We start from the raw sequence: 109388 nt of genomic DNA, 5'->3' as shown, positions 1-109388 counted from the left end.
ATGCTGATAATCTTGTTGACTATCAGTCTGACTCCACAAGCACCCACACGAATTGCTTGATTCAGTTGTTAAAGAGCGGTTGGTTAAGATCTTTCGTCTCAACCGAGGCGCGCATTCTACAGCAGCCTCATTTGCTGTCAAGTGATTATTTTCAGAAGTTTTCGAAGAATTCTTCAACAACTTCAACCACTTGCGCTTCCGATCTCTCGTTAGCGGGAGGCGAATTCTACAGCGTTACTCGCTGTTGTCAACACCTCTTTTTCTCCGCTTTCGACCGAGAAGATCGAACCGTTAAAAGAGTCAAACATCACGACGCTTTCAACTCCTTCCAGGCTTCGATGAACTGAAGCAACCCGCTATCGAAAACCGTATAACTCATTGAATCTCAAGGAGTTTTCCGTTTCGACTGCGCCGGAAGTGGGGCGAATTATAGACCTCCAGAATCTGCCGTCAACCGTTAATTCCGCTTTTTATCAAAACGCCGGAAAAGCCTGCTTATATATAGACGCGCCAGCCCTGAATGCGCAGTATATTGCCCAACACCTAAAACAACACTCAGCTCTTATTTAGGACGATGCCCTGTAATGAATGACCAACCCCGCTCCCTTGCCTCAATGTTGTTTCCGGTTGGCCTGCTATTAATAGCCATGGCATCGATCCAGTCCGGCGCATCGCTGGCCAAAAGCATGTTCCCGGTAGTTGGCGCTCAGGGAACAACCACCCTGCGCCTGATCTTCGCCAGTGTGATCATGTTGTTATTGCTGCGCCCTTGGCGAGCAAAGCTGACAGCCAAGTCATTGCGTACGGTGATCGTCTACGGCATGGCGCTAGGTGGAATGAACTTTCTCTTCTATATGTCATTGCGCACAGTGCCTTTGGGGATCGCCGTTGCCCTCGAATTCACCGGACCACTGGCCGTAGCCATCTATGCATCTCGTCGTGCAATCGACTTTCTATGGATCGGACTGGCTGCAACCGGACTGCTGCTATTGATACCGACGGGGGCAACAACCGCCGGAATCGATTTGGTCGGTGCCGGCTACGCTTTGGGGGCCGGTGCCTGCTGGGCGCTGTACATTCTGTTCGGGCAGAAGGCCGGTGCAGATAACGGAGTCACCACCGCAGCACTGGGCGTGATGATCGCGGCGTTGTTTGTCGCCCCCATAGGCATCGTCCATGCGGGTGCCGCGCTACTGACACCATCACTGATCCCGGTGGCAATTGGCGTCGCCATCCTCTCTACCGCCCTTCCCTATACCTTGGAAATGGTCGCGCTCACGCGTATTCCCGCGCGCACCTTCGGAACATTAATGAGCATTGAGCCCGCGTTCGGTGCGCTGTCAGGTCTGCTGTTTCTGCAGGAATACCTCACGCTGTCACAATGGATGGCGATCCTGTGCATCATTCTGGCTTCCGTCGGCGCCACCATGACCATGGGCAGTGCCGCCAAGCCCGCCATTGCGGCAGATTGAAACAGGATTTGACGAAGGTCTGGCAATTGGCGCTCATATAGGCCATGTTTAGGCCCGTAACCCAATGCCAGACATGGATTTTTTTCGGACAGGGATTTCACAACGCTTACAGCGCAGGCGAATACAGGCAGACCCGAGCGTCAGACTCGCGGCCGCTATAAGGACGGTAATGAAACGAATTTTGATACTGATCGCCGTACTCGCAATCGCGGGCTGTGCGGCGACCTCGAAAACCCAGGTAAAGCACGGCAAGAAAGGGCTGCACATCAACTGTTCGGGGCTCTCGTCCTCTTGGGACAAGTGCTATACCAGCGCAGCCAACTCCTGCGCTCCGAAAGGTTATAAGGTCATCGCCAAGTCGGGGGACTCCGTGGAGGAGCCTGGCGATTATCCATTCGGTCTCAATCCCGCCGGTTACACCAGCCGCAGCATGATCGTCATCTGTAAATAGATCACGGCAGACTGGCGATCTGGCGACCAATCTCGTCATGACTGGACTTCAGCACCGCTCGCTGAATGTCCGGCGTGGCCAGCATCCGCGCCACCACCAGAGCTCCAACGCACTGCGACAGAACCGACCACGCCAGGCTGTCGCTCTCCAGTATCCGCGCCCAACTCTCTTGAAGCCGACAGATCCACAGCTCGGCCTGCTCACGAACCTGAATTTCCGAACGGGCGATTTCCGCACCCAGCGCCGGCAGAGCACAGCCGGATTCAGGCTGTTCAACGTGAGCCATGCTCAAATAGTGTTTGAGACAGCGTTCCAGCCGTTCACGATCCTGTTCGCCCTGCCCGCCCAATCGCGCCAGGCTTTGCCCCAACTCTCGCTCGACGATAGCCGTAAACAGCGCATCTTTCGAGGAAAAGTGACTGTAAAACGCCGCTCCGCTCAGACCAATGGCTTTCATCAAACCATCGACGCCGACCGTGGAAAACCCGTTTTGTTTGGCCGACAACGCGCTGCTCTGCAATAGTTTTTCACGGGTTTCCAGTTTGTGACTGGCGGAATAACGCATGTGTTGATCCTCGAATTGGCCGCCTTGACGTTACTCGGATCCTAGCATAACGTTCGTTCACTTAACGATCGTTTACTAAAGGGGTACACCCATGAATAACAAGAAGGTCGTATTGGTAGTTGGCGCAGGCGATGCGACGGGAGGAGCGATTGCCAAGCGTTTTGCCAAAGAAGGATTCGTCGCCTGCGTCACCCGGCGCAGCGTCGATAAATTGCAGCCACTGGTGGAGGCGATTCAGGCCGAGGGCGGCGAAGCCCACGGTTTTGCCTGCGATGCGCGTAAGGAAGAAGACGTCATTGCCTTGATCGAAGACATTGAAACCCGCCTCGGCCCGATTGAAGCGTTTGTCTTCAACATCGGCGCCAACGTGCCCTGCAGCATCCTAGAAGAAACCGCTCGCAAGTATTTCAAGATCTGGGAAATGGCTTGTTTCTCCGGCTTTCTCAACGCCCGTGAGGTGGCCAAACGCATGGTCACCCGCAAACGCGGCACGATACTTTTCACCGGGGCCACTGCCGGATTGCGTGGTGCGTCGGGTTTCGCTGCATTCGCCGGAGCCAAACACGGCATCCGCGCCTTGGCGCAAAGCATGGCGCGCGAGTTGGGACCAATGAACATTCATGTCGCCCATGTCGTGGTCGATGGTGCTATTGATACCGACTTCATCCGCACCAGTTTCCCTGAGAAGTACGCCACCAAGGATCAGGACGGCATCCTCAATCCCGAACACATCGCCGAAAACTATTGGTATCTGCACAGTCAGCCACGGGACGCATGGACATTCGAACTGGATCTGCGCCCCTGGAACGAACGCTGGTAAATCCACCGCCCATAACAATAAGTAGAGAGCAGCGATAATGACGAAAACCGTGGAGTTCTATTTCGACCTTGGCAGCCCTGCCACGTACCTGGCCTACACCCAGCTGCCGAAAATCTGCGCCGATACCGGCAGCGAGCTGATCTATATCCCGATGTTGCTCGGCGGCGTATTCAAGGCAACCGGCAATGCTTCTCCGGCAATGATTCCGGCCAAGGGTCGGTACATGTTTCAAGACCTGGATCGCTACGCAAAACGCTATGGCGTGCCCCTCAGGTTCAATCCGCACTTCCCGATCAATACGCTGATACTGATGCGTGCCGTCACCGGCATACAACTGCGCCAGCCGGAACGCTTTCAAGCGTTTATCGACTGCTTGTTCAGCGCATTGTGGGTAGAAAGCCGAAGCCTGGACGAACCGGCTACAGTCGCCGCTGTGTTGAGCGAACACGGCTTTGATCCCGGTGAAGTCCTGGCGTTGACCAACGACGAAACCGTCAAGGCTGCATTGAAAGACAATACCGAGACGGCCGTTAAACGTGGTGTTTTCGGTGCCCCAACCATGTTTATCGGCAATCAGATGTTCTTCGGCCAGGATCGTCTCGACTTCGTCGAGGAAGCGTTACGCCAATCCTGAATCGACAAAAAACTCAGGCGCTGATTTCAGCGCCTGAGTTGTACACGATCAGATTGCAGCAGTACGCGTATTCAGCCATTCCAACGCTGCACCTTCGAGCAACGGGCTCAAGCGCTCTCGCACTTCAGCGTGGTATGCGTTGAACCACTGTTTCTCTTCCTGAGTCAGCAACGATGGCAGCAGGCAGCGTGTATCGATCGGACACAGGGTCAAGGTTTCGAATTTGAGGAACTCACCGAATTCGCTACTCCCCGCCACCTGATTCATCGCCAGGTTCTCGATGCGCACGCCCCAACGGCCCGGACGATAAGTGCCCGGCTCAATGGAGGTGATCATCCCCGGTTGCATCGCGGTTTGCGGTGCCGCCACTGCCTGGTAGGCAATCACCTGCGGGCCCTCGTGCACGTTGAGGAAATACCCCACGCCGTGACCGGTGCCGTGACCGTAATCGACGCTTTCGGCCCAGATCGGCGCGCGTGCGATAGCGTCGAGCAGCGGCGACAGAATGCCTTTGGGGAACTGTGCCCGTGACAGCGCAATCACCCCTTTCAACACGCGCGTGCAATCGCGCTTCTGCTCTTCGGTCGGTGTGCCGACTGGCACCATACGTGTGATATCAGTGGTGCCGCCCAGGTATTGACCACCGGAGTCGATCAGCAGCAGACCATCACCCTCGATCACCGCGTGCTCTTCTTCGGTGGCGTGATAGTGCGGCATCGCGCCATTGGCGTTGAATGCAGCGATGGTGTTGAAACTCAGCGAAACATAATCCGGGCGACGCTCACGGGCAGCGGTGAGTTTTTCGTCGATGGTCAGTTCGGTAATGCGTTCGCGGCCCCAGGCCGACTCCAGCCAGGCGAAAAACTCGCAGAGTGCCGCGCCGTCCTGTTCCATGGCTTTACGGATGTGCTGGGCGTCAGCTTCACTTTTTTGCGATTTGGCCAGCGTGGTCGGGTTCAAGCCTTCGACCAGTTTCACGCCGCTATCGAGGTTATCCAGCAGACCACTGGTTACGCGCGCGGGGTCCACCAGCAGGCTCGCGCCACTCGGTACGGCACGCAGAGCGTCGGACACTTCGGTGTAATCACGCAGCGTTACGCCGTCTTCCTCCAGCACTGCCCGCAAATCAGCATCAACCTTGCTCAACGCCACGAACAGCGTGGCTTGCTGTTGATTGATCAACACGAACGAAACAAACACCGGGTTGAACGACACGTCACCGCCACGCAAATTGAACAACCACGCGATGTCGTCGAGGGTGGCGATGAAGTGCCAATCGGCGCCGCGCTCCTGCAACGTCTCGCGCAGTTTGGCGAGCTTCTCGCCGCGACTGACAGTCGCTTGCGGCGGCAAATGCTGATAGATCGGCGCATTCGGCAGGCTTGGGCGATCGCTCCAGACTTCCTTGAGCAGATCGATATCGGTGCGCAGACGTGCGCCGCGTGCTTCGAGCTTGCTGCCCAACGTGCGGGCGGAAGCCACCGCCATCACCGCGCCATCGACCGCAACCACACCACCTTCCGGTGTTTGCTCAGCCAGCCAATCCAGCGGGCTCGGTTGACCCGGTTGCAGCTTGACCAGTTCGATACCGCTGCCTTTGAGCTCATTGGTCGCCTGTTCCCAATAACGACTGTCAGCCCAGACACCGGCGAAATCGTCAGTAACAATCAAAGTCCCGACCGAACCATGGAAACCCGAGAGCCACTGCCGACCTTGCCAGTAACCCGGCAGGTATTCCGACAGATGCGGGTCGGCGGACGGCACCAACAGCGCATGAATGCCTTCGCGGCGCATCAGTTCACGGGTGTGCGCCAGGCGCTGGGGAACCGATCCTTCGGTCAAAGTCTGGGTACTCATCATGTCTCCTGCCAATCACTTCATCGTTATTGTTCGTCACCGGAACAACCGGCGCGTTAAAGCCCTGTCGCCCAGAATGCCGGAGCACTGGCGCAGGCGGTCTTGATCAGTTGCGCGGCCTTGTCGATGTCTTCGGCAGTGGTGAAACGGCCGAGGCTCAAGCGGATGGTACGCCCGGCCAGATGCGCATCATGCCCCAGGGCCAACAGCACATGCGACGGCGTGTTGCTCGCGGAATTGCACGCCGAAGTCGCGGAAAACGCCATCGAATGGCTCAAAGCCGCGCTGTTGAATTCGCCCTCGCTGAAGGTCAGGCTCAAGGTATGCGGAATGCGCTGGGTGGCACTGCCATTGAGGCGCATGCCCGGCAGGCTCAGCAGTTGTTCAAGCAAGCGTTCGCGCAACGCGGCAATGGTTTTTTTCTCTTCATCGAATGCAGCGGCGGCCAAGGCAAATGCGGCGCCCATTGCGGCGATCTGGTGGGTCGCCAAGGTGCCCGAGCGCAAACCGCTCTCGTGTCCGCCGCCGTGAATCTGCGCTTGCACGCGCTGCTGCGCCCGGGGACCGACGTACAGCGCGCCGATCCCTTTGGGACCGTAAAGCTTGTGTGCTGAAAACGACATCAGGTCGACCGGCCACTGCGCCAGATCAATCGCCACCTTACCTGCACCTTGCGCCGCGTCAACATGGAACAACGCCGCGCGACCACGGACGATTTCACCGATGGCCGGGATGTCGTTGACAGTGCCAAGTTCGTTGTTGACCAGCATCAGCGACACCAGAAAAGTGTCGTCACGCATGGCTTCGCTGACCGCTTGCGGGGTAATCAAGCCATCGGCGTCCGGCACAAGGTAGGTCACGGCAATGCCGGCGTCCTGCAACTGGCGGGCGGTATCGAGGATGGCTTTGTGTTCGATCTGGCTGGTAATGATGTGGCCGCCGGGCACACCGCGCGCCTGGGCGACGCCTTTGAGGGCGAGGTTGTTGGACTCGGTGGCACCGGAGGTCCAGACGATCTGTTCGGCTTGCGCGCCGACCAGTTCGGCGACTTGCCGGCGGGCCTGCTCGACCGTTTGCCGGGCTTGCTGGCCGAACGCGTGGGAGCTGGAGGCCGGGTTGCCGAAATTACCGTGGAACCCCAGACATTCGATCATCACCTGGATGACCCGCTCGTCCACCGGGGTGGTGGCGGCGTAATCGAAATACAACGGACGTATGTTCATAAAAGACTCGCAGAGCGTGTTCCGGGATCAGGAGGCTCGTATCTGCAAACGGCACTGCGCAGCCTTGTGAGCTGCGCGTCGGTTCGAGAGCGTCATCAATACCTGATCGGATGCCGTTAAAGAAGAACAACTTCATTTAAAAGTGCGTAGGAACGCTCCTGAAGCCGAGCTTAACAGGCATCGGGCCGGCGGTTGAAGCAATGCGTCAGCTAAAGCTTTCGAGAAGTAACGGGTACAACGAAATCACCAGTAACGCCGCCATGCCCCAGTTGAACACGCGCAGCCAGCGCGGATCTTTCAACACATTGCGCAACAGCGTGCCGCATGCGGCCCAGACGCCGACGCTCGGCAAGTTGATGATGGCGAACACCGCGGCGATCACGACCACATTGGTGAAGTAGCCCTGCATCGGCGTATAGGTGCTGATAGCACCGATGGCCATTATCCACGCCTTGGGATTGACCCACTGGAACGCCGCAGCGCCAAGGTAACTGATCGGTTTGGCGTCGCCTTCGACGTTGTCACCGACAGGCCCCGAGTGCGCGATTTTCCACGCCAGATACAACAGGTACGCCGCGCCGACATAGCGCAGAACTGTGTAGAGAAGCGGGTAAGTCTGAAATACCGCACCCAGGCCAAAGCCTACGGCGACAACCAACACGAAGAAACCGCAGGTTATGCCGAGCATGTGCGGGATGGTTCGGTTGAAACCGAAATTAACCCCCGATGCGAGCAACATCGTGTTGTTCGGTCCCGGTGTAATCGAGGTGACAAGGGCAAACAGGGCAAAGCCCAGCAAAAGATCAAGCGAGAGCGTCATGGGTTCAATCCGTCAGGGTCATTCAGATGTTGACCCTATCCCACGCGGCCCGGCAAACCCACGGACAGTTGGGAAAAACTTCGAGCAGTACAGTTTTCTTCTAGCTTGGACGACCGTGCAGCTGTACCGCACGTTCTGCGCTCATTTCGGCTTGCTTGTCGAATTGCGACTGACCCAGCAATCGGGCTTTCTTCGCGTGGTATTCGTCGAAGGACAAACCGCTGCGGTTCAGCGCTTCCATCGCCAGTTCGCGGGATTCTTCTGCGGTGTAGGGGCGCAATTCCGGGGAAACATGGCTGGCGCAACCAGAGAGAACGGAGACAGCGAGCAATAGGGAGACAGTCAATAAACGATTCATGGGAGCGTCCTGGCGAGCAATGTGGGGGTCGATGGACAAAGGCTACGCCCGGGCACACTCGCGCAAAAATCATCGCTCTCAATAGTGGCTATCAGAAAATCAGCATCACCGGTCTATATCTCCTAATGATCTATAAATATCAATTAACGTTCTTTTACGGAATATCAATCAACCTTTATAAATCCCTGCATGCATTTGCCACTGTTGCTCCAGCAACTGTTGCCCAGGCAACAGTGGATCAACAATCCGGCCGCTAATTCACATAGCCGACCCCGACCGGAACGCTCAATGCCCCGCAAACCGGGCCCTCCAGGAATTGGTACAGCACTTGCTCAAGCCCAGTGACTTACTCACTGCTCGCTGAGCAACTGTTGAAAAAGGAACTGATCATGTCGCGTCCTCTGAAAGTCGTCGCCCTGTCCGGCGGCACCTGGCGTCCATCGCGCACGTTGGTGCTGACCCAAGCCCTACTGAGCGAATTGGCCGGGCACTTGCCGATCGAGAGCCATCTGATCGAACTCGGTGACATCGCCCGTCCGCTGGGTGGCGCCCTTTCGCGCCAAGAGTTGAGTGCGGAAGTCGAAGCCGAGCTGCAAGCCATCGAACAGGCCGACCTGCTGATCGTGGCCGCACCGGTTTATCGCGGTTCCTATCCGGGTCTGCTCAAGCATTTGTTCGACCTGATAGACCTCAATGCGCTGATCGATACACCGGTGTTGCTGGCGGCTACTGGCGGCAGTGAACGCCATGCGCTGGTACTCGATCACCAGCTTCGCCCGCTGTTCAGTTTCTTCCAGGCCGTGACGCTGCCGATCGGCGTGTACGCCACCGAGGCCGATTTCGCCGATTACCAGATCACCAGCGAGCCATTGAAAGCGCGGATCCGCTTGGCCGCCGAGCGTGCCGCGCCGTTGTTCGCGACGCAAATCAAACCGTTGCTGAAGATCGCCTAAGGAGCTGTTCATGGATGTTTTCTGGTTCCTGCCGACCCACGGCGACGGCCACTACCTGGGTACCACTCAAGGTGCGCGCCCGGTCACGCTCAATTATTTGAAACAAGTCGCGCAAGCCGCGGACAGTCTCGGTTATCACGGTGTGCTGATTCCCACCGGACGCTCCTGCGAGGACTCGTGGGTGATCGCCTCGGCGCTGGTGCCGTTGACAGAACGCCTGCGTTATCTGGTGGCGATTCGCCCGGGGATCATTTCGCCGACGGTGTCGGCGCGCATGGCGGCGACGCTGGATCGACTGTCCAACGGCCGCTTGTTGATCAACGTGGTGACCGGCGGCGATCCGGACGAGAACCGAGGCGATGGCAGTTTCCTCAGCCACAGCGAACGCTACGAAGTCACCGACGAATTCCTCAGGATCTGGCGCCGGGTGTTGCAAGGCGAATCAGTGGATTTTGAAGGCAAGCATCTCAAAGTGCAGAACGCCAAGGCGTTGTACCCGCCGGTGCAGAAGCCTTATCCGCCGCTGTACTTCGGTGGCTCGTCCGACGCAGCACATGATCTCGCCGCTGAACAAGTCGACGTCTATCTGACATGGGGTGAACCGCCGGCTGCCGTCGCCGAGAAACTTGCCGATGTGCGCGAGCGTGCGGCGCGTCATGGTCGCAAGGTCAAATTCGGCATTCGCTTGCATGTGATCGTCCGCGAGACCGCCGAGGAAGCGTGGAAGGCGGCGGACAAACTGATCGAACACATCAGTGATGAAACCATTGCGGCGGCGCAGAAATCCTTCTCCCGTTTCGACTCCGAAGGCCAGCGGCGCATGGCGGCATTGCACGATGGCCGTCGCGACAACCTGGAAATCGCACCCAACCTGTGGGCTGGCGTCGGCCTGGTGCGTGGCGGCGCCGGCACTGCACTGGTCGGCGATCCGCAGCAAGTCGCGGCGCGGATCAAGGAGTACGCGGACCTGGGCATCGAGAGCTTCATTTTCTCCGGCTATCCGCATCTGGAAGAGGCTTACCGGTTTGCCGAACTGGTGTTTCCGCTGTTGCCGGAGCCATACGCGCGCTTGGCCGGACGCGGCGTGACCAACCTCACCGGGCCGTTTGGCGAAATGATTGCCAACGATGTGTTGCCCGCCCAAGCCAAGGCCTGAAAACGCCCACTGTAGGAGTGAGCCTGCTCGCGAAAGCGGTGTGTCTGCGCCGGTGATGTCGACTGTGCTGACCTCATCGCGAGCAGGCTCACTCCTACAGATAATCGCGTCGATTTGATGAGGAACACCGCGTGACCGCCAAACCGCAAAGTACCTTGCTGTCCCCCTTGCAGACTGCCCGTCAACTGGCCGCTGAATTTGCCCTGACCGCCGTCGAACGCGACGAGCGCGGTGGCACCCCGAAAGCCCAGCGCGATGCCCTGCGTGACAGCGGCCTGCTGGCCCTGAGCATTCCGACCCGCTACGGCGGTCTCGGCGCGAGCTGGAGTGAAACCCTGCAGATCGTCCGCGAGTTCGCCAAAGTCGACAGTTCCATCGCCCACGTCTTCGGTTTTCATCACCTGATGCTCGCCACCGTGCGCCTGTTTTCTCGCACCGAGCAATGGCAGCCATGGTTCGAACAGACCGCCCGCCAGAACTGGTTTTGGGGTAACGCCTTGAATCCGCTCGACACCCGCACGGTGGTCAAGGACTTCGGTGGCTGGCGTGAGTTTTCCGGCAAGAAAAGCTTCTGCTCCGGCGCCACCGACTCGCAGATGCTCATCGCCTCGGCAGTGGATGAAAGTGCTGGCGGCAAATTGCTCATCGCCGCGATCCCTACGGGCCGCAGTGGCATCACCTTACATGATGACTGGAACAACATCGGCCAGCGCCAGACCGACAGCGGCAGCGCCACCTTCGAACGGGTGCGGGTCGAGGAATCGGAACTGCTGCTCGACCCCGGCCCGCTGAGCACACCTTTCGCCTGCCTGCGCCCACTGATTGCGCAACTGACCTTCACGCATATGTTTCTCGGGATTGCCGAAGGGGCTTTCGAAGAAGCGCGAAATTACACCCTGAGCGAAACCCGCCTCTGGCACAAATCCGCCGCGCGCGATGTGCGTGAAGATCCTTACGTGCTCGCGCATTACGGCGAGTTCTGGGTTGCACTGGAAGGCATTCGCCTGCTGGTCGAGCGCGCAGCAGCGCTGCTTGATCAGGCGTGGGCCAAAGGTCCGAACCTCAGCGCCGAAGAACGCGGACATCTGGCCACGGCGATTGCCACCGCCAAAGTCGCCGCCAGCCGTCAGGGCCTCGACATTTGCAGCCGCTTGTTTGAAGTCACCGGCGCACGGGCGACTCACGCCTCGCTGCGCCTGGATCGACACTGGCGCAACCTGCGCACGCAAACCCTGCACGACCCGCTGGATTACAAACTCCATGAGCTGGGCGACTGGGCGCTGAATCAGGCGCTGCCGGTACCGACCTTCTATTCCTGACCTGCCTGCATTTGAACTAAAAAGAAGGACGAGCCCATGCAACTGCTGACTCTACCGCCCTCACCCGCCCTGGCCACGTCGATCCGCGCCACCGCGCAGGTGTTCGAAGACCCGAAGTCCCAGGCCCTGCTCGCGCATTTGCAACAGGTCGCGCCGAGCGAAGCCAGCGTGCTGATCATCGGTGAGACCGGCACCGGCAAAGAGCTGGTAGCGCGGCACATTCATAACCTGAGCAACCGCCGTCATCGGCCATTCATCGCGGTCAATTGCGGCGCGTTTTCCGAGTCACTGGTGGAGGCTGAACTGTTCGGCCACGAAAAAGGCGCCTTCACCGGCGCGCTGAGTGCCAAGGCCGGGTGGTTCGAGGAAGCGGATGGCGGCACGCTGTTCCTCGATGAAATCGGCGATTTGCCGATGGCGATTCAGGTGAAGTTGTTGCGGGTACTGCAGGAGCGCGAAGTGGTGCGGCTAGGGTCGCGCAAAAGCATCCCCATTGATGTGCGAGTGCTGGCGGCGACCAACGTGCAGCTGGAGAAAGCGATCAACGCCGGGAATTTTCGCGAGGATCTCTATTACCGACTCAACGTGGTCAATCTGGAATTGAACCCATTGCGCGATCGGCCCGGCGATATCCTGCCGCTGACCCGGCATTTCATCGAGGCCTACAGTCAGCGTCTGGGTTACGGCCGGGTCAGCATCAGCCCCGGCGCGGAAAACAAGCTGCGCAGCTACAGTTGGCCGGGCAACATCCGCGAACTGGAAAACGTCATCCATCACACGCTGCTGATCTGCCGCAACGGTGTGATCGAACGCGATGACTTGCGTCTGTCGAACCTGCGTATCGAACGCCCGGACGATCACCACGCCAGCCCCGACGATTCACCGGAAGCGTTGCTGGAGCAAGCCTTCCAGAAACTCTTCGCCCAACAGGCCGGGGCGTTGCACGAAAAAGTCGAAGACGCTTTGCTACGCGCCGCCTATCGCTTCTGCCATTACAACCAAGTGCACACCGCAGCGTTGCTCGGTCTGAGCCGCAATGTCACCCGCACGCGGTTGATCAGGATCGGCGAACTGGCGGTGAACAAGCGGCGTATGACGGAAAACCTGCAAGGTGAGCGGCTGATCCAGTTGTCGATCTAACCGACCAGGGTGCAGTGCAATGCATCGTCGTGACTACGGGCGATGCTGCTCAGCACCTGGAACGAATTGAAGGTGACGGTTTTCGCCTGATGGGCGCGGATCAACTGCCAGAAATCCTGCTCGCCGCTTTCGAAACTGCGAAACGCGGCCTCCCCGGCCTCGCGCGTCTGCCACTGCAAAAAACTCAAGACCCGCCGGCCATCGTCGCTGGCTTGCACGCTTGCACTGACAAAACCGTCGTAGCGCTGGGCCAGGCGTTCAGTCTGCAACGACAGTGCCGAGACCAACGACGATTGTTGCCGAGGCTCGATCTCGAATTCGATCAATTGGGTAAAGCTGCGGTTTTGCGCTGATGCTTGCATGAAAAGTCCCCACTCATCGTAAAACGAGTCTTGCGACTCGAAGAACCGCAGGGTAAAACCTCTAGTTAAGTCAAGGTCAAGAGCTTTTTCAGCATGATCAGCAAGGAAAACGTGCACAAGCCACTCACTGTTGGCGAGGTCGCGGCGCGCAGCGGTGTCGCGGTCACGGCCCTGCACTTTTATGAGTCCAAGGGTTTGATCAAGAGCCAGCGCAATGCCGGCAATCAGCGCCGTTATGCGCGAGCCGTGCTGCGCCGGGTGGCGCTGATCAAGGTCGCACAACGTTTAGGGATTCCGCTGGCGGAGATTGGCGAGGCACTGAAAATCCTCCCGGACGATCGCGCACCGACGGCGGCGGACTGGAAGATGCTCTCGGAGCGATGGCGGCGAGAACTGGATGAACGGATCAATCAACTGACGTTGCTGCGTGACCGGCTCACCGGCTGCATCGGTTGTGGTTGTCTGTCGATGGAGGCGTGCCCGTTGCGCAATCAGGGCGATGTGCTGGGCGAACAAGGGCCGGGAGCGCACTTTCCAACCTGAGTGAAATCTTCTGGGTAAATGTAAAACTTGTGGTGAGGGGATTTATCCCCGATGGGTTGCGAAGCAGCCCCTAAGCCTCCCAGCGCGGTAATCCTGAAAGAATGAATCGGCAGGTTTTAGGGCTGCTTCGCAACCCATCGGGGATAAATCCCCTCGCCACAGTTATATAACTGTTCAAAGTGAAGTGACTGCTCGTCGGGCGAAATTCCTAGCCGTGAAGACAGTTCTATAGTGATTCTTCCGCCGATGCGGTGAAGCCGCATTTCGTAAAACAAAAATCAGGGAGAACGTCATGAGCGTAAAACCCATCCCCGAGGGGTATCACAGCATTACCCCGTATCTCGGCATCGAAAAAGCCGCCGAGGCCATCGACTTTTATAAGAAAGCCTTTGGCGCTAACGAAGTCATGCGCCTGGACATGCCTGATGGCCGCGTCGGCCACGCGGAACTGCGCATCGGTGACAGCGCGATCATGCTCGGTACGCCGTGCGATCAAGGCCCCTTGAGCGGGCCGGACACAGCGATTTCGGTCGGTTTGCATCTGTATGTGACGGATGTCGACAAATCATTTCAACGGGCCCTGGATGCCGGGGCGACGACGGTGTCCGAGGTCAAGGATCAGTTTTATGGTGATCGCAGCGGGACATTGAAAGATCCGTACGGGCATCTGTGGTTTCTCGCCTCGCGCAAGGAAGATTTGACCGAGGAGCAAATCAAGCAGCGGGCGATGGAGATGTTCCAGCAGAGTTGAGATTTGCTGTGTGATCAATGGCCTCTTCGCGGGCAAGCCCGCTCCCACAGGATTTTGCGGGGTGACATAGATAGTGGTCACACTAAAGCTCCCTGTGGGAGCGGGCTTGCCCGCGAATGGGCCATCACTGACAACACACTTCATGAACCGCCACACCACATTTAGCCCCTTGCCCCGAACCCCGGACAATTTCAGGATGCATCCCACAAGCACCCTGAAAAAGGATCAGCCCGATGTTTGCCGGATTTCTCAAAGACCAGCGCCACGTCAACGGCGTCGACATTGCCTACCGACTCGGCGGCAGCGGGCCGGGGCTGTTGCTGCTGCACGGCCATCCGCAGACCCATGTGATCTGGCACAAAATCGCCGAACAACTGGCCGAGCACTTCACCGTGGTCGCCGCCGACCTGCGCGGTTACGGCGACAGCAGTCGGCCCGCCGCCGATGCGCTGCACCGCAATTATTCAAAACGCGAAATGGCCCGGGACAACGTCGAACTGATGAAGGCGCTGGGTTTCGAGCAGTTTGCGATCCTCGCCCACGACCGTGGCGCTCGGGTCGCCCATCGCCTGGCCCTCGACCACCCCGCCGCTGTGCAACGCATGATGCTGCTGGACATCGCCCCGACCCTGGCGATGTACGCACAAACCAACGAAGCCTTCGCCCGGGCCTACTGGCACTGGTTTTTCCTGATCCGCCCGGCGCCGCTGCCGGAAACCTTGATCGAGGCCGATCCCGAATCGTACCTACGCAGCGTGATGGGCAGTCGCAGCGCCGGGCTCAAGCCGTTCACTGAACAGGCGTTCGGTGAATACCTGCGTTGCTTGCAGCTACCCGGCAGCGCTCGGGGGATCTGCGAAGATTACCGCGCCAGCGCCGGCATCGATCTGGAGCATGATCGCGCCAACATTGCCGCAAGCCAGCATTTGAATCTGCCGCTGCGGGTGCTGTGGGGCGCTGACGGTGTCGTCGGACGCTGCTTCGATCCGCTCGGGGAATGGCAGCAAGTGGCGACGCACGTGACAGGCCAGCCGCTGCCCGCCGGCCACTATCTCGCCGAAGAAGTCCCGCAACTACTGCTCGCGCAAGCGCTGGATTTTCTGCGCTGAACGGAGCCTGCCAATGTCGATGCTATGCTGGCGGCTTCTGCCGACAGCGCCCGTGTGGGCGACGATATTCCTGGCCAGCACATCGGCCGGCGTCTGGTCAGCAACCGGCGAGTGCTGTGTGCGGCACCGAGCTATCTGCAGCGACGCGGCACACCGCAGACGCTCGATGAGTTGCAGCAACACGATTGCCTGGTGATCAAGGAACGCGACAACGCGTTCGGCATCTGGAATCTGGATCGCGACGGCACGCAGGAAAGCGTGCGGGTCAGCGGGCCTTTATCGTCGAACAACGGCGAGATTGTCATGCAATGGGCGCTCGATGGGCGTGGGATATTGCTGCGCTCGTTGTGGGATGTGAAGCCGCTGCTGGATGACGGACGTCTGGTTCAAGTGCTCGAGGATTACAGTCAAAGTGCCAACGTCTGGGCGGTGTACCCGACGCGACTGGCGCATTCGGGGAAATTGCGTGCGTGTGTGGAGTTTTTGCAGGCGCATTTCCGGGATCTGTCCCTGTAGCCCAACCACCATAAAACCCTGTGGGAGCTGGCTTGCCAGCGATGGCGTCGGTTCAGCCAATACAAATGCAAGATGTGCCGGCCTCATCGCTGGCAAGCCGGCTCCCACAAGTTACGCTTTCAATTCAGCCAGGGATTGGCGGCCAGATGCTCGCGTTCAAAAGCCTTGATTTGCTCGCGGCGCTGCAAGGTGCTGCCGATGGCATCCAGCCCCAGCAACAACGCCGTCTTGCGCAGCGTATCAATCTGAAAGTCGATCACCGAGCCACCGGCCAGACCGATCTGCTGTGCCTCCAGGTCGATACTGATCCGCGCACTGTCGGGCTGACTGACCAGTTGTGCGATCTGCTGGACCTGCGCCTCTTCCAGGGTAATCAACAACACCCCGTTACGTTGGCAGTTGTCATAAAAAATCCCGGCAAAACTGCTGCCGATCAACGCGCGAATGCCCATCTGCTGCAAGCCCCACACCGCATGTTCACGACTGGAGCCGCAGCCGAAATTCGGCCCGACCAGCAGAAAACTCGCGCCCTGCCACGCCGGCTGGTTCAACACGAACGCAGGATTGGGCGTGCCATCGGCGAGAAAACGCAAATCGAAAAACACGCCACGATCCAGCCCCTGACGATCGATGCCCTTGAGAAACTGCTTGGGCATGATCACGTCAGTGTCGACGTTGGCCGCGAGCAGCGCTGCGGCCTGGCCGCTGACCTGAGTGAAGGGTTGCAGGCTCATGGGCGTTCTCCAAAGTGGCGGATGTCGGTGAGTCGACCGCTGATCGCAGCGGCGGCGACCATCGCCGGGCTCATCAGATGGGTGCGCGCGCCGGCGCCCTGACGGCCCTCGAAATTGCGATTGGTGCTTGAAGCACAGCGGTCGCCGGGGGCCAGGACGTCGTCGTTCATCGCCAGGCACATCGAGCAACCGGACTGACGCCATTCGAAACCGGCGTCGATAAAGATCTGCGCCAACCCTTCAGCCTCAGCCTGAGCGCGAACTTCGCTGGAGCCCGGCACGATCATCGCCCGCACATGCGCGGCCACCTGTTGCCCGCGCACGACGCTGGCGGCGTCACGCAAATCTTCGATCCGGGCATTGGTGCATGAGCCGATAAAGGCATGGCTGATGACGATATCGCCTAGCGCCATACCCGCTTCAAGACCCATGTAATTGAGCGCGCGACGCATGTCCTGGCGCAGGATCGGGTCGTCGATGTCTTGTGGGTCCGGTACTCGCGCACCGATGGCGGCGGCCTGATCCGGGCTGGTGCCCCAGGTGACCATCGGTTCCAGCAGACCCGCATCAAGATGAATTTCCCGGTCAAACCGCGCACCCGGATCACTGCGCAATTCACGCCACGTTGCCACTCCGCGTTCCCACAGTTCACCTTCAGGCGCACGCGGTTTGCCTTTGAGATAGGCGAATACTTTGTCGTCCGGCGCCATGAACGCACCGCGTGCACCGGCCTCGACCGCCATGTTGCAGATGGTCATGCGCGCTTCGACACTCAGGGCAGCAATGGTCGAACCGCAGAACTCGATGGCGTAGCCGGTAGCCCCGGACGCGCCGATCCGGGCGATCAGCGCCATGATCACATCCTTGGAGGTCAGACCCGGCGCCAGTTGGCCATCGACTGTCACGCGCAGGCTTTTCAGGCGTTTGTAAACCAGCGTCTGCGAGGCCAGCAGATGCTGGATTTCCGAGGTACCAATGCCGAAACCGAAAGCGCCGAGGGCGCCATAGGTGGTGGTGTGGCTGTCGCCGGCGGCGATCACCATGCCCGGCAGAATAAAACCCTGCTCGGGGGCGATCACATGTTCGATGCCCTGGCGCTTGTCGAGAATGTCGAGCAATTCGATACCGAAGTCCCGACAGTTTTCCGCCAGATATGACACTTGCCGGGCGCCACCCGCGTCGGGCATCGCCGCGACCCGCTGCGGTGCGGTCGGGTTGACGTGGTCGACCACCGCCAGCGCCGTCCCCGGGCGCCATACCTCGCGCCCGGCATCACGCAAACCGCTGAAGGCCTGTGGACTGGTGTATTCGTTGATCACCTGACGATCTATGTACAACAGGACGTGGCCCTGATCGTCGAGGCGACACACCGTGTGCGAATCGATGTGTTTGTCGTAAAGGGTTCTGGGGGTCATGAACAGCACTCACGCAGGGAATCCGGGTGAGCTCCATCATAGGCAGCGGCGAGTTGCCATCAATCGGCAGACAGTGATCGCGTCGTCCATGAATCGTGTTTGATCTGCCGGGCCCCGAGGTCCCGTCCCCTGCGGTAATTGTGCTGACCAAGCGAATTGCGAAACATTTGCTTTCATATCGCTTTTCGGGATTTGCCACGCTCATTCGTCCTATAGAGATGCAGGCCGTTCGCGTAGGCAAAAGCCACGAGCGCCTTTCGGGGATTCCCGTGCTGCGAAGCCCGTAGCCCGCTCCCTTCCACCGAAAACAAGACGCGCAATCATGTCGAAGAAATCCCGTTCAAAACTATGGTTCCTGGTGCATAGCTGGCTGGCGTTGCCGATCTGGTTTTTTGTCCTGATCGTCTGCGTGACCGGGACACTGGCGGTGGTCAGCCAGGAAATCGTCTGGCTGGCCAACCCGCAAATGCGCGCCAGCCAGCCGTCGGATGACGCCCCGCTGCTCAGTTACGATCAGGTGCTGGCGGCGATCAAAAAAGCCGAGCCACAGACAATCGTCGAAAGCATCAGTCGTCCGGACGAGTCGCACTTTGCCCTCGATGTCGAAGTCAGCTACCCCGACGGGCGCTCGCTGACGGTCTACGTCAACCCGTACACCGGCGTCATCCAGGGCACCGCGCCCACCTTCGACTTCAAGGCTTTCACCCGCGCCCTGCACGGCTGGTGGCTGGTGCCGTTCACCAACGGCTACAGCTGGGGCTGGTACCTGGTGTCGTTTCTCGGCGTGCCGATGCTGGTGTCATTGATTACCGGCCTGGTGGTCTACAAACGCTTCTGGAAAGGCTTTCTGCGCCCGACCCTGCGAGTGCGCCACGGCGCACGGATTTTCTGGGGCGACTTCCATCGACTGTCCGGTATCTGGTCAATCTGGTTCATTGCGGTGATCTCCATCACCGGCATCTGGTTCCTGATTCGGGCGTTCCTGTTCGACAACCAGATTTCAATCTCGAGTGAACCGATCATTCCGGCCATGTCCCGTGAAAGCGTGCCGATTTCCACAGCCGGCACGCCGCCCCCGCGCATCAGCCTGGATCGCGCCGTCGAAATCGCTCAGCAGGAGATTCCGGGACTGGAAGCCAGTTTCGTCAGCCTGCCGGGTAACGCTTACAGCCACATGAGTGTCGGTGGTCGCGGCTGGTATCCGTTGATGTTCCAGACCGCGACACTCAATCCGTACAACGGTGATATGGCCGCTTCACGTTTGCTCTCCGATCGCTCCTCGCTGGAGTTCGTCACGGAATCCATGCGCCCGCTGCACACCGGTGACTTCGGCGGTATCTGGATCAAGCTGATCTGGTTTTTCTTCGGCCTGCTGCTGAGCATGATGGTGCTCAGCGGCTTGCTGATCTGGACCAAACGCACTGCCCTCGCTACCGCGAACGCGCTCAAACGCGAAGACAAGAAAAACCGCACCAAGGCACAAGCGGTCATGAGCCGTGAACCTTCGGAGGCCACCCAATGAGCAAATCCAAAACGACTGCGGCGCCCTCGCCACTGGCGCGTTTCTGGCGCAAATGGCGGTTTCATATCAACATCCTGTTGCTGTTGATCCCGCTGGGCTTCATGCCCAAGTACTTCGCCGACGCTTCGTTGTTCCGCGGCGACAGCGGCCTGGGACAACATGAAATCGGCAATATCCAGGTCGGGCCATGGAGTCTGCGCCTGGCCGAACTGCGTGACCAGGCCCCCATCCTCACGGGCCCGGCCGGCTACATGAAAGACTTCAGCGCAGCCCTGTGCGATACCTGTGTCGAACAGGTCAAAGCCACCTACCTGCGCATCGGCAAGCCGCGCAGCCTGCGCGCAGCCGGAACCATCTTCTTTGGCACGCCCTACCGCATGGGCACACAAATGCCGATCCCGGAAAAGACCAAAACCGACGCAGAACTGTGGATCACCATGGAAGGCTGGGACGGCAGCATGCATCAGGCCTCGATTCCCCTGAGCCAGGCCTCCCCCGCCACTGTCGCCTGGCTGAATAAACAAGGAGCCAAACCATGAGCCCTGCCAAACATCCTTCCCGCCTGCGGCTGGGCGCCGCGCTGCTGGTGCTGTGCGCCGGTTTCAGTGCCAGCGCCCTGGCGCACAACCCGATGTGCGAATGCAAAGCCATCGACGCCGAGCAGATCAAATGCACCGGTGGTTTTTCCGACGGCAGTGGCGCACCGGGGGTGACCCTGGACGTGATCGGCTACGACGAAACCATTCTGGTGCCGGGCAAGCTCGGTAGTGATTCGACGCTGACCTTCAAGAAACCCGGCGCCGAGTTCTACGTGCTGTTCGACGCCGGCCCCGGCCACGTCGTCGAAATCGACCAAGCGGATATCGAAGCCCCATGACCACGCCCACCACACAAATCGTGCGCCCGGCCGGTGCCGGTCATGAAACCCTCAACGTTCTGCTGCTGTGCCTGCTGATCCTCGCGCTGGCCGGTTCCGTGGTGGCGTGGCGCGGGGTGTCCCATGACCCGGAACCGGTCGCGAGCGATCAACTCGATGCTCGCCGCGACCTGAGTGCCGCCGAGCAAGGCATTTATGCCGACCTGCGCGTGACCCTGGACGAAATCCGCTTGCTGCGTGAAGAGCAGAAAACCCTGCCGACGCCACAAAACCTCGCGGATGAAGGTTTTGCGCCGTTTGCGCAGGACGCGAGTTCCGTCAGCCGTGGCGGTCATGCCTGGCAAATGCAGGCAGACACCGCCTACTTCGGCCACAGCCAGACGCCTGCCGTTGCCGGTTCGTTTCTGATGCGCATCGACAGCGACGACAAGGCTGCGCCGGATATCTGGCTCAACCGTGACGCCGCTCTCACGGCGCCGCAGGATCTGACCGACGCTGCGCTGTCTGCCGCTGGCTGGAAACAGATCGTCACGCAATACGATGCCGGGGTTACCCGCGAACATCGCCATTGATTCCTCGCCCTCAACCGAGAGAAGACCGTTTGCCCATGTCCATTTCATTGCCTCGTCGTCCTTTATTACGTCTGTTTCTGCTTGGCCTTTGCGCCTGTCTGCTGAGCCCGTTGGCCAGCGCCGATGAGGCCAAGCGCCTGCGCATCGGCATTACCCTGCATCCTTATTACAGCTATGTGGCGAACATCGTCGGCGACAAGGCCGAAGTCGTCCCGTTGATCCCGGCCGGTTTCAACCCGCACGCCTACGAGCCGCGCGCCGAAGACATCAAGCGCATCAGCGGCCTCGATGTGATCGTGCTTAATGGCGTGGGCCATGATGACTTCGCCGACCGCATGATCGCCGCCAGCGAAACACCGAAGATCAAAACCATCGAGGCCAACGAAAACGTGCCGCTGCTGGCCGCCACAGGAGTCGCCGCACGGGGTGCCGGCAAAGTGGTCAACCCGCACACCTTCCTGTCGATCAGCGCCTCCATCGCGCAGGTCAACAACATCGCCCGGGAGTTGGGCAAAATTGATCCGGACAATGCCAAGACCTACACCCAGAACGCTCGCGCCTACGGCAAACGCCTGCGGCAGATGCGTGCCGATGCGTTGGCCAAACTGACCCAGGCGCCGAACGCCGAACTGCGTGTCGCCACCGTCCACGCGGCTTACGACTATCTGCTGCGCGAATTCGGCCTGGAAGTGACGGCCGTGGTCGAACCTGCACACGGGATCGAACCGAGCCCCAGCCAGTTGAAGAAAACCATCGACCAACTGCGCGAACTGGACGTGAAGGTGATTTTCTCGGAAATGGATTTCCCGTCCACGTACGTCGAAACCATTCAGCGTGAGTCGGGTGTGAAGCTGTACCCGCTGTCGCACATTTCCTACGGCGAATACACCGCCGACAAGTACGAAAAGGAAATGACCGGCAACCTCAACACCGTGGTTCGGGCGATTCAGGAGTCGGGGGCATGACTGTAAAAGAAACCCTTTCTGACACCTCCAAATCCCCTGTGGGAGCGAGCCTGCTCGCGAAGGCGCCCGATAAACCAACATCTTTATCGAATGACGCACCGCTATCGCGAGCAGGCTCACTCCTACAGGGTTTCGGGCCGACGCTGGATTTTGCGGGGGTTTGCCTGACGCTGGGCCACACCACGATTCTCGACAACGTCACCTTTCAGGTTCAGCCCGGCAGCGTCCATGCACTGGTCGGCCCCAACGGTGGCGGCAAGAGTTCGCTGATCAAGACCCTGCTCGGGCAGATGCCGCACCAAGGCCAGCTCAGCCTGCAATGGCCCCGCGAGCCCGGCACCATCGGCTACGTGCCGCAGGCGCTGGAGTTTGATCGCGGCTTGCCGATGACCGTCGACGATTTCATGGCTGCGATGTGCCAGCGCCGCCCGGCGTTTCTCGGCTTGAGCAAGCACTACGCCGGCGCCATCGGCGAGGCACTGGAACGGGTCGGCATGCAGGACAAACGCAAACGGCGCATGGGCGCGTTGTCCGGTGGTGAACGTCAGCGGGTATTGCTCGCGCAAGGCCTGATCCCTGCCCCGCAACTGCTGGTGCTGGATGAGCCGATGTCGGCCCTCGATGAGGCCGGGATCCAGGTGTTCGAGCGCCTGCTCGGCGACTGGCGCGCGGCGGGCATTACCGTGCTGTGGATCGAGCATGATCTGGAAGCAGTCGGGCGTCTGGCCAATCGCGTCACCGGCCTCAACCGTCGCGTGCTGTTCGATGCCACGCCACAACAGGCGCTGACCCCGGAACGTCTGCTGAGCCTGTTTTCAACCCATCCACGGAGCGCTGTCTGATGAGTTATGAAGCCTTTCGCTTGATGGTTCAGGGCTGGGCGTCCTCCGGTTACCTGCCGGAAGCGCTGGCCTATGGTTTTGTGGTCAACGCGCTGCTCGCCGGCCTGTTGATCGGCCCGGTACTGGGCGGGCTCGGCACGCTGGTGGTGGTGAAACGCTTTGCGTTTTTCTCCGAAGCGGTCGGCCACGCCGCCTTGACCGGGGTGGCCATCGGCATTCTGCTCGGCGAACCTTACACCGGACCGTATGGCAGCCTGTTCGGCTACTGCCTGCTGTTCGGCATTCTGCTCAATTACCTGCGCAACCGCACCGGCCTGGCGCCGGACACTCTGATCGGCGTGTTCCTGTCGGTATCGCTGGCGCTGGGCGCGAGTCTGCTACTGATTCTGGCGGGCAAGATCAACGTGCACATTCTGGAAAACGTGCTGTTCGGTTCAGTCCTGACCGTCAATGGCAATGATCTGGCAGTACTGGCCATCGTCGGTTCACTGGTCATGGCTTTGGCGCTGCCGCTGTACAACCGCATCATGCTGGCCAGTTTCAACCCTCAGTTGGCCGCCGTGCGCGGCGTGGCGGTGAAGACCCTGGATTACCTGTTCGTGATTCTGGTCACGCTGATCACTGTGGCGGCGGTAAAAGTCATCGGCGCGATTCTGGTCGGCGCGTTGCTGGTGATTCCGGCAGCGGCGGCGCGCTTGCTCAGTCAGTCGCTCAAGGGCTTTTTCTGGTGTTCGGTGCTGATCGCCACCGTCAGCACGCTGTGCGGAATTCTCGCCCCCATCGTATTCGATCTGCCGATCCCGTCCGGCGCCGCGATCATTCTGGTCGCCGGCATTGCTTTCGCCCTCGCCGCCATCGCGCGCGGGGTTGTCCCGAGTCTGAAAGGGAATCTTGGATAAATGACGTTTTCATTGCGCAACCTGACCCTGGCCATGGCCCTGTGCGGCGTGGTCTGCACTCCGCTGATGGCCGCTGAAAGCAGCAAGCCCTTGCGGGTGCTGGCCTCGCTACCGATCACCTACGGCTTGGGCGAAGTGCTGCTCAAGGGTACTGACATCAGCCTCGAACGCGCCGCACCGGCAAATTTGCCGGGCAGCCGTCAGACCGCCTATTTCACCGGTCGCGGCGCCCCGGCGCTGAGCAAACTGGCGACCGGGGCTGACGCGGTGATCGGCGTGCGTTCGCTGTGGGTCGATGATCCGCTGTATCCGATCGCCCGACGCAGCAATATCCGTATCGTCGAGGTCGATGCCGCACGCCCGGTTGATGGCGCCCTGCCCGGCATCGCCGTGCAACCGGGCTCGAAGGTCGATGGCTTGAACAGTCAGCCGTGGCTGGCGAGCAACAATATGGGACGCATGGCCGACGTGATGGCGGCGGATCTGGTGCGTCTGGCACCGGCTGCCAAACCGAAGATCGAAGCGAATCTGGCGGCGTTGAAACAGCGCCTGCTCAAACTCAGTGCCGACAGTGAGGCGCGTCTGGCCAGTGCCGATAACCTGAGTGTGATGAGTCTGAGCGATCACTTCGGTTATCTGATCGGCAGCCTGAACCTGGAGCTGATCGGACAGGATCCACGTCCTGATAGCGAGTGGACGCCGCAGGATCTGAAGCAATTGACGGCGACGCTCAAGGACAATGATGTGGCGGTGGTGTTGCATCACCGGCAGCCTTCGGACGCGGTGAAAGCGGCGATTGCCGAGTCGGGTAGTCGTCTGCTGGTGCTGAGTACCGATGCGGCGGATCCGGTGGCTGAGCTTGAGGGGAATGTGGATCTGCTGCTCAAGGGATTGAGCGGCGCGTAATCGCACTGGAGACCGAGTCATCGTTCATCGCTGGCAAGCCAGCTCCCACAAGGGTTTGTTGTGTTCCACAAATGGTGTACACACCGCAAATCACAGTGGGAGCAGGCTTGCCAGCGATGGGGGGCTAAAAGGCACCACAAGTTCCAGCCATGAAAAAACCCGCTGACTGTCACCAGTCCAGCGGGTTTCTTTTTGGCCGGCAGCTTATTGAGCGGCAGCCTGTGCTTCCATTTTCTGGCGCAGGCTCAGTGGGCGCATGTCGGTCCAGACTTCTTCGATATAGGCCAGGCACTCCTTCTTCAGGCCGCTTTTGCCCACGGTGCGCCAACCTTCAGGCACGGCTTTGTAGTCCGGCCAGATCGAGTACTGCTCTTCGTGGTTGACCACGACCTGAAAGAGGATGTCCTCGCGGTCGAAAACTGACGTCATGCTGGTTCTCCATCGTTGTAAGGGTGGGCTGCACATCGGATGCAGCCGGGTATGTAGAAAGAACGTTCGGCGCGGCGAAAAATTTACACAGCGGCGGTGGCGGCAGCCAACGCACGACCGAAAATCTCGGCGACGCGGTCGATTTCCGCTGCGGTGATCACCAGCGGTGGCAGGAATCGCACCACAGCACCATGACGACCGCCCAGCTCCAGAATCAGACCGCGCTTGAGACATTCGCGCTGCACCAGTGGCGCCAGACGCGCAAACGCGGGGGGATGGCCGAGCGCATCCGGCGTGCCCGTTGGATCGACCAGCTCAACGCCGAGCATCAAACCACGGCCTCGAATATCACCGAGTTGCGGAAAATCGCGCTGCAGGATGTGCAGGTGTTCGCTCAGGCGCTCGCCCATGGCAGCGGCGTGCTCGCAAACCTTGTGCTCCACCAGATAACGCATCACGGCGGAACCGGCGGCCATCGCCATCTGGTTGCCACGGAACGTGCCGGCGTGGGCACCCGGTTGCCAGGTGTCGAGCCAGTCGCGATAAACCACCACCGCCAGCGGCAGACTGCCGCCAATGGCTTTGGACAGCACCACCACGTCCGGCGTAATACCGGCGTGCTCAAAGGCGAACATTTTGCCGGTGCGGGCAAACCCACTCTGGATCTCATCGACGATCAAGGCTACGCCAGCTTTCTCGGTGATGCGGCGCAAGCCGCGCAGCCATTCGATGTCGGCTGGAATCACACCGCCCTCGCCCTGCACCGCCTCGACGATCACCGCCGCCGGCAATTGCACGCCGGCTTCGGGATCGTTGAGCAGGTTGTCCAGATAGCTCAGGTTAGCTTTCACACCCGCATCGCCACCGAGCCCGAACGGGCAACGGTAGTCATACGGGAACGGCATGAATTGCACGCCGCTGCTGAGCAAGGCGCCCAGCGGTTTTTTCGGTCCCAGGCTGCCCATCAGGCTCAACGCCCCCTGGCTCATGCCGTGATAACCGCCGGAGAACGACAGCACGGTACTGCGCCCGGTAGCGGTACGCACCAGTTTCAGCGCGGCTTCGACGGCATCGGTGCCGGTCGGACCACAGAACTGGATTTTCGCCTGCGCCGCCAGTGCCGGCGGCAGCAGGCCGAACAGATCCTGGACAAACTGATCCTTGACCGGCGTGGTCAGGTCCAGCGTGTGCAGCGGCAGTTCATCGGCCAGCACCTGCTGGATCGCCTCGATCACCACCGGGTGGTTATGCCCCAGTGCCAGCGTGCCAGCCCCGGCCAGGCAATCGATGAAGGTCCGGCCCTCAACGTCCTCGACGTACAGACCCTTGGCGCGTTTGAGTGCCAGCGGGATGCGGCGCGGATAGCTGCGGGCATTGGATTCCTGCCGGGCCTGACGGGCCAGCAGTGGCGATTCGTTGAACTGGTACAACGTTTCTGCTGGCGCCGAGCTGACCCGGGCCGATGACTCTTCGATAAGGCTGGTGGCGACTGACATCTCTCGACCCCTCAATTCGCTATGGATTGTGACCAAAACAGCACACCGGACAGGTGCGCATTCCGGTTGCGGGGCGCACTTGCAGGTTTTCCTGTTCTGGAAACGCTTAAGCGAGGCGAGGATTTAGCCCCTTGAGCGACTGATCATCCGGACATTGCCAGTGGCGTGGACATGGGCAGGATCTGCAAGCCTTTATGGACGAGGCGTGGGGCAGATTCGCGGTAGCCGAGATGGCGATAAAACGCTTCCCCGGTGCGCGTGCTGTTCAGGTGCGCATGGAACACACCACGCCCTCGCAGCCAGCCTTGCAGATCGCTCATCAGCGCTCGCCCTGCGCCCCGGCGAAAGAATTCCGGTTGAACGTGGCAGAGCACAATGTCACCACTGGCCTGAGCCATGCCGACACCGACCGGTTTGTCCGCCAGCAAGGCGATACTCAGGTAGAAGCGCGGATCGGCCAGCCGGGCACTGATGTAATCGGCGGACTGCTGACCGATCCAGTCGCTGACAAGTTGGGGGTCATTGCGATGATCGAGCGCGCAACCGAAGCGGATCGAGCGTTCGATGATACGGCTGATGATTCCGACGTCGGCCAGAACGGCCGGACGAATACAGATGGGTGCTTCCATGGCGCTGTCCCCTCAATCCATTGAGTCAAAGCTGCGCTGACCTTAGCGTCACCGCCAGCGAATAACCAATGGAGAGAAGTTACATTTGATGTGCGCCCCCCTGTAGGAGTGAGCCTGCTCGCGATAGCGTCCGTTCATTCCCCACTCATGGGACTGAACGATTGCTATCGCGAGCAGGCTCACTCCTACAAGGGATAGTGGCGAATTCAGACGGCTTGCAACGGCATGGTCAGCTCGACGCGCAAGCCATCCGGGCGGCTGTCGAAATGCAGGGCACAGTCGCAACGCTGGACGATCGCCTGGACAATCGCTAGGCCGAGGCCACAGCCGGTGCTCTGGCCGTTGCGCCAGAAGCGCTGAGTCAGATGCTGCAGATCATCCTGCGCAATGCCCGGGCCATGGTCACGCACGACGAAACGTACGCGGTTGCCAATGGTTTCCAGACGTAACTCCACCGCACAGTCCTCAGGGGTATGGCGCAAAGCGTTATCAAGCAGATTGCGCAACGCAGCAATCGACAGCACCGCAGGCATGTGCAACGGCGCTGTGGAAAGCTCGGGCGGCAGGTGCAACTTGATCCGCAGACGCTCACCGCCCGTGGCATCGGCAATCGCCAGCCTGGCCACTTGCTCGGCGCTGCATTGCGAGCCATCGTCGAACGACAGGCTGCCCTCCACCCGCGCCAGCAACAGCAATTGTTCAAGCGTGCGATGCAGCCGGTCGGCGCCTTCCTCGGCCCGCGCCAGCGACTGATCGCGGGCACTGCCGTCGGTCATCCGCGCCACTTGCAGGTGCGTCTTGATCGCTGTCAGCGGGCTGCGCAATTCGTGGGCGGCATCACCGGTCAATCGACGTTCACGTTCAAGGGTCTTGCCGATGCGCTGGAACAGTTGATTCTGGGTGTCGAGCAACGGCTTCAATTCGCTGGGAAACGACTGCAATTGCAACGGCTCAAGCGAGTCGGCATTGCGCCGCATCAAGGCTTCGCGCAGGCGGTTGAGCGGTGCCAGCCCCTGGCCGATGCCCAGCCACAGCAGGCACAGACAGCCGAGCAGCGCCACACCGACAGGCACCGAAGCCGCCAGCAGGATCGACATGTTCAGGGCTTCGCGCTCGATTTGCCGATCCGCCGTGGTGATCCGCACATCGCCGCGAGCCAGGGTGAAGCTGCGCCATGGCGCACCATCGATCATCTGGTCGTGAAAGCCCATTTTTTCGGCCTCCAGCGCTTGTTCGGGATGGTTGTGACTGCGAGCAAGAATTTCCCCGCGCAGCGAACTGACCTGACACGCCATGCCACCGGGAATGTTCAGTTGCTCGGCACTGAAATGGGTGCCCTCGCCCTTGCTCGGCAGCGCCGGCAGTTGCTCCAGCAGCCCGGCGACCATGCGCGCCGACGCCACCAGACGCTGGTCGAGGGAGAACATCATCTGGTTGCGCAGATCGCTGAGCATCCAGGCTGCCGCCAGAGCCCAGATCAGCGCGAACGCAGCGCCGAGGGTCAGGCTCAGGCGCAGTCGCAGGCTCATCACTTGCCTTGATCTCCACCATCGGCCGGGCCCAAGCGATAGCCCAGACCGCGTACGGTTTCGACGATGCCTTTGCCGAGTTTGCTGCGCAGGTGATGGATATGCACATTCAACGCGTTGCTTTCCAGCTCATCGTTGAAACCGTAGACGCTGTCCTTCAACTGCTCGGTCGACAGCACCCGGCCGCGATTGTGCAACAAGGCCTGCAACAGTGATTGCTCACGTCGCGACAAATCCACCGGTTGTCCGGCCAAGGTGGTTTCGCGGCTGCTCGGATCGTAGGTCAGCGCGCCGTGTTCGATCAGGTTGACACTGCGCCCGGCCACTCGCCGCAATAAGGTTTGCAGACGCGCGAACAGCTCGCGCAGATCGAACGGTTTAAGCAGGTAATCATCCGCGCCGGCCTGCAAGCCATCGACCCGGTCGGTGACCGAATCGCGCGCGGTCAGAATCAGCACCGGAATTTCCAGACCGTGCTGGCGCAGCTGCTGCAACAGTTTGAGACCATCTTCGTCGGGCAGGCCGAGATCAAGCACCATGACATCAAACTCGGCAACCTTGAGCATCGCCCGCGCCTTGGACGCGGTGTTGACGTGTTCGACGGTCAGCCCCTGAGCCGTGAGACCGGCAACGATGCCGCTGGCGATCAGCTCGTCGTCTTCGCAAACCAGTACGTGCATGGGTGCTCCGTGAATAAAAAGGCGAGTGAAGCAGGCGAGGATTAAGCGGCAATTATGGCCGTCACCGAGGTTCCCGGGAAGGCGGGATAAAAACCGCTGCATAAAACCTGGCGCGAAAAGCCACAGTCACCGGGCGTTCAATCCTCTCTCACTAATAAAGAAACACTTTTCGCCTATATATAAACAGCCCAATCAATTAATTTAAAACAGACAACTTAAACAGCCACAAAATTTATTTGTATAACATATCCAAACTATAACGAATCATCTCTATTGACTGGCTCCCCGGCACGCAAATAAATCGATAACAACCATTGACTCGAAATTATGCGCAACTTAATCACTTCATGAAAGAGCTAGCGCAGAGCAACTCAAAGCAACACATTCACCCTATTTAAATTAAAGGATCAAGATATGCCCGCATTAAAAAATTTTGTCGCCGTGGATTGGCGTTCCGGAAAAGACCGGATCTATTTTTTTTTCAGAGACACCAACACTTACTCTCGATTCAATATCGGCGACAATGAAGTTCCCTCAGGTTATCCGAGACCGGTCGCCGGAGGCTGGGATACCCTCACTGATATGACGACCTTGCGTTTCGGCTTTACTACGACCGGAATCCCCAGGCAAGACCTGTTCTTCGACGATCGTGACATCCTCTGGTTGTTTTCTTATCAGGATGGAATTCCGACAGTGAACTGGTACAACCAGGACACCGACAAGAACATGGGTTTCCAACGCGTTGAAGAATCAATGTGGTATCGCCTGCTACCTTATTTCGATCGCATCATCGGAGGTTTCTGGTGGGGGTCCAACCCTAAAAGCGAACTTTTCCGATTCATCCTGAATGATGGCCATTGTCTCGTACTGAACGTGACGAACGGCAGAGTCAGACGCGACACTATCAACCACCGTAACTGGCCCGGATTATCGCGCTATAAAGATCGAATTATCGCAGTGGTACAAAATGATGTGCCAGACCCCACAAGGATCTATTTCTTCCTTACCAACAATGAGTACGTGACCTATTCAGGTACAAGTGTACATGGCCCCTACGAGGTTGATGAAAGGCGCTGGCCAGGCTTGTTGCGCGACTGATTGGCCAATCATGGAGGGGCTTGTAGGATAGGGTTAATTATCGGTTAATCGCCGCCACCCATTCTGCATCTCACTTGCACAGGGACAAGGCTCCTCCATGCGTCATTTTTTTCTTTTGTTTGCTCTGCTGATCTCGGGCCTGGCCCAGGCGGGAAGTAATCCTTTCGAAACGAAACCGGAATTCTTGCCGGTCGATAAGGCGTTCGTCCTCACCTCTGAACGTCTGGAGTCCGGTGAGAATCAGCTGTTCTGGCAGATTGCCGACGGCTATTACCTGTATCAGAAACGCCTGAAATTCGATGGACTGGCCGCTGAGCAGCAGCCAGCCTTGCCCGAAGGCGAATCCCACAGCGACGAGTTTTTCGGCGAACAACCGGTTTATCGCCAAGGCCTGGAAGTGAAAATCCCGGCGGCGGCCACCGGTCAGATCAAAGTCAGTTATCAAGGCTGCGCCGATGCTGGCCTGTGTTATCCGCCGCAAACCCGGGTGATTGACCTGGGCGGTAAAGCGACCCCGGCTGCCGGCGCCGAAGCACCGGATCAAGCGCTGGCCAGCAGCCTGCAGCAACGGGCGCTGGGCTGGAGCCTGCTGGTGTTTTTCGGCCTCGGCCTGCTGTTGGCCTTCACCCCCTGCACGTTGCCGATGCTGCCGATTCTGGCCGGAATGATTGTGGGGAGTGGCGCGACGCCTCGTCGAGGTTTCGCCTTGGCTGGCAGTTATGTGATCTGTATGGCGCTGGTCTATGCGGCGATGGGCGTGATTGCCGCGCTGCTTGGAGCCAATCTTCAGGCGTGGTTGCAAAATCCGTGGCTGCTGGGTGCCTTCGCGGCCGTGTTCGTGGTGCTGGCGTTGCCGATGTTCGGCTTCTTTGAATTGCAATTGCCGGTGGCGCTGCGAGATCGGCTGGAACATGCCTCGCGCAGTCGCAGCGGCGGCAGCCTGATTGGCGCCGGCGTACTCGGCGCGCTGTCGGGCCTGTTGGTCGGCCCGTGCATGACCGCGCCACTGGCCGGCGCGTTGCTGTACATCGCACAGAGTGGCAACGCCCTGCACGGCGGGTTGATTCTGTTCTCGCTGGGGATCGGCATCGGTGTGCCGTTGTTGTTGCTGGTGACCGTCGGTAATCGCTTCCTGCCAAAACCCGGCGAGTGGATGAACCTGCTCAAAGGCGTGTTCGGTTTCCTCTTCCTCGCCACGGCCTTGCTGATGCTGCGCCCGGTGCTCGATCCATCGTTGTGGCTCGGTCTGTGCGGCGCCCTGCTGTTGATCGCGGCTTATTGCGCCTGGAAACAGTCGGAAGGCTTTGGCCGTGTCGCACAGTTGTTCGGTGCTACGGGATTGCTGCTCGGGTTATGGGGCAGTTTGTTGGTGATCGGTGCGGCGGGCGGCAGCGACGATCCGTATCAGCCGTTGCAGGTTTACAGCGGCGGCCGTGTTGCCAGCGCTGCACCCAGTGGTCATGACGCGTTCATCACGATCAACGACCCCGCAGCGCTGCAACGCGAACTCGATACCGCCAAGGCACAGGGCCAATGGGTCCTGCTCGATTACTACGCCGACTGGTGCGTGTCGTGCAAAGTCATGGAGAAGCAGGTGTTCGGCAAGGACCAGGTGATGCAGGCGTTGAGCGACGTACGCCTGCTACGCCTGGATGTCACCGCCGACAATGCCGCCAGCCGTGAACTGCTCGGCCGTTACAAAGTGCCGGGGCCGCCGAGCTTTGTCTGGATCGGCGCCAACGGCGAGGAACGACGCAGCCAGCGCATTACCGGTGAAGTCGATGCCGAGACGTTTCTGCAACGCTGGACCACCACCCGAGACGCCAACTGATGCTGACATTCACCCTCGGCACCTTTGCCATCGCGCTTAACCACCTGCTGCTGATCAGTGCATTGGCACTGGCGACCTTCGTCGGCTGGCGGGTGGCCAAACGCGGTGGCGATAATCCCGAGTCGGCGCTGTTCAGCCTGTTTCTGCTGGGCATGCTCGCCGCCCGCGTTGCGTTTGTCGCTCTGTACTGGAGCCACTATCGCAATGATCCATGGCAAATCGTTGACCTGCGCGATGGCGGTTTTCTCGCCTGGCCGGGGGTGATTGTCTTGCTGCTCGCCGCCCTGTATCGCGGCTGGCGTCGTCCGGGTTTGCGTCGGCCGTTGGGGTTTGGCGTGGCCAGTGGTGTGGTGTTCTGGTTGCTGGCGACGCTGTCGCTGAACATCTACGAACAAGGCACTCGGCTGCCGAACATCGACCTGCGCAACGCTGCCGGGGAGACGATCAAGCTCAGCGACTATCAGGGCGGCCCGCTGGTGATCAACCTTTGGGCGACCTGGTGCCCACCGTGCCGGCGTGAAATGCCGGTACTGGAAAATGCCCAGCAGCAACGCCCGGACCTGACCTTCCTGTTCGTCAACCAGGCCGAAAGCATGCAGAGCGTGGCGACTTTTCTCGAAACCCAAGGCCTGAGCCTGAACAACGTGTTGTTTGATCGCGGCGGTCGACTGGGCCAGGCCGTGGGTTCCATGGCATTGCCGACTACCCTGTTCTATAACCCTGATGGTCGCCTGTTGGCCAGCCACCTGGGCGAGTTGTCCAACGCGAGCCTGGCCCGCGCCCTGGAAAACTTCGACGTCCCGAATCCTGATTCGACTGCCGTACCGGCCACCTCTGCAAGGAAACTGCCATGCCCCGCCTCCGCCACCTGCTGACGCTGACCCTGGGCACTGCCCTGCTGCAACTGCCGTCGGTTCAGGCCGCCGAAGAACTGCCCGCTGCGATCAAGCAGATCGAAGCCAAGGGCGCAAAAATTGTCGGCCAGTTCGACGCACCGGATGGTTTGCGCGGTTATGCCGCGCAATACCAGAACCGTGGCATGGCGCTGTACCTGACCCCGGACGGTAAACACGTGCTGCTGGGCAATTTGTACGACGCCGACGGCAAAGACTTGAGCAGCGAGCCGTTGCAGAAACTGGTCTACGCACCGCTGGCCAAGGAAGTCTGGGCCAAGTTCGAGGCGAGCAACTGGATTCAGGACGGCAATAAGGATGCGCCACGCACCGTGTATCTGTTCAGCGATCCGAACTGTCCGTACTGCAACATGTTCTGGGAACAGGCCCGACCTTGGGTCAAGGCCGGCAAGGTACAGTTGCGGCACATCATGGTTGGCATCATCCGCGAGGACAGCCCGGGCAAATCCGCCGCACTGCTGGCGGCCAAGGATCCGAGCAAAGCCCTGGAAGATCACGAAAAGGCCGGCAAGGGCAGTTCGCTCAAAGCCTTGAAGGACATTCCAGCAGCGGTGCAGAGCAAACTGGCGGTAAACATGCAGTTGATGGAAGACCTGGAATTGCAGGCGACGCCGGCGATTTTCTACATGGATGACAAGGGTGAACTGCAACAACAGCAAGGCGCGCCTTCGCCGGACAAGTTGGTGAAGATTCTCGGGCCTAAGTAAAGATCACGGGCTCCTGCATCGGGTGCGGGAGCCATTACCACTCGCATCGGCCGACGATGTCATCCAGATTGTCTGCCGTCCCCTGTTCCTTCAAGAATGACGTGACCTCGGCGACCCACTGCTGATCTGACGCAATACCAGCCCAAGCGTGGGTGCCCGCGCGATGGTAGGGGCGATCGTCAAACGTGTTGATCAGTGCCTGATTCAATGTTCGTACATCAAAGTCCGGATTTTTCGCGTTCTGCATCATCAGTGAGCTGAACACCCGCTGTTGCGTCTCTTCGCACAATTTGACCTGCCGAGCGTCAGTGGAGCTCACGACAATAAAAGTGGGTTGGACACCCTCATCGAGCGCTGCCTGCAACCGATAGTGCCCATCGATAATCACGTATGAGCACAACCCTCCCACGTACCACAGCAATACCGGCGGCAAACTGCCCTCTCTGGCTTTCTTACGCCACCACTTGAGACGACCTGCCAGCGGGTCCACCGCATGCACGCCGATAATATGGCCCAGATCCCAATCGAGCCAATGCACGGTTTGCGCTTGCACGTTATCGAGAATGCCCTCACCACGTGCGTACCAGTTCGGCAAATGACTGGATGCATCAGGTAGTGTGGAGAAATACCAGCCACTTGAGCCATCGCCGGATTTACTGCGCCCGGCATGGGGCAACATTGGTCGCGCCACCCAATGGCCGGGGTAGAGAAAATCGGCCTGATTCTCCATCAGCTCGTTAATGAAGTAGCGACACCAGCCGCGTATGCGCTGGTCGGGAGGTAACTCAAAGTGTTCCTGAACGTCAGCCGAGCCAATAGCGGGGACGGATGGCGAATCCGCTTGAATGGGCTGAGGGTTGCGCACCAACCACGCGCCGTAATACGAAGTGGCGATAGTGCCCCAGAACAACGGGACGTCATTGAGCATCAACTTCATTCGAGCATTGTTGCCACTGAGCAAATGCAGTGGCGGTTTGCTCGACTTCGAGCGTTTGACCTCAACGCTCAGCCCGACCCAGTTTTCCTCAAGATCCTTGAGATCCCGCCAGTAAAATTGCTTCACAGCAGATCCTTTACGAACATCATTGCGGGCAAAGCCCCACAAGTTTTCATCGTCGTTCACAAGTCCGCTGTAGGAGCTGTCGAGTGAAACGAGGCTGCGATTTTTTGATTTTTAATCGTAAAAAGCAAGATCAAGAGATCGCAGCGTGCCGCAGTGCCTGAAGAGTTTATTGATTGCGGTCCGCCAAAAACTTCAGCAATACCTCATTCACAAACTGCGGATTCTCCAGATTGGAGATATGCCCCGCCTCCGGCACCAATGCCCACGGACAGCCAATCAACTCCGCCATTTCCTGTGTCTCCGACGGTGGTCGTGGTTTGTCCTGATCCCCGCACAGCACCAGCGTGGTGGCCGCATTCAGCTCGCCCAGACGCGACAACAGATCATCACGGCCAAACGTGATGCGCCCCATCGGCACGATGCTTTGACGCAGTCGATCGGCGGAATAACCCGCCAGTTTTGCGCGGAAGTCCTGATACAGCGCCGACTGTGGATCAATGCCCGGGCGGAAGAAAATCGGCACAACAATGTCGAGCAACTGCTCGCTGATCTCACCGCTTTCTTCGATTTGCTTGAACAGCGAGAAGTAATACTGACGCGTGGGTTCGGGCTCTACGCCGACATAGGTGTCCATCAACACCAGACCGTTGACCCGCTGTGGAGCCGAGAGTGCCAGACGCACGCCCCACATGCCGCCGACCGACAGGCCGACCAGAGTGACCTGGTCGATCTCCAGATGATCGAGCAACGCCTCGGCCTGCCGGGCGATGTCATTCAGCGATGTCGTGCCATCCGGCAAGCGTGCGGACTCGCCATGACCCCAGAGATCCAGCGCAATCACCCGGTAGTGCGGTGACAACGCGGCGATTTGCGGCGCCCACATGGCCTGATCCCACAGATAACTACCGGCCAGCAGCACGGCCGGGCCGGTGCCTTGATCAATGTAATGAAGCGCTTGTCCGTCCACCGTGAAGAAAGGCATCGACCACCCCCGCGACAAAAAAGAGAACCGGCAGACTGAGCTGCCGGTTCTGGATCGTCAACCTTGGAAATGTACGTGAATGTACCGGTTGAATTGTGTTGAGCGCACTGACGCCATCGCTGGCAAGCCAGCTCCCACAGGTTCAGCGGTAAACAAAAAATTTGTGCACACACTCAATCCCTGTGAGAGCTGGCTTGCCAGCGATGAGGCCGGAAAAGACGCTAGAGATTACAAGCCCTCCAGCTCCGCCATCAGGTCATTCAAGCGATCCACCTCCCACAGGTTCAGCGGTAAACAAAAAATTTGTGCACACACTCAATCCCTGTGGGAGCTGGCTTGCCAGCGATGCGGCCGGAAAAGACCCTGGAGATTACAAGCCCTCCAGCTCCGCCATCAGGTCATTCAAGCGATCTACCTTCTCCTCGGTGATATCACTGGCCGCCAGTCCATTGATGTACTCGGCCAGTTCTTCCACCGTGCTGCACTCGAACATCGCTCGCAGCGGCACGTCGCGTTGCAGGGTTTTCTGCACCCGCGAGGCAATCTGCGTGGCCAGCAGCGAATGCCCGCCCAGTTCGAAGAAGTTGTCGCGCACACCGACTTTCTCGACCTTCAGCACCTCGGCCCAGATACCTGCCAGGGTCTGCTCCAGATCGTTGCGCGGAGCCAGGTAATCCTGGCTCTGCAACTGACCGATCTCCAGCACCGGCAAGGCCTTGCGGTCCAGTTTGCCGTTGGCGTTATGCGGCAACTGATCCAGCCACAGCCAGTGCAGCGGCACCATGTATTCCGGCAATTCGCTGCGCAGGCGCTGCTTGATCCGTTCCAGCCGTTCACCTGGATTCAATGCCGAATCAGCGGCGACCAGATACCCCACCAGGTGCTTGCCGTTGGCGCCCTCCTGAACACCGACCGCGGCATCACGGACTTCCGCTTGCTCGTGCAGGCGCGCCTCGATTTCACCCAGTTCAATCCGGTAACCGCGAATCTTCACCTGATGGTCGACCCGACCGACGTATTCCAGCACGCCATCGCTACGGCGACGTGCGAGGTCACCGGTGCGATAGAGACGCTCGCCCGGCGCACCGAACGGGTTCGGCACAAACACCGGCGCCGTGCGCAACGGATCGCTGACATAACCGCGACCGACACCGGTACCGGCCACACACAACTCACCCACCGATCCCAACGGCACCAGTTCCAGCGCGCCATCGAGCAAGTACAACAAGTTATTGTCGGTCGGCGTACCAATCGGCAGATAGCTGCCGCGCGTCGAGGCCATGTCGACGCGGTAAAACGCTACGTCATCCGAACATTCCGCCGGGCCGTAAGCGTTGACCAGACCGATGTCCGGGTAACGCAGCAACCATTGGTGCGCCAGTTCCGGCGGCATCGCTTCACCGGTTGGCAACATCCAGCGCAGACCGTCGAGGCTCAGGCGATCCGAGGCCAGCATGCCTTGAATCAGCGACGGCACGCTTTCCAGCACGGTGATGCCCTGGGCCTGCACATGCACCAGCAGACCTTGCGGATCGTGGGCGATGGCGTTCGGCACGATGTCGACCCGCGCACCAAACAGCGGCGCGGCGAGGAACTGCCAGACCGAAATGTCGAAGCTTTGCGACGCGGTCTGCGCGATCACATCGGCGTCCGTCAGATTCAGGTACGGCACTTTGCTCAACTGGTTATTGAGCATGCCGCGCTGCTCGACCATCACGCCTTTCGGCAGGCCGGTCGAGCCCGAGGTGTAGATCACATACGCCAGGTTGTCCGGGCCGCTGTGAATACCCGGATTTTCCATCGAGATGGCCTGCGCTTGAACCTCTTCCCACACCAGCAAGCGTGGCCGATTGGCACAGCTGAACTCATCGAGCAACGCCTGCGCCTGGTCACGGCACGCCTCGCTGCACACCAGCACCGGCGTGCGACTCAGCTCGATGATGCGTTGCAGACGCTGACTCGGCAGCCCCGGATCCAGCGGCAAGTAACCGGCACCGGCCTTGAAGCTGCCGATGATCATGCCCAGCAGATCGAGGTTACGCTCGGCCAGCAACGCCACCGGTTGATCCATCTGCACCCCGGCCGCGACCAGTGCATGGCCGAGACGGTTGGCGTTGTGGTTAAGCTCGGCGTAGCTCAAACGCTGATCGAGGCAACTGGCCGCGATGCGTTGCGGATGCGCTGCAACCTGTGCTTCGAACAGCGCAACGTAGCTCTGCTCCAGCGGATAATCATGGGCGCTCTGGTTGCAACCGTGCAGCAGGAAGTCCTGTTCCTCGCTGCCCAGCAACGGCAGGTCAGCCATGTCGCCATGGAAACCATCGACCAGCGCCAGCAGCAGGCGCTTGAACTCGCCGAGCATGCGCTCGATGGTCGATTCGTCGAAATAACGCTGGTCATACGACAGATGCAGACCGAGGTCATCGCCGGGGTAGCACACCGCCGTCAGTGGGAAGTTGGTATGCGTACGGCCCGAATCCGAGGTGGCGTTAAGGCTTTGCGCACGGTCCAGTACCGAGACTTCCACCGGGGCGTTTTCGAACACGAACAGGCTGTCGAACAGCGGCTGGCCCTTGGGCAATTCGCTTTGTTCCTGGATGTTCACCAGCGGCAGGTATTCGTACTCGCGCAGTTGCATGTTGCTGTCGAGCAATCCACTGAGCCACTGCCGCACACTGGCGCGCTGATCGTCTGCCGGGATCTGCACCCGCAGCGCAATGCTGTTGATGAACAGGCCGACGGTGCGTTGCATCTCCGGCATTTCCACCGGACGCCCGGCCACGGTCACGCCGAAGAGCACGTCGCGATCACCGCTCAGGCGTCGCAGCACCAAGGCCCACGCCGCTTGGGCGAAGGTGTTGATGGTCAGTTGATGAGCCTGGGCCAGTTCGCGCAGACGGGCGCCGTCCTCGACATTGAGTCGGGTGTAACGGTCGCCGACGACCATGCCGCCGCTTTCACCGGCGTGTTCACGCAGGAACGGTCGATCACTCGGAATCGGCGTGGTGCGCTCAAAGCCTTGCAGGTTCTGCTGCCACCACTGACGCGCCTCGGCCAGGCTCTGGCGTTGCAGCCAGCCGATGTAATCGCGGTAACGCGGCGGTACGGCCAATTGAGCTTCGCGATCTTCGCCGAGCGCGGTGTAGATCTCGAAGAAATCGTTCATCAGCAGCGAACGGCACCAGGCATCGATAAGGATGTGGTGGTTGCTCATCATGAACCAGTAGCGCGCCGCGCCGACCTTGATCAGACGCAGGTGGAACGGTGCCTGATTAAGCAGATCGAAACCGGCCTCACGTTCGCTTTTCAGCAATGCTTGCAGTTTCGGTTCCTGCTCGGCTTCGCTGACGTTGCTCCAGTCGAGATACTCGATCGGCGTGCGACCCGGCGTGTGAATCACTTGCAGCATATCTTCGCCAACGTTCCAGCAGAACGAGGCACGCAGTGCTTCATGACGAGCAACCACCGCCTGCCACGCCTGAGCGAAACGCTCGGGGTCGAGTTCGCTGTTGATGCGGTAGCGATCCTGCATGTAGTACAAGCCTGTGCCCGGTTCGAGCAAGGTGTGCAGCAACATGCCTTCCTGCATCGGCGTCAGCGGATAGACGTCCTCGATGTGCGCGGCGGGCACCGGCAAGGCATCGAGTTGCGCCTGAGTCAGTTTCGCCAGCGGGAAGTCCGACGGCGTCAGTCCGCCGGCTGTGTCTTGCAGGCAATGTTCGATCAGGCTCTGCAATTCGCCAAGGTAGGCGTCGGCCAGATCATTGATGGTCTGCGCGTCATAACGCTCGGCGCTGAAGGTCCAGCGCAGCAGCAGCTCACCGCCGTAAACCTGACTGTCGACACTCAATTCGTTTGGCAGTGGCGCTTGCGGATCGTGTGCCGCGCCGACCGGTTCGTCGAGCGGACGGAACAGCGCATCACTGCCGAAGCTCTGGTCGAACTGGCCGAGGTAGTTGAAGGTGATCGGCGCATGCGGCAGCGCAGCCATGCTGTGTCGGCTGAGGTCATCAGCCAGATAACGCAGCACGCCGTAGCCCAGACCTTTGTGCGGCACCGCGCGCAGTTGCTCCTTGATCGCCTTGATCGAAGCGCCCTGCCCGGCGGCTTCTTCGATGTTGTGCGGGGTCAGGCGCAGTGGATAAGCGCTGGTGAACCAGCCGACAGTGCGAGTCAGGTCGATCTCGTCGAACAGGGTTTCGCGGCCGTGACCTTCCAGTTGAATCAGCGCCGACGGCTGGCCGCTCCAGCGGCACAACACGCGGGCCAGCGCCGTCAGCAACAGATCGTTGACCTGGGTGCGATAAGCGCTCGGCGCCTGTTGCAGCAGTTGTCGGGTGCGCTCGGCATCGAGGCGCACGCTGACGGTTTGCGCATGACGATTCTGCTTGCCGCCCTGTGGGTTTTCGCAAGGCAGATCAGCGTTCGGACCGGCCAGTTGCGTCTGCCACCAGCTCAGCTCTTCACGCAGGGATTCGCTGCCGGCGTAAGCCTGCAAACGCGCCGCCCAGTCCTTGAAGGCACTGGTTTTCGCCGGCAGTTTCACCGATTGTTCGGCGTCGAGCTGGCGATACACCGTTTGCAAATCATCGAGCAAGACCCGCCACGACACACCGTCGACCACCAAGTGGTGGATGGCGATGAACAGACGTTGTTGAGCTTCAGGACCATCGACCAGCAAGGCACGCAGCAGCGGGCCGTTTTCCAGATCGAGACTGCGTTGGGCATCGGCAAACAGCGCCTCGCACTTGTCCAACGAGGTCACGCGCACTTGCCACAACACGGGCGCATCGGACAGCGGTTGATGCGTCGCTTGCCATGCTCCGCCGACCTCGCTGAAGCGCAGGCGCAAGGCGTCGTGCTGTTCAATCACGGCCAGCAGCGCTTGCTCCAGACGATGCGGCTCCAGCGCCACGGTCGGCTCCAGCAACAACGCCTGATTCCAGTGCTGGCGCTCAGGGATTTCAGTGTCGAAGAACCAGTGCTGGATCGGCGTCAGACGCGACTCACCCGCAACCAGTCCTTGCTCGGCCGTTACTTGTTCGCTGCGGCTCGCCACTGCGGCCAGAGTCTGCACCGTCTGATGCTGGAACAGATCGCGCGGGCTGAAATGAATGCCCTGCTGCCGCGCCCGGCTGACCACTTGAATCGACAGAATCGAATCGCCACCGAGTTCGAAGAAATTGTCGTTGAGGCCGACCTGCTCGACGTTGAGCACTTCGCACCAGATCTGTGCCAGGGTCTGCTCCAGCTCGTTGCTCGGTGCCACGTAATCCTGACGATTGAGCTCCGGATCCGGCGCCGGCAAGGCGCGGCGGTCGAGTTTGCCGTTGGCGGTCAGCGGCATGCTCGCCAGCAGGATCAGGTGCGTCGGCACCATGTAGTCCGGCAGTTGGCTCTTGAGATGTGACTTCAGCGCTTCGCGCAGTTCGGCTTGTCTGGTTTCGTCTTGTTCGGCGATCTCGGTGACGAGGTAGCCAACCAATTGCTTGCCGCTCGGCGCATCCAGCGCCAACACCACGGCTTCGCGAATTGAATCGTGATCGAGCAGGCGGGTTTCGATTTCGCCCAACTCGATACGGAAACCCCGGATTTTCACCTGATGGTCGATCCGCCCCAGGTATTCCACCAAACCATCGGCACGCTGGCGCACCAGGTCGCCGGTGCGGTACATGCGCCCGCCATCGGTGGCGAACGGGTCAGCGACAAAACGCTCGGCCGTGATGCCCGGACGGTCGTGGTAGGCCTGCGCCAGACCGGCGCCGCCAACGAACAATTCACCGGTCGCACCTTGCGGGACCAGCGCCAGGTCGGCGTCGAGAATGTACGCCACGCGGTCGCCGATCACGCTGCCGATCGGCACGCTGCCGACGCCCTCCTCCAGCACGTCCGGGGCCAGACTGGCCAGCGGCATGACCACGGTTTCGGTCGGGCCGTAGGCGTTGAAGAACAGGCTTGGCTTGAAGGCTGCACGAATCCGATGCAGATGTTCGCCGGTCAGCGCTTCGCCGCCGGTGATGATCATCCGCACTGGCAGGATTTCGTTTTGCGTCGCGAGGAACTGCGCCAACTGGCTGCCGTAGCTCGGGGTGAAGCCGAGCACATTGATTCGATGGTTGCGGATCAAGCCGCAGATTTCTTCCGCGTCCCACTGCCCTTGCGCACGCAGCACAACCTGCGCACCGCTGAGCAAAGGCACCAACAGACGTTCTGTCGCGGCATCGAAGTTGATCGAATAGAAGTGCAGTTCGCAGTCGTCCGGGCGCATGCCGAAACGCTCGATCACGGCTTGGCAGTGCATGGCAATTTCGCCGTGGGAGACCACCACGCCTTTCGGTTTGCCGGTCGAACCCGAGGTGTAAATCAGGTAGGCCTGATGCTGCGGCAGGCTGATAAACGGCAGCTCAGTGGCTGGGTGATCGGCCAGTGTCGCGCTGTCATCCTCCAGGCACCAGCGCGCCACGCTTGCCGGCAAGTCTCCAAGCGCTTTGAACATTGCGCGATCACTGAGCAGCAGACCGATGCGGCTGTCTTCGATCATGTAATGCAGACGGTCGAGCGGGTATTCCGGGTCCAGCGGCACATAGGCGCCACCGGCCTTGAGAATCGCCAACAGGCCGATAACCATTTCCAGCGAACGCTCCAGCGCCAGTCCGACCCGCACTTGCGGGCCGACGCCACGCTGACGCAGAGCCCAGGCCAGACGATTGGCGCGGGCGTCGAGTTCGGCGTAGCTCAGGGTCTGGCCGGAGAACGTCAGGGCTGGCGCATCTTTGCGCATCAGCGCCTGCTCGGCGAACAGGTGATGAATACACTGATCGAGACGATGCTCGCCCGGCTCAACGCCGAGGCTGTCGAGCAGTTGTTGTTGCTCTGGCGCATCGAGCAGCGGCAGTTCGCTGAGGCGCTGCTGCGGATTGACGAGCAGCGCTTCCAGCAGATTGCGCCAATGTCTGGCCATGCGGGCGATGGTCGGTTCGTCGAACAGATCAGTGCTGTACGTCAGGCAGCAGCCGAGGCGATGGTCGAGGTCGGTGACTTCCAGGTTGAGGTCGAACTTGGTCGCCCGCGCATCGTTGGCCAAGTACTCGACAGTCATGCCGGCGAGCATGCGGCTCTGCTGGAACTCCCAGCGCTGCACGTTGCACATAACCTGGAACAACGGGTTGTACGCGGCACTGCGCGGTGGCTGCAAGGCTTCAACCAGATGATCGAACGGCAGATCCTGGTGAGACTGGCCTTCGATAACCGTGTGACGTACCTGCTCGAACAATTCACCAACCGACATCATCCCGTCGAGTTGGCAACGCAACACCTGGGTGTTGAGGAACGCACCGATCAGCCCTTCACTTTCCGGACGAATGCGGTTGGCTACTGGCGCGCCGATGCGCAGATCGGTCTGGCCACTGTAGCGGTAAAGCAAGGTCGCGAGCGCGGCGGTCATGGTCATGAACAGGGTCAGACCGTTTTGCGCGTTGAACGCACGAACGCGGGCGGCGAGATCGTCGCTGAGGTCGAAACGGAACAGTTCGCCCTGATGGCTTTGCACCGGCGGACGCGGACGGTCGCCCGGCAATTCCAGCAGCGGATGTTCGCGACCGAGTTGCGCGGTCCAGTAGTCGAGTTGACGTTGACGCTCGCCGGATTCCAGCCAGTTGCGCTGCCAGACGCTGTAGTCGAGGTACTGCACCGGCAACGGTTCCAGCGGCGAATCGCGGTCGTCGACAAAGGCTTCATAGAGCGCGCTGAGTTCACGGGCGAAGATGTCCATCGCCCAGCCTTCGGTGACGATGTGATGCAGGGTCAGGACAAAGTAATGCTCATGCTCGGCAGTCTTGACCAGACAGGCGCGCAGCAGCGAACCGGTTTCCAGATCGAATGGCAGGTGCGCTTCTGCATCGGCCAGTTGCTGGACGTTTTGCTCACGCTGATCGGCCGGCAGTTTCGAGAAATCCTTCCAGTCCATGCGCACGCCGGTCTCGGCATGCACCTGCTGACGGGCAACGCCGTCGACGCTCGGGAACGTGGTGCGCAGGGTTTCGTGACGCAGGATCAGCGCTTGCAGCGCCGCCTCGAAACGCTCGACATGCAACACGCCACGCAAGCGCGCCATGCCGCCGACGTTGTACGCCGGGCTGTCCGGTTCCATCTGCCAGAGGAACCACATGCGTTGTTGCGAATAAGACAGCGGCACCGGTTTGCTGCGGTCGACTTTTTCAATCGGTGGCTGCTTGTTGGTTTTTCCGCTGGCCTGAATCAGACGGATCTGTTCAGCGAAATCACCGAGTTCGCTGTGCTCGAACAGGGCGCGCAACGGCAGCTCAACGTCGCAAGCCTGGCGGGTGCGCGAGATGATTTGCGTGGCCAGCAGTGAGTGGCCGCCAAGGGCGAAGAAGTCGTCGCGCAGGCCGACTTGCGCCAGGCCCAGCACTTCGCGCCAGATCGCGGCGATCTGCTGCTCAAGTTCGCTAACCGGTTCGACGTGCTCACGTACTTGCCATTGCGGCTCGGGCAAAGCGCGACGGTCGAGTTTGCCGCTGGGGCTGAGCGGCATTTCGTCGAGGCGCATCAGCTGCGCCGGGACCATGTATTCCGGCAGCTCGGCGGCCAGTGCGGTTTTCAGTCGGGCGATTTGCGCGTCATGATCTTCGCTGACATCGGTCGCGGTGAAGTAACCGATCAGTTGTGCGCCAGCGGCGGTTTCGCGCACCAGCACCACGGCTTGGGCAACGCCGTCCTGAGCCAGCAGGCGCGCTTCGATTTCTTCCGGTTCTACGCGAAAGCCACGCAGTTTGACCTGCTGATCGAGACGGCCGAGGTATTCGATCACGCCGTCGGCTGTCCAGCGCGCACGGTCACCGGTGCGGTACAGACGCGCGCCCTGCTCGCCCAGTGGATCGACGACGAAACGTTCGGCGGTCAGCGCAGGGCGACCTAGGTAGCCACGAGCGAGGCCGATACCGCTGATGCACAGTTCCCCCGGCACACCGGCCGGGACAGGATTGAGATCGGCGTCGAGCACCCGGCAGATCACGTTGCCCAGCGGCCGGCCAATTGGCGAGCGTTCGCCATCGGCGTTGGTGCATTGCCAGTGGGTGACGTTGATCGCCGTTTCGGTCGGGCCGTAGCGGTTGTGCAGTTGCGCTGCTGGCAGTTGCGCCAACACGCGGTTGCGCAGTTCGGCAGGCAACGCTTCGCCGCCGGAGAAAACCCGGCGCAGGCTGGTGCATTCGGCACTCAGTGGCTCGTCGATGAACAGCGAGAGCAACGGCGGAACAAAGTGCAGCGTGGTCACGCCATATTCCTCAACCAGTTGAGCAATGCGATGCGGATCACGGTGTTCACCGGGACCGGCAATCAACAGACGCGCGCCAGTGATCAGCGGCCAGAAGCATTCCCATACCGACACGTCGAAACTGATCGGCGCCTTTTGCATGAGCACATCGGTTTCATCGAGGCGGTAAGCGTTCTGCATCCATTGCAAACGCTCGGCCAGTGCCGCGTGGGTGTTGCCGACGCCTTTCGGCTGGCCGGTGGAGCCGGAGGTGTAAATCACGTAGGCGAGGTTGTCGCCGTGCAGGTGCAACCCCGGCGCCTGGCTTGGCCAGTTTTCCAGGTGCAGCGCGTCCATGGCGATAACGCTGACGCCTTCACTGGCCGGCAAGCGCTCGAGCAATTCGGTCTGGGTCAGCAGCAGTTCGACGCCGCTGTCGCTGAGCATGTAGGCCAGGCGATCGGCCGGGTAATCCGGATCGAGCGGCACGTAAGCGCCGCCAGCCTTGATGATCGCCAGCAAACCGATCAACAGTTGCGGCGAACGCTCGGCGGCGATGGCCACACAGACATCCGGGCCGACGCCTTTGTCGCGCAGGTAATGCGCCAGACGGTTGGCTTGAGCATGCAATTCGGCGAAATCGAGACTGCCGCCCGCCCACACCAGCGCGGTGCGCTCCGGGGTCTGGCGGACTTGTTCGTTGAGCAGCTCCGGCAGCCATTGCTCAGCTTTCGCGCACGGGGCGACGCTCCAGTCTTTCTGCTGATCGTGCTCGATGGCGGTGAGTATTTGCAGATCGCCGATGGCACGTTGCGGTTGCTCGCAAATATCGCGCAGCAGGTTGCTGAAATGTTCGGCCAGACGCTCGATGGTCGCTCCATCAAAAAGCTCATCGGCGTAGTCAAAGGACAGCGTCAGGCGACCGTTGCGATCTTCCTCGCTGTGCAATTGCAAGTCGAACTTGGCCTCGCGGCTGTGCCACGGCAGTTCTTCGGCGAGCAGACCCGGCAGGCGCTTGAGCGCACTCAGGTCCCGTTGCTGGTGGTTGAACATGACCTGGAACAGACCCTGTTCGCGGGCCTGCGGGAACGCTTCGAGCAACTGTTCGAACGGCAGGTCCTGATTGGCCTGGGCGCCGAGTGCGGCTTGACGCGTCTGGGCAAGCAGCTCGACAAAGGGCAGGCGAGCATCGACGTCGGCACGCAGCACCTGGGTGTTGATGAAGAAGCCGATCAGGCCCTGGGTTTCCAGGCGCGGACGGTTGGCATTCGGCACGCCGATGCGGATATCGCGCTGACCGCTATAGCGGTGCAACAGGCTCTGCAACGCCGAGAGCAACAGCATGAACGGCGTGGCTTGATGCGCCTGCGCGGTGTTGCGGATCGCTTCGCTGAGGCTGACGCTCAGACGCACGCTGTGGCGTGCGGCGCTGTGATTATGTTGAGCTGAACGTGGATGATCGGTGGCCAGTTCCAGCGTCGGATGCTCCTCGCCCAACTGCGCTTTCCAGTACGCCAGTTGTCGCTCGCCCTCGCCTTGCGCCAGCCATTGGCGCTGCCAACTGCCGTAGTCGGCGTACTGGGTGGGCAACGCTGCGAGTTCGGCGCGCTGCCCCTGGGAGGCTGCGGCGTACAGACGCGAGAACTCGTCGATCAATACGTTCAGCGACCAGCCGTCAGCGATGATGTGGTGCATCGTCACCAACAGTTGATGATCTTCGTCGTCGAGGCGAATCAGCGTCACCCACAGCAACGGGCCTTTTTCCAGGTCGAACTGGGTGCGCGCTTCGTCCTCGCGAATCTGCTGGGCGCGGGCTTCACGTTCATGGGCCGGCAGGTCGCTGATGTCGATCAGTTGCAGGTTGAATTCAGCCGCCGCGTCGATCTGTTGCAGGGCCACGCCGTCGCGTTCGACGAAGCGCGTACGCAGGGACTCGTGGCGCTCGATCAGTTGCTGGAAGCTGGCGCGCACGGCGTCTTCGTCCAGTTCGCCACGCAGACGCAGGCCACCGGGGATGTTGTAGGCGCTGCTCTGCGGATCTAGCTGCCAGGTGATCCACAAGCGGTTTTGCGCCAGCGATTGCGGCAGCGCTTGCGTGCGCGACAACGCGTTGATCTCGCCTTGGGCAGTGCCGCCATCCTGTTGCTGTTGCGCCACCGCAGCGGCGAATGCGGACAGGGTCGGAGCCTCGAACAGCAGACGCAGGCTCAACTCCAGACCGAGTTCTTCACGCACCCGAGCGATCACTTGCGTGGCGGCGATCGAGTTGCCGCCGAGCAGGAAGAAGTGATCGTCGGCGTTGATTTGTTTGACGTTGAGTTGCTCGGCCCAGATCCTCGCGATCAGTGCTTCGAGCTCGGAGGCTTCAAGGGTCGAATCGGTGCTTGTGGCTTCTGCGCTCGGGAACACCGCGTAGCTGTCGAGGCTGCCGTCGGCCAGGCGATTGCGGCAGGCCGAACGCTGCAGTTTGCCGCTGGACGTCTTCGGCAACGCGCCCGGGTTGAGCAGCACCACGACGCTCGGTGCTTCCTGATATGCCTCGGCGACTGCCTGACGGATGGCTTTGATCAACGCTTCGGGCGCAAGGATTTTCTGCACGCTGCGGCTGATTTCCGCCGCGATGCCGATGCCCTCTTCGCCGTTTTGAGTGACGGCGAACGCGGCGACGCGACCCTTGCGCACCACTTCCACTTCGCTCTCGACTGTCTTCTCGATGTCCTGCGGATACAGGTTGTGGCCGCGCACGATGAGCATGTCTTTCAGGCGGCCAGTGATGAACAGTTCACCCTCGCGCATGAACCCCAGGTCGCCAGTGCGCAGCCAGGTACGGCCGGCGTGCTGGACGAAGGTCTTGGCGCTGGCTGCGGGATTGCGCCAGTAACCTAGGGCGATGCTCGGCCCGCTGGCCCAGACTTCACCGACGGCATTGTCGGCGAGTTCGGCAAGACTGCCGGGCTCGACGATCAGCACCGCGTGATCTGGCTGGCTGATGCCGCAACTCATGATCGGGCTGCCGTCGCCGGGTTCGGCGCGGTTCTGCGCCAGCGCCTGATCGTCCACGCGCAGGGCTGGAATGCCCTTGCCGCGTGGCGTGCCGGCGACGAACAACGTGGCCTCGGCCAAACCGTAGGACGCCATGAAACTGTCTGCGCTGAAGCCACACGCGGCGAATTTTTCGGCGAAACGCTCATTGGTATCGAGACGAATCGGCTCCGAGCCGGAATACGCCACGCGCCAGCGGCTCAGGTCGAGACGCTCCATGGCCGACTCGCTGACCCGTTCGCTGCACAAGCGATAAGCGAAATCCGGCCCGCCGCTGATGGTGCCGCCGTATTGGCTGATTGCTTCGAGCCAGCGCAACGGCCGGCCAAGGAAGTACGCCGGCGACATGAGAATGCACGGCACGCCGCTGAAAATCGGTTGCAGCAGGCCGCCGATCAAACCCATGTCGTGGTACAGCGGCAGCCAGCTGACGATCACGTCATCCGGGTTTACGTCGATGCCGAAGCCGTGGCGGATCAGCAGTTCGTTGGCGACCAGATTGCCGTGGCTGACCTGCACGCCTTTGGGCAACGCGGTGGAGCCGGAGGTGTATTGCAGGAAGGCAATGTGCTCTGCCGGCAGGCTCGGTTCAATCCAACGCTCGGCCAGTGCGTTGTCGAGGGTGTCGACGCACAACAGCGGCGGCGCGCCTTCGATCTGCTGCAACGCATCGCGCAGGTCGGCACTGGTCAGCAGCAGGCGCGGTTCGGCGTCGGCGATGATCGACAGCAGACGCTCCTGGTGATGACGGCGCGCCGATTCCGGCGGATAAGCCGGCACCGCAATCACGCCCGCATACAGGCAACCGAAGAATGCCGCGACGTAGTCAGGACCGCTGGGGAACAGTAAAACCGCGCGATCTCCGAATTCGGCTTCGGCCTGCAACGCGGCGGCGATAGTGCGCGCTCGCTGATCCAGTTCGCGATAGCTGAGTACCACAGCCTGCTCTGCGTTCTCGGCAAGAAAACGCAAGGCCAGCCGGTCCGGGGTCAGGGCCGCGCGGCGCTGGAGGGCTTGGACCAGGGTGCTGGGGAGTTCGAACGCGTCGGTCATTTGGTTTCCTGCCTGAATTCGGCTTGCTAGTGGAATCGGGGTGCTGCGTCACGCCCATCCAGGGGCGTGGAGCGCATGCAGGACGCGGTCTACGCCGACCGCGCAAGGCATGGGAATGCTGTCTGGCCGGGGCTCTGCAGCCGGAACCATTCACCAATGAGAACGGATGACGTCTTGAAATAATTAGTCCGCAGGCTGGATCGCCAATGGGGCCGGGGTGCGGCGGCGTGTCGCAGTTCTCACATCGCACCGATTTGAAGCATTAGTTCTCTTTCTCAATTGACAATCATTATCATTCAACATAATTTGTCGCTCGATGTGTAGGACGGCCCCGTCCCCCAGGCGTCCCACTAACCTATTGGCAGCAAGGTGATTTCCATGACGGAACAAGTATCCACAAGCAGGTGCGATTCACCGCTACTTCAGGCATTCGTCGACAATCGACTGATTCTGGTCAAGATTGCAGCCCGCATTACCGGCTGCCGGTCACGCGCCGAAGATGTGGTGCAGGATGCGTTTTTCCGACTGCAATCGGCGCCACCGATCACGTCGTCGATCAAGGCTCAATTGAGTTATCTGTTCCAGATCGTGCGCAACCTCGCCATCGATCACTACCGCAAACAGGCGCTGGAGCAGAAGTATTCCGGCCCTGAAGAGGAAGGGCTGAACGTGGTCATTCAAGGCGCGTCACCAGAAACCTCGCACATCAACTTCTCGACCCTCGAAAACATCGCTGACGCCCTGACCGAGCTGCCCAGCCGCACTCGCTATGCGTTCGAGATGTACCGCCTGCATGGCGTGCCGCAAAAGGACATCGCCAAGGAACTGGGGGTTTCGCCGACGCTGGTCAACTTCATGATTCGCGATGCACTGGTGCACTGCCGCAAGGTGTCGGGCAGTCGTCGGGATGCAGTGGCGGTGGGTCGTCGTTAATCAGAGAAGTTCTGGCGCCCTCATTCGCGAGCAGGCTCGCTCCCACATATGACTGCATTTCTCCTGAAAGAACGCGGTTAAATGTGGGAGCGAGCCTGCTCGCGAAGGCGGCCTCAGGATCACAGAGATCCTGAGGCCTGGTCATCAAGCCAGTTTGCAGCGATCAAAAAACCGCTCGCGCCCCAGAATCATCAGCGCCGCACGCTTGTGCGGGAAATCGAACTCTTTCTCGCAATGGAAGCACTGGTTGTGCATGTGGCCGATCATCTTCGCGTTGTCGGCACGCGGTTCGGCGACCACCCGCTGAGTACGCGGATCATCCAGAAACAGGTAATGCACCAGCGCCGACAGCCAGCTCGCCACTTTGTGTGGGCCGCGGTGATCCTCTTCCCCCACCAGCATGTGAATGCCGCGGTCGTAATTGTCCGCGTCGTAAAACGGCGCGATGCGATCTTCCTTGGCCCAATAGGCTTCGAAATAGGCAAATGGCTGATCATCGAAACAGCCGATCAAGGTCAGCGTGTGCGGATCGGCGTCGAGTTTGCTCAGGTATTCGCGATGCTTTTCGAGGCTGCCCTCTTCTTGCCAGAAGCTGGCCACTCGCGGGCTGTTCTGCCAGCGATTGAAGCGCGGCAGGTCTGCTTCGATTTCGACCGTGCGCAGGGAAATCCACGCCCCCAGCCGCGCATCAAAACGCCGATAGACTTCACCGCGCGGTTTGACCGGGCGCAGCGGATGGCGTTTGCCACTGCTGATGACCATTTGCTGCGGATAGCTGCCGGTCAGCGACGTGCCGAGCCACGGTTGTGGCAATTGCCAGAACAAGCCGCGCTCACAGCGGTATTCACCGGCCACTTCAGTGCTCACCAACAAACCGCTGAGCAAGGCTTCGCTCGGCGGCTCGTCGAGTTGCCAGGTCAATTGCCGGCACTCGGGATCGCGCGCAAACAGCCAATAACAGGCCGCCCACAGCGCCTGGACAGGCGGCAGGGCAAACCGCTCATCGATCTGGATCGGCCCTTGGGCCTCGCGATCAAGACGCAGGCGAATCAGCGGTTGCCCGTCCAGGCTCAGGCTCAGACGGCTTTCGGTTGCATCGGCTACCAAGTGGCTGCCCGAAGGCAAGGCCAGGGCAGTCAGGTCATTCAGATTGGACATGGGTCGGGCTCACGATAATCGTCGACAGTTCAACGATGGGACGTGAGCCGAGCGGGGAAATTTAGCCTCAGCGGCAAATCAGTGCCTCAATGGTGAGGCACCGGCACCACGGCAATCCGGTACGGCTCGAAAATCTTCAGCATCTCGCCGTTGTCGCGCAGACCTTGCAGCAATTTGCCGAATGCGTCACCGCTGATCGGCGCGGTCGGACGCAAGATAGCGTAGTGGTGATAGATCTGATCAATGCGCTGCGATACCAGCAACTCATCGCGCACTTTTTCGTTTCGCAGCAGGTAATCACTCAGATATGAGCGGGTCACCAGCGCAATGTCCGCGCGCCCGCGCAGCACCATCAACAGGTTGCTGTCATGGGAATAGGTCAGCGTGGCATTGAAGTTCTGCGCGAGAAATTTTGGATCGGCATTGAAGCTGGCGAATTCGTAGTGATAACCGCTGAACAGCGCCAGACGCTTGCCGGTGAGGTCGGCAAAGTAACTCTGCTGGCGGCCGTCCTCGCGTTGCGCGACGAATATTTCAGCGTCCTCCAGACCCATATCGACATCGCTGTGGGGAATTTCCTTCCAGCCCCACTCAGGGTTCTCGAAGATCGCCATGTCGATCCGGCCCTGCTTGAAATCACCGAACCGGCGAGGAATCGAGGTCGGAACCAAGACAAATTGATAGTCGCTTTGCAGGCGGTTCAACGCCTCGACCAACTGCGGCAACAGACCCGTGTCGGCACCGTTTTCCGGGCGAACGGTGTAAGGCGGAAAATGCGCCGCACCGACCCGAACCAGTTGCGCTGCCTGAGCGGGCAATACCCATATTGCAGCCAGCGCTGCGAGCAATAACCCCGCGGCCGTCCGAATTGGCGAAGACTTCAAAACACCCCACTCCCCGAAAAAATACCGATCAATGCATTCAAGCTAGGCGGTTTCGCCCAGTTAGCCAGTTTCCCGACTCGATAGAAAGCGCTTCAACGCTCTTCCAGGACCAGAATCAACGCCTCGTCAGCCAACTGATCAAGGCTCAAACTGCCGCCCGCACGGAACCAGGTGGTGGTCCAGGACAATGCGCCAGTGAGGAAACGTCGGGTAATAAATACATCTCCGCGGATAAATCCGGCGCCCTTGGCCTCACCGAGCACCTGTAGCCAGATGTCTTCATAGACATCGCGCAGGGCGAGAACCCTGGCCTGGCCCTCTTCGGACAACGAGCGCCATTCGTAGACCAGCACCGCCATCGCCTCGCCGCTGCCGCCCATGATCGACTGCAATTCGCAGCGAATCAGCGCCAGCACCCGCTCACGCACATTGCCGGCATCGGCCAGCGCTGCGCGCATCAATGCGGTGTTGTAACGGATGGTTTCTTCCATCACGGCCCGGAGGATTTCATCCTTGCTCTTGAAGTGATGAAAAATGCTCCCCGACTGAATGCCCACCGCACCGGCCAGATCACGCACCGTGGTGCGCTCATAGCCTTTGTTGCGAAACAGGTGAGCCGCCACTTGCAGCAGTTTGCCGCGGGCGCTGTCCGGGTCGGTCAACTGGCCGTCGTCGACCAATTCGCGCATGACCCTCAGGGCTTTTTGCTCGTCCACCCGTTCTCTCCTACAGTCGATCAGTCTGTTGCCCCCTGAAACCGCAGGGTTGCGCGCAATTTAAGCCGCCAATGGCGACCAAGCAAGCGCTTGGGCAGAAGATATTTCAGCTGTTTACAAACCAAGCGCTTGCTTGGTAGCCTCCAGACACTTCTGTCGCAGGTTTCTGAGTCGGAGATAAAAATGCCAACCACCGTCCGCATCGGATGCGCCAGTGCTTTCTGGGGTGACACGTCGACCGCCGCCGCGCAACTGGTGGACGGCGGACGCCTGGATTATCTGGTGTTCGATTACCTCGCCGAGATCACGATGTCGATCATGGCCGGCGCACGCATGAAGGACCCGCAGGCCGGATTCGCCAGTGACTTCATCGAAGTGCTCACGCCGCTGCTGCCGCAACTGGCCGAGCAGAATATCCGCGTCATCAGCAACGCCGGCGGGGTCAATCCACAGGCCTGTGCCGCCGCGCTGGCAGCGGCGTGCGACAAGGCTGGCGTCGCGCTGAAAATCGCCGTCTTGCTGGGTGATGATCTGCAACCGCAAGTCAAACAACTCAGCGGCATCCGCGAGATGTTCAGCGGCGCCCCATTGCCACCAGTGTGCGTTTCGACCAATGCCTACCTCGGCGCGCCGGGTATTGTCGAAGCGCTGCGCCTGGGCGCCGATATCGTTATCACCGGTCGCGTGGTCGACAGTGCGGTGGTCAGCGCGGCACTGGTGCACGAATTCGGCTGGTCGTGGCACGACTACGACAAACTCGCTCAGGCCGCGCTGGCCGGGCACATCATCGAGTGCGGCGCGCAATGCACCGGCGGTAACTTCACCGACTGGCGCGACGTGCCGGATTACGAGCACATCGGCTTTCCGATCGTTGAAGTCAGCGCCGACAGCCACTTCATCGTCAGCAAGCCCGAAGGCTCCGGCGGACTGGTCACGCCGCTGACCGTCGGCGAACAGTTGCTCTATGAAATCGGCGATCCGCAGGCGTATCTGCTGCCCGATGTGATCTGCGATTTCAGCCAGGTCACACTCCGCCAACAAGGCAAGAACGCTGTGCAGGTGCACGGCGCCAAAGGCCTGCCGCCCAGCGACAAATACAAGGTCAGCGCCACCTGCCCGGACGGCTTTCGCTGCACCGCCAGTTGCCTCATCGCCGGCATCGATGCAGTAGAAAAGGCCCAGCGCGTCAGCCAGGCGATCCTCGACAAGACCTCGGAGATGTTCAGCCAGCGCGGCTGGGCGCCCTACAGCGAAACCCACATCGAGCTGCTCGGCAGCGAAGCCACTTACGGCCCCCACGGCCAGCGTCGCGACAGCCGCGAAGTGGTGATCAAAATTGCCGTGCGCCATCCGCAGAAACAGGCACTGGTGTTGTTCTCCCGGGAAATCGCCCAGGCCGCGACTGGCATGGCTCCGGGGCTGACCGGCATCGTTGGCGGGCGGCCGACGGTGTACCCGCTGATCCGTCTGTTTTCATTCCTGATCGATAAAAGCGCCTGCACCTTGCAGATTGATCTGGCCGGCGTTCGCCATCCCTGTGCCCTGCCCTCATTGGCAGCGCTCGACAGCGAAGATTTGCCGATTGCCCAGCAACCGCCGAAACCCCAGGGCCGTGCCGATGCCAGCGTGGCGTTGGTAAAACTGGCCGTGGCGCGCTCCGGCGACAAGGGCAATCACAGCAACATCGGTGTGCTGGCGCGCAAGCCCGAATACCTGCCGTGGATCGCCGAAGCGCTGACCCCGGCGGTGATCGTCGACTGGATGAGCCACGTCCTCGACCCGATTCACGGCCGGGTCGAACGCTGGTATCTGCCCGGCACCCACAGCTTGAATTTCCTTTTGGAAAACGCCCTCGGCGGCGGTGGCGTGGCCAGTCTGCGCATTGATCCGCAAGGCAAGGCCTTCGCCCAGCAATTGTTGGAAATCCAGATCCCGGTGCCGCAGAGCATCGCCGAGCAGCTCGATTAGAGGATGGTGTGCATGGCTTACGCGTCGATATTCAAAGCCGATCTGTTCAACGGCCAGACCATCATTGTCACCGGCGGCGGCAGCGGCATCGGCCGCTGCACCGCGCATGAACTCGCCGCGCTCGGCGCCAATGTGCTGCTGGTCGGGCGCAAGCCGGAAAAGTTGCAAAAGGTCGCGGCAGAAATTGCCGAAGACGGTGGTCGTGCGCACTGGAAGGCGTGCGATATCCGCGATGAAGACGCGGTGAAACAACTGGTCAGCGAATTGATCGACGAACACGGGCCGATCCACGGGCTGGTCAACAATGCTGGGGGTCAGTACCCGTCGCCACTGGCCTCGATCAATCAGAAAGGTTTCGAAACCGTGCTGCGCACCAATCTGGTCGGCGGTTTCCTGATGGCCCGGGAAGTGTTCAACCAGTCGATGAGCAAGCACGGCGGCAATATCGTCAACATGCTCGCCGACATGTGGGGCGGCATGCCCGGCATGGGCCACTCCGGCGCGGCACGCTCGGGCATGGACAACTTCACTAAAACGGCGGCGTTCGAGTGGGGTTATGCCGGAGTGCGGGTCAACGCCGTGGCGCCTGGCTGGATCGCTTCCAGCGGCATGGACACCTACGAAGGCGCGTTCAAAGCGGTGATCCCGACCCTGCGTGAACACGTGCCGCTAAAGCGCATTGGCACCGAATCGGAAGTCAGTGCCGCGATCGTGTTTCTGCTCAGTCCGGCGGCGGCATTTATCAGCGGCAGCACGCTGAAAATCGATGGCGCGGCCAGCCTCGGCAGTCGTGCGTGGCCGTTGCACAAGGCGACGCACAGCGAGTCGTTCAATGGTTTTCATCGGGCCTACTTGCCAGATGTCCTCAAGGACAAGGAGTAAGTCATGGCGCAGATCCAGTCCCAACTCGATCCGCACAGCGAAGCCTTCGCCCGAAATCGTGCGGCGATGCTCGCAGCCATCGAGCATGTGCAGCAACTGGAACAAAACCTGCTGAACAAGGCTGCCGAGGCCAAGGCGAAATTCGACCAGCGCGGGCAGTTGCTGCCCCGCGAACGTCTGAATCTGTTGCTTGATCCGGGCGCGCCCTTTCTCGAACTGGCCAGCCTCGCTGGCTACAAGTTGCATGACGACAAGGACGGCAGCGCGGCCGGTGGCGGGCTGATCGCGGGTATTGGCTACGTCTCGGGCATTCGCGCGATGGTGGTGGCGAACAACAGTGCGATCAAGGGCGGCACGATTTCGCCCAGCGGTCTGAAAAAATCCCTGCGCCTGCAACAGATCGCCCAAGAGAACAAATTGCCGGTGATCACCCTCGCCGAAAGCGGCGGCGCCAACCTCAACTATGCCGCAGAGATTTTCGTCGAAGGTGCGCGCAGCTTTGCCAATCAGGCGCGGATGTCGGCGATGGGCTTGCCGCAGATCACCGTGGTGCATGGCTCGGCCACCGCGGGCGGCGCCTATCAACCGGGACTTTCCGATTACGTGGTGGTGGTGCGCGGCAAGGCCAAGCTGTTTCTCGCCGGTCCGCCGCTGCTCAAAGCCGCGACGGGCGAAGTGGCCACCGATGAAGAACTGGGCGGCGCCGAGATGCACGCACAGGTTGCCGGGACCGCCGAATACCTCGCCGAGAATGATGCCGACGGTGTGCGCACGGTGCGCGAGATCCTGCGCATGTTGCCGTGGAATGAACAACTGCCGTGGCTGCCGGAACCGCAGTACAAAGAGCCGCTCTACCCCATCGACGAACTGCTGGGGCTGATCCCGGACGATCCGAAAAAGCCCTACGACGTGCGCGAAATCATTGCGCGGATTGCCGATGAATCGGAGTTTCTCGAATTCAAGGGCGAGTTCGATCAGCAGACCATTTGTGGCCAAATGAAGATCCAGGGCCGCGCCTGCGGCTTCATCGGCAACAACGGCCCGATCACGCCCAACGGCGCGAGCAAGGCTGCGCAGTTCATTCAACTGTGTGACCAGAGCCAGACGCCGCTGCTGTTCTTCCACAACACCACGGGCTTCATGGTCGGCACCGAATCGGAGCAGCAGGGGGTGATCAAACACGGCTCGAAACTGATTCAAGCGGTGGCCAATGCGCGGGTGCCGAAGCTGACCATTGTTGTCGGCGGCTCCTACGGTGCCGGCAACTACGCCATGTGCGGGCGCGGTCTCGACCCACGCTTCATCTTCGCCTGGCCCAACAGCCGCACCGCGGTGATGGGCGGGGCGCAGGCCGGCAAAGTGCTGCGCATCGTTACCGAAGCCAAGCAACTCAAGGACGGCCTCGTACCAGACCCGAAAATGCTCGACATGCTCGAACAGGTCACCGCGCAGAAACTCGACAGCCAGTCCACCGCGCTCTACGGCAGCGCCAATCTTTGGGACGACGGGCTGATCGATCCGCGTGACACCCGCACCCTGCTCGGCTATCTGCTGGATATCTGCCACGAAGCCGACATTCGCGCATTGCAACCCAACAGCTTCGGCGTCAGCCGGTTCTGACTGCCACGGATTGAAAGGAGAACAATAAAAATGATCTTCACCCCCGAACACGAAGCACTGCGTCGCACCGTCCGCCAATTCGTCGAACACGAGATCAACCCGCACGTCGAGGCATGGGAAAAGGCCGGCCGCTTTCCGATCCACGAGATTTTCCGCAAGGCCGGCGACCTTGGTCTGCTGGGGATTTCCAAACCGGAAAAATTCGGTGGCATGGGCCTCGACTACAGCTACTCGATCGTCGCCGCCGAAGAATTCGGCACCATCCACTGCGGCGGGATTCCGATGTCGATTGGCGTGCAAACCGACATGTGCACCCCGGCGCTGGCCCGTTTCGGCTCCGATGAGCTGCGCGAAGAATTCCTCCGTCCGGCGATTACCGGCGAGCAGGTCGGCTGTATCGGCGTCTCCGAAGTCGGCGCCGGCTCGGACGTCGCCGGGCTGAAAACCACCGCACGCAAGGACGGCGACGACTACGTGATCAACGGCAGCAAGATGTGGATCACCAACTCGCCGAGCGCCGACTTCATCTGCCTGCTGGCCAACACCTCCGACGACAAGCCACACATCAACAAGTCGCTGATCATGGTGCCGATGAACACACCCGGCATCAGCCTCAGCTCGAATCTGGACAAGCTCGGCATGCGCAGTTCGGAAACCGCCCAGGTGTTTTTCGACAACGTGCGCGTGCCACAACGCAATCGCATCGGCCACGAAGGCGCGGGTTTCATGATGCAGATGCTGCAGTTTCAGGAGGAACGCCTGTTCGGTGCGGCGAACATGATCAAGGGCCTGGAATACTGCATCGACAGCACCATCGAGTACTGCAAGGAGCGCAAGACCTTCGGCAATGCGCTGATCGACAATCAGGTGATCCACTTCCGCCTCGCCGAATTACAGACCGAAATCGAATGCCTGCGGGCGCTGGTCTATCAGGCCACCGAGCAGTACGTGAAAGGTCAGGACGTCACACGTTTGGCGTCGATGGCCAAACTCAAGGCCGGGCGCCTTGGCCGTGAGGTCAGCGACAGTTGCCTGCAATATTGGGGCGGCATGGGCTTCATGTGGGACAACCCGGTGGCCCGCGCCTATCGCGATGTGCGGCTGGTGTCGATTGGCGGCGGCGCCGACGAAATCATGCTGGGGATCATCTGCAAACTGATGGGCATCCTGCCGGGGAAACGGAAATGAGCAGCCTGCCCGATTGCCAGACGCTGTTGCTGGAACTGCATGGCGGCGTGCTGCACATCACCCTCAATCGCCCCGAAAGCCGCAATGCGATGAGTCTGCAGATGGTCGCAGAATTGCGCGCCGTGCTCGCCGCCGTTCGCGATGAGCGCGCCGTGCGAGCCTTGGTGCTCAGCGGCAGTGGCGGCCATTTCTGCGCCGGTGGAGACATCAAGGACATGGCCAACGCCCGCGCCCAAGGGGCCGAGGCTTACCGTGATTTGAACCGGACGTTCGGCGCGCTTCTGCAAGAAGCCCAGCACGCGCCGCAAGTGCTGATTTGCCTGTTGCAAGGTGCGGTGATGGGCGGCGGGTTTGGTTTGGCCTGCGTCAGCGACATTGCGATTGCCGATCACCAGGCGCAATTCGGTCTGCCGGAAACCAGTCTCGGCCTGTTGCCGGCGCAGATCGCGCCATTTGTCGTGCAGCGTATCGGCCTCACCGAAACCCGCCGACTGGCCCTGACCGCCGCACGTTTCGACGGCCATCAGGCGCGGCGTCTAGGCCTGGTGCATTTTGTCGAGCAGGACGCGCAGGCGCTGGCCGAGCGGCTGGATGAAGTGCTGCAACATGTCCTGTGTTGCGCGCCACAGGCGAATGCGCTGACCAAGCAGTTGCTGCTGGCGAGTGCCGGACAGCCGTCGAGTGAGTTGCTCGATGAGGCGGCGCAATGGTTCAGCGAAGCGGTGACCGGTGCGGAGGGCATCGAGGGGACCCTGGCGTTCATGCAAAAACGCAAACCCGGGTGGGCCACCTGACCCTGTGGGAGCGGGCTTGCCCGCGATGAGGCCAGCACATTCACCGTTAAAACTTCAGGAAGATCACCATGCCCGCCATCCACAAAATCCTGATCGCCAACCGCGGTGAAATCGCCTGCCGCATCCAGCGCACCGCCCAGGCTTTGGGCTACCGCACCGTCGCCGTTTTCAGCGACGCCGATGCCGATGCGCTGCACGTACAAATGGCCGATCAAGCCGTGCACATCGGCGCCGCGCCGGTGCAGCAGTCCTACCTGAGTATCCCGAATATCCTCGACGCCGCCCGCCGCAGCGGCGCCGATGCAATCCATCCCGGCTACGGCTTTCTTTCGGAAAACGCCGAGTTTGCCCGCGCCTGCGAACAGGCCGGCCTGACCTTCATTGGCCCGAGCCCCGACGCGATCGAACTGATGGGCAGCAAACGCCTGTCGAAAATCGCCATGCTCGACGCCGGCGTGCCCTGCATCGCCGGCTATCAAGGTGCAGCGCAGGACGACGCGACATTGCTGCGCGAGGCCGAACGCATCGGTTATCCGTTGATGATCAAGGCCAGCGCCGGGGGCGGCGGTCGCGGCATGCGTCTGGTGCACAACGCGGCTGAATTGCCAGCGCAGTTGCGCACCGCACGTTCTGAAGCACTGAACGGCTTTGGCAGTGACGAATTGATCCTCGAACAGGCACTGGTCGAGCCGCGCCATGTCGAAGTGCAGCTGTTTGGCGACCACCACGGCCACCTGATCTACCTCGGCGAACGCGACTGCTCGATCCAGCGCCGCCATCAGAAAGTCATCGAAGAGGCGCCCTGCCCGGTGATGACGGCCGAGTTGCGCCAAGCCATGGGTGAAGCCGCGCTCAAGGCCGGGCGCGCGGTGAATTACGTCGGCGCCGGCACCGTGGAGTTTCTGCTCGATGCGCGTGGGCAGTTCTACTTTCTGGAGATGAATACCCGCCTGCAAGTGGAGCATCCGGTGACCGAGCTGATTACCGGGCTCGATCTGGTCGCGTGGCAAATATCGGTTGCCGAGGGCTTGCCTCTGCCGCTGACCCAGGAGCAAGTCCAGCTCACCGGTCATGCCATGGAGGTGCGGCTGTATGCCGAAGATCCGGCGCAGGATTTTCTGCCGCAGACCGGCCGCATCGAGGCCTGGGAACCGGCGTTCGCGCATAATGCGCGTATCGATCATGGCCTGTGCGAAGGTCAATCGGTCAGCCCGTTTTACGACCCGATGCTCGGCAAACTGATCGCCCACGGTGCCACCCGTGAAGAGGCGCGGCGCAAACTGCTGCGCGCGGTGCAAGACACCGTGTTGCTTGGTGTGCAAAGCAATCAGCGACTACTCGAAAGCCTGCTGCAACATCCGCAATTCATCAGCGGCGAGTTCAGCACCGGGTTCATCGCGCAGCACTTCAGCGATCACCCGTGCCTGCACAGCTACACGCCGAGCGCCGAAGAGCTGGCCATCGCCGCGGCGCTGTTTTATCTGGCCTCCGCGCAACAGCATCGCGCGCCGTTGAGCCATTGGCGCAACAACACCAGCGTGCCGCTGCACTATCGGCTCGGTTTAGATGAACAAAACTGGAGTGTGCGACTGCTCAAGTGCCCGGGCGATCTGATTCAGGTGCAAATCGCTGACCGCAGCTTCGAATTGAAGCTCATCGATCACAGCGCCACCTCGGTAACGCTGGAAATTGACAGCCTGCGCCAACGTCATGCCTATCGCCACGATGGCGGGCACCTGTGGCTGTTTACCCATCCGGGCAGCCTGCGCCTGGAGGATCGAACTCATGCCGTGATCGGCAGTCAGACCAGCGTCAGCTCAGGCACCTTGAAGGCGCCGATGGACGGTGCCATCGTCGACGTACTGGTCAGCGAAGGCAGTCCGGTCAGCAAAGGTCAGTTGCTGGTGGTGCTGGAGGCAATGAAAATGGAGCACCCGCTCAAGGCCGGCATCGACGGCGTACTCAAGCGGGTGCAGGTCAAGGTCGGCGATCAGGTAAAAAATCGTCAGGTTCTGTTGCAGGTCGAGTAGTCATCCAGGCGCAAACGCAGGGTTTGACTACGCTCTGAATAATCAGAACGCGGAAATCAGGAACCCTGCGATGCCCCACTGGCTGGTCATTGATCTGGAAGCCACCACCGACGAGGGTGGCTGGCCGGTCACGGAAATGGAAATTATCGAGATCGGTGCCACGCTGGTCGATCGCGCCGGACGCGAGCAGGACCACTTTCAACGTTTCGTCAAACCGACACGACGGCCGTTGCTGACGCCCTTCTGTCGCGAGCTGACGCACATTACCCAGGCCAATATCGATACGGCGCAGCCCTTGAGCGAAGTCTGGCCGGCATTCGAGCGCTGGCTCGCTCAGCATCAGACGCGCCTTGAGGGCTGGGCCAGTTGGGGCGATTACGACCGCAGGCAGTTACTTCAGGAATGGCAGCGGCTGCAACTCGACAGCGCACTGAGTCGAGTGCCCCACATGAACCTCAAGCAACGTTTCGCCAAGGCCCGGCGCCTGGAGCGGCCGTTGGGGCTCAACGGCGCACTGCAACTGGCGGGGATGCAGTTCAGCGGTCAGCAACATCGAGCGCTGGAGGATGCCCGCAATACCGCGCGGTTGCTGCCGCTGGTTCTGCCGCTATAGGGGCGTGACGGCGCCAAAAGCCTTGTGCATACTGGCCGCCCCACTTTTTAGCCCTTTTCGAGGAATCGCCCATGTTTAAAGTCAACGAGTACTTCGACGGCACCGTCAAGTCGATCGCCTTTGGCACGCCTGACGGTCCGGCGACCATCGGCGTCATGGCCCCGGGCGAATACGAATTCGGCACCAGCCAGCGTGAAATCATGCATGTGGTGTCCGGCGCCCTGACCGTCAAACTGCCGGACAGCAGCGACTGGGAAACCTTCGCCGCCGGCAGCCAGTTCAACGTCCCGGCCAACAGCAAGTTTCAGCTGAAAGTCGCCGTCGACACCGCTTACCTGTGCGAGTACCGCGGCTAAACCCACGGCTTTCATCGCACCAAAAAAAATGCCCGTGTCCAACGACACGGGCATTTTTTGTTTAAGAGACGCCTTACTCGAGAATTTCCACCGGCATCCCGACCTCAAGACGACCGTTGCGGTCGTTCACCAGGTTCTGCCCGAACATCGCCCCGTCCGCTTGGGCGCGCGTCTTCTGCAACGTCGCCAGCGGTTCACGATCCGCACTGCGCTCACCGGTTTGCGGGTCGATGGTGGTGAGAATGCACCGTGAGCATGACTTGACCACGCGGAACTCGACATCGCCAATGCGAATACGCTTCCAGCCATCCTCGGCGTAGGCCTCGCTGCCCTCGATGACCAGATTCGGACGGAAACGCAGCATTTCCAAAGGACGTCCGACCGCTTGCGACAGGTGCTGCAGCGACGCCTCACCAATCAACAGCAATGGGAAACCATCGGCGAACGCGACCTGATCGTCATCGTTTCCGTAACCCGCTTGAGTCATACGCGCACGATCCAGCGGCACTTGCACCAGGCGGGTCGGTTTACCGATGAAGTCGCTGACCCAACGGGCCGCTTCATCGCCAGCGTCAGGGACACGCAAGGTGTCACGCCAAATGGTCACGCCACGCAGTTCGGCATCGTCGCCGGGCAAGGCGATTTCGATTGAAGCCTGTTCCGGCGCGCTCATAGTCAAACCGCCATGAGCATTCCACAGCGCCGATAACCGACTCATTTTCGCTTCGGCGCGCTGGGTCAGAAAACGGCCACTGGCTTCATCCACCAGCATCCAGCGTCGATCGCCCTCAAGCCCCAGCTTGTCTAGGCCGATTCTTTGCAGAACCTCGCCTTTGCCGGATTTCAACGGGTAACGATAAAGCGCGCTCAGACGCAGCATGGCCAGCTCCCTGACGGACAAAAACGCCACCCTATACGAGCTTTATCGGCGAATCAAAGGCTGAGTGAATCCACTAGAAGATGAACACCCGTGGCGAGGGGATTTATCCCCGATGGGTTGCGGAGCAGCCCCTCTTTCGATTTCAAGAAAGGGACCACTCCGTAGCGCATCGGGAATAAATTCCCTCACCACAAAGTAATCGCAGCAGCTATCAGGCCGGCACTTCGTCGAGCATCAGACGCTGACGCACCACGTCGACCAGTTTGTCCGGCTGGAATTTGGAGAGGAAGTTGTCACAACCGACCTTCTTCACCATCGAGTCGTTGAAGCTGCCGGACAACGACGTGTGCAATACCACGTACAGGCCACGCAGGCGTGGGTCATTACGGATTTCGGTGGTCAGGCGGTAGCCATCCATTTCCGGCATTTCCGCGTCGGTGAACACCATCAGCAGTTTGTCGGTCATGTTCACGCCGGTGTCGGCCCAGGCCTTGAGCATGTTCAGCGCCTTCAGACCATCGCTGGCAATGTGCATTTTCACGCCGAGCTGGCCGAGGGTGTCGCGCAATTGCGACAGTGCCACATTGGAGTCATCCACCAGCAACACCTCGCGACCACGGGCGCGCTCCAGCACCGGATCATCCAGCTTGTCGCGCGAGACCTTTGCGTTGTACGGGACGATTTCGGCGAGGACTTTCTCGACGTCGATGATTTCAACCAATTGATCGTCGACTTTGCTGATGGCCGTCAGGTAGTGCTGGCGGCCAGCGCTGGTCGGCGGCGGCAGGATGGCTTCCCAGTTCATGTTGACGATGCGGTCTACGCCGCCGACGAGGAATGCCTGCACCGAACGGTTGTATTCAGTAACGATGATGGTGCTGTTCGGGCCCGGCACCAGCGGACGCATGCCGATTGCCTGGGACAGATCGATCACCGGCAAGGTCTGCCCGCGCAAATTGACCACACCGCAGACAAACGGGTGACGCTGAGGCATCAGGGTCAACTTCGGCAGTTGCAGCACTTCCTGAACCTTGAACACGTTGATCGCGAACAATTGGCGCCCGGCCAGTCGGAACATGAGAATTTCCAGGCGATTCTCACCCACCAGTTGCGTGCGTTGGTCTACCGTGTCGAGAATGCCGGCCATCAATGACTCCTGGGCTTGTTCTGATGAATTCACTAGAAAGGGTTATCGGCTGCGCGTAGCGAATCTTGATCCCCGCAAAGTTCGCGATCAAAATGCCATATGCGGGCATTGATGTCACATTAACATCATGCTTTACTGGACCCGTGATTTTCATCTGCTACATTCTTTGCGGCGCGACCTCGGTTTGCACGGTAGGTTCCCGCGTCTAAGGGATTCCCCTAGTAACAATCAGGCCCAACCTGATATTCGCAATATCCAATAGCCATTAATGTGACGCCATTCTCATTGCATGAACGGAGTCAGGCTATTGTGTGCGATCGCAGTTCAGCGGAACCAAACCCTCTGCAACCCCTCAGCCTGTGCACCTGCACGCCTGGGCGCGATCTCCCGTCGATCCATGATCGTCGCCACACACGGCATTCCCTCATCAGACATGACGGTGTGGAGATAAGCATGCCAATCGACCGTAAAGAGTGGGCGCAACGCTTCCCCGAATTTCTTGTCGAGGCTGAAACGCTCCTGGCGAAGTCCGAAGAATGCCTCAGCCATCTGCAGTTGATCAGCAACGACAAGGACGCCATCGACTGCATGCTCAGCACCCTCCTCAAGCTTGCAAGCCGGGCTGAAGCCCTGGCGCTGGAGGCGATTTCCGAGTTCTCCCTGCACATTTACGGCTTGCTCAATCTGGCACAGGATCACGTCGACCTGCATGAACAGGCCCTGACTGCCTTGAAGGACTGCTTCACCCTGATGGCCTGGCAACTTGAGCTGGTGGATCAGAGCACCGGACAATTAAGCCTGGATGACAGTGAACAGACCTCGCTGATCGAAGCCTTCGCCTTTCAGGTTGGCCAGCCTCAGTTTCAGCCTGCCCTCACAACAAAACGTTTGCCAATGCTGTCCTACCCTTCGGAACGACAGGCCTGAATCGGCACGTATCGAGGGGCGCGAAACACCACCACTGCATGTCGCATTTGAATAGTTCATACCTGCCAGCGACAAATCGAATTAAATAATCTCACCTGACAGCAACGGATATTTCCAGCCGGGCTCAGGGTTTGCCTGTGTCCAAAGAGTACAACTTCAGGCAATGTCGATATCTGTCGAACACAATAAATCGACTTTTTTCCATTATGGAACTCACGTCCAATATGGCTTGATTCCTGACCCACTGGACATATATAGCAAACGCGACCAACGGTATCTTAAGTGGTATTATGCCGCCCACTAATTGCTCTCATATTAATGGCACAGTGATTTCAGACATAGGCATCGGCTGAAGTTGGCGGTGGAATACATTCACTGAACCACGTTGAAACCAATAACATAATTGACAGCATTTTCAGACAGAGACTCGCCTGCCACCGGCCGGTCTGCCCGCAGCGAACATCCATTGGCTCCATCCGTTATGTACGCCAGCCTCAAGTCAATCACTACATGGCCACCCTCCCGGGAAAACGCACGCCGGTTCACACTCATAATGTGTGTCGCGGCAACGCTTGGCAGCTTGCTGACCTATGGTTTTTCCGCGCAGCTTTGCCTCGGGTTGCTGCTGTTGAACATCGCCGCCACTGCCTGCGTCTGGGTGCAATATCGGTTGTCGCGCAAATCGATCAAGTTCCAGCCACAGGAACTCGCTGACCGTTTGCTGGAAGTTCAGGAAAACGAGCGCCATCGACTCAGCCGCGAGTTGCACGACGATATCGGTCAATTGCTGACGGCGGCCAAGCTGCAGAGCGACTGGCTCAAGCGACGCATGCCGGAAGATCTGCAGGAACACTGCACGGCGCTGTGCGAAACACTTGAAGAAACGCTGAACAAGGTGCGCGACGTTTCAGCCATCCTCAATCCACGCCAGTTGACCAGCCTGGGTCTTGAAGCCAGCCTGCGTGCGCATCTGCTCAAGACATTGACCAACACCAGCGTGCACTGGAGCCTCGATTGCCAGCAGCGCCTCAACGGCCTCCCGGAAGAAATGGCGGTCGCCGCCTTTCGTATTACTCAGGAGGCCGTTACCAATATCCTGCGTCACGCGCAGGCGAAGAATCTGCTGATACGCGTGCAACGCCTGCCAAAGGGCCTGACATTGCTCATCAGCGACGACGGGCAGGGATTTGCCCCGGCGGCTAATCCGGGTCGCGAAGGACAACGTGGCATGGCCGGGATGGCTGAACGAATCGAACAATTGGGCGGCACCCTGAGCGTTATCAGCGAGCCGGGCAAAGGCACACAAATCGAAGCACTTTTCCCCTGGGCGCCCCGTGCACTCGAGCGGGCCAGTACGAATAAGGTTATGCGTTGACTTGTAACTTACTCCTGGTGGATGACCACTCGCTGATCAGGGCCGGCGTGCGCGCTCTGGTACTGGATATTCCCGGTTACGCGGTGATTGGCGAGGCCAATGACGGCTCGCAGCTGCTCGAAATGGTCGAGCAACTGAACCCCGACATCGTGCTGCTGGATATTTCCATGAAAGAAACCGGCGGCCTCGAAGCGCTGCAACGTCTCAAGCGCGTACGTCCGCAGAGCAAAGTACTGATCCTGTCGATGCACACCGACCCGGCGCTGATCATGCAAGCGCTGGAGTCCGGCGCGCACGGTTATCTGCTCAAGGACACCACAGCCACCGAACTCGAACACGCACTCGAAGCCCTGCGCAACAACGAGCGCTACTTGAGTCCGGCCATCGCCCACACAGTGATCAACCAGGCACTGACGCGTAACCAGAAGCAGCAGCCGGAAATCGCCGACTCGCACAACCTGACCGCACGCCAGCTGGAAATCCTGCGCTTGATCGTGCGCGGGAAATCCACCCGGGAAATCGCCAATGGCCTGGGCTTGAGCATCAAGACCGTCGAGACCCACCGCTCGCAGATCATGAAACGTCTACAGATCTACGATGTGGCGGGCCTGGTGCTGTTCGCCGTGCGCGAACAGATCATCAGTCTGGACGATTGACAGCCGATTTAACGCTCAACAGTGGCGAGTCTTTCGGCAGATGGATCTGCAGCGCCGCCGGCCTCGCCTCAAACCGCATGCTGTCGCCTTCCAGCGGTTCACCATCAAGATTGATATAAAGCCCCTCCGCGACTTTGATTTCGACCCAAGGCAAACGGGTCCGGACAAACATGTTGTCGATGCCAAAACCATCGCTCAGCAGACTCTTCAAGGTGCCGACCAGCTCCTGGGGCGCCGGCAGGATACTGATATCCAGCAAACCGTCGTCAGCCAGTGCCTGCGGACACAAAACATGCCCGCCGCCAGCCTGACGGCCATTGCCAATGCCCAATGCCAGCAGCTCGCCGCGCCAGTGGAAATCCGGCCCTTGCAACTCGCCATAAGCGGCATGCAGTTCGCTGAATCGGGACAGGCCAGTGAACAGATAGGCCGCACCGCCCAAAACCTTTTTCAGATCCTCCGACGTATTGGCCGTGACCTGACTGCCGAAGCCGCCGGTGGCCATGTTGAGGAAAATCTGCCCGCCTACCTCACCCAAATCAATGTCACACGCAGGTACGTCCAGCAGCTCGAGCGCTGCTGCCGGTTCCAGCGGCACTCCCGCCGCGCGGGAAAAATCGTTAGCGGTTCCCAATGGCAAAAGGATCAGACTGGCTTTCCTCGGATGTGCCGCGAGGGCTTCGGCGATATCGCGCAAAGTACCGTCGCCGCCGCCGGCAATAATCTTCGTATAGCCATCCGCCAACGCTTGCTCCACCCAACGCTGAGCATCTCCCGCCTCCCAGGTCAGGCGCACCGCCAGCTCCCAGCCTTGCTTGCGTTTGTCCTCGACCGCAGTGCGAACCTCCTCGTTCGCGGCTTGCTTGCCATGCAGAATCAACAGCGCTCGGCGCTCACTCATAGCGTCACTCCCTGAATTGAATCGGTTGATTCATCTTGACCACTGCGGCACGCAAAAAAGCCGCAAAAAATGACAATTAATTCAAGCGCCTGATCGACGCGTCCTACACACCGGTATTTTTTCTTACAAAACATGCGGAATCGGCTTAATTGACCCTGCACGATCATTGGGTCACCGTGCGCTGGCGGTATCAATCATCAATCCAACACCACAAGGACGTGCATGTAATGAGTGGATACACCCCGAAGGCTTTTAAAAGCCCAAAAGATGCAACAGGTCACCAACGTACTTTGGAAAATACCGGTGGGTACTTCCATGCAAAGCCATGAAGCCAGAATGCCAGTGAGTCCGGTTGCCCCTCTCGCCGAGAATCGTGCGAATCACAAGTCCGAATTCAGGAACAGCGCCAAGACCACTGGAGAAGTTGATATGGAACCTCGTGTTATCGAATTGGAGGCTCACCTCAAATACATTCGAAGAGACATGGATGAAGTCCGAAGTGACGTCAAGACGATCAAACACCGCCTCGCCTATTCGGCGGGTGCAACAGCGGTAGTGCTGGTTCTGCTGGGTTGGGTAGCCAACAGCCGATTCGACCAGTTGGTAGCGCTGATCAGCAACTGATCGAATGAAACCGCGCAGGCATCGACCGGATCAGCCGACGCCTGCGTTTGCAAGACAGGACTCAGCCCAGAAGATCACTCAGAGGAATGAAAACCACCTCCTCACCTTCAAGCAGCGTCCTGCCCTCCAGCACTTCCACCAGACCGTCAGCCCACGCAGCACTGCGCAGCACACCCGAGCTCTGGTTGCGGTAGATCGTCGCCCGCCCTTGCTCAAGACGTCCGCGCAGGTATTCACGCCGATTTCCGGCAACAGGCCAGGTGAATCCTGCCGGCGCCGTAAACCTCAGAGGCTCAACGTCCTTTACGCCCTGACGGCGCAACAGGTAAGGCCGGGTCAGCAAGGCAAAGGTCACCAATGTTGAAGCCGGATTACCCGGCAAGCCGATGACCGGTACATTGCGGAAATGGCCGAATGTCAGCGGCTTTCCGGGTTTGATAGCCAGTTTCCACAGCGCCAGTTCGCCCTCTTCGCGCAGAGCGATACCGAGGAAATCCGCTTCACCCACCGATACGCCACCGGTCGAAAGAATCAGGTCAACATCCTGCAACTCACCCAAACGGGCGCGAGTGGTGGCCAGGTCGTCCGGAAGAATACCGGCATCGATCACTTCACAGCCCAGACGCTGCAACCAACTGCACAACACCACCCGATTGCTGTTGTAAATCTGCCCCGGGCCCAGAGCCTGACCTGGCTCGACCAATTCGTCGCCGGTGGAAATCACTGCCACTCGTACCCTGCGAACAACATTCAGCCCGGCGCAGCCCAGCGATGCGGACAAGCCTTGCTCAATCGGACCAAGTCGGGTGCCGGCCGGCAGAATCAGCTCGCCGACCTTTGTTTCCTGGCCTTGCGGGCGAATGTTCTGACCGATCTTCATCGGTTCGATGAAGCGCACACGCCCATCGGCCTGAACATCGGCGTTTTCCTGCATTTCCACGCAATTGGCGCCCGCTGGCACCGGCGCTCCCGTGAAAATCCGCGCACAGGTACCCGGTTGCAAAGGCTCGGGCGATTGCCCGGCGAACACCTTTTGACTGACTGGCAGCGGTTCGCCCTTCCAGTCAGACAAGTTCAGGGCATATCCATCCATGGCGCTATTGGGCCATGGCGGCAGATCCAGAGTCGAAATCAGATCTTCTGCCAGCACTCGGCCCTCGACTTGAGCCAGCGGCAAATACTCGCGCTCGACAATGGGCGTGGCTTCGGCCATTTCCAGCAGACGCGCGAGCGCAACTTCTACCGGCATCAGCGAGCCGGTCTTGCCCGGCTTACCCACGTGATTCACAAGGCGTCGCCTGTTTCAAATGCGGCACGAAATTGCACGGGCGGTGGCGTGCGTCCAGTTGCTCTCCAAGAATCCCATCCCAACCGGTGCGCACGGCGTTGGTCGAGCCCGGCAAACAGCAAACCAGCGTGCCATTGGCCAAACCGGCCAGCGCACGGGATTGCACAGTCGAAGTACCGATATCGGCCACCGAAATCTGCCGGAACAACTCGCCAAACCCATCCACTTGCTTGTCGAGCAGACAGGCCACCGCTTCCGGCGTGCTGTCGCGACCGGTGAACCCGGTGCCACCGGTGATCAGCACAACCTGCACGACATCGTCGGCGATCCAGTTGGCGACTTGCGCACGAATTTTATAGAGATCATCTTTGAGCAGTACCCGCGCCGCCAGATGGTGGCCGGCGGCCGCCAAGCGGTCGACGAAGACCTGGCCTGAGGTATCGGTTTCCAGGGTTCGGGTATCACTGACAGTCAGCACCGCAATATTCAGCGGCACGAAAAGTACATCAGCCTTGGCTTTCATAGGCTCGTCCAGTTGTAGGAGAAACAGCCCGGTGTTATATCACAGCGCCCCATTTTTTCGCCGCCCCTCTGGAGAGTGCCATGACCTTGAATACGCAATTGCCGCCCTGCTCCATTCTGCTTTTGGCAGGCGGACGCGGCCAACGCATGGGCGGTCAGGACAAAGGTCTGGTGGAATGGCAGGGCGAACCGCTGATTGCACATTTACAGCGCAAGGCGCGCCCTCTGACCGATGACTTGATCATCTCGTGCAATCGCAATCGAGAGCGTTACGCGCCGTACGCCGATCAGTTGGTAGTGGATGACCAAGACGATTTTCCAGGGCCGTTGGCCGGCATTCGTGCAGGCCTGAAAGCCGCTCGCCATAGGCATCTGCTGGTATTGCCCTGCGACGTCCCGCGAATCGACGGCGCCCTGCTGCAGGACATGCGTGAAGCCGCCCGACAGAATCCTGAAAAACCTTTAATGTTGCGTCATGACGGGCATTGGGAACCTCTGTTGTGCGTGATTCCGGTCGCCCTGCTTGCGGCATTCGAAGACGCCTGGAACGCCGGTGAGCGCAGCCCCGGACGGATCATGCGCAACCTCGGCGCCACGGCACTGCAATGTCCCGACAATGACCCGCGACTGGCCAACCTCAACACCCCCGAACTGTTAAATTCGCATAACACTGTGTCAGACTGACACCATTCAAGGAACTCTCACGCCTTGTATACGTCTCAAGCTCAGTAACCAAAAGAATTCCCATTCGGAGACACACTCATGACTCAACGGACCCTCGCCACTTTCATGCTCGCACTGGGCCTGGCTACCCTCGCTGGTTGCTCCTCGCCAACAGTGATCACCTTGAATGATGGTCGCGAAATCCAGGCCGTCGACACCCCGAAATACGATGACGATTCGGGCTTCTACGAGTTCAAACAGCTGGACGGCAAAGAAACTCGCATCAACAAGGATCAGGTTCGTACCGTTAAAGAGCTGTAAGCTCTGGGTCGACGCCAGATACAGAAAAGCCCGCATTCATGCGGGCTTTTTCATGGGCATTCGAAAAGGCTGCAATGTCACCACTGCAAGGTGATGCGGCTTTCGAATTCGCGCGCCTCGCCGGTGACCGGGTCGATAAAACGCAGTCCCTGTGCGAGCAGTTTCAGCGGATTGGCGTAATCATCCTCGACGTCTTTCAGCGCATCCGGATAAAACGGATCGTTGCAGATACTCGCCCCTAACGCAGTCATATGGACACGCAGTTGATGCTTCTTGCCGGTCACCGGATAGAGGCCATAGCGCCAGAGATCGCCGTTCTTCTCTCGAACTTCCACGGCCGTTTCGGTGTTGCTGACACCCGGGCCTTCCTGCATGCGGAAAAACGGCTCGCCATCGACCAGACGACTTTTGTGCACCAGGGGGAATTCCAGCCCAGGCAATGCCGGGGCAATCGCTTCATAGCGCTTGTCGATCTGCCGCGTCGGAAACAGCGACTGATAGGCGGAACGGGTTTGCGGATTGGCCGAGAAAATCACCAGCCCCGCCGTATGCCGGTCAATTCGGTGCAGGGGCACCAGATGGGGATTGTCGAGGCGACGGATGAGTCTGCGCAGCAAGGTCTGCTCGACATATTCGCCGGCCGGCGTCACCGGCAGGAAATGCGGTTTGTCCGCCACCACCAGATGCTCATCGGCATAGAGGATCGACTCGACCACCGGAATCGGTTTTTCATCCGGCACTTCACGAAAATAGTGAATCCGCAGGCCTTCCTTGTAGGCCAGGTCCAGCGCAATCGGCTGCCCCTGACCATCCAGCACCCGGCCCCGAGCGATTCGGTCCAGCCATTGTTCGCGGCCAATGGCACTGAAATGCTCGCACAGGCAGTCGAGTACGGTCAGCCAAGGCCCCGGCGGCAGATAAAGCGTACTGGCCTGACTCTGTGCAGCAGAAAATGTTGGTATGGACATACGGAAATTCGAACCCTCAAGGCAGGCCGGCATTATCCAACACTGCCGAGAACGAACCTAGTCTTCAGGCAGGAATCGATTTGAGCGCCGCCGCTTCAGTGAATTCCTTGAGCCAGCGCAAGACGTCGACAGCCTCCCAGCGGCCCGGGTCATACAAGGCGTAAAGCAGCCCCTGATAACCGACCACATCCAGTTGCCGGTGATAGCCGGCGCGCTGAAACAAGGCTTCGATCTCGGCAAAGCAGGTGTTGAAATGCAGTTTGTTGAACGGCGTCTTGCCTTCCGTGACCAGCCCGTCCAAGCGCAGTTCGAGAACGGCCTCGCGCACCACGTCAACCGACATCCGGTTCACGCTGTTCTTCAACTGTTCGACATTCACCACGGTTCATCCCTCTGACCCAATTACTGTATGAAAATACAGTAACCGAATAAGCCGCAAAGTGCCAAGGGATGGATTGGCAGTGGCGACCAGCGGAATGAGGCAGAAATCGCATCAACCAAGAAATGCCACAACCTCATCGGCACTGAACGGCCAACCCAGTTCCGCCCCGGTATCGACTCGGCGCAGGACTGGAATCCGCAGGCTGTAAGCCTCGTACCAGGACTCGTCATCAGCGATATCCACCAGCTCGACGAGCAAGCCGCGCTCGACGAACTCCATCAGCATGGCTTCCGCGACTTCACACAGATGACACCCCAAAGTACCGAACAACTGACATTCAGGCAGCATGATTGCTCGACCAAAAAAATAGTGCGCCTATTCTAGGCCGCTGCAGAAAACCCGTCGAGCCAGCGCCGCCAAAAGGCTGTAGCGCATTTGTGGCGTCTCACTTGCAAAACCCTGACGCAAATCAGTCCGGTCAAATACCAATTACGCGATGCTCCCCGACTTTTTGCCTCTACGCTTGAGAAGCCAGAGCCTGACATCGGAGTGTCTAGTGTTTGCCAACCTGTTGATCATCCTCGCCTCGTCCCTCGTGGTGATTGCCCTGTTCCGTCGCCTGCGGCTGCCACCGGTATTGGGTTACCTGTGCGTGGGATTGCTGGTCGGGCCGAGTGCATTCGATTGGGTCAACGAAAGCGAACATCTGCCCGATGTGGCTGAACTGGGCGTGGTGTTCCTGCTGTTTTCGCTGGGTCTGGAGTTTTCCCTGTCGAAAATGATTGCACTGCGCCAGGTGGTGTTTCGCCTGGGCAGTCAGCAGGTGATGATCACAGCGGTGCTGTTGGGTCTGCTGTTGATGCTGCTGGGGATGCCGATGACGCCCGCTCTTTTGCTCGGTGCCGGACTGTCGTTGTCGTCCACGGCGATCGTCACCAAAGAGTTGGGCAGCCTCGGTGAGGTGTTCAGCAGCCACGGCCAGAATGCCGTCGGCGTTTTGCTGTTCCAGGACGTGGTTGCGGTACTGCTGCTGACCCTGGTGCCGGTGTTCGCCGGAAGCAGTGATCAGGCCTGGTACTGGGCACTGCCACTGACCCTGGCGAAAACCGTGGTGCTGTTTGTCGGGCTGCTGCTCGCCAGTCGCTGGCTGTTGCCTCGGCTGTTCCATGAAGTCGCCGCCTCGCGCTCGGCAGAACTGTTTGTGCTATTGGCGCTGGTGATTGTGCTGCTGACCGCATGGCTCACCCACCTGCTCGGCTTGTCCCCTGCACTGGGCGCATTTCTCGCCGGCATGCTGCTTGGCGAAAGCCATTACCGGCATCAGATCGAAGCCGATATCCGGCCCTTCCGCGACATTCTGCTCGGGGTGTTTTTTGTCAGCATTGGCATGCTGATCGACCTGCAATTGTTCGTCAGTCACAGCCTCTTGATCCTCGGCCTCACCCTCGGTCTGATGGTGATAAAGGGCATCGTGGTGGCGCTGCTGGTGAAGTGGCGCGGCAGTGACAGTGAAACGGCATGGCGCAGCGGTCTGGCCTTGGCTCAGGGTGGCGAATTCTGTTTTGCGCTGATGGCGCAGATGCAGCAAAACAATCTGATGCCTGCCGAGTTGGGCGCTCTGTTGCTCGCGGCGACATTCTGCTCGATGCTGCTGACACCGCTATTACTGCGCGCGGCGCCACGCATTGCTTTGGCCCTGCACCGCAAGCCCAATCAGGAAGCACAGATCGAGGAGATCAGCGCGCTGAATGCCGACCTCGACAAGCATGTGGTGATTTGCGGATACGGGCGCGTCGGTCAATCCATCGGGCGCTTCATGCGTAACGCGAAGCAGCCTTATATCGCCCTGGACAACGACCCGGTGCGAGTACAGGAAGCAGCCGCCGGGGAAAGTGACGTGCATTACGGCGATTCTTCACGCGCCGATCTGCTCACCGCCGTCGGCCTGTTGCGCGCACGTTTGCTGGTGATTGCCGTGGACCAGAGCGACATCGCCTTGCGCATCCTCAAGGAAGCCCGCCGCCTCAATGCGCATGTGCCGATCCTGGTGCGCACCCGCGACGACAGCCAATGGGCCGAACTGAAAGCCGCCGGCGCCACCGAAGTGGTGCCGGAGTTGTTGGAGTCGAGTCTGATGCTCGCCTCGCACGCGCTGATCATGCTCGGTCTGCCGGCGCATCAAGTGCAGGAGAAAGTCGATCAGGTGCGCATCGATCGCTATCGTCTGCTGCACGGTTTTTATCCCGGGGCCGACGATGAGGAAACCTAATCCTGACTCACGGCGCCGATCTTGTGCAGCGACAGGTCAGCGCCGTAATACTCTTGTTCCTGACTCAGGCGCAGCCCATGCAGCGCCTTGATCACACCGTAAACCACAAAGCCACCGATCAGCGCTACCGCGACGCCGAGCGCGGTGCCGATCAACTGGCTGATCAGGCTGACGCCGCCGAGGCCGCCAAGTGCGGTCTTGCCGAAAATACCGCAGGCGATCCCGCCCCACACACCGCACAAGCCGTGCAACGGCCACACACCCAATACATCATCGATGCGCCATTTGACCTGCGCCGCGGTGAAGCACCAGACAAACAGCGCACCGGCGATGCTCCCGGTCACCAGAGCGCCGACAGGATGCATCAGATCGGAACCGGCGCAGATCGCCACCAGACCGGCCAAGGGGCCGTTATGCAGAAACCCCGGGTCGTTGCGCCCGACGATCAACGCCGCCACCGTGCCGCCAACCATCGCCATCAACGAATTGACCGCTACCAGGCCGCTGACACCTTGCAAGGTCTGCGCACTCATCACGTTGAAGCCAAACCAGCCGACAATCAGAATCCACGAACCCAGCGCCAGAAAAGGAATACTCGACGGCGCGAAGGCCACCAACCGGCCATCGCGATAACGCCCATTGCGCGGGCCGAGCAACAACACCGCCGCCAGCGCCAGCCAGCCGCCCATGGCGTGTACCACTACGGAACCGGCGAAGTCATGGAACGCCGCCCCGAACTGCGCCGTCAGCCAGGCTTGCAGACCAAAGTTGCCGTTCCAGATCATCCCTTCGAAAAACGGATAGATGAATGCCACGATCAATGCCGTGGCGCACAATTGCGGAACGAAGCGCGCACGTTCGGCAATGCCGCCGGAAATGATCGCCGGGATGGCTGCGGCAAAAGTCAGCAGGAAGAAAAACTTCACCAGACTATAGCCATGATCGGCGCTCAGAACGGCCGCCGGCTGCATGAAGGTCACGCCGTAGGAGATCCAGTAGCCTATAAAGAAATAGGCCAGGGTCGAGACGGCAAAATCGCTGAGGATTTTCGACAACGCGTTGACCTGATTTTTCTGCCGAACCGTGCCGACTTCGAGGAAGGCGAAACCGGCGTGCATCGCCAGCACCATCACCGCGCCGATCAAGATGAACAACGTATTGGAGCTGTGAACCAGAGTCTCCACAGCGCTTTGCAGATTTTCCATAAAGAGGCAGACCTGAAAGGTAAAAAAGCACCAAAGCAGTTCATGCGCGCATTTCATGCACCAAGTTGCGACCAAGCAGTCACGGATCCGCAGGTCCGTTGAACCGCTTTGGCGCACAAGGTCGATGTCCTGACACGAACCGGGATTATTTGAGTTAAGGTTTTGCGGCTTGCACGCCCGGCAACAGCGCACGACTACCGGGCAACGCACCACTACATAGCAAAAGCTGTACCAGTCATTTGTACTGAACCTTCGCGCAAGGCTCATACTCGAACGCTTCAGACGCCACTTACGGAGATCCAAACATGGCCAGCATCAAGGCAAAGACTGCTCAAGACATTCTGATGAACGATTTCCAGACACTGGTTGCCGACACCGAACGGTTGCTCGAACACACCGCCACTCTGGCCGGTGATCAGGCGGATGAGCTGCGTGAGCAGATCCACGAAAGCCTGTTGCGGGCACGGGAAACCCTGAAGCTGACCGAAGAAACCGTACGCGAACGCGGTCAGGCTGCGGTCACCGCCACCGAAGATTACGTATCGGCCAACCCTTGGCAGTCCGTCGGCATCGCGGCCGGTGTCGGCTTCCTGATTGGCCTGCTGGCTACTCGGCGCTGATCATGTCGATCGGTGAATCCGGCCCGACTGCGGGCACCGCATCCTCCACGCGGCGTCTGGGCGCCGCCGTTCTTGGCTTGCTGCACAGCCATGTCGAGTTGTTCGGCATCGAGTTGCAAGAGCAGAAAGCACGCACCGTCAGCCTGTTGCTGTTTGCGGGTCTGGCGCTGGTGTTTGCCCTGCTGTTGCTGGTCGGTTTGTCGACCTTGGTACTGATCGTGTTCTGGGACACCTATCGCCTGCCCGCGATCATTGGCCTGTGCGTGTTCTATACCCTGGCGGCGGCCTTCTGCGGCTTGCGTTTGAAGGCTGCGGTTTTCGATGAATCCTCGCCCTTCCATGGCACTCTGGAAGAATTGGCCAATGATCGGGAGCGCCTGCTGCCATGAGCCTGCCTGAACTTCCACACAACAGCTCGCGCCGGGAAATGCGCAAGGCGCTGATTCGTCTGCGCATGGAAATGCATCGGCAGGAAATTCGTCATGAAGCCGGGCAAGTGCTGCAACCCCTGCAGCGCATGCGCGGCATGACGCAAAACCTGCAAGGTGGTTTCGGCATCAAACACGCCCCGTTGTGGGGAGTGGCCGCTGTCACGCTGCTGGGTTTTATCACCGGTAAGGGCGCGAAAAGTGGCGGTGTCGGTGGCCTGACGCGGTTGGTTCGTCTCGGCACCAGTCTCGGGCCGCTGATCAGATTGGTCATGCAGAGTTCGGGCAAGCGCTGACCTGACGCATCTGGCTACATTCTTGCAATGACGGCGGGATGAACCTCTTTATCCAGAGGTTCAATCCCGTGCGCCTACCCGGTCGACGGGGTTCAGTCAGAACAAGAACGACTAAGGAGGCCCCGTGATCGACGGGCAACCGCTCGCCTGCTTTCAACCTTTCATAGATACCGCCACCGGACGCATTGCTGGCGTCGAAGCGTTGGGCCGCCTGCGCCAGGCCGATGGGCAACTGACGTCAGTCGGGCCTCTGTTTGCCGACCCGCGCACGCCGGCCATCGCTTTGCGTCGCCTCGACCGGCAGATTCGTGACAACGCCCTCAGCCGTTTGCACGAAGCCCCGGCGGACTGGTTTCTCAGTTTGAACATGTCGCCGCGCTGGATCAGCCGCCTGCGTTCCGACCAAGCCCTGCCCAGCCTCAAGCAGATGGCGCGGCACGGCGTCGATCCACAACGCATCGTGTTTGAAATCACTGAACTGGGCGGCAACAGCCAACGCCTGGCCGAAGTGGTGGCGCGGTATCGCGAGGCTGGTGCGCGAATCGCCATTGATGATTTTGGTGCCGGTTATTCGCAACTGGATCGCGTGCTGGCGCTGCAACCGGATATCCTCAAACTCGACATGCGCCTGTTTCAGGCCGCAGCTCTCGGCGGACCGAGCAGCGACGTGGTCAAGGCCCTGGCGCAGATGGCCGAGAAGACCGGCTGCTGGATCATTGCCGAAGGGGTCGAGACCGAGGCCCAACTGAATTTCGCGCTGGAGTGCGGGTCGCGTTATGTGCAGGGTTTTCTGTTCGCCCGGGCACAAGAGGCGTTTTACCCCACTGACGCGTTCGTGCACCGCTTCGCCGAACTGCGCCAACGCTATGTCCGGCAGAAACTGGCAGAACGCGGGCGTTTGATGCAAATGCGCCAGCAACTCGGCGAGTTGATGACGATCCTGCAAAGTTGGGCCCAGGCCCATGCGCCGCTCAGCGCATTGCCACAATTGGAGGCCTTCCCATGGCTGCTGCGGTTTTATCAGTGCGACCGCCACGGTACGCAACTGACGCCTAACCTGGAATGGCGCCATAACGGCTGGATCGCCGATGACCGCTATCTGGGGCACAACTGGTCATGGCGGCCGTACTTCTACCATTTGCTCGCCGAAGGCTGGGAAGAGCGTCGCCTGACCCTCTCAAACACCTACCGCGATGCCACCAGCAACCAGTATTGCCTGACGGCCGGGCAGTTCTTCGACAATGGCGAACGCCTGCTGCTGATCGACATTGATGCAGCGGGATTGTAGTTCCGCTTGCAGGTGCAAGGCCGAACCCGGAAGCTAGGGCAATTCAGCCATCAGACGGAGAGAATCAGCCTTGGATTGGCATACCCTGCTCAACCGCGAACGCCTCGGAAAGCCGCTGCACAGCCCGCAAGAACTCGGCCGCAGCCCTTTTCACAAAGATCACGACCGCATCATCTTCTCCGGCGCTTTCCGTCGCCTGGGACGCAAGACGCAAGTCCACCCGGTGACCAGCAACGATCACATCCACACGCGTCTGACCCATTCGCTGGAAGTCAGTTGTGTCGGCCGTTCACTGGGCATGCGCGTTGGTGAAACCCTGCGCGGCGCCCTGCCGGAATGGTGCGACCCCAGCGATCTGGGCATGGTCGTGCAATCGGCATGTCTGGCTCACGACATCGGCAATCCACCATTCGGCCATTCCGGTGAAGACGCCATTCGCCACTGGTTTCAACAGGCCGCCGGGCGCGGCTGGCTGGACGGCATGAGCGAAGCCGAGCGCGGTGACTTCCTCAATTTCGAAGGCAATGCCCAGGGTTTTCGGGTGCTCACTCAACTTGAGTACCATCAGTTCGACGGCGGTACCCGCCTGACCTACGCCACCCTTGGCACTTATCTGAAATACCCGTGGACCGCCCGTCACGCAGACTCTCTCGGCTACAAGAAACACAAGTTCGGCTGCTATCAGAGCGAACTGCCATTGCTTGAGCAGATCGCTCACAAACTGGGTCTGCCACAACTGGAAGACCAGCGTTGGGCGCGTCACCCGTTGGTGTACCTGATGGAGGCTGCCGACGATATCTGCTATGCGCTGATCGACCTCGAAGATGGTCTCGAGATGGAGTTGCTGGAGTACGCCGAAGTCGAATCGCTGCTACTCGGGCTGGTCGGCGATGACTTGCCGGAAACCTATCGTCAACTGGGTCCGCAGGATTCGCGGCGGCGCAAACTGGCGATCCTGCGCGGCAAGGCCATTGAGCATCTGACCAATGCGGCGGCGCGAGCCTTCGTCGAGCAACAGGACGCACTGCTCGCTGGCACCTTGCAGGGGGATCTGGTCGAGCATATGCATGGCCCGGCCAAACGCTGCGTGCTGAACGCCAAAGACATCGCCCGCAAGAAAATCTTTCAGGACAAACGCAAAACCCTGCACGAAATCGGCGCTTACACGACGCTGGAGATTCTGCTCAATTCGTTCTGCGGTGCTGCGCTGGAACAACACAACGGGCGCACCCCATCGTTCAAGAGCCGTCGTATCCTCGATTTGCTTGGCAACAACGCACCGGATCCACAGGGTTCATTGCACACGTCCTTTTTGCGCATGATCGATTTCATTGCCGGCATGACCGACAGTTACGCCAGCGACATGGCGCTGGAAATGACCGGTCGCTCCAGTCACTGATCAAACAATATTCAACTGGCCGGCAAGATCGGCCAGTTGACTACATTACAATCACTTGCAACGTCCGATATTAGAGTCGCCGCTCGCGTTTTCAGCGACTTGATGACGCAATGTAACTACATGATACAAACAACCAACTTTTCAGCAGCCACAAGCTTTAAACACCTACAAAAAAGTCTGTCATAGCCAGCATTTGCAAAACGTTCAAAGCAAACTATAAACCGCTGCAAATCCCGCACTTCCTTACGTCGAACCTAGTTTGACCGTAGTCCCTTTCCTCATTAATTGTAGGATTAATCCGATAGCACGACTGAAGCGATGTCAGTTCATGCGAGTGCTCATTCATCTGAGCTAAGGTGCGCGCTTTATTCGTGCTTGTATGGGATTTGATTATGAACTCCGTTTTTATTGTCGACGATCACCCGGTCATCCGTCTCGCCGTTCGCATGCTGCTCGAACATGAAGGTTATAAGGTCGTCGGTGAGACCGATAATGGGGTCGATGCCATGCAGATGGTGCGCGAGTGCATGCCAGACCTGATCATTCTCGATATCAGCATCCCCAAACTCGACGGCCTGGAAGTGCTGGCTCGCTTCAACGCAATGAGTTCGCCATTGAAAACCCTGGTGCTGACGGCCCAATGCCCGACCTTGTTCGGTATTCGCTGCATGCAATCCGGCGCTTCCGGTTATGTCTGCAAGCAGGAAGACTTGAGCGAGTTGGTCAGTGCAATAAAAGCGGTACTTTCCGGTTACAACTATTTCCCAAGTCAGGCATTGAATCCGGTTCGCAGTGACGACATTCGTTATACGGAGCTGGAGCTCTTCAAGTCCGTCAATGATCGCGAATTGATGGTTTTGCAATTGTTTGCCCAGGGTCGCACCAACAAGGAAATCGCCAAGGGCATGTTTCTCAGCAATAAAACCGTCAGCACCTATAAAAAACGCCTGATGCAAAAACTCAAAGCCAAATCCCTTGTAGAACTTATCGAGATGGCCAAACGCAACGCACTCGTGTGAGACCCCGCATGCCCAGTCGTTTAAAGGACTATTTAATGACATTGATCGCCGGCCTGTGCCTGAGCGCCAATGTGTTCGCCATGCCGGTTGCTTCACCGGGCTATGCCTTGCTCAGCCGATCGGCGAGCGAGTCAGTGCCCGTCGCGTTCGAACAGTCTCAACGACAGTGGCTGCAAACCCGTAGTGAGCTGATATTGGGCACTTCCGCGCCGGACTATCCCCCCTTCGACATGACCGTCAGCGGACACGATTATGAGGGCCTGACCGCCGACTATGTCGGCCTGCTCAGTCAAAGCACCGGTTTGCCGATCCGGGTCAAACGCTTTCCCTCGCGCGATGCCGCGATTCGCGCACTGGTCGACGGTCAGGTTGACCTTCTCGGTACGGCGAACGGCTATGAAGCGAATAACGCCAACCTCGCGCTTTCCGCACCCTACGCCAATGATCAGCCCGTGCTCGTCACCCGCGAAGACGATACCCGCTCCCTGACGAATGGGCTCGCGGGATTGCGCTTGAGCATGGTGTATCACTACCTGCCCTTGCACGAGGTCAAGGCGCTGTATCCCAAAGCGCTCATTACTTGCTACCCCTCCTACCAGAATGCAATCAACGCCGTCGCGTTCGATCAGGCCGATGTGTTTCTCGGCGACACCATTTCCACCCACTACATGATCAACAAGGGCTACCTGAACAACGTGCGCATGGCCAATTTCGGCAAGCAGGACGCTCACGGATTCAGTTTCGCCATACGTCGCAACAACCCGCAGTTGCTCGACATCGTCGACACCGTGCTCAACGCCGTGCCACGCAGCGAACGCGAGAACATTGCCAAACGCTGGAGCGCTGGCAGCGATCTGCTGCTGACCGATCAAAAGCTGCAACTGACCGAACGTGAAGAAACCTGGCTCAAACAGCACCCCGTGGTGAAAGTGGTCGTGAACGAGGCTTATGCGCCGCTGACGTTCTTCGACAGTGGCGGCAATTTTCGCGGGATCAGCGCCGATCTGCTTGAACTGATCCGCCTGCGCACCGGCCTGCGTTTCGAGATCCAGCGCAGTCGAAACGACGCCGAGATGATCAGACAGATAGACAGCCATCAGGCCGATCTCATCGCTGCTTTGCTACCCACTGCCGAGCGGGAGAAAACCCTCGATTTCAGTCGACCCTATCTGGAAAACTCTTATGTCCTGCTGACGCGCAAGAGCGCCGACAGCCCGACAAACCTGGGTCAGCTCAAAGGCAAACAACTGGCAATCGCCCAAGGCAACCCGATGGTCGAATACCTGCGACGCGAGTTTCCACGGATCCAGTTGATCGAAACAGCAGACACCTTCAGCGCTGTCTCGCTCCTTGCCGAAGGTCATGTCGACGGCGCGGTGAATTCACTGGTGATCGCCAACTACTTCATTTCTTCGCGGATCTTCGAGCGAGCGCTCCAGATCACTACCACCATTGGCACCGGTCAGGCTGCGTTTTCTCTGGTCACCGCACGGGACAACACCGACCTGGGTTCGATCATCAACAAAGCGTTACTGAGCATTTCCCCGGAAGAACTGGGCGTGATCAATGGCCGCTGGCGCGGTTACTCCACCGCTTCGCAAAACATCTGGCGCAATTACCAGCGCCAGTTCTATCAAGTGATTATCGGCGCCTGCCTGCTCCTGCTGCTCTTGCTGGCCTGGAATGCCTACATGCGACACCAGATCAAGCAACGCAAGGCCGCCGAACGGGCCTTGAACGACCAGTTCGAATTCATGCGCTCGCTGGTCAACGGAACGCCGCATCCGATTTACGTCCGCGACCGCCAGGGTCTGCTGCAAAGCTGCAACGACAGCTACCTCGAAGCGTTCAATGCCAAGCGTGAGGACGTTATCGGCAAAAGCGTCATTCAAGGCACCTTGAGCAACGCCTTCGAAGCTCACGCCTTCCACGCCGATTATCAGCGAGTGGTTGCCGAAGGCACGCCGCTGCTGCTCGACCGACCGCTGCACATCGGCAACCGGCGCCTGACGATCTATCACTGGATACTTCCCTATCGCGATTCCAGCGGCGATGTGCAAGGCATCATCGGTGGCTGGATCGACATCAGCGAACGCCGTCAGCTGTTCGAAGAGTTACGCACCGCCAAGGAGCAGGCCGACGAGGCCAATCGCGCGAAAAGCACGTTCCTGGCCACCATGAGCCATGAAATCCGCACTCCGATGAATGCCGTGATCGGCATGCTCGAACTGACCCTGAGACGCATGGATCAACAGCATCCGGATCGCTCCTCGATCGACACCGCCTACCATTCGGCCAAGGATCTGCTCGGGCTGATCGGCGATATTCTCGACATCGCACGGATCGAGTCCGGTCGCCTGAGCCTGTGCCCGGAACGAGTCAATCTGGTCGACACGGTGACGTCCGTCGCGAGGATCTTCGACGGCCTCGCCCGGCAGAAGAATCTCGCCCTGCAAGTCATCTTCAATCCGCCGGATATGGCGGTCGATGTTCATCTTGATCCGTTGCGCTTCAAGCAAGTGCTGTCGAACCTGGTGAGCAATGCCATCAAATTCACCGAACAAGGCCACATCAGGATTACCGTGGATCTCATGACCACCGACATGACTGAGCGCGCGCTGATGCAACTGAGCGTTCAGGACAGCGGTATCGGGATCGCCGCAGAGGATCAGCAGCGCTTGTTCGAACCCTTCGCCCAAGCGGAAAACAGCCATCAGCAGGCCCGCAGCGGCGCAGGGCTGGGGCTGGTCATCAGTCGCAACCTGTGCGAAATGATGGGAGGTCAGTTGCAGTTGAGCAGCCAGCCCGGCATAGGCACGCAAGTCTGTGTTTCGCTGCCGCTGGAAACCTTGCCTGCACAAGTCAGCACAGCCAAGGACGAGCCCTCGATAAAGACATCCCAGACGCCCCTGCGTGTGCTGGTGGTGGACGACCATCCGGCCAACCGGTTGTTGATGTGCCAACAACTGGAGTTCCTCGGCCATCACTTCAGCATCGCCGAAAACGGCTGCAGCGGGCTGAAACTGTGGCAGGAAGGTGGCTTCGATCTGGTGATTGTCGACTGCAACATGCCGTTGATGAATGGCTATGAACTGACTCGCGCCATTCGCCAGCAGGAGCTGCAGAACCGCTGCCCACCCTGCATCGTGCTGGGTTTCACGGCTAACGCCCAACCCGAGGAAATCCAGCGTTGCAAACAGGCCGGCATGAACGACTGTCTGTTCAAACCCTTGAGCCTGAGTCTGCTTAGCCAGTGGGTCGATGGCATCACCCCGGCGTCTCGCCCCCCCGTTTTCAACCTGCAAAGCCTGAACATGTTGACCGGCGGCAGTCCTGCGCAGGCCAAACGACTGTTGGTTGAACTGCTCAAAAGCAGCCGTCTCGATCGCCAGGAACTGCTCGGACTGTCACCACAGCAGGATCGCGGCGCGTTGGCGGTGGTCGCCCACAAGATCAAGGGGGCGGCGCGCATCGCCCAGGCAGTGCGCGTGATCGAATGTTGCGAGGCCCTTGAACAAGCCTGTGCACAGGCAATGGACACCGATGAGATCAATCGCCGTTGCGAGGCGAGCAACCGGGCGATGGTCGAACTGGAGCAAGCCTTGCAGCAACAATTGGCATCGTCTGATCAAGGCGCAATGAGCTTGCCTTAACTATGCTTTGGCGCTGAGCAGTGAGTTAAACCATCATGGAGAACCGGAAATGCCCAGCCCACTGCGCCCGGAACAACGCCGGTTCCCGCTGCACGTGCACATCAGTGTCATGTTCACCTTTCTCCTGCTGCTCACGGGCGTGGTGCTGGGACTGTTCAATTACCGCCAGACAACGCAGATCATCCTGTCGAGCAGCGAGAAGCTGTTCGACAGGATCGAACAGGACGTGCGCCTGGACATGTCCGCGACCTATCAACCGATCCGGCACTTGCTCAGCCTGCTGGCAGACAACCCCGCGACCCAGGCTGCGCGCCTCGAACAACGCTTGCCGTTGCTCAGGCCGTTCAGCCAGTCGCTCACGGACAACCCGAACCTCGCCTCGTTGTACCTGGGGTATGCCAATGGCGATTTCTTCATGGTCCGCCCATTGCGCAGCACCGCCCTGAAGACGCTGCTCAAAGCTCCGGACGCAGCGGCGTATCAGGTCTGGAGCATCGAGCATGGCCCGCAAGGCAACCTGCGCTCGCAATCGCTGTTCTTCGATCAGGCACTGACGCTGATCAGCCGCCAGGACAATCCCGAGGAACCCTACGATCCGCGCAGCCGCGCCTGGTTCGTCAATGCCCGTCAGCACAGCGAACAGATCACCACCGAACCCTACGTGTTTTTCTCCACCCATAATGTCGGTACGACCCTGGCCCGGCGCAGTGGCGAGAATGCGGTGATCGGCGCCGACCTGACACTGGCCACCCTGTCTGCCACCTTGAGCAAACATGTGGTGACGCCGTCCACCGAAATCGCCCTGTTCGATGCCGACGGCAATGCCGTGGCCTACCCCGACAGTCGCCGTCTGATCGTCGATGACAGCACCGCGCATCTGGCCAAAGCGGCCGACTTGAGCCCGAGTCTGCACGCGCTGCTGTCCGGTGCACGCACGGGCAATCGCCTTGAAGCGGCTGGCCGCCAGTGGATTGTGGCCCGCAGCAGCATTGCCGAAGGCGGTCCGAAAGGCTTGCAATTGGCGTTGCTGGTGCCGGAGGACGAACTGCTGGTCGACGCCTATCGCATGCGCTGGCAGGGCGCGCTGATCACCTTGGCCACCTTACTGCTGTGCCTGCCATTGGGCTGGGTGATCTCGCGGATTCTGGTCAAGCCGTTGCACGCATTGGTCAAGGAAGCCGACGCAATCCGCAGTTTCGACTTCAATTTCCCGCTGACCCGACGCTCGCCGGTGCTGGAAGTCGACCAATTGAGCGTGTCGATGGCGCGCATGAAAGACACGCTGGCGAGTTTCTTCCGCATCACTGACACCCTCGGCGCCGAAACCCGATTCGCCCCGCTGCTGCAACGGGTGCTGTTCGAAACGGTGCAGATTGCCCAGGCACAGGCCGGACTGATTTATCTGCGAGAAAACGACGGTACGCGCATGGAACCTTACGGTCTGGTGATCGATGGCATACCGCATGCACCGGAGGCGTTCGAGATCCAGGGTCACGATCTGCAAAACAGCAAAGGCCCGGTGTGGTTCGAGCAGTTGGTCGGCAGCAACAATGTAGTCAGCAACTTTGGCGTTGATCAGGCCGGTGACCTGCAGAAAGTCTTGTTCGCGATGGCCTCGCCCCGCGTACATCTGATCGGCATTCGCCTGCACAACCGCCATGACCAAACCATCGGCCTGCTGATCCTGCTGGTCAACGACAGCGGCACCGCGGCCGATCTGGAAAAACTGCGACCCGACCGCATCGCTTTCCTGCAAGCAGTGTCCGGCGCCGCCGCAGTCAGCATCGAGAGCCAGCGCCTGCAAGCCCGGCAGAAGCAACTGCTCGATGCTTTCATTCAGTTGCTCGCCGGCGCCATCGACGCCAAGAGCCCGTATACCGGCGGGCATTGCCAGCGCGTGCCGGAACTGACCCTGATGCTCGCCCAGGCAGCTGCGGCGAGTCAGGCGCCCGCCTTCAGTGCCTATCAGCCCACCGAAGACGAGTGGGAGGCCCTCCACATTGCCGCGTGGTTGCATGATTGCGGCAAGGTCACGACGCCGGAGTATGTGGTCGACAAGGCGACCAAACTGGAAACCATCAACGACCGTATCCACGAGATCCGCACGCGTTTCGAAGTGCTCAAGCGCGATGCCTGGATCAGTTACTGGCAGGCACTGGCTCTGGGTGGAGACGAACTGTCAATTGCCGCATTGCGCGATGCGACCCTGACGGCACTGGACGAGGACTTTGCCTTTGTTGCCCGTTGCAACCTGGGCAGTGAAGCGATGGCCGAGGCCGATCTGCAACGACTGAATGATCTGTCCCAGCACACCTGGATGCGCACCCTGGATGACCGCCTGGGCGTGTCGTGGGAAGAAAACCGGCGTCAGGCCCTAACACCCGCGCCGACCTTGCCAGTCAGCGAAAAGCTGCTCGCAGACAAGCCCGAACATCTGCTCGAACGTGACAGAAACGAGTTGATCCCGGAAGACAATCCGTGGGGGTTCAAGCTGGACGTGCCGCGTTACAAATATAATCGCGGTGAGTTGTACAACCTGAGCATCACCCGCGGCACGCTGACCCGCGAAGAGCGCTACATCATCAATCACCATATGGTGCAGACGATCATGATGCTCAGCCACCTGCCCTTCCCCGGCCACCTCGACAGCATTGCCGAGATCGCCGGTGGTCATCATGAAAAAATGGACGGCACCGGTTACCCGAAACGCCTCAAGCGCGAAGAAATGAGCCTGCCGGCGCGGATGATGGCGATTGCCGATATTTTCGAGGCACTGACCGCGGCCGATCGCCCGTACAAGAAAGCCAAGACATTGAGCGAAGCGTTGGGGATCATGGCGACCATGTGCCGCGAGGCGCACATCGACGCGCAGCTGTTCGGACTGTTCATCAGCGATGGCGTGTACATGCAGTACGCCGTGCGTTTTCTCGATCCCCGGCAGATCGATGCCGTGGACCCGGCCAGCCTGCTGCACAAGGCTGGCCTTGCCGCGTGATCAGCAATCGGTCAGACGCAGGAAAATCGCCGCCAGTTGCTCGATACCGGCCTGATCATCCGCGCCGAAACGGGCGAGCTTCGGGCTGTCGAGATCGAGCACGCCGATCAGACGCCCCTCTTTGACCAACGGCACCACCAGTTCACTGTTCGAGGCACTGTCGCAGGCGATATGACCGGGAAACGCATGCACGTCTTCAACCCGCTGCGTCTGCAGGCTGGCCGCGGCAGCGCCACAGACACCGCGACCGAACGGAATGCGCACACAAGCGATCTGGCCCTGGAACGGGCCGAGCACCAGTTCTTCGTTGCGATTGAGGTAAAAACCGGCCCAGTTCAGATCATCGAGCTGGTTGAACAGGAATGCCGAAAACTGCGCGGCGTTGGCGATGAAATCGCGCTCGTCCGCCAACAGCGATTCCAGTTGTGCGGCCAACATGCCATAGCCTTCGAGGCCCTGGCCGCTTTGTTGCAAATCAATCATGCCTTGTGCTCCAACAATTTCAGTCCCACCCAGTAACGGGCGAATTGGTACGCGCAACGTCCGTTGCGATTACCGCGGCCGGTGGCCCAACGTACGGCGAGGATATCCAGTGCTTCGTCACGCTGCCAGCTCAGGCCGGCCTTGGCGGCCAACTGGCCGATCCAGTGCTCGACGACATTCAGGAAGTGCTCTTGAGTAAACGGGTAAAACGACAACCACAGACCAAAGCGGTCCGACAGCGCGATCTTGTCTTCCACCGCTTCGCTGGGATGCAGTTCGCCATCGACGCGCTTCCAGTTCTCGTTGTCGCTTTCCTTCTCCGGCACCAGATGGCGACGGTTGGAAGTGGCGTACAGCAAAACGTTGTCCGGCGCCTGCTCCAGCGAGCCGTCGAGCACGCTTTTGAGCACACGGTAATCGCCTTCCCCGGATTCGAACGACAGGTCGTCGCAGAACAACACAAAACGTTGCGGCAGTTTGGCGATCTGCTCGACCACTCGCGGCAAGTCGGCCAGGTGATCGCGCTCGATCTCGATCAGCCGCAGGCCTGCGCCGGCATGTTCCGCGAGCAATGCGCGTACCAGCGAGGATTTGCCGGTACCGCGCGAACCCCAGAGCAACGCGTGGTTCGCCGGCATGCCATCGAGAAACTGCTGGGTATTGCGGCCCAGTTGCTCCAGTTGCCGATCAACGCCGATCAGGTCGGACAGGCGCATGTCGAGGCTGACTTCCAGTGGCAGCAGGTACCCGCTGCGGCCGTCACGCTGCCAACGCGCGGCCAGACAAGTGCCCCAGTCGATCACCGGGCGCGGTGCCGGCAACAGCGGTTCGATCCGCGCCAGAACCGACTCGGCGCGTTCAAGAAAAGCATTCAATCGGGAATCCACGTCTTCTCCTCGGGCACGTTCACAGTAATGATGACGATCCAGCGACGACACGCAGATCAAAATTCTCGCCCCGCGCCTTGTTACAAGGCGATTCGGGAACCTCGGTATCGATACATGATCGACTATGCTTGAGCAGCGAAGGGAAACGGAAGTGGTTCAACACCCCATGGATATCAAATTCACCCACCGGCTGTCGTACAAGCAAGCCAGGCTTACTGTGCTGGTCGGGTTCATTCTGGGCACGCTGCTCAGCCTGCTGCAAATCGGCATCGATTATGCCAGTGAAGACGCCTCCATCAACCGTGAAATCCTGTCTTTGCTGGAAATCAGCCATAACCCGGCATCACGCATCGCCTACAACATCGATGCCGAACTGGCTCAAGAACTCACGTTGGGCCTGTTGCGTTCCCCGGCCATCATTTCTGCGCAACTGACCGACAACAACAATACCGTGCTGGCCAGCGTCAAACGCCCCGAGCTGCAAAGCGGCTATCGGCTGATCAGCGACTTCCTGTTCGGCGCCAAGCGCCAATTCGAAGATCGACTGTATCTGGATCATCTGCCCAATGAATCGCTGGGAGTCCTGAGCCTTGAGGTTGACACCTATGCGTTCGGCAGCCGCTTTCTGCGTCGCGCCGAAGTCACCCTGCTCAACGGTTTCGCCCGCAGCCTGATCCTCACCGGCATCCTGTTGGCGCTGTTCTACGTGATGTTGACCAAACCGCTGGTGCGGGTGATCCGCGAACTCAGCGGGCGTGATCCGCGCAGCGCCGAACCGACCACGCTGGAATGCCCGAGCGGCCACGGCAATGATGAAATCGGCGTACTGGTCAAAGTCGCCAATCAGCAATTCGAGAACATCGCCACCGAGATCCAGCAGCGACGCAATGCCGAAAACCGTCTGACCGACTACCTCGGCCAACTGGAAAACATCGTTTCGGCGCGAACCGCCGAACTCAAGGCGATCAACGCCCGGCTCAGCCAGTCCAATCAGGAACTCGAAGTCGCCCGCAGCACCGCGCTGGAAATGGCTGAAGCACGCTCGGCATTTCTCGCCAACATGAGTCACGAGATCCGTACACCGCTCAACGGTCTGCTGGGGATGATCGCGCTGTCGCTCGACGGGCCACTGAATGCCGAACAGCAGCAACAACTGTCGATCGCCCACGACTCAGGCAAGGTGCTGGTGGAGTTGCTCAACGACATTCTCGACCTGTCGAAATTCGACGCAGGGCAACTGGAGCTTGAGCACATTCCCTTCGATCTCGGCTCATTGATCGAAGACACCGCCAACCTGCTGTCGCAGAACGCGGCGCCCAGCGTCGAGTTGACCTGCCTGATCGATCCGCACTTTCCGGCGCTGGTCCTGGGCGATCCGACCCGGGTTCGGCAGATCGTCAGCAATCTGCTGTCCAACGCTCTGAAATTCACCCGTTTCGGCCGGGTGGATGTGCGCTTGTCGACCTACAAGGATGGCGTACGCATCGAGGTCTGCGACACCGGTATCGGCATCGCGCAGGAAGCCCAGGTGAAAATCTTCCAGCCGTTCACCCAGGCGGGTGCCGGCATCACCCGCCAGTACGGCGGCACCGGGCTGGGACTGGCGCTGACTTACAACCTTTGCGAAGCGATGCAGGGGCGCCTGACCATCAGCTCCGAGACCGGCTTCGGCAGCCAGTTCTGCGCCGAACTGCCACTGCCCTGCCATACCCGCGCTCTGCCGCCGACGCAGCTGCACGGCAAAGTTCTCGCCATTACCGCAGCCAGCAGCGGTCTGGCGGAGTTGCTCCGCAGTCTGCTGCCGGTCTGGGGACTTGAATACGAACAACGCACGATCGACGACTCGCTGTTGGGGCTGACGCCAGATGTGCTGATTACCGATTGTCCGGAGTGCCTGTTCGGGCTGCGTCCAACCCTCACCGCGCCCATCTTGCTGGTGACTGCCTATGGCAGTTTTCTGCCCAGCGAAGAAGCGGCGGCGCTCACCCCTCTGCAGCAACAGGCGCGACCGTTGGCGCGTAATGCGCTCTACCAGAATCTGCGACGGACCTTGCATCCCGAGGTCGCCACCATCAACGATACGCAGTTGGAAACGACGCCATTGGTACGCCGCGGAAAAGTGCTGCTGGTCGAGGACAACCCGGTCAATCAACTGGTGGCCAAAGGCATGCTCGGTAAACTCGGCTGTGATGTCGTCGTCGCCGCCCATGGCGCCGAAGCGCTGGATCAACTGGAGTATCACGCCTTCGATCTGGTGCTGATGGACTGCAATATGCCGGTGATGGACGGCTACGAAGCGAGCCGGCAAATCCGCCAGAGCGGACGCTGGCCAAACCTGCCGATCGTTGCCCTGACCGCCAACGCCATGTCCGAAGAACGCGAGCGCTGCCGGGCGGCGGGCATGAGCGACTATCTGGCCAAGCCGTTCCGCCGTGAAGAATTGGCGGCCCTGCTGGATCAGTGGATTGCGCCTACGACAGCGCCTTGATCTGCCCGAGCAGTTGATCGAGACCGTCGCGCAAGGCATTGAGCTGGTCCAGGTCCACCCCGCTGTCGCAAAGCAATCGCGCCTTGAGCGGCCCGACCTGTTCGCGAAGTGCCAGCCCGGCAGGTGTCAGACTCAGATGCACTTCACGCTCATCACGCGCCGAACGCTGACGCTGAACCAGTTGCAACTGCTCCAGGCGCTTGAGCAACGGCGTCAGCGTGCCGGAGTCCAGCGCCAGACGCTCACCCAAGGCCTTGACCGTCGGCTGCTCCGGTGCACTGTCCTGCCACTCCCACAACACCAGCATGGCCAGGTATTGCGGGTACGTCAGGCCGAGCTGATCGAGCATCGGCTTGTAGCCACGAATCACCGCCCGCGAAGCGGCGTACAACTTGAAGCACAACTGACTGTCGAGCTTCAGCGAATCAACCGACAGTTTATTCATTTGAGCAGAGCTTCGATCTCGCGGCTCAGATCCTGCGGCTTGGTAGCAGGGGCAAAGCGCTTGACCAAGTGGCCATCCTTGCCGATCAGGAACTTGGTGAAGTTCCACTTGATGCCTTGCGAGCCGAGCACGCCCGGAGCACGTTTTTTCAGTTGTACGAACAGCGGATGGGCGCCTGCACCGTTGACTTCGATCTTCTTGAACAGCGGGAAGCTGACGCCGTAGTTCAGCTCACAGAACTCGCTGATCGCGCCCTCGTTGCCCGGCTCCTGTTTGCCGAACTGGTTGCACGGGAAACCCAGCACCACCAGGCCCTGATCCTTGTAGGTCTGCCACAACTCTTCCAGACCTTTGTATTGCGGAGTGAACCCGCACTTGCTGGCGGTGTTGACCACCAGCACCGCTTTGCCAGCGTAATCGGCGAGGGTCTTTTGCTCGCCCTTGATATTGGTGACAGGGATATTCAGCAGGTTGTCGCTCATGGGTCGGCTCCGCGGGTTATCGGGAAAGGCCAAACATAGCGAGCAATTAAATTGTGCGCAATTTAATTATCCGAAAGGCGACCCGCAGGTCGCCCACTCAATTACTCGCGTGGTTCGAGATTCAGGCACACCGAATTGATGCAATAGCGCAAACCGGTCGGCGCCGGGCCGTCCGGGAACACGTGCCCCAAGTGTGCATCGCAGCGGGCGCATTTCACTTCGGTACGGATCATGCCGTGGCTGGTGTCGCGGATCTCGGTCATGGCGCTTTCGCCGATCGGCGCGTAAAAGCTCGGCCAGCCGCAGCCGGAATCGAATTTGGTCTTGGAATCGAACAGCGCTTCGTTGCAGCAGACACAGTGATAGACACCATCGGTCTTGGTGTCGTTGTATTTGCCGGAGAACGGTCGCTCGGTGGCGCTCAGACGGCACACGTTGTACTGCTCGGGGTCGAGCATGGCTTTCCATTCTTCCAGGGTTTTTTGCAACTTTTCCATCATCACACCTCAGCGGCTGAAAAAGCCCGATCTGTACCTTTTCCACGGATCGGGCGGCACGTATGATTGCGCCTCGTCACGCGCCAGTCTGGCAGCCAGACCGGGCGCATTCAAACGGATTCTCGGCGCCAAGGCGCAAGACTTCGCCTGTGTGAAGACGCAGGAATCCCAGTACGGTTGTCCATCCGCCGCCTGGATCGTTCATTTTCGGGATCACATCGCCATGCAGTTCAGCAAATCGAACAAGCTCGCCAACGTCTGCTACGACATTCGCGGCCCGGTGCTCAAGCACGCCAAACGTCTGGAGGAGGAAGGTCAGCGCATCCTCAAGCTGAACATCGGCAACCCCGCGCCGTTTGGTTTCGAAGCGCCGGACGAAATCCTTCAGGATGTGATCCGCAACCTGCCGACCGCGCAAGGCTACAGCGACTCCAAAGGCCTGTTCAGCGCGCGTAAGGCGGTGATGCAGTACTACCAGCAAAAAAATGTTGAAGGTGTCGGCATCGAAGACATCTACCTGGGTAACGGCGTGTCCGAGCTGATCGTGATGTCGTTGCAGGCCCTGCTCAACAACGGCGACGAAGTGCTGGTGCCGGCCCCGGATTATCCGCTATGGACCGCTGCCGTGAGTCTGGCCGGTGGTAACGCCGTGCATTACCTGTGCGACGAAGGCGCCGACTGGTTCCCGGACCTGGCCGACATCAAGGCCAAGATCACTCCGAACACCAAGGCGATGGTGATCATCAACCCGAACAACCCGACCGGCGCGGTGTATTCGAAGGAAGTGTTGCTGGGCATGCTGGAACTGGCCCGTCAGCACAATCTGGTGGTGTTCTCCGACGAGATCTACGACAAGATTCTGTATGACGACGCCGTACACATCTGCACCGCTTCGCTGGCCCCGGACCTGCTCTGCCTGACCTTCAACGGTCTGTCGAAGTCCTATCGCGTGGCCGGTTTCCGCTCCGGCTGGATCGCGATTTCCGGGCCGAAACACAATGCCCAGAGCTACATCGAAGGCATCGACATGCTCGCCAACATGCGCCTGTGTGCCAACGTGCCGAGCCAGCATGCGATCCAGACCGCGCTTGGCGGTTATCAGAGCATCAACGACCTGGTATTGCCGCAGGGCCGCCTGCTGGAACAGCGCAATCGCACCTGGGAGCTGCTCAACGACATTCCGGGCGTGAGCTGCGTCAAACCGATGGGCGCACTGTATGCGTTCCCGAAGATCGACCCGAAGGTCTGCCCGATCCACAACGACGAAAAATTCGTCCTCGACCTGCTGCTCTCCGAGAAATTGCTGGTGGTGCAGGGCACCGCGTTCAACTGGCCGTGGCCAGACCACTTCCGCGTCGTCACCCTGCCCCGCGTCGATGATCTGGAAATGGCTATCGGTCGTATCGGCAACTTCCTCAAGTCCTACCGCCAGTAACTGCCCATCAGTGCGCAACGGCCCGAACGTTGCGCACTGTCTGATTCAGCAACACTTCTGCGTTCCCCGCCTCCGCGCGCCTTCTACACTTGCGATTCGTACCCGTCACTTGCGTCTGACGCAATGGCGACGGGTCGCGGCTGTCCGTCGTCCGTGTCGGAGTCTGTCGTGGGAAATGGGTCGTGCGCCGAGGAAACCGCTGTAGGACACAGTTTGAAATAGTCACTCGGTTGAATAGCCCGGTGCAGCACCTTATATACCCCGCAGTACGCTACATCTTTAGCTTGAGGAGATTTCTACAACCATGATGCGCATCCTGCTGTTTTTGGCCACTAACCTGGCGGTCGTGCTGATAGCCAGCATCACCCTGAGCCTGTTCGGCTTCAACGGGTTCATGGCGGCCAACGGGGTTGATCTCGACCTCAGTCAGCTGCTGGTTTTCTGTGCGGTCTTTGGTTTCGCCGGCTCGCTGTTCTCGCTGTTCATCTCCAAGTGGATGGCGAAGATGAGCACCGGCACCCAGATCATCAGCCAGCCACGTACCCGGCATGAGCAATGGCTGCTGCAAACTGTCGAGCAACTGTCCCGCGAAGCCGGGATCAAGATGCCCGAGGTCGGTATATTCCCGGCCTACGAAGCAAATGCCTTCGCCACCGGCTGGAACAAGAACGACGCACTGGTCGCGGTCAGCCAGGGCCTGCTCGAACGCTTTTCGCCAGACGAAGTGAAAGCCGTGCTGGCCCACGAAATCGGTCACGTGGCCAACGGTGACATGGTCACTCTGGCGCTGATCCAGGGCGTGGTGAACACCTTCGTGATGTTCTTTGCGCGGATCATCGGCAACTTCGTCGACAAGGTGATCTTCAAGAACGAAGAAGGTCAGGGCATCGCCTATTACGTGGCAACCATTTTCGCTGAACTGGTCTTGGGCATCCTGGCCAGCGCGATCGTCATGTGGTTCTCGCGCAAACGCGAATTCCGCGCCGACGAAGCCGGTGCTCGCCTGGCCGGTACCAGCGCAATGATTGGCGCTCTGCAGCGTCTGCGCGCCGAACAGGGCCTGCCGGTACACATGCCGGACACCCTGAATGCGTTTGGCATCAACGGTGGCATCAAACAGGGCTTCGCCCGCATGTTCATGAGCCACCCACCGCTGGAAGAGCGTATTGACGCCTTGCGTCGTCGCGGTTGATTCAACCGATGTAACAATGAAAAAGGCCCGCAGTGATGCGGGCCTTTTTTGTTGGCTTGATTAACGGGATGTTCCTGATGGCACCATCGCTGGTTAGCCAGCTCCCACAGGGTCCAGGAGGTTTTCAGTATTTCCGATACACCACAGATCACTGTGGGAGCTGGCTTGCCAGCGATGTGGCCGGCAATTCCAGGAAAATTCTACCGCCCGGAAACCCGATAAACCCGCTCCTCCAGCCGCGTCACGCCAGCCTGCAAGAACTTCCAGCTCTCGCCCAGCACATCCTGCTCTTCCAGCTTCTGGACCTGCCAGTCATTCCCCAGCAAGCGCTGCACCTCAGCATCCGACACGGCAAACGGTGGCCCGGGCATCTGCGCCTGATCGTAGTCCAGCGTAATCAGCAAACCCTGCAAGCCTTCCGGCAAGATACTCAGCAAATGCGCCGCGTATTGCTCACGCATCGCTGGCGGCAACGCGATCAACGCGGCGCGGTCGTACAGCGCCGTGCAATCAGCGACATCCTCGGCCTTTAACGCAAAGACATCACCGCACCACAACTCGATAGCTCCCGCGCGATAGACCTTGAACGCGCCGCCTTCGCTGACTTCAGGTTGCAAATGCTGCTCGCTGAAAAAATCCTCGACGGCCTTTTCCGACAGTTCGATGCCCAGCACCTGATGGCCGCGCCCGGCCAGCCACAGCAAATCCAGACTTTTCCCACACAACGGCACCAGCACGCGAGCCTGCGCTGCAACCGCCAGATCCGGCCAGTGCCGCTGCAAATACGCGTTGACCTCGGGCTGATGAAAGCCGATCTGGTTCGATTCCCACTTCTTGTGCCAAAACTCAGGCTGCATGTATCACTCCCAAAAAATCGATCAAAAAGCGTTAAAACTTATATTAGATTTAGATCAATGATCTGACTGAAGATGGGCCATCTTAACGCTCAGGAACCCATCATGTTTCCCAGCCTGTTTATTTCTCATGGTTCACCCATGCTTGCGCTGGAACCCGGCGCCAGCGGCCCGGCATTGGCGCGACTGGCTGCCGAACTGCCCAGGCCGAAAGCCATCGTGATTGTCTCCGCACACTGGGAGAGCCACGAACTATTAGTCAGCAGCCATCCGCAACCCGAGACCTGGCACGATTTCGGCGGCTTCCCCCGGGGACTGTTCGAAGTGCAGTACCCGGCGCCGGGTGATCCACAACTGGCTGCTGAAGTCGCCCATCTGCTGAGCGCCAGCAACCTGCCGGCACGTCTTGATCCGCAACGACCGTTCGATCACGGCGTGTGGGTGCCGTTGTCGCTGATGTACCCGCAGGCGGATATTCCGGTGGTACAGGTTTCGCTGCCGAGTCGCGGTGGCCCCGCGCTGCAAACCCGGGTTGGCCGTGCGTTGGCCGGCCTGCGCGAACGAGGGATTCTGCTGATCGGTTCCGGCAGCATCACCCATAATCTGCGCGAGCTGGACTGGCACGCCGGTCCAGAGAGCGTCGAGCCGTGGGCGCGGGACTTCCGTGACTGGGTGATCGACAAGCTTGCGGCCGATGACGAAGCAGCCCTGCATGATTACCGCCAGCAGGCACCAAATGCAGTGCGTAGCCATCCGAGTGATGAGCATTTGTTGCCGTTGTATTTTGCGCGGGGTGCGGGAGGCGAGTTCAGCGTGGCGCATACAGGCTTCACCATGGGTGCGCTGGGCATGGATATTTATCGTTTCGGCTAACGCGATCGCTGGCAAACCAGCTCCCACAGGGTTTTGTATAAACCCAAACAGCAGGCAAAAAAAATCCCCGAACCAGTCGGGGATTTTTTATGTTCGATCAATCAGCCCAAGGGCCGATCAATCTTCGCGATAGCGACGCAGCTTCAACTGCTTGCCAGCAACGCGAGTGTCCTTCAGCTTGGTCAGGAGTTTGTCCAGACCATCTTCCGGCAGCTCGACAAGGCTGAAGCTGTCACGCACCTGGATGCGACCGATCGCTTCACGGGCCAGACCGCCTTCGTTGAGGATGGCGCCCAGCAGGTTTTTCGCAGCGATACCGTCACGCGCACCCAGCGCGGTACGGCAACGAGCACGACCTTCGCCCAAAGGCATTGGCGCACGACGCTCGCGATCACCACGATCCGGACGATCACCGGAACGCTCAGGACGGTCGCCACGCGGTGCGTTGTTCGGCACCAGTGGACGCTCCTTCTCGATCGCTGCCAGGTTCAGCGCTTGACCGTTGGTAGCCTTGCGCAGCAGCGCAGCAGCCAGAGCACGCGGCGAGCAGCCGATGTCAGCGGTCAGACGATCGAGCAACTCACCGTGAGTCGATTCGGCATCAGCAACCAGCGGCGACAGGCTGTTGGTCAGCTTCTTGATGCGCGCATCGAGAACGGCCTGAGCGTCCGGCAGGCGAACTTCAGCAACCTTCTGACCGGTTACACGCTCGATCACTTGCAGCATGCGGCGCTCACGCGGAGTCACCAGCAGCAGTGCTCGACCTTCGCGACCGGCACGGCCGGTACGGCCGATACGGTGCACGTAGGACTCAGGATCGTACGGCATGTCCACGTTGAACACGTGAGTGATACGCGGAACGTCCAGACCACGAGCAGCTACGTCGGTCGCCACAACGATGTCCAGACGGCCATCTTTCAGCGAGTCGATGACGCGCTCACGCTGGTTCTGGGCGATGTCACCGTTCAGCGCAGCGGCTTTGTAGCCTTTGGCGTCGAGGGCACTGGCCAGGTCCAGAGTCGCTTGCTTGGTGCGCACGAACATGATCAGTGCGTCGAAGTCTTCCACTTCCAGCAAGCTGAGAACGGCCGAAGTCTTCTGGTCAGCGTGAACCAACAGGTGAGCCTGTTCGATCGCGGTAACGGTTTGAGTCTTGGTCTGGATCTTGACGTGTTGCGGATCGCGCAGGTGGCGTTCGGCAATGGCGCGGATCGACTGCGGCAGGGTAGCCGAGAACAAAACGGTCTGACGGGTCGCTGGCAGAGCCTTGAAGATGACTTCCAGGTCATCCATGAAGCCCAGCTTCAACATTTCGTCAGCTTCGTCGAGAACCAGGTGGTTCACGGTCGACAGGACTTTCTCGTCGCGACGCAGGTGGTCACACAGACGACCCGGGGTAGCGACAACAATCTGTGCGCCGTTACGGATAGCCTTGAGCTGCGGGCCCATCGGCGCGCCGCCGTAAACGGCGACAACGGTAACGCCTGGCATTTGCTTGGCGTAGGTTTCAAAAGCGGTTGCTACTTGCAGCGCCAACTCTCGGGTTGGCGCCAGGATCAGGGCTTGCGGTTCGCGCTTGGCAGGATCGATGCGGTGCAGAATAGGCAGTGCGAACGCGGCGGTTTTACCGGTACCGGTTTGCGCCTGGCCAATCATGTCCTGGCCGGCCATGATGATCGGGATCGATTGCTGCTGAATCGCCGAAGGCTCTTCGTAGCCGGTCGCTGCGACGGCTGCAAGAATATTCGGGTTAAGATTAAAAGCGGCGAATCCGCCGGTTTCCTGGGTCATGGGTCTGCCTCTAAGTGCATCCGCAAAGACCCATGCTCCAAAGCTGCGCATGCCGTGTTGAGACTCAAGAGTCGCCCTGGCAGCTTTGTCGGCGGGGATTTGCGAAAACGTATGAATGAAAAAAAGAATCGTCCGGGAAGAGCCCGCAATGCGGACGTGCAGCCGAAGCTGACTTCGGGAAATTGCGCTACCTAAACGCGGCCCGGTTAAAGGCCGGCGCGCACTATACCGGATTTTGCCCAAAAAGGGAGCTTTTTTTATCGTCTGAATGCGTGTGTCACCGCGGTGTAACGGGGTTTTGCGGATAATCGTGCCAAGGTCTATTTTTCAAAGGCCCGGCCCTGCGGGTGATGACGCTTAAACGATTCACCGATGTGCGGCATACCGTCGCTGCACCCGCCCTTCCCGCCCGAGGATTTATCCATGAATCAGCCCTGCCCCGGCCGCGTCAGCCGTGAACGTCGTGGCCATGTCCATCTGATCGGCCTGGACCGAGCGGCCAAACGCAATGCTTTCGACCTCGACCTGCTCAATGACCTGAGCCTGGCCTATGGCGAGTTCGAGGCCGACAGCGAGGCGCGGGTAGCGGTGGTGTTCGGCCATGGCGAGCACTTTACCGCCGGTCTGGATCTGGTGAATGCCAGCACCGCACTTGCTCAAGGCTGGCAGGTTCCGACCGGCGGTTGCGATCCCTGGGGTGTTTTCGTCGGGCCACGGGTGAGCAAACCGGTGATTGTTGCGGCGCAGGGTTACTGCCTGACCATCGGCATCGAGCTGATGCTCGCCGCCGACATCAACCTGTGTGCCAGCAATACCCGCTTCGCACAAATGGAAGTACAGCGTGGGATCTTTCCTTTTGGTGGCGCGACTTTACGCTTTCATCAAGTGGCGGGATGGGGCAATGCCATGCGCTGGTTGCTGACCGGGGATGAGTTCGACGCGCACGATGCGTTGCGACTGGGCCTGGTGCAGGAGGTGATGGCCAGCGAGGACTTGCTGCCACGGGCGGTTGAACTGGCCGAGCGCATTGCGCGCCAGGCACCGCTGGGCGTGCAGGCGACGCTGATGTCGGCGCGACAGGCGCGTTATGAGGGCGAGACGGCGGCGGCGCAGGCGTTACCGGCGCTGGTGAAGAGGTTGCTGGGCAGTGAGGATGCCAAGGAAGGAGTGCGCTCGTTGGTGGAGCGCCGACCTGGAGTCTTTAAAGGGATCTGAAAGTACGGTGTCCGTGAGGACGTCATCGCGAGCAGGCTCACTCCTACAGGGGGAGCGCATTCCAATGTAGGAGTGAGCCTGCTCGCGATAGGGCCATCACTGACAACTCAAGTGGCCGGGCGAATCGCCTTGATCAACGACTGCAACGAATAACCCAACTGCGGCGCCAGCGCCTCGGCCCGGGCGGTCAACGCCTGCATGTCCAGCGCCTGATCCAGATCCGCCGGCACAATCAGAATCACATTGCCCTCCTTCACCGGCAGCTCCCAGTAATGCCGGTGATAGAGCCCGCGCAACAACGCCGCACCGAGCGGCTTGCCGTCATCCGTGGCCCATTGATTGATCACCAGCCAGCCACCGGGATTCAGACGCTTCTGGCAATCGCCGAGAAAGCTCCAGGCCAGATGCCCGACTCCCGGGCCGACGTCGGTGTACAGGTCGACGAAGATCAGATCCGCTGGCTCCGCCGTCGGCAGCAGTTCAAGCGCATCGCCGACGCGGATGTACAGGCGCGGATCGTCATCCAGCCCAAGGTATTCGATGGCCAGACGCGGCACGTCGGGACGCAACTCGATGGCTTCGACATCTTCCAGCGGCAGAAACCTGAGGCAGGCCTGCGTCAGCGTACCGGCACCCAGCCCGAGGAACAGCGCACTCTCCGGTTGTTCATGACACAACGCACCAATCAGCATCGCCCGGGTGTAGTCGTACTCCAGCCAGCTCGGGTCGGCGGTGAACACGCAGCTCTGCTCGATGGCATCGCCGAACTCCAGAAAGCGGTAATCGGCCACTTCCAGCACGCGAATCACGCCGAACTCATCCTGTACTTCGGCGAGCAATAGCTCGACGCGCTCCTCAGTCATTTCGTCTCCTGGTGGTCACCGGGCGCGGTGACGCGATGACGCCGCTATGGCGCCGTGGCAAAGCGGCAATTGTCGGCGATGGGGCAGGAACAGGTCACGCACTAATTTGCTGATACCATGGCCTTCCGTGCGTAGAAAACTCGAGACCGTGATGAGCCAACCGTGGAGCCCTGACAGCTGGCGTGCCCTGCCGATCCAGCAACAACCCCAATACCCCGACGCCGCGCATCTGCGCCAAGTCGAGCAAACCCTGGCCAGCTACCCGCCATTGGTGTTTGCCGGCGAGGCGCGTGAACTGCGCCGTCAGTTTGCCGAAGTGACTCAGGGCCGGGCGTTTCTGCTGCAGGGCGGCGATTGCGCGGAAAGCTTCGCCGAATTCTCCGCAGCAAAGATTCGCGACACCTTTAAAGTGTTGCTGCAAATGGCGATTGTCATGACCTTTGCCGCCGGTTGCCCGGTGGTCAAGGTCGGGCGCATGGCCGGTCAATTCGCCAAACCACGTTCGGCCAATGACGAGACCATCGATGGCGTGACCCTGCCCGCCTATCGTGGCGACATCGTCAACGGTATCGGCTTCGACGAAAAGAGCCGCGTACCGGATCCCGAGCGTCTGCTGCAGTCCTATCACCAGTCCACCGCGACGCTGAACCTCTTGCGCGCCTTCGCTCAGGGCGGCTTTGCCGATCTGCATCAAGTGCACAAGTGGAACCTCGATTTCATCGCCAACTCAGCGCTGGCCGAGAAGTACAGCCACCTCGCCGACCGCATCGATGAAACCCTGGCGTTCATGCGCGCCTGCGGCATGGACAGCTCGCCGCAACTGCGCGAAACCAGTTTCTTCACCGCCCACGAAGCGCTGCTGCTGAACTACGAAGAAGCCTTCGTGCGCCGCGACAGCCTGACCAACGATTACTACGATTGCTCGGCGCACATGCTGTGGATCGGCGACCGCACCCGTCAACTCGACGGCGCTCACGTCGAATTCCTGCGTGGGGTCAACAACCCGATCGGCGTCAAAGTCGGCCCGAGCATGAACCCCGACGACCTGATCCGCCTGATCGATGTGCTCAACCCGAGCAACGATCCTGGGCGTCTGAACCTGATCGCACGGATGGGCGCGAACAAGGTGGGCGATCACCTGCCGGCACTGATTCGCGCTGTGCAGCGTGAAGGCAAGCAAGTGCTGTGGAGCTCCGACCCGATGCACGGCAACACCATCAAGGCCAGCAGCGGCTACAAGACTCGCGACTTTGCGCAGATCCTCGGCGAGGTGAAGCAGTTCTTCCAGGTGCACGAAGCGGAAGGCACTTATGCCGGCGGGATCCACATCGAAATGACCGGACAGAACGTCACCGAGTGCATTGGTGGAGCACGACCGATTACTGAAGATGGTTTGTCGGATCGCTATCACACCCACTGCGATCCGCGGATGAATGCCGATCAGTCGCTGGAACTGGCATTCCTGATTGCTGAAACCCTGAAGCAAGTCCGCCGCTGAGGTTGGACATCTTTATCGCCTGACCTGGCCCCATCGCTGGCAAGCCAGGCTCCCACAGGATTTGCGTCGTACACAGATTCTGTGACCGAACCGATCACTGTGGGAGCCTGGCTTGCCGGCGATGGCGTCCGCTCAGTCGCTCCCGACCTGCGTCAATGCCACCCGCAACCGCCCCGCACTCTCGCGCTGACAATTCAACTGCACCCGCTCAAGCCCCAACCAACTCGCCATCTGCCGCAAATTCACGGCCAACGCCAGCATCCCCTCCTCATCCAGCCCCGACTGCTCCTCGTGCACCGCATGTACCGCCAACCTGCCCGACGCCCGCTCGGCGCGCAAATCCACTCGTGCCGCAATCCGCTCATTGTGCAGAAACGGCAACACGTAATAGCCGTAAACCCGCTTGTCCTGCGGCGTGTAGATCTCCAGCCGATAGCGAAAATCAAACAATCGCTCAGTGCGGCTGCGCTCCCAGATCAGTGAGTCAAACGGCGACAACAGCGCACTGGCCGTGACCTTGCGCGGGACCTTGGGCTCCGGCAGGCAATAGGCGATCTGTCGCCAGTCGGCGACCTCGCACAGCAACAACTGCCCGGCCTCGACCAACTCGGCCAGACGCGGACGCGCGTCAGCCGGACTCAAACGGAAGTAATCGCGCAGATCCTTTTCCGTGCCAACCCCCAACGCCTCAGCCGCATGCACTAACAGTCCACGCTGCGCCTCGGCCTCATCGGGCAATGTCTGCTGCAGGATCGCGGAAGGAATCACCCGCTCCGGCAAATCGTACAAACGCTCAAACCCACGGCGCCCGGCCACGGTCACTTCACCGGCGGCAAACAGCCACTCCAGCGCATGCTTTTCTGCGCTCCAGTCCCACCATTGCCCGGGCTTGTCTTCACGGGTCGACAAACTGCCCGCACCCACTGCGCCGCGCTCTTCGACCGCACTCAACACCCGGCGAACAACATCCTGCTGCTCCAGACCAAACTTTGCCAATTGCTGATAAATGTCTCGGCCCTGCCTGGCTCGCTGCATGCGCCAATTCATCAACGGATACATCGACAACGGCAACAGCGACGCTTCGTGGCCCCAATATTCAAACAAGGTGCGACGTCGCCCCGAACTCCAGGCAGCCTGGTCGAGCAATTCGGAAGAATAGGAGCCCAGACGGGAAAACAGCGGCAGGTAGTGCGAGCGCACCACGGCGTTGACGGAGTCGATTTGCAGCAGGCCCAGCCGTTCGATCAGCCGGTTGACGTGCGCTGCCTTGACGGTCGGCGGCTGGCGCCCGTTGAACCCTTGGGCAGCCAGCGCCAGACGTCGAGCCTGTTTGAGGGAAAAGGACAGTGTCGCGGGCATGAGCATCTCCTTGTCTGCTCGCAACCTACCTCAGTCCAGAAGGTTTTGTGTAGCGATGGCCTCATCATTTGTGCATCGGATCATCCCAGAATGGCCGAACCGACTCGTGCTCGACGTCGGCACGACTGACCCCGATGTCCTTCAACGCTTCGTCGCTCAGACTGGCGAGCATCTCGCGTTCGCGGTGAAGTTCGTACCAGCGGCTAAACTTGTGCAGCAAGTCGGAAACCATATGGCCATGGCCGGAAAATTTTTCTTCGTCTACATACTCTCTTTGACCTTTCATCGTGTTGACCTCCGTTGTGGATGGCTCAAGTCTCGCGCCAGCGCTAAGATCAATCCAACGAATGTTTCTGATGGCATGCATCACGGAGATTCATCAATTGTCGGCCTACCCCAGTATCGATACCGATGTCTTGCGCACCTTTGTGGCGATTGCCGATCAGGGCGGTTTCACCCGCGCCGGTGAAATGGTCAACCGCACGCAATCGGCGGTGAGCATGCAGATGAAGCGTCTGGAAGAAGACGTGTTGCAACGCCAGTTGTTTGAACGCGACGGGCGTCAGGTGCGCCTGACCGCTGAAGGCCAGGTGCTGCTGGGATACGCGCGACGCATCCTCAAGCTGCACAGCGAAGTGTTCAACACCCTGCGCGAGCCGCACATGGTCGGCACCGTGAAGATCGGTACGCCGGATGATTACGTGATGCGCTTTCTGCCGGGGATCCTGTCGCGATTCGCGCAGTTCTATCCGCTGATCCAGATCGAAGTGCATTGCGAATCGACCAAACAGTTGTTGCAGCGCACCGATCTGGACCTGTCGATCGTCACCCGCGAACCGGGCAACGAGATTGGCCAGTTGCTGCGCAAAGAGCGCTTCGTCTGGGCCGAGGCGCAAAACTTCAGCGCCCACGAGCAGACGCCGTTGCCCTTGGCGATGTTCAACAGTGACTGTTTCTGCCGCTTGTGGGCCTGCAATGCGCTGGACGCCATGGGCCGCGAATACCGCATCGCCTACAACAGCACCAGCCTTTCGGCGCTGATGGCGGTGGTGAGCGCGGGTCTGGCGATCACCGCGCAACTGGAAAGCCTGATCACCCCGGACATGCGCATTCTCGGCGCCGATGAAGATCTGCCGCTGCTGCCCGAGGCCAGCATCATGCTGATCCGCAATTTGAATAACCCTTCGCCGATCACCGAATGCCTGGCCGAGCACATCGTCGAAGGTTTCAAACTTTAAACGCGAGCATCACTGCGCACAGCACCAGAAACCCGCAGAACAGCCCACGCAAAAGTTTTTCCGGCATCGCGTGGGCGACTTTCACGCCCCAACTGATGCTGGCCAGACCGCCGATGGCCAGCGGCAGGCCGATCATCCAGTCCACTTCGTGATGCACCGCATACGTCACCAACGTCACGCCGGTGCTCGGCAATGCCAGCGCCAGCGACAGACCTTGGGCAACGACTTGGCTGGTGCCGAACAGGCTGGTCAAGACTGGCGTCGCGACCACTGCCCCACCAACACCGAACAACCCGCCCATGGTTCCCGACGCCGCGCCGAGAACACCCAGCCACGGCCACGAATAACGCATCTCGGAGGTCGGCGCCGGGCGCTTGCCGAACATTTTCAGCAAGTTATAGGCCGAAAGGACAACGAGAAACGCGACAAAACCGATGCGCATGGTTTGCGCATCGATACCCACAGCCCAGATCGAACCGATCCACGCAAAGCAGAATCCCATCGACGCCAACGGCAACGCATGACGCAATTCAATACGATTGCGTTGGTGATAACGCCACAGCGCCAGCATCACGTTTGGCACCACCATCACCAGCGCCGTGCCTTGGGCAATCTGCTGATCGAGCCCGAACCACACGCCGAGCAGTGGAATGGCGATCAAGCCACCACCGATGCCGAAGATGCCACCGAGTGTGCCAAGGGCGGCGCCGAAAACCAGATACAACAAAAACTCCATCACTGCCGAATTCCTCTTACGTCAGGCGATTCATCCTACGCAGTCACGGCTGGCGGGGAAACGCACAGCAACGCACAATGGCTGTGCCGAATTCGCACAAGCATTGAAATGACATGAATCCCAATCAATTGACCGAACAACTCGGGCTGTTTCTCGATGTGCTGGAAAGCGGCAGTTTTTCCGCAGCGTCTCGTCGCCATCCGTTGACGCCCTCGGCGGTCGCGCGGCGCATCGATAGCCTGGAAAATGCTGTCGGCAGCCAGCTATTTATCCGCAGTACCCACGCGGTACTGGCCACGCCTGCGGGGCTGGCGTTTGCCGAGCGGGCACGGCGGATCGTCGCCGAGTTGCAACTGGCCCGAGCCGAAGCGGTTTCCCTGAGCAATGCGCCGGAAGGCTTGATTCGCATCGATGCCCCGGCAGCGTTCGGACGCAGACACCTGGCACCGGTGATTGCCGACTTTCTGGTTTTGTATCCGGGACTGGACGTGCAGTTGCATCTGATCGACAGCTTTGTCGACATGCACGGCTCGAATCTGGGCAAAGTCGATCTGGTGCTGCGCGCCGGTCAACTGGCCGACACTCGATTGGTTGCCACGCCACTGGCGAGCATGGTGCGCATCGCCTGCGCGAGTCCTGACTATCTCAAACATCGCGGTGTACCCAGCCATCCCGCGCAATTGAGTGAACACGACGGTCTGGACTGGGACGGCCTCGCCCCGCCCTTCGCCTGGCGTTTCGAGCTGGATGGCCAGATGCAACTGCACCGTCCGGCCCGCATCCGCATGAGCGCCAATAATGCCGAAGCCTTGGTCTGCGGCGCGTTGGCGGGACTGGGGATTGCGCATCTGCCGACCTGGTTGGCCAGCGAATATCTGCTGCGTGGCGAACTGCTGCCGCTGTTTTGCGAAAACGGCCTGCCGAAACCTGAGTCCACCGGGATCTATGCCTTGCGGATGGAACAGCAGACGAATTCGCGCAGCCGCTTGCTGCTGGAGTATCTGAAAACCCGCTTTAGCCCGGTTCCACCGTGGGATCTGGCGTTACAGCGGGATTTTGGCCGGCACTAGCCCCAGATAATTGTCTGGCGCATTAAACATTCGGGCGCTAGATTCATGCCCATCACCGATCAAGGCTTTGACATGACTTCCGAACGCGACACCTGCGATGACTTGCTCCTGGACAACCAGGCCTGCTTCGCCTTGCATTCCACTTCGCTGATGATGACCAAAGTCTACAAACCGATGCTGCAAGCCATCGGCCTGACCTATCCGCAATATCTGGCGATGATGGTGTTGTGGGAGAAAGATGGTTTGACCGTGGGAGAAATCAGCACACGACTGCTGACGGATCCGGGATCGCTGACACCACTGCTCAAGCGCCTGGAAGGCGAAGGTTTGCTCAGCCGGACCCGCAGCCGCGAGGATGAGCGAGTGGTGATTGTCGAATTGACTGAACAGGGCCGCGCTTTGCAAGCCAAAGCCCAAAGCATCCCGCAATGCATTCTCGGCGCCAGCGGCTTCACGATCGAGCGTTTGCAAAACCTGCAATCAGAACTGCAAGCCCTGCGCTGCCACCTGCAAGACAGCCTGGTCTGAATCCTCAATTCAGTTGCAGTACAAAACCTGTGGGAGCCGGGCTTGCCCGCGATGGCGTCCTGTCAGCCGTCATGATTTCGACTGACACGCCGTTATCGCGAGCAAGCCCGGCTGCCACAGGGTCCTCATTTGCTGATGAATGCTTGTCCGACTGATTTTTTTTACAGTCAGCCTCCTTTCCGTCCAGCGCTCTAGATCAATGCTTGCAGTGCAGTAATGCACCACGCCGCGTCATGCATTCTCACTTTCCTCCAAAATTTATCTTGCGCACTAAATATTAGCGAGCTACATTCAGCTCGCACTTACTTGGCGCGCAAACAATTAGCGCGACACATAACACTCTACGAGGCCCACACCATGCAAACTCTCTACACCGCAATCGCAACGTCCACTGGCGGCCGTGACGGTCGTGCGATCTCCAGCGACAACATCCTCGACGTCAAACTGGCCACCCCGAAAGAACTCGGTGGTGCTGGCGGCGCGGCGACCAACCCTGAGCAACTGTTCGCGGCTGGGTACTCGGCCTGCTTCATCGGCGCGCTGAAATTCGTTGCCAGCCAGACCAAACGTAAAATCCCGGACGATGCTTCGATCACTGCTCACGTCGGCATCGGCCAAATCCCTGGCGGCTTTGGTCTGGACATCGACCTGCACATCAGCCTGCCGGGTCTGGAACAAGCCGATGCACAGAGCCTGGTTGAAGCAGCGCATCAGGTTTGCCCGTACTCCAACGCCACCCGTGGCAACGTTGACGTACGCCTGCACACCACCGTTTGAGATAAATGCAAAACCCCTGCTCGCGAAGGCGTTCTGTCAGACAACGCTTCATTGGATGTCACACCGCATTCGCGAGCAGGCTCGCTCCCACAGGGGATAGGTGTTGAAGGTGAAATTGCAGGCACAAAAAAGCCCGACTCAATGGTCGGGCTTTTTCTTTCCGCAAAAAGCAGTGCTTATTTGGCACGGCCTTTGTAGGAA

General features: G+C 59.8%; 97 protein-coding genes and 1 pseudogene (1 of these 98 cut by a window edge). 58 read left to right on the top strand and 40 right to left on the bottom strand.

Going from position 1 to position 109388, the window contains the following annotated elements:
- Positions 1-584 precede the first annotated feature (584 nt).
- Entirely contained in the window at positions 585-1472 is an 888-nt protein-coding gene (gene rhtA, locus AC3WMT_RS11165; RefSeq protein WP_103304827.1) for a threonine/homoserine exporter RhtA, read from the top strand.
- A gap of 169 nt (positions 1473-1641) precedes the next feature.
- Positions 1642-1923, top strand: a complete 282-nt coding sequence (locus tag AC3WMT_RS11160) for a hypothetical protein (RefSeq protein ID WP_103304826.1) — start codon at positions 1642-1644, stop codon at positions 1921-1923.
- A 1-nt stretch (position 1924) separates the two neighbouring features.
- Here AC3WMT_RS11160 and AC3WMT_RS11155 read toward each other — a convergent pair whose 3' ends face one another.
- Positions 1925-2488, bottom strand: a complete 564-nt coding sequence (locus tag AC3WMT_RS11155) for a TetR/AcrR family transcriptional regulator (protein ID WP_103304825.1) — start codon at positions 2486-2488, stop codon at positions 1925-1927.
- A 91-nt stretch (positions 2489-2579) separates the two neighbouring features.
- Here AC3WMT_RS11155 and AC3WMT_RS11150 point away from each other — a divergent pair, with 91 nt between their 5' ends.
- Positions 2580-3308 carry an SDR family oxidoreductase gene (locus AC3WMT_RS11150; RefSeq protein ID WP_103304824.1) on the top strand — a complete coding sequence of 243 codons (729 nt, stop codon included), beginning with the start codon at positions 2580-2582 and terminating at the stop codon, positions 3306-3308.
- A gap of 37 nt (positions 3309-3345) precedes the next feature.
- Positions 3346-3942: a 2-hydroxychromene-2-carboxylate isomerase gene (locus AC3WMT_RS11145; RefSeq protein WP_103304823.1), complete on the top strand. Its 597-nt coding sequence runs from the start codon at positions 3346-3348 to the stop codon at positions 3940-3942.
- Positions 3943-3990: 48 nt separating this feature from the next.
- Here AC3WMT_RS11145 and AC3WMT_RS11140 read toward each other — a convergent pair whose 3' ends face one another.
- From AC3WMT_RS11140 to AC3WMT_RS11125, 4 genes are all read right to left on the bottom strand, one after another.
- Positions 3991-5799 (bottom strand): aminopeptidase P family protein, encoded by a 1809-nt coding sequence (locus AC3WMT_RS11140; protein WP_103304822.1) that lies wholly within the window; start codon positions 5797-5799, stop codon positions 3991-3993.
- Between the two features lie 56 nt (positions 5800-5855).
- On the bottom strand, positions 5856-7022 hold the full coding sequence (locus tag AC3WMT_RS11135) for an aminotransferase class V-fold PLP-dependent enzyme (RefSeq protein WP_103304821.1): 1167 nt from the start codon (positions 7020-7022) through the stop codon (positions 5856-5858).
- A 205-nt stretch (positions 7023-7227) separates the two neighbouring features.
- A complete protein-coding gene (locus AC3WMT_RS11130; protein WP_103304820.1) occupies positions 7228-7842 on the bottom strand; it encodes a LysE family translocator in 615 nt (204 codons plus the stop codon).
- A gap of 100 nt (positions 7843-7942) precedes the next feature.
- Positions 7943-8200 (bottom strand): hypothetical protein, encoded by a 258-nt coding sequence (locus tag AC3WMT_RS11125; protein ID WP_103304819.1) that lies wholly within the window; start codon positions 8198-8200, stop codon positions 7943-7945.
- Positions 8201-8589: 389 nt separating this feature from the next.
- On the opposite strand from AC3WMT_RS11125, the gene msuE reads away from it, so the two are divergent.
- The 4 genes from msuE (at position 8590) to AC3WMT_RS11105 (ending at position 12768) form a co-directional block, all read left to right on the top strand.
- Positions 8590-9153, top strand: coding sequence for an FMN reductase (gene msuE, locus AC3WMT_RS11120; RefSeq protein ID WP_103304831.1), 564 nt, complete (start codon positions 8590-8592; stop codon positions 9151-9153).
- A 10-nt stretch (positions 9154-9163) separates the two neighbouring features.
- Positions 9164-10309: an FMNH2-dependent alkanesulfonate monooxygenase gene (ssuD, locus tag AC3WMT_RS11115; RefSeq protein WP_103304818.1), complete on the top strand. Its 1146-nt coding sequence runs from the start codon at positions 9164-9166 to the stop codon at positions 10307-10309.
- A gap of 131 nt (positions 10310-10440) precedes the next feature.
- Entirely contained in the window at positions 10441-11628 is a 1188-nt protein-coding gene (locus tag AC3WMT_RS11110) for an acyl-CoA dehydrogenase family protein (protein WP_103304817.1), read from the top strand.
- Positions 11629-11664: 36 nt separating this feature from the next.
- Positions 11665-12768, top strand: a complete 1104-nt coding sequence (locus AC3WMT_RS11105; RefSeq protein ID WP_103304816.1) for a sigma-54 interaction domain-containing protein — start codon at positions 11665-11667, stop codon at positions 12766-12768.
- Here the strand turns inward: AC3WMT_RS11105 and AC3WMT_RS11100 are convergent.
- A complete protein-coding gene (locus AC3WMT_RS11100) occupies positions 12765-13130 on the bottom strand; it encodes an antibiotic biosynthesis monooxygenase (RefSeq protein ID WP_103304815.1) in 366 nt (121 codons plus the stop codon). The genes AC3WMT_RS11105 and AC3WMT_RS11100 overlap by 4 nt on opposite strands.
- Positions 13131-13223: 93 nt before the next feature.
- Between AC3WMT_RS11100 and soxR the strand changes: the two genes are divergently transcribed.
- The 4 genes and pseudogenes from soxR to AC3WMT_RS11080 form a co-directional block, all read left to right on the top strand.
- Complete coding sequence (soxR, locus tag AC3WMT_RS11095; RefSeq protein ID WP_103304814.1) at positions 13224-13673, top strand: redox-sensitive transcriptional activator SoxR; 450 nt, start codon at positions 13224-13226, stop codon at positions 13671-13673.
- A 292-nt stretch (positions 13674-13965) separates the two neighbouring features.
- A complete protein-coding gene (locus tag AC3WMT_RS11090) occupies positions 13966-14424 on the top strand; it encodes a VOC family protein (RefSeq protein WP_103304813.1) in 459 nt (152 codons plus the stop codon).
- 233 nt (positions 14425-14657) lie between these two features.
- Complete coding sequence (locus AC3WMT_RS11085; RefSeq protein WP_103304812.1) at positions 14658-15533, top strand: alpha/beta fold hydrolase; 876 nt, start codon at positions 14658-14660, stop codon at positions 15531-15533.
- Between the two features lie 51 nt (positions 15534-15584).
- A pseudogene (locus AC3WMT_RS11080) lies at positions 15585-16049 on the top strand (LysR substrate-binding domain-containing protein); the annotation flags it as partial.
- Between the two features lie 119 nt (positions 16050-16168).
- Here the strand turns inward: AC3WMT_RS11080 and leuD are convergent.
- Together leuD and leuC are read right to left on the bottom strand one after the other, a co-directional pair.
- Positions 16169-16783, bottom strand: coding sequence for a 3-isopropylmalate dehydratase small subunit (gene leuD / locus AC3WMT_RS11075; protein WP_103304810.1), 615 nt, complete (start codon positions 16781-16783; stop codon positions 16169-16171).
- Positions 16780-18198, bottom strand: a complete 1419-nt coding sequence (leuC, locus tag AC3WMT_RS11070) for a 3-isopropylmalate dehydratase large subunit (protein ID WP_103304809.1) — start codon at positions 18196-18198, stop codon at positions 16780-16782. Before leuC ends, leuD begins: the two co-directional genes overlap by 4 nt.
- Before the next feature lie 322 nt (positions 18199-18520).
- Between leuC and AC3WMT_RS11065 the strand changes: the two genes are divergently transcribed.
- The 8 genes from AC3WMT_RS11065 to AC3WMT_RS11030 are packed head-to-tail and all read left to right on the top strand — an operon-like array spanning position 18521 to position 24781.
- A complete protein-coding gene (locus AC3WMT_RS11065; RefSeq protein ID WP_103304808.1) occupies positions 18521-19720 on the top strand; it encodes a PepSY-associated TM helix domain-containing protein in 1200 nt (399 codons plus the stop codon).
- A complete protein-coding gene (locus tag AC3WMT_RS11060) occupies positions 19717-20259 on the top strand; it encodes a PA2404 family protein (RefSeq protein WP_103304807.1) in 543 nt (180 codons plus the stop codon). Before AC3WMT_RS11065 ends, AC3WMT_RS11060 begins: the two co-directional genes overlap by 4 nt.
- The gene (locus AC3WMT_RS11055) at positions 20256-20597 is read left to right on the top strand and encodes a hypothetical protein (RefSeq protein WP_103304806.1); all 342 of its coding nucleotides are present in this window, start codon (positions 20256-20258) and stop codon (positions 20595-20597) included. Before AC3WMT_RS11060 ends, AC3WMT_RS11055 begins: the two co-directional genes overlap by 4 nt.
- Positions 20594-21169, top strand: a complete 576-nt coding sequence (locus AC3WMT_RS11050) for a DUF6162 family protein (protein ID WP_103304805.1) — start codon at positions 20594-20596, stop codon at positions 21167-21169. The genes AC3WMT_RS11055 and AC3WMT_RS11050 overlap by 4 nt, the downstream gene beginning before the upstream one ends.
- 35 nt (positions 21170-21204) lie before the next feature.
- On the top strand, positions 21205-22134 hold the full coding sequence (locus AC3WMT_RS11045; protein ID WP_103304804.1) for a metal ABC transporter substrate-binding protein: 930 nt from the start codon (positions 21205-21207) through the stop codon (positions 22132-22134).
- Positions 22131-22976 carry a metal ABC transporter ATP-binding protein gene (locus tag AC3WMT_RS11040; protein WP_103304803.1) on the top strand — a complete coding sequence of 282 codons (846 nt, stop codon included), beginning with the start codon at positions 22131-22133 and terminating at the stop codon, positions 22974-22976. The genes AC3WMT_RS11045 and AC3WMT_RS11040 overlap by 4 nt, the downstream gene beginning before the upstream one ends.
- Positions 22976-23875, top strand: a complete 900-nt coding sequence (locus AC3WMT_RS11035; RefSeq protein WP_007917717.1) for a metal ABC transporter permease — start codon at positions 22976-22978, stop codon at positions 23873-23875. Before AC3WMT_RS11040 ends, AC3WMT_RS11035 begins: the two co-directional genes overlap by 1 nt.
- A complete protein-coding gene (locus tag AC3WMT_RS11030) occupies positions 23876-24781 on the top strand; it encodes a metal ABC transporter substrate-binding protein (protein WP_103304802.1) in 906 nt (301 codons plus the stop codon).
- A gap of 204 nt (positions 24782-24985) precedes the next feature.
- Here the strand turns inward: AC3WMT_RS11030 and AC3WMT_RS11025 are convergent, their stop codons facing one another.
- From AC3WMT_RS11025 to AC3WMT_RS11005, 5 genes are all read right to left on the bottom strand, one after another.
- Positions 24986-25210: an MbtH family protein gene (locus AC3WMT_RS11025; protein WP_007917715.1), complete on the bottom strand. Its 225-nt coding sequence runs from the start codon at positions 25208-25210 to the stop codon at positions 24986-24988.
- Positions 25211-25293: 83 nt separating this feature from the next.
- Positions 25294-26706, bottom strand: coding sequence for an aspartate aminotransferase family protein (locus tag AC3WMT_RS11020; RefSeq protein WP_103304801.1), 1413 nt, complete (start codon positions 26704-26706; stop codon positions 25294-25296).
- Between the two features lie 143 nt (positions 26707-26849).
- Entirely contained in the window at positions 26850-27335 is a 486-nt protein-coding gene (locus tag AC3WMT_RS11015) for a GNAT family N-acetyltransferase (RefSeq protein WP_103304800.1), read from the bottom strand.
- A gap of 206 nt (positions 27336-27541) precedes the next feature.
- Positions 27542-28864: an ATP-binding protein gene (locus AC3WMT_RS11010; protein ID WP_103304799.1), complete on the bottom strand. Its 1323-nt coding sequence runs from the start codon at positions 28862-28864 to the stop codon at positions 27542-27544.
- A complete protein-coding gene (locus tag AC3WMT_RS11005; RefSeq protein ID WP_103304798.1) occupies positions 28864-29544 on the bottom strand; it encodes a response regulator in 681 nt (226 codons plus the stop codon). Before AC3WMT_RS11005 ends, AC3WMT_RS11010 begins: the two co-directional genes overlap by 1 nt.
- A gap of 414 nt (positions 29545-29958) precedes the next feature.
- On the opposite strand from AC3WMT_RS11005, the gene AC3WMT_RS11000 reads away from it, so the two are divergent.
- From AC3WMT_RS11000 to dsbG, 4 genes are all read left to right on the top strand, one after another.
- A complete protein-coding gene (locus AC3WMT_RS11000; protein ID WP_103304797.1) occupies positions 29959-30642 on the top strand; it encodes a hypothetical protein in 684 nt (227 codons plus the stop codon).
- Between the two features lie 97 nt (positions 30643-30739).
- Positions 30740-32473 carry a protein-disulfide reductase DsbD gene (gene dsbD, locus AC3WMT_RS10995; RefSeq protein WP_103304796.1) on the top strand — a complete coding sequence of 578 codons (1734 nt, stop codon included), beginning with the start codon at positions 30740-30742 and terminating at the stop codon, positions 32471-32473.
- Positions 32473-33348: a TlpA disulfide reductase family protein gene (locus tag AC3WMT_RS10990; protein WP_103304795.1), complete on the top strand. Its 876-nt coding sequence runs from the start codon at positions 32473-32475 to the stop codon at positions 33346-33348. Before dsbD ends, AC3WMT_RS10990 begins: the two co-directional genes overlap by 1 nt.
- The gene (gene dsbG, locus AC3WMT_RS10985) at positions 33324-34094 is read left to right on the top strand and encodes a thiol:disulfide interchange protein DsbG (RefSeq protein WP_103304794.1); all 771 of its coding nucleotides are present in this window, start codon (positions 33324-33326) and stop codon (positions 34092-34094) included. Before AC3WMT_RS10990 ends, dsbG begins: the two co-directional genes overlap by 25 nt.
- A 34-nt stretch (positions 34095-34128) precedes the next feature.
- Here dsbG and AC3WMT_RS10980 read toward each other — a convergent pair whose 3' ends face one another.
- From AC3WMT_RS10980 to AC3WMT_RS10970, 3 genes are all read right to left on the bottom strand, one after another.
- Positions 34129-35217 carry a ParB/Srx family N-terminal domain-containing protein gene (locus AC3WMT_RS10980; protein WP_256583546.1) on the bottom strand — a complete coding sequence of 363 codons (1089 nt, stop codon included), beginning with the start codon at positions 35215-35217 and terminating at the stop codon, positions 34129-34131.
- A 106-nt stretch (positions 35218-35323) separates the two neighbouring features.
- Entirely contained in the window at positions 35324-36139 is an 816-nt protein-coding gene (locus AC3WMT_RS10975) for an alpha/beta fold hydrolase (protein WP_103304792.1), read from the bottom strand.
- 370 nt (positions 36140-36509) lie between these two features.
- Positions 36510-49508 carry a non-ribosomal peptide synthetase gene (locus tag AC3WMT_RS10970; protein WP_103304791.1) on the bottom strand — a complete coding sequence of 4333 codons (12999 nt, stop codon included), beginning with the start codon at positions 49506-49508 and terminating at the stop codon, positions 36510-36512.
- Positions 49509-49886: 378 nt separating this feature from the next.
- Between AC3WMT_RS10970 and AC3WMT_RS10965 the strand changes: the two genes are divergently transcribed.
- Positions 49887-50441, top strand: coding sequence for an RNA polymerase factor sigma-70 (locus AC3WMT_RS10965; RefSeq protein ID WP_064120208.1), 555 nt, complete (start codon positions 49887-49889; stop codon positions 50439-50441).
- Positions 50442-50585: 144 nt separating this feature from the next.
- Here AC3WMT_RS10965 and AC3WMT_RS10960 read toward each other — a convergent pair whose 3' ends face one another.
- The 3 genes from AC3WMT_RS10960 to AC3WMT_RS10950 form a co-directional block, all read right to left on the bottom strand.
- Positions 50586-51599, bottom strand: a complete 1014-nt coding sequence (locus AC3WMT_RS10960; RefSeq protein WP_103304789.1) for a GNAT family N-acetyltransferase — start codon at positions 51597-51599, stop codon at positions 50586-50588.
- 86 nt (positions 51600-51685) lie between these two features.
- Complete coding sequence (locus AC3WMT_RS10955) at positions 51686-52483, bottom strand: substrate-binding periplasmic protein (RefSeq protein WP_103304788.1); 798 nt, start codon at positions 52481-52483, stop codon at positions 51686-51688.
- Between the two features lie 92 nt (positions 52484-52575).
- On the bottom strand, positions 52576-53199 hold the full coding sequence (locus tag AC3WMT_RS10950) for a TetR/AcrR family transcriptional regulator (RefSeq protein WP_103304787.1): 624 nt from the start codon (positions 53197-53199) through the stop codon (positions 52576-52578).
- Between the two features lie 183 nt (positions 53200-53382).
- Here AC3WMT_RS10950 and AC3WMT_RS10945 point away from each other — a divergent pair, with 183 nt between their 5' ends.
- From AC3WMT_RS10945 to ppnP, 8 genes are all read left to right on the top strand, one after another.
- Positions 53383-55167: an acyclic terpene utilization AtuA family protein gene (locus AC3WMT_RS10945; protein WP_103304786.1), complete on the top strand. Its 1785-nt coding sequence runs from the start codon at positions 53383-53385 to the stop codon at positions 55165-55167.
- A gap of 12 nt (positions 55168-55179) precedes the next feature.
- On the top strand, positions 55180-56049 hold the full coding sequence (locus tag AC3WMT_RS10940; RefSeq protein ID WP_103304785.1) for an SDR family oxidoreductase: 870 nt from the start codon (positions 55180-55182) through the stop codon (positions 56047-56049).
- Positions 56050-56052: 3 nt separating this feature from the next.
- Positions 56053-57669 (top strand): geranyl-CoA carboxylase subunit beta, encoded by a 1617-nt coding sequence (gene atuC / locus AC3WMT_RS10935; protein ID WP_103304784.1) that lies wholly within the window; start codon positions 56053-56055, stop codon positions 57667-57669.
- A gap of 30 nt (positions 57670-57699) precedes the next feature.
- Positions 57700-58857 carry a citronellyl-CoA dehydrogenase gene (gene atuD / locus AC3WMT_RS10930; RefSeq protein WP_103304783.1) on the top strand — a complete coding sequence of 386 codons (1158 nt, stop codon included), beginning with the start codon at positions 57700-57702 and terminating at the stop codon, positions 58855-58857.
- Positions 58854-59651: an enoyl-CoA hydratase/isomerase family protein gene (locus AC3WMT_RS10925; RefSeq protein WP_103304782.1), complete on the top strand. Its 798-nt coding sequence runs from the start codon at positions 58854-58856 to the stop codon at positions 59649-59651. Before atuD ends, AC3WMT_RS10925 begins: the two co-directional genes overlap by 4 nt.
- 68 nt (positions 59652-59719) lie before the next feature.
- Positions 59720-61681, top strand: coding sequence for an acetyl/propionyl/methylcrotonyl-CoA carboxylase subunit alpha (locus AC3WMT_RS10920; RefSeq protein WP_103304781.1), 1962 nt, complete (start codon positions 59720-59722; stop codon positions 61679-61681).
- 70 nt (positions 61682-61751) lie between these two features.
- Entirely contained in the window at positions 61752-62294 is a 543-nt protein-coding gene (locus AC3WMT_RS10915) for a 3'-5' exonuclease (protein ID WP_103304780.1), read from the top strand.
- A 71-nt stretch (positions 62295-62365) separates the two neighbouring features.
- On the top strand, positions 62366-62650 hold the full coding sequence (gene ppnP, locus AC3WMT_RS10910) for a pyrimidine/purine nucleoside phosphorylase (protein WP_103304779.1): 285 nt from the start codon (positions 62366-62368) through the stop codon (positions 62648-62650).
- A 73-nt stretch (positions 62651-62723) separates the two neighbouring features.
- On the opposite strand, the gene AC3WMT_RS10905 is transcribed toward ppnP, so the two are convergent.
- Together AC3WMT_RS10905 and AC3WMT_RS10900 are read right to left on the bottom strand one after the other, a co-directional pair.
- Positions 62724-63530, bottom strand: coding sequence for an MOSC domain-containing protein (locus AC3WMT_RS10905; protein ID WP_103304778.1), 807 nt, complete (start codon positions 63528-63530; stop codon positions 62724-62726).
- Positions 63531-63741: 211 nt separating this feature from the next.
- Positions 63742-64677, bottom strand: a complete 936-nt coding sequence (locus AC3WMT_RS10900; RefSeq protein WP_003226705.1) for a chemotaxis protein CheV — start codon at positions 64675-64677, stop codon at positions 63742-63744.
- Positions 64678-65130: 453 nt separating this feature from the next.
- On the opposite strand from AC3WMT_RS10900, the gene AC3WMT_RS10895 reads away from it, so the two are divergent.
- From AC3WMT_RS10895 to AC3WMT_RS10885, 3 genes are all read left to right on the top strand, one after another.
- Complete coding sequence (locus AC3WMT_RS10895) at positions 65131-65604, top strand: hypothetical protein (protein ID WP_103304777.1); 474 nt, start codon at positions 65131-65133, stop codon at positions 65602-65604.
- Between the two features lie 481 nt (positions 65605-66085).
- Positions 66086-66979, top strand: coding sequence for a sensor histidine kinase (locus AC3WMT_RS10890; protein WP_103304776.1), 894 nt, complete (start codon positions 66086-66088; stop codon positions 66977-66979).
- Positions 66976-67635, top strand: coding sequence for a response regulator (locus AC3WMT_RS10885; protein WP_103304775.1), 660 nt, complete (start codon positions 66976-66978; stop codon positions 67633-67635). Before AC3WMT_RS10890 ends, AC3WMT_RS10885 begins: the two co-directional genes overlap by 4 nt.
- On the opposite strand, the gene yegS is transcribed toward AC3WMT_RS10885, so the two are convergent.
- A complete protein-coding gene (gene yegS / locus AC3WMT_RS10880) occupies positions 67619-68536 on the bottom strand; it encodes a lipid kinase YegS (protein WP_103304774.1) in 918 nt (305 codons plus the stop codon). The two genes, AC3WMT_RS10885 and yegS, sit on opposite strands and share 17 nt — an antisense overlap.
- 315 nt (positions 68537-68851) lie before the next feature.
- Here yegS and AC3WMT_RS10875 point away from each other — a divergent pair, with 315 nt between their 5' ends.
- On the top strand, positions 68852-69160 hold the full coding sequence (locus AC3WMT_RS10875; RefSeq protein ID WP_103304830.1) for a hypothetical protein: 309 nt from the start codon (positions 68852-68854) through the stop codon (positions 69158-69160).
- Between the two features lie 61 nt (positions 69161-69221).
- Here AC3WMT_RS10875 and AC3WMT_RS10870 read toward each other — a convergent pair whose 3' ends face one another.
- Positions 69222-70448 carry a molybdopterin molybdotransferase MoeA gene (locus AC3WMT_RS10870; RefSeq protein WP_103304773.1) on the bottom strand — a complete coding sequence of 409 codons (1227 nt, stop codon included), beginning with the start codon at positions 70446-70448 and terminating at the stop codon, positions 69222-69224.
- The gene (gene moaB / locus AC3WMT_RS10865; protein WP_103304772.1) at positions 70432-70971 is read right to left on the bottom strand and encodes a molybdenum cofactor biosynthesis protein B; all 540 of its coding nucleotides are present in this window, start codon (positions 70969-70971) and stop codon (positions 70432-70434) included. The genes AC3WMT_RS10870 and moaB overlap by 17 nt, the downstream gene beginning before the upstream one ends.
- Before the next feature lie 80 nt (positions 70972-71051).
- Here moaB and mobA point away from each other — a divergent pair, with 80 nt between their 5' ends.
- Together mobA and AC3WMT_RS10855 are read left to right on the top strand one after the other, a co-directional pair.
- Positions 71052-71654, top strand: coding sequence for a molybdenum cofactor guanylyltransferase MobA (gene mobA, locus AC3WMT_RS10860; protein WP_103304771.1), 603 nt, complete (start codon positions 71052-71054; stop codon positions 71652-71654).
- A gap of 78 nt (positions 71655-71732) precedes the next feature.
- Positions 71733-71954, top strand: coding sequence for a YgdI/YgdR family lipoprotein (locus AC3WMT_RS10855; RefSeq protein ID WP_007908660.1), 222 nt, complete (start codon positions 71733-71735; stop codon positions 71952-71954).
- A 77-nt stretch (positions 71955-72031) separates the two neighbouring features.
- On the opposite strand, the gene AC3WMT_RS10850 is transcribed toward AC3WMT_RS10855, so the two are convergent.
- From AC3WMT_RS10850 to AC3WMT_RS10840, 3 genes are all read right to left on the bottom strand, one after another.
- A complete protein-coding gene (locus tag AC3WMT_RS10850; protein ID WP_103304770.1) occupies positions 72032-72922 on the bottom strand; it encodes a pseudouridine synthase in 891 nt (296 codons plus the stop codon).
- A gap of 64 nt (positions 72923-72986) precedes the next feature.
- Entirely contained in the window at positions 72987-73304 is a 318-nt protein-coding gene (locus AC3WMT_RS10845) for a transcriptional regulator (protein WP_095189592.1), read from the bottom strand.
- Between the two features lie 111 nt (positions 73305-73415).
- A complete protein-coding gene (locus tag AC3WMT_RS10840) occupies positions 73416-73652 on the bottom strand; it encodes a glutaredoxin family protein (protein ID WP_103304769.1) in 237 nt (78 codons plus the stop codon).
- Between the two features lie 208 nt (positions 73653-73860).
- On the opposite strand from AC3WMT_RS10840, the gene AC3WMT_RS10835 reads away from it, so the two are divergent.
- Positions 73861-75573, top strand: coding sequence for a cation:proton antiporter (locus AC3WMT_RS10835; RefSeq protein WP_103304768.1), 1713 nt, complete (start codon positions 73861-73863; stop codon positions 75571-75573).
- On the opposite strand, the gene AC3WMT_RS10830 is transcribed toward AC3WMT_RS10835, so the two are convergent.
- Positions 75570-76778 (bottom strand): ammonium transporter, encoded by a 1209-nt coding sequence (locus tag AC3WMT_RS10830; protein ID WP_103304767.1) that lies wholly within the window; start codon positions 76776-76778, stop codon positions 75570-75572. The genes AC3WMT_RS10835 and AC3WMT_RS10830 overlap by 4 nt on opposite strands.
- A 305-nt stretch (positions 76779-77083) precedes the next feature.
- On the opposite strand from AC3WMT_RS10830, the gene AC3WMT_RS10825 reads away from it, so the two are divergent.
- From AC3WMT_RS10825 to AC3WMT_RS10790, 8 genes are all read left to right on the top strand, one after another.
- Entirely contained in the window at positions 77084-77398 is a 315-nt protein-coding gene (locus AC3WMT_RS10825; protein ID WP_103304766.1) for an ElaB/YgaM/YqjD family protein, read from the top strand.
- Between the two features lie 2 nt (positions 77399-77400).
- Entirely contained in the window at positions 77401-77787 is a 387-nt protein-coding gene (locus AC3WMT_RS10820; RefSeq protein WP_103304765.1) for a phage holin family protein, read from the top strand.
- Positions 77784-78122 (top strand): hypothetical protein, encoded by a 339-nt coding sequence (locus tag AC3WMT_RS10815; RefSeq protein WP_103304764.1) that lies wholly within the window; start codon positions 77784-77786, stop codon positions 78120-78122. The genes AC3WMT_RS10820 and AC3WMT_RS10815 overlap by 4 nt, the downstream gene beginning before the upstream one ends.
- A 124-nt stretch (positions 78123-78246) precedes the next feature.
- Positions 78247-79410, top strand: coding sequence for an EAL domain-containing protein (locus AC3WMT_RS10810; RefSeq protein WP_103304763.1), 1164 nt, complete (start codon positions 78247-78249; stop codon positions 79408-79410).
- Positions 79411-79480: 70 nt separating this feature from the next.
- Positions 79481-80809 carry a deoxyguanosinetriphosphate triphosphohydrolase gene (locus AC3WMT_RS10805; protein WP_103304762.1) on the top strand — a complete coding sequence of 443 codons (1329 nt, stop codon included), beginning with the start codon at positions 79481-79483 and terminating at the stop codon, positions 80807-80809.
- A gap of 392 nt (positions 80810-81201) precedes the next feature.
- Positions 81202-81828, top strand: coding sequence for a response regulator transcription factor (locus AC3WMT_RS10800; RefSeq protein ID WP_103304761.1), 627 nt, complete (start codon positions 81202-81204; stop codon positions 81826-81828).
- Between the two features lie 8 nt (positions 81829-81836).
- Entirely contained in the window at positions 81837-85481 is a 3645-nt protein-coding gene (locus AC3WMT_RS10795; protein ID WP_103304760.1) for a transporter substrate-binding domain-containing protein, read from the top strand.
- 49 nt (positions 85482-85530) lie between these two features.
- Positions 85531-88476, top strand: a complete 2946-nt coding sequence (locus tag AC3WMT_RS10790) for an HD domain-containing phosphohydrolase (RefSeq protein ID WP_103304759.1) — start codon at positions 85531-85533, stop codon at positions 88474-88476.
- On the opposite strand, the gene AC3WMT_RS10785 is transcribed toward AC3WMT_RS10790, so the two are convergent.
- On the bottom strand, positions 88477-88959 hold the full coding sequence (locus tag AC3WMT_RS10785) for a GAF domain-containing protein (protein WP_103304758.1): 483 nt from the start codon (positions 88957-88959) through the stop codon (positions 88477-88479).
- The gene (locus tag AC3WMT_RS10780; RefSeq protein ID WP_103304757.1) at positions 88956-89846 is read right to left on the bottom strand and encodes an ATP-binding protein; all 891 of its coding nucleotides are present in this window, start codon (positions 89844-89846) and stop codon (positions 88956-88958) included. The genes AC3WMT_RS10785 and AC3WMT_RS10780 overlap by 4 nt, the downstream gene beginning before the upstream one ends.
- A 166-nt stretch (positions 89847-90012) precedes the next feature.
- Between AC3WMT_RS10780 and AC3WMT_RS10775 the strand changes: the two genes are divergently transcribed.
- Positions 90013-92334 (top strand): hybrid sensor histidine kinase/response regulator, encoded by a 2322-nt coding sequence (locus tag AC3WMT_RS10775; protein WP_103304756.1) that lies wholly within the window; start codon positions 90013-90015, stop codon positions 92332-92334.
- On the opposite strand, the gene AC3WMT_RS10770 is transcribed toward AC3WMT_RS10775, so the two are convergent.
- The 3 genes from AC3WMT_RS10770 to msrB all read right to left on the bottom strand — a co-directional run bounded on the left by AC3WMT_RS10770 (position 92318) and on the right by msrB (position 93758).
- On the bottom strand, positions 92318-92779 hold the full coding sequence (locus AC3WMT_RS10770; protein WP_103304755.1) for a MarR family winged helix-turn-helix transcriptional regulator: 462 nt from the start codon (positions 92777-92779) through the stop codon (positions 92318-92320). The genes AC3WMT_RS10775 and AC3WMT_RS10770 overlap by 17 nt on opposite strands.
- Complete coding sequence (locus tag AC3WMT_RS10765; RefSeq protein ID WP_103304754.1) at positions 92776-93261, bottom strand: glutathione peroxidase; 486 nt, start codon at positions 93259-93261, stop codon at positions 92776-92778. The genes AC3WMT_RS10770 and AC3WMT_RS10765 overlap by 4 nt, the downstream gene beginning before the upstream one ends.
- 101 nt (positions 93262-93362) lie before the next feature.
- Positions 93363-93758 carry a peptide-methionine (R)-S-oxide reductase MsrB gene (gene msrB, locus AC3WMT_RS10760; RefSeq protein WP_103304829.1) on the bottom strand — a complete coding sequence of 132 codons (396 nt, stop codon included), beginning with the start codon at positions 93756-93758 and terminating at the stop codon, positions 93363-93365.
- Between the two features lie 223 nt (positions 93759-93981).
- Here msrB and AC3WMT_RS10755 point away from each other — a divergent pair, with 223 nt between their 5' ends.
- Entirely contained in the window at positions 93982-95193 is a 1212-nt protein-coding gene (locus AC3WMT_RS10755) for a pyridoxal phosphate-dependent aminotransferase (RefSeq protein WP_103304753.1), read from the top strand.
- A 304-nt stretch (positions 95194-95497) separates the two neighbouring features.
- Positions 95498-96385, top strand: coding sequence for a protease HtpX (gene htpX, locus AC3WMT_RS10750; protein ID WP_007908619.1), 888 nt, complete (start codon positions 95498-95500; stop codon positions 96383-96385).
- A 200-nt stretch (positions 96386-96585) separates the two neighbouring features.
- Here the strand turns inward: htpX and AC3WMT_RS10745 are convergent, their stop codons facing one another.
- Positions 96586-97242, bottom strand: a complete 657-nt coding sequence (locus AC3WMT_RS10745) for a thiopurine S-methyltransferase (protein WP_103304752.1) — start codon at positions 97240-97242, stop codon at positions 96586-96588.
- A 102-nt stretch (positions 97243-97344) separates the two neighbouring features.
- On the opposite strand from AC3WMT_RS10745, the gene AC3WMT_RS10740 reads away from it, so the two are divergent.
- The gene (locus tag AC3WMT_RS10740; RefSeq protein WP_103304751.1) at positions 97345-98112 is read left to right on the top strand and encodes a DODA-type extradiol aromatic ring-opening family dioxygenase; all 768 of its coding nucleotides are present in this window, start codon (positions 97345-97347) and stop codon (positions 98110-98112) included.
- Between the two features lie 117 nt (positions 98113-98229).
- On the opposite strand, the gene AC3WMT_RS10735 is transcribed toward AC3WMT_RS10740, so the two are convergent.
- Positions 98230-99903, bottom strand: a complete 1674-nt coding sequence (locus tag AC3WMT_RS10735) for a DEAD/DEAH box helicase (RefSeq protein WP_103304750.1) — start codon at positions 99901-99903, stop codon at positions 98230-98232.
- Positions 99904-100326: 423 nt separating this feature from the next.
- On the opposite strand from AC3WMT_RS10735, the gene AC3WMT_RS10730 reads away from it, so the two are divergent.
- Positions 100327-101118 carry a crotonase/enoyl-CoA hydratase family protein gene (locus AC3WMT_RS10730; RefSeq protein ID WP_103304749.1) on the top strand — a complete coding sequence of 264 codons (792 nt, stop codon included), beginning with the start codon at positions 100327-100329 and terminating at the stop codon, positions 101116-101118.
- 107 nt (positions 101119-101225) lie between these two features.
- Here AC3WMT_RS10730 and AC3WMT_RS10725 read toward each other — a convergent pair whose 3' ends face one another.
- The gene (locus AC3WMT_RS10725; protein WP_103304748.1) at positions 101226-101981 is read right to left on the bottom strand and encodes a spermidine synthase; all 756 of its coding nucleotides are present in this window, start codon (positions 101979-101981) and stop codon (positions 101226-101228) included.
- 151 nt (positions 101982-102132) lie between these two features.
- Between AC3WMT_RS10725 and AC3WMT_RS10720 the strand changes: the two genes are divergently transcribed.
- Positions 102133-103479 (top strand): class II 3-deoxy-7-phosphoheptulonate synthase, encoded by a 1347-nt coding sequence (locus AC3WMT_RS10720; RefSeq protein ID WP_103304747.1) that lies wholly within the window; start codon positions 102133-102135, stop codon positions 103477-103479.
- 132 nt (positions 103480-103611) lie between these two features.
- Here AC3WMT_RS10720 and AC3WMT_RS10715 read toward each other — a convergent pair whose 3' ends face one another.
- Both AC3WMT_RS10715 and AC3WMT_RS10710 read right to left on the bottom strand, forming a co-directional pair.
- Positions 103612-104838, bottom strand: coding sequence for a winged helix-turn-helix domain-containing protein (locus tag AC3WMT_RS10715; protein WP_103304746.1), 1227 nt, complete (start codon positions 104836-104838; stop codon positions 103612-103614).
- A 64-nt stretch (positions 104839-104902) separates the two neighbouring features.
- Positions 104903-105124 carry a DUF1127 domain-containing protein gene (locus AC3WMT_RS10710; protein ID WP_103304745.1) on the bottom strand — a complete coding sequence of 74 codons (222 nt, stop codon included), beginning with the start codon at positions 105122-105124 and terminating at the stop codon, positions 104903-104905.
- Between the two features lie 97 nt (positions 105125-105221).
- Here AC3WMT_RS10710 and AC3WMT_RS10705 point away from each other — a divergent pair, with 97 nt between their 5' ends.
- Positions 105222-106076, top strand: coding sequence for a LysR substrate-binding domain-containing protein (locus AC3WMT_RS10705; RefSeq protein ID WP_177431414.1), 855 nt, complete (start codon positions 105222-105224; stop codon positions 106074-106076).
- On the opposite strand, the gene AC3WMT_RS10700 is transcribed toward AC3WMT_RS10705, so the two are convergent.
- Positions 106066-106815, bottom strand: a complete 750-nt coding sequence (locus AC3WMT_RS10700) for a sulfite exporter TauE/SafE family protein (protein ID WP_177431413.1) — start codon at positions 106813-106815, stop codon at positions 106066-106068. The two genes, AC3WMT_RS10705 and AC3WMT_RS10700, sit on opposite strands and share 11 nt — an antisense overlap.
- A gap of 110 nt (positions 106816-106925) precedes the next feature.
- Between AC3WMT_RS10700 and AC3WMT_RS10695 the strand changes: the two genes are divergently transcribed.
- The 3 genes from AC3WMT_RS10695 (at position 106926) to AC3WMT_RS10685 (ending at position 109187) form a co-directional block, all read left to right on the top strand.
- The gene (locus tag AC3WMT_RS10695) at positions 106926-107882 is read left to right on the top strand and encodes a LysR family transcriptional regulator (RefSeq protein WP_103304742.1); all 957 of its coding nucleotides are present in this window, start codon (positions 106926-106928) and stop codon (positions 107880-107882) included.
- Positions 107883-107954: 72 nt separating this feature from the next.
- Positions 107955-108410, top strand: coding sequence for a MarR family winged helix-turn-helix transcriptional regulator (locus AC3WMT_RS10690; protein WP_177431412.1), 456 nt, complete (start codon positions 107955-107957; stop codon positions 108408-108410).
- Between the two features lie 357 nt (positions 108411-108767).
- A complete protein-coding gene (locus AC3WMT_RS10685; RefSeq protein WP_007964807.1) occupies positions 108768-109187 on the top strand; it encodes an organic hydroperoxide resistance protein in 420 nt (139 codons plus the stop codon).
- Between the two features lie 176 nt (positions 109188-109363).
- On the opposite strand, the gene AC3WMT_RS10680 is transcribed toward AC3WMT_RS10685, so the two are convergent.
- Positions 109364-109388 carry the 3' end of an elongation factor P gene (locus AC3WMT_RS10680; protein WP_025113141.1) on the bottom strand. 545 nt of this gene lie beyond the right edge of the window, so only the last 25 of its 570 coding nucleotides appear in the window; its start codon lies beyond the right edge, outside the window — the gene reads right to left on this strand; the stop codon is at positions 109364-109366.

This window comes from Pseudomonas sp. FW305-7 (genome assembly GCF_058786735.1).
Note: the sequence above shows the minus strand (reverse complement) of the source record. Positions and strands in the feature narration are given on the sequence as shown.

What these genes read in the sequence shown, in the direction of transcription:
- rhtA (WP_103304827.1), top strand. Translation starts at nt 585, where the DNA reads ATGAATGACCAACCCCGCTCCCTTGCCTCAATGTTGTTTCCGGTTGGC.
- AC3WMT_RS11160 (WP_103304826.1), top strand. Translation starts at nt 1,642, where the DNA reads ATGAAACGAATTTTGATACTGATCGCCGTACTCGCAATCGCGGGCTGT.
- AC3WMT_RS11155 (WP_103304825.1), bottom strand. Translation starts at nt 2,488, where the DNA reads ATGCGTTATTCCGCCAGTCACAAACTGGAAACCCGTGAAAAACTATTG.
- AC3WMT_RS11150 (WP_103304824.1), top strand. Translation starts at nt 2,580, where the DNA reads ATGAATAACAAGAAGGTCGTATTGGTAGTTGGCGCAGGCGATGCGACG.
- AC3WMT_RS11145 (WP_103304823.1), top strand. Translation starts at nt 3,346, where the DNA reads ATGACGAAAACCGTGGAGTTCTATTTCGACCTTGGCAGCCCTGCCACG.
- AC3WMT_RS11140 (WP_103304822.1), bottom strand. Translation starts at nt 5,799, where the DNA reads ATGAGTACCCAGACTTTGACCGAAGGATCGGTTCCCCAGCGCCTGGCG.
- AC3WMT_RS11135 (WP_103304821.1), bottom strand. Translation starts at nt 7,022, where the DNA reads ATGAACATACGTCCGTTGTATTTCGATTACGCCGCCACCACCCCGGTG.
- AC3WMT_RS11130 (WP_103304820.1), bottom strand. Translation starts at nt 7,842, where the DNA reads ATGACGCTCTCGCTTGATCTTTTGCTGGGCTTTGCCCTGTTTGCCCTT.
- AC3WMT_RS11125 (WP_103304819.1), bottom strand. Translation starts at nt 8,200, where the DNA reads ATGAATCGTTTATTGACTGTCTCCCTATTGCTCGCTGTCTCCGTTCTC.
- msuE (WP_103304831.1), top strand. Translation starts at nt 8,590, where the DNA reads ATGTCGCGTCCTCTGAAAGTCGTCGCCCTGTCCGGCGGCACCTGGCGT.
- ssuD (WP_103304818.1), top strand. Translation starts at nt 9,164, where the DNA reads ATGGATGTTTTCTGGTTCCTGCCGACCCACGGCGACGGCCACTACCTG.
- AC3WMT_RS11105 (WP_103304816.1), top strand. Translation starts at nt 11,665, where the DNA reads ATGCAACTGCTGACTCTACCGCCCTCACCCGCCCTGGCCACGTCGATC.
- AC3WMT_RS11100 (WP_103304815.1), bottom strand. Translation starts at nt 13,130, where the DNA reads ATGCAAGCATCAGCGCAAAACCGCAGCTTTACCCAATTGATCGAATTC.
- soxR (WP_103304814.1), top strand. Translation starts at nt 13,224, where the DNA reads ATGATCAGCAAGGAAAACGTGCACAAGCCACTCACTGTTGGCGAGGTC.
- AC3WMT_RS11090 (WP_103304813.1), top strand. Translation starts at nt 13,966, where the DNA reads ATGAGCGTAAAACCCATCCCCGAGGGGTATCACAGCATTACCCCGTAT.
- AC3WMT_RS11085 (WP_103304812.1), top strand. Translation starts at nt 14,658, where the DNA reads ATGTTTGCCGGATTTCTCAAAGACCAGCGCCACGTCAACGGCGTCGAC.
- leuD (WP_103304810.1), bottom strand. Translation starts at nt 16,783, where the DNA reads ATGAGCCTGCAACCCTTCACTCAGGTCAGCGGCCAGGCCGCAGCGCTG.
- leuC (WP_103304809.1), bottom strand. Translation starts at nt 18,198, where the DNA reads ATGACCCCCAGAACCCTTTACGACAAACACATCGATTCGCACACGGTG.
- AC3WMT_RS11065 (WP_103304808.1), top strand. Translation starts at nt 18,521, where the DNA reads ATGTCGAAGAAATCCCGTTCAAAACTATGGTTCCTGGTGCATAGCTGG.
- AC3WMT_RS11060 (WP_103304807.1), top strand. Translation starts at nt 19,717, where the DNA reads ATGAGCAAATCCAAAACGACTGCGGCGCCCTCGCCACTGGCGCGTTTC.
- AC3WMT_RS11055 (WP_103304806.1), top strand. Translation starts at nt 20,256, where the DNA reads ATGAGCCCTGCCAAACATCCTTCCCGCCTGCGGCTGGGCGCCGCGCTG.
- AC3WMT_RS11050 (WP_103304805.1), top strand. Translation starts at nt 20,594, where the DNA reads ATGACCACGCCCACCACACAAATCGTGCGCCCGGCCGGTGCCGGTCAT.
- AC3WMT_RS11045 (WP_103304804.1), top strand. Translation starts at nt 21,205, where the DNA reads ATGTCCATTTCATTGCCTCGTCGTCCTTTATTACGTCTGTTTCTGCTT.
- AC3WMT_RS11040 (WP_103304803.1), top strand. Translation starts at nt 22,131, where the DNA reads ATGACTGTAAAAGAAACCCTTTCTGACACCTCCAAATCCCCTGTGGGA.
- AC3WMT_RS11035 (WP_007917717.1), top strand. Translation starts at nt 22,976, where the DNA reads ATGAGTTATGAAGCCTTTCGCTTGATGGTTCAGGGCTGGGCGTCCTCC.
- AC3WMT_RS11030 (WP_103304802.1), top strand. Translation starts at nt 23,876, where the DNA reads ATGACGTTTTCATTGCGCAACCTGACCCTGGCCATGGCCCTGTGCGGC.
- AC3WMT_RS11025 (WP_007917715.1), bottom strand. Translation starts at nt 25,210, where the DNA reads ATGACGTCAGTTTTCGACCGCGAGGACATCCTCTTTCAGGTCGTGGTC.
- AC3WMT_RS11020 (WP_103304801.1), bottom strand. Translation starts at nt 26,706, where the DNA reads ATGTCAGTCGCCACCAGCCTTATCGAAGAGTCATCGGCCCGGGTCAGC.
- AC3WMT_RS11015 (WP_103304800.1), bottom strand. Translation starts at nt 27,335, where the DNA reads ATGGAAGCACCCATCTGTATTCGTCCGGCCGTTCTGGCCGACGTCGGA.
- AC3WMT_RS11010 (WP_103304799.1), bottom strand. Translation starts at nt 28,864, where the DNA reads ATGAGCCTGCGACTGCGCCTGAGCCTGACCCTCGGCGCTGCGTTCGCG.
- AC3WMT_RS11005 (WP_103304798.1), bottom strand. Translation starts at nt 29,544, where the DNA reads ATGCACGTACTGGTTTGCGAAGACGACGAGCTGATCGCCAGCGGCATC.
- AC3WMT_RS11000 (WP_103304797.1), top strand. Translation starts at nt 29,959, where the DNA reads ATGCCCGCATTAAAAAATTTTGTCGCCGTGGATTGGCGTTCCGGAAAA.
- dsbD (WP_103304796.1), top strand. Translation starts at nt 30,740, where the DNA reads ATGCGTCATTTTTTTCTTTTGTTTGCTCTGCTGATCTCGGGCCTGGCC.
- AC3WMT_RS10990 (WP_103304795.1), top strand. Translation starts at nt 32,473, where the DNA reads ATGCTGACATTCACCCTCGGCACCTTTGCCATCGCGCTTAACCACCTG.
- dsbG (WP_103304794.1), top strand. Translation starts at nt 33,324, where the DNA reads ATGCCCCGCCTCCGCCACCTGCTGACGCTGACCCTGGGCACTGCCCTG.
- AC3WMT_RS10975 (WP_103304792.1), bottom strand. Translation starts at nt 36,139, where the DNA reads ATGCCTTTCTTCACGGTGGACGGACAAGCGCTTCATTACATTGATCAA.
- AC3WMT_RS10970 (WP_103304791.1), bottom strand. Translation starts at nt 49,508, where the DNA reads ATGACCGACGCGTTCGAACTCCCCAGCACCCTGGTCCAAGCCCTCCAG.
- AC3WMT_RS10965 (WP_064120208.1), top strand. Translation starts at nt 49,887, where the DNA reads ATGACGGAACAAGTATCCACAAGCAGGTGCGATTCACCGCTACTTCAG.
- AC3WMT_RS10960 (WP_103304789.1), bottom strand. Translation starts at nt 51,599, where the DNA reads ATGTCCAATCTGAATGACCTGACTGCCCTGGCCTTGCCTTCGGGCAGC.
- AC3WMT_RS10945 (WP_103304786.1), top strand. Translation starts at nt 53,383, where the DNA reads ATGCCAACCACCGTCCGCATCGGATGCGCCAGTGCTTTCTGGGGTGAC.
- AC3WMT_RS10940 (WP_103304785.1), top strand. Translation starts at nt 55,180, where the DNA reads ATGGCTTACGCGTCGATATTCAAAGCCGATCTGTTCAACGGCCAGACC.
- atuC (WP_103304784.1), top strand. Translation starts at nt 56,053, where the DNA reads ATGGCGCAGATCCAGTCCCAACTCGATCCGCACAGCGAAGCCTTCGCC.
- atuD (WP_103304783.1), top strand. Translation starts at nt 57,700, where the DNA reads ATGATCTTCACCCCCGAACACGAAGCACTGCGTCGCACCGTCCGCCAA.
- AC3WMT_RS10925 (WP_103304782.1), top strand. Translation starts at nt 58,854, where the DNA reads ATGAGCAGCCTGCCCGATTGCCAGACGCTGTTGCTGGAACTGCATGGC.
- AC3WMT_RS10920 (WP_103304781.1), top strand. Translation starts at nt 59,720, where the DNA reads ATGCCCGCCATCCACAAAATCCTGATCGCCAACCGCGGTGAAATCGCC.
- AC3WMT_RS10915 (WP_103304780.1), top strand. Translation starts at nt 61,752, where the DNA reads ATGCCCCACTGGCTGGTCATTGATCTGGAAGCCACCACCGACGAGGGT.
- ppnP (WP_103304779.1), top strand. Translation starts at nt 62,366, where the DNA reads ATGTTTAAAGTCAACGAGTACTTCGACGGCACCGTCAAGTCGATCGCC.
- AC3WMT_RS10905 (WP_103304778.1), bottom strand. Translation starts at nt 63,530, where the DNA reads ATGCTGCGTCTGAGCGCGCTTTATCGTTACCCGTTGAAATCCGGCAAA.
- AC3WMT_RS10900 (WP_003226705.1), bottom strand. Translation starts at nt 64,677, where the DNA reads ATGGCCGGCATTCTCGACACGGTAGACCAACGCACGCAACTGGTGGGT.
- AC3WMT_RS10895 (WP_103304777.1), top strand. Translation starts at nt 65,131, where the DNA reads ATGCCAATCGACCGTAAAGAGTGGGCGCAACGCTTCCCCGAATTTCTT.
- AC3WMT_RS10890 (WP_103304776.1), top strand. Translation starts at nt 66,086, where the DNA reads ATGTACGCCAGCCTCAAGTCAATCACTACATGGCCACCCTCCCGGGAA.
- yegS (WP_103304774.1), bottom strand. Translation starts at nt 68,536, where the DNA reads ATGAGTGAGCGCCGAGCGCTGTTGATTCTGCATGGCAAGCAAGCCGCG.
- AC3WMT_RS10875 (WP_103304830.1), top strand. Translation starts at nt 68,852, where the DNA reads ATGCAAAGCCATGAAGCCAGAATGCCAGTGAGTCCGGTTGCCCCTCTC.
- moaB (WP_103304772.1), bottom strand. Translation starts at nt 70,971, where the DNA reads ATGAAAGCCAAGGCTGATGTACTTTTCGTGCCGCTGAATATTGCGGTG.
- mobA (WP_103304771.1), top strand. Translation starts at nt 71,052, where the DNA reads ATGACCTTGAATACGCAATTGCCGCCCTGCTCCATTCTGCTTTTGGCA.
- AC3WMT_RS10855 (WP_007908660.1), top strand. Translation starts at nt 71,733, where the DNA reads ATGACTCAACGGACCCTCGCCACTTTCATGCTCGCACTGGGCCTGGCT.
- AC3WMT_RS10850 (WP_103304770.1), bottom strand. Translation starts at nt 72,922, where the DNA reads ATGTCCATACCAACATTTTCTGCTGCACAGAGTCAGGCCAGTACGCTT.
- AC3WMT_RS10840 (WP_103304769.1), bottom strand. Translation starts at nt 73,652, where the DNA reads ATGCTGCCTGAATGTCAGTTGTTCGGTACTTTGGGGTGTCATCTGTGT.
- AC3WMT_RS10830 (WP_103304767.1), bottom strand. Translation starts at nt 76,778, where the DNA reads ATGGAAAATCTGCAAAGCGCTGTGGAGACTCTGGTTCACAGCTCCAAT.
- AC3WMT_RS10825 (WP_103304766.1), top strand. Translation starts at nt 77,084, where the DNA reads ATGGCCAGCATCAAGGCAAAGACTGCTCAAGACATTCTGATGAACGAT.
- AC3WMT_RS10820 (WP_103304765.1), top strand. Translation starts at nt 77,401, where the DNA reads ATGTCGATCGGTGAATCCGGCCCGACTGCGGGCACCGCATCCTCCACG.
- AC3WMT_RS10815 (WP_103304764.1), top strand. Translation starts at nt 77,784, where the DNA reads ATGAGCCTGCCTGAACTTCCACACAACAGCTCGCGCCGGGAAATGCGC.
- AC3WMT_RS10800 (WP_103304761.1), top strand. Translation starts at nt 81,202, where the DNA reads ATGAACTCCGTTTTTATTGTCGACGATCACCCGGTCATCCGTCTCGCC.
- AC3WMT_RS10795 (WP_103304760.1), top strand. Translation starts at nt 81,837, where the DNA reads ATGCCCAGTCGTTTAAAGGACTATTTAATGACATTGATCGCCGGCCTG.
- AC3WMT_RS10790 (WP_103304759.1), top strand. Translation starts at nt 85,531, where the DNA reads ATGCCCAGCCCACTGCGCCCGGAACAACGCCGGTTCCCGCTGCACGTG.
- AC3WMT_RS10785 (WP_103304758.1), bottom strand. Translation starts at nt 88,959, where the DNA reads ATGATTGATTTGCAACAAAGCGGCCAGGGCCTCGAAGGCTATGGCATG.
- AC3WMT_RS10775 (WP_103304756.1), top strand. Translation starts at nt 90,013, where the DNA reads ATGGATATCAAATTCACCCACCGGCTGTCGTACAAGCAAGCCAGGCTT.
- AC3WMT_RS10770 (WP_103304755.1), bottom strand. Translation starts at nt 92,779, where the DNA reads ATGAATAAACTGTCGGTTGATTCGCTGAAGCTCGACAGTCAGTTGTGC.
- AC3WMT_RS10765 (WP_103304754.1), bottom strand. Translation starts at nt 93,261, where the DNA reads ATGAGCGACAACCTGCTGAATATCCCTGTCACCAATATCAAGGGCGAG.
- msrB (WP_103304829.1), bottom strand. Translation starts at nt 93,758, where the DNA reads ATGGAAAAGTTGCAAAAAACCCTGGAAGAATGGAAAGCCATGCTCGAC.
- AC3WMT_RS10755 (WP_103304753.1), top strand. Translation starts at nt 93,982, where the DNA reads ATGCAGTTCAGCAAATCGAACAAGCTCGCCAACGTCTGCTACGACATT.
- htpX (WP_007908619.1), top strand. Translation starts at nt 95,498, where the DNA reads ATGATGCGCATCCTGCTGTTTTTGGCCACTAACCTGGCGGTCGTGCTG.
- AC3WMT_RS10745 (WP_103304752.1), bottom strand. Translation starts at nt 97,242, where the DNA reads ATGCAGCCTGAGTTTTGGCACAAGAAGTGGGAATCGAACCAGATCGGC.
- AC3WMT_RS10740 (WP_103304751.1), top strand. Translation starts at nt 97,345, where the DNA reads ATGTTTCCCAGCCTGTTTATTTCTCATGGTTCACCCATGCTTGCGCTG.
- AC3WMT_RS10735 (WP_103304750.1), bottom strand. Translation starts at nt 99,903, where the DNA reads ATGACCCAGGAAACCGGCGGATTCGCCGCTTTTAATCTTAACCCGAAT.
- AC3WMT_RS10730 (WP_103304749.1), top strand. Translation starts at nt 100,327, where the DNA reads ATGAATCAGCCCTGCCCCGGCCGCGTCAGCCGTGAACGTCGTGGCCAT.
- AC3WMT_RS10725 (WP_103304748.1), bottom strand. Translation starts at nt 101,981, where the DNA reads ATGACTGAGGAGCGCGTCGAGCTATTGCTCGCCGAAGTACAGGATGAG.
- AC3WMT_RS10720 (WP_103304747.1), top strand. Translation starts at nt 102,133, where the DNA reads ATGAGCCAACCGTGGAGCCCTGACAGCTGGCGTGCCCTGCCGATCCAG.
- AC3WMT_RS10715 (WP_103304746.1), bottom strand. Translation starts at nt 104,838, where the DNA reads ATGCCCGCGACACTGTCCTTTTCCCTCAAACAGGCTCGACGTCTGGCG.
- AC3WMT_RS10710 (WP_103304745.1), bottom strand. Translation starts at nt 105,124, where the DNA reads ATGAAAGGTCAAAGAGAGTATGTAGACGAAGAAAAATTTTCCGGCCAT.
- AC3WMT_RS10695 (WP_103304742.1), top strand. Translation starts at nt 106,926, where the DNA reads ATGAATCCCAATCAATTGACCGAACAACTCGGGCTGTTTCTCGATGTG.
- AC3WMT_RS10690 (WP_177431412.1), top strand. Translation starts at nt 107,955, where the DNA reads ATGACTTCCGAACGCGACACCTGCGATGACTTGCTCCTGGACAACCAG.
- AC3WMT_RS10685 (WP_007964807.1), top strand. Translation starts at nt 108,768, where the DNA reads ATGCAAACTCTCTACACCGCAATCGCAACGTCCACTGGCGGCCGTGAC.